This is a genomic window from Microbacterium maritypicum, from assembly GCF_008868125.1.
GTDB lineage: Bacteria > Actinomycetota > Actinomycetes > Actinomycetales > Microbacteriaceae > Microbacterium > Microbacterium maritypicum.
On sequence record NZ_WAAQ01000001.1, the window covers coordinates 558,743 to 668,555 of the forward strand.

The following is a 109,813-nucleotide window of genomic DNA, read 5'->3' on the forward strand; positions in this document are numbered from 1 at the left end:
GAGTCTCGGTACAGCCCGTCGGCGGCGAGCAGCTCCTCGTGCGTACCGCGCTGCGTCGTCCGACCGTCGGCGAACACGATGATCTGCTCGGCGGAGACGGCCTGTTGCAGCCGATGCGCGATGAGCAGCGCCGTGCGTCCTTCGCGCAGCGCGGCGATCGCGTCTTCCACGGCCTCCCGGTGGTGGAGTCCGACATCGGCGGTGGCTTCGTCGAGGATCACCACATCCGGGTCGGCGAGGAAGGCCCGGGCGACCGCGAGCTGCTGGATGCGCCCTTCGTCCAACGGCACGACGGCCTCCGACGCCGCGCCCTCGTTCTCGGACGTCAGCGCCTCGATCGCCCACTGTGCGCCGACCGCCCGCAGCGCCGCCACCATGTCGTCGTCGTCCGCCTCGGGAGCGACGAGCCGCAGGTTGTCGGCGATCGTGCCCCGGAAGTGGTGCAGCTCCTGCGACAGGTAGTAGGGCGCCTCCCTGTCGGATGCGAGGTGCACGCTGCCCGAGCTGGGCGGGTGATGTCCGGCGATCACGCGAGCGAGCGTGCTCTTGCCCGACCCCGAGGTGCCGACGAGTGCCGCCGTGGTGCCCGGATCGACCCGCAGGCTCACGTCGCTGATGCCGCGGCCGGTGGTCGGGTAGTGGAACGTGACGCCGCGCACCTCGATGCCCGCACAGGACTGTGGCGCGGTATCCGCTTGCCGATGCGACGTGACAGCCGGGGGCGCGAGGTCGATGACCCCGACGAGTCGCGCGAGCCCGATGGCTGCCCGCTGGATGTCGTCGAGCCCGAAGATCAGCTGCCCGACCGGTCCGAACAGTCGGTGGAACAGCAGGGCCGCCGTGGTGACAGCGCCCACCGTGATCGCTCCTGCGGACTGCAGGAGGAAGCCGGTGCCGAGGATCGCAGCCAGGCCAACGAGTTCGCCGCCGTTGATCCAGCGGAACAGCCGGTTCGTCACCCGCACGCCCTCGATCTGCATCCGGATCGACGCCTCTGCCCGCTCCCGCACGCGCTCGAGCGCGTGCTCCTGCTCATTGAAGGCGGTGAGGGTCTCGATGCCCTCGACCGCGTCGAGCACGGCCTGGCTGCGCGCGGCCTCGCGCACCCGCACCTCGCGGAACACCACGCGCGACCTGCGCAGGAACGCCCGGGTGCCGAGCACGTAGAACGGAGCGGAGACGAGTCCTGCGAGCGCGAGCCAGGGGTCGAGTGCGGTCAGCGCGACCACCGAGACCCCGATCGCGAACGCCGCCGAGAGCAGTGTGGGGGCGACGTTCCCGCCGGCTTCGGCCACCGCATCGACATCGCCGGTGACCCGGGAGAGCAGGTCGGCGCTCTCGCCGTCGTCGACCTCGCTCACCGGCAGCCGCATCGCCGAGGCGAACACGTCTTCGCGGAGGGTCGCGAGCATGTCCTGCACCAATCCGGTCAGCACCCGCACCGCCCACAGCATCACCACGGCGGCGCCGACCGCGCCGAGGCCAGCACCGGCGACCCAGGCGGCGATGGTCACGAAACCGGCATCGGAGGAGACGGCATCGACGATGCGTCCCAGGCACGTCGGCATCACGATGCCCAGGGCGGATGCCGCGAGGAAGAGCGCGGCGACGGCCGCCGTGCGACCGGGGTGCTGCCGCAGCAGTGCGCCGACGACGCCGCGCACCCGTGCGCTGGAGGCGATCGGCAGCAGGGCCGTGGTCGAGCTCGACTCATGCATGGTGCGCATCCGATCGTTCGGAGGGGAGATCGATGATCCGATCGCAGGCGGCGAGAAGCACCGGCGAAGTGGTGATCACCACCACCGTCTCGGTGTGCTCCGCGAGGGCGCGGGCGATGTGCGCCTCGGTGATGGCATCGACGGCCGAGGTCGGCTCGTCGAGCACCAGCACATCGGCATCCGCGTGCAGGGCGCGGGCGATGCCGATGCGCTGCCGCTGCCCGCCCGAGAGACGGCGTCCGGCTTCACCGACCTGTGATTCCCACCCGCCGATCTGCACCACGGTGTCGTGCAGCGCCGCCATCTCGATGAAGGGCGGGTGCGCGGGCTCCTCCACGCCGTGACCGCGCACCGCCTCGCGCAGGGACCCGCTCACGATCGTCTGTCCGTGGGGAGGGGCGATGACCCGACGCCGGTACTCCACCGGGTCGAGGTCGGTCAGGTCGCGGAGCTCTCCCTCGACCGCGAGCGCGACCCGGCCGCGATCGACCCGGGTGCGCAGGCCCAGGAGACGCGAGAGGGCACGTGCCGAGTCGCTGTCGGCGGGGCGGATGCCGAGCATCTCCCGTCCCCGCACCTCGACCGGATCCGCGGAAGATCCCGCGCGGAAGGTCAGCACGACATCACCGGCCGCATCCGCCGGGGTCGAAGACGCCGCAGGAGGGTCGAGCAGGTCTTCGGCGTCGATCACCTCGGCGAGCCTCTTGGCCGAGGCGAGCTTGTGGATCCAGTTCGAGGGGAACGAGCCGGCGTACGCCAGGTAGCCGCTGATGAACTGGGCGAGCCCGAGCACCGTGACCAGCTCGCCGATGCTGATGCGGCCCTCAGCGGCGAACCATGCCGACATCCCCGCGAGCGCGGTCGTGGCGACCGCAGCCAGCGTGCCGCTGACGGCTTCATACGAGGCGAGTGAACGACCGGCCGCCGTGGCCGCCCGACGAGAGGCATCACTCGCGGCGACGTACCTGCGCACAGCCTCTTCGCGGGCGCCGATGCCCACGAGCACCCGGAAGCCGCTCATGAAGTCGGCGGCGACCGCTCCTGCCTCGGTCGCCGCCTGCTGCTCGGCGAACCCCCGGCGTTCGAGGGGACGCGAGACGACCTGCATCACGAACATCATCGCGACGGTCGAGCCGAACACGACGATGGTCGCGACCGGTGAGATCACCAGCATCGCGAGTCCGGCTCCGATGATCGCGGCGATCGTGGCGCACTGCTGCGCCACCGACCAGGCGACACCCGCGACGCGGTAGGTGTCGGAGGTGACGAAGGTGAGCGCCTCCCCGGGGGTCAACGTGCGGCGGGAGAGCCGGGGTCGCAGCATGCGGGAGAGGGTGAGGTGTCGCAGCGCCTGCTCGCCGTAGCCGTAGATCGAGACCATGAGACGGGAAGCCGACTGGTAGCTCGCGGTCAGCACGAGGAACGTGGCCACCAGCACGCCGAGCCAGAGCGCGAGGGCGGCGGGGTCGGCGGGGAGCACGGCGCGGTCGATCGTCGCGCCGATGATGACGGGGATCGTCGCCTCGGCCAGTGCATGCACGATGAGCAGACCAGTCGCCCCGGCGAGCGCGATACCGCGTCCCTCGGACTTCAGCGCGATCCCGAAGAGCCTCCGCGGGGTGGGCGTCACGGCGTCCGCCGTCCGAGCGGCAGCACCAGTGGGGTTCCCGAGACGGGGTCGGTGATCACCCTGCAGGGCAGGTCGTACACGGCCTGCACGAGTTCGGCGGTGATGATCTCGCGCGGGTCGCCCTGCGCCACGATGGCTCCGTCGCGCATCGCCACCAGGTGTGTGGCGTAGCGGGCGGCGTGGTTCAGGTCGTGCAGCACGGCGACGAGTGTCGTGCCGTCGCGGTGGAGGTCGGCGAACAGCTCCATCAGGTCGATCTGGTGCGCGATGTCGAGGAAGGTCGTCGGCTCGTCGAGCAGCAGGTGCTTGGTCTGCTGCGCGAGGGCCATCGCCACCCATACGCGCTGCCGCTGCCCGCCCGAGAGTTCGTCGACCAGGCGCCGCGACAGGTCGGTGACCCCGGTCGCGGCCATGGCCTCGGAAACGGCGCGCTCGTCGGCGCTGCTCCATGTGCGCAGGGCACTCTGGTGCGGGAAGCGCCCGCGACCGACGAGGTCGGCGACCGTGATGCCGTCGGGGGCGATCGACGACTGGGGGAGCAGCCCCAGCTTGCGGGCGGCCTCCTTCGGCTTGAGCGCACGCAGCTCGTCGCCGTCGAGCAGCACCGCACCGGTGGTCGGGCGCAGCAGTCGGGCGAATCCGCGCAGCAGGGTCGACTTGCCGCACGCGTTCGGTCCGATGATGATCGTGAACGAGTTGTCGGGCACCTCGAGCGTGAGGTCCGAGATGATCGGGGTCTCCCCGTAGCCCAGCGTGATGTCGCGGGCCAGCAGCGAAGCGGTCATGGGTGTTCCTTTCAGGTGCGGCGCGCGTACTGGGCGGCGAGCAGCCAGGCGAGGTAGAGGCCGCCCACCGAGACCGTCACCACGCCCACGGGCACGGCGACGAGCTGGGCGACCGCATCCGACACCACCACGAGAGCGGCGCCGGTCAGCATCACCGGCACCGTGCCCATCGGGGTGTTCGAGCGGGTGAGGCGCTGCGAGATCTGCGGGGCCGCGAGGGCGATGAACGAGATGGGTCCGGCGGCGGCGGTCACGAGCGCCACCAGGGCCACCCCGAACACCATCGCCGCGAGGCGGGTGCGACCGGGACTGATCCCGAGGGCGGTCGCCGCATCGTCGCCCATCTCGAGCACCGGCAGCGTGCGGGCGAGGGGGAGGGACAGCAGGGTCACGATCGCGAACACGATCGCCGCCGGGATGAGCTGATCGAAGCCGAGCGAGGCGATCGAACCCGCACCCCAGGTCGCCGCCATCATCGCCTTCTCGACGCTGACCGAGATCAGGATCCACGAGGTGAGCGATCCGAGTCCGGCCGAGACGCCGATGCCGACGATGATGAGCCGGAACGACGACATCGTGTTCTTGTTGGCGAGCACGTAGACCAGCAGCGCGGTGAACAGGCCGCCGACCAGCGCACCCGCCGCCTTGAACATGTAGGTGTTCAGCTCGAAGACGATCATCACGAGCGTCACGCCGAACTGCGCGCCGATGCCGAAGCCGATGATGTCGGGGGAGCCGAGCGGATTGCGTGTGAGCGATTGGAAGATCCCACCGGCGAGGGCGAGGGCCGCGCCGCACAGCACGGCGAACAGCACACGCGGCAGGCGCCACTCGAACACCACCTGGCGGATGTCGGGATCGGATGCCGGGTCGACGATCGCCCGGATGACGGCGGCGAAGTCGACCTCGTAGGCGCCGAGCGTCATGGAGGCGAGACCTGCGCCGATGATCACGACGACGAGCACGACGCTGACGACGACCGCGCGAACGGGGATGAGCGTGGCGATGCGCGAGGTCTCGATCCGGAACAGGCGTCGCCCGTGATCCACGGGAGGGAACACGGCTGCCGGGGTCAGCGAGCTCGGCGCGGTGACAGGCTTCTGGTCGATGCTCACAGCCCGCTCACCCGCTTGCGGCGCACGAGCACGATCAGGATCGGGGCTCCGAGAAGGGCGGTGACGATGCCGACGCGCATCTCGCCGTTGGGGAGCACGATGCGCCCGAGGATGTCGGCGAACAGCAGGAAGGCGGGGCCGATGATCATGGAGTAGGCGAGCACCCAGCGCTGATCGGGACCGGTGAACCAGCGCACGACGTGCGGGATCATGAGCCCGACGAAGGCGATGGGGCCGGCGGCGGCGACGCTGGTCCCGGCCAGCAGGGTGACGGCGATGATGACGAGGATGCGGGTCACCCGCACACGGGCGCCGAGGGCCTGCGCCAGGTCGTCGCCGAGGGCCAGGGCGTTCAGGGAGCGCGCGCACAGCAGTCCGATCAGCAGGCCTGCGACGATCAGGGGCACGACCCAGGTGAGCTGGTCGAGGGTGCGTCCGCCGATCGAGCCGACACCCCAGAAGCGCATGACCTGCAGGGTGCTGTGGTCGCGGAGCACGATCGCGGTGGTGAATCCGGTGAAGGCCGCACCGAGGGCGACGCCGGCGAGAGTGAGCTTCATGGGGGTCGCGCCCGAAGCGCCGAACGAGCCGAGGATGTAGACGAGCACGGTGAGGACGAAGGCTCCGCCGAGGGCGAAGGGCACGTAGGCGCCGGGGGTGGTGAACCCGAGCACGCCGACCGCGAAGGTGACGGCGAACGATGCACCGGCGTTGACCCCGAGGATGCCGGGGTCGGCCAGCGGGTTGCGGGTGAACGCCTGGATCAGGCCACCGCACACGGCGAGAGCAGCACCCACGACGATGCCGAGCAGCGTGCGGGGCACACGCAGCTCCAGGATCATCAGATGAAGCGGGTTCTCGTCGTCGTACGAGAAGAGGGACTGCAGCACGGTGGCAGGGTCGATCGCACGGCTGCCGACCGCGAGCGAGGCGATGGCGGCGATGACCAGCACCGCCACGGAGGTGACCAGTCCCGTCACGAGCGTCCCGTTGCGGTGCGGGGAGTCGTCCGTGCGACTCCCCGCACCCGTGTTCGAGACGTCCGTGCCGTCGTGCGTCGCCAGGGACATCTCGGAGGTCACTTGCCGGTGATGGTCGGTTCGCCCTGCAGCGCGGCGGCGAGGTCGTCGACGTACTTCGGCAGGACGTACTTCAGCGAGAGCACGGTGGGCGCGCTGATGGCCGAGGCCTCGGCGGCGTCGCCGTAGATCACGTAGGAGCCGTTGGCGATCGGGTTCCAGCGCGACATCACCTTGTTCTCGACCGTGTAGGCCCCTTCGTCGGCGCTGCCGCCCCAGGCGGCGAACAGGTCGGCCTCCACGTCGTAGAGGTTCTCGAGGCTCACGCCGGTGTACCAGTTGTCGCCCTCGGCGGTCTTGAGGAAGCTGTCCATCGCCGAGGTCGAGGTGAAGCCGAGTGCTTCGGTGATGCGCACGCGGGGGTCGTACTCGAGGTAGACGCCCAGATCGGTGCCGCCCTCGTTCAGGGTCAGACCCCACACGAACGTCTTGTCCTCGAACTCGGGGTGCGCGCCGGCGAGGGTGGTGATCTGCTCCTCGGTCTCGGCGATCAGCTCGTCGGCCTTGTCCTCCTCCGACAGCGCCTTGCCGACCGTGCGGGTCATGTCCTCCCACGTGCCCGGGTTCCAGGGGCCCTCGATGTAGGGGACGGTCGGGGCGATCTCGGTGAGGCGCTCGTACTCGATGTCGGAGACTCCCGAGTAGAGGCTCAGGATCAGGTCGGGCTTGAGCTCCTTGATCGCCTCGTAGTTGGGGCCGTCTTCGAGGAACGGGATGATCTCGGGGGTCTCGCCGTACTCCTCGGTGACGTAGTCCTCGAACCAGGGCTGGTAGCCGCTCTCGCCCGCGCCCCAGACCTCTTCCATGCCCACGGGGTTGGTGCCGAGTGCGGCGACGATGTCCGCCGACATCCACCCGAGGGTGACGATGCGCTGCGGCTTCTCGGGGATCACGGTCTTCCCGTGGCCGTGCTCGATGACGACGCCGTCCGTTGCGGCGGAGTCGGTGCGGGATTCCTCCGGGGCGGACGAGCATCCGGCGAGGGTGAGGGCGGCGGCGACGGCCGCGGCGACGAGGGCCGAGCCTCGGCGGATCTTCGGGCGCGCAGAAGCGTGCGACATGGTTCTCCTTCGGGAAGGGGGGAGGGGGTTGCCGCGTCGACGCGGCGAGAAGTTAGGTAAGCATGCCCTAACACATCGATGCTAGGACGCGGATGCGGCGCCCAGTGTCGTGGGAGCGACGACTTGTGTCGCTGAACCGACAAAGAGGTCTCGCAGTCGCCCATGCACGGTCACGATCAGGACTGCTGCGGGGTCACCGCCAGTAGAGCTGGTGCGCCGCGTCGGCCTGCACGCGCGCCACGTGCTGCCGAGGGGTGAGGCCGAAGCGCTCCTTGAACGCCGCGGAGAAGGCGCTCGTCGTGGCGTACCCGCAGCGGTGCGCGGCCGCACCGATCGGGGTGCCATCGACGATCAGTCGCGCGCCGAGGGTCATGCGTACGCCGGTGCGCCATCGCCCGAAGCTCATGCCCACGTCGTGCTGGAAGATGCGCAGCACCGTGCGCTCGTGGAGCCCGTGCGCGAGAAAGAGCTCGATCGCGCTGCGGGGGTCACCGGGGTCGGCGAGCACGGCCTGAACCAGCGGGACGACCCGCTCATCCGCAGGCATCGGCACCTCGCCCCACTCGCTGGCGGCCTCGGGCAGCGGCTGCTGCAGCATCTCGATGAGCACCGACTGGATGCGCACACGCAGGTCGGTGGGCATGTCGTTGATGCCGAGATGGAGGAGCATCTCCTGCACGGCGCGCGGTACCAGCACCCGGGTGATGTCATCGATCGGGGCGATCAGCGACGAGTCGGGAATGTAGGTGTAGCAGCCGATGGAGTCGGGTTCGTGATGGGCCGTGTGCGGGGTGCGCGCGGGGATCCACACGCCCTGTCCGGGGGCGAGGCGCCACCGTGCGTCCTGCAGGTGCACCCACACCGAGCCGCGGTAGCACCAGGCCAGCATCGGATCGGCGTGGCTGTGCGGCGGAGAGAGCGGGCGGGTGCCGGTGTCGTCGGCGGTGACCACGCCGGTGCCCATCAGGTACGGCTCGTTCACGGTCGACGGATACGTGGGGCTCGCCGCCCAGTCGTCCTGCCGATATGAGTTCATTCGTGCTCCGCGCGACGGCCGCCCCGAACGCTCGGGAAGATCGGTTCTGCCACCCCCGCCATGCTAACGGGGTGAGGCGCGACTGCTCCGTGAGGACCGATGATGGAGGCATGCCTTCCGCCCATCGCCCCGGTCTGCGGGTCTCGTCGGGTCTCACGATCCCCGAGGCCGAGCTGTCGTGGCGCTTCTCGCGGTCTTCCGGGCCCGGAGGGCAGGGCGTGAACACCGCGGATTCCCGCGCGGAACTCGTCTGGGATGCGGCGAACTCCGCGGTGCTCTCGCCGCATCAGCGGGAACGGCTCCTCGACCGGTTGAGCGGCCGTCTGGTGGATGGCGTGCTGACGATCGCCGCATCCGAGCACCGCGCGCAGCTGCGTAACAGGGACGCGGCGCGGGACCGGCTCGTCGCTCTGGTGGCCGAGGCGCTGCGCCCGCCGGCACCTCCGCGACGTCCGACGAAGCCGAGTCGGGGATCGAAGGAGCGTCGGCTTAAGGCCAAGCAGCGGCGCACCGACGTCAAGAGCCTGCGTCGGCGTCCCCGCGACGACTGAGGGGAGCGATCGTCCGAGGCCATCCGGAGATCGGCATATACGGGGCGTTATCCGGAAGACACCCTGTCAGGGCGCGGCTCCGGGGGTCTCGGAGACCGGGATGCCGGTGTCGCGCACGAAGTACACCCAGGGGAACGCCGAGCATCCGAGCTCCCATCCCTCCGCGCGCTCCGCCGCCCGAAGGGGGCGCCAGACGCTTCGACGATGCTCCCACCGGGTGTCGCTGCGGACCATCCGATGCGCGGATGCTCCGGCTCCGATGGTGTGCCAGCCTTCGCGCCCGGCGAGTTCCAGCTCACCCATCTCGTCGAAGACGCTCACCGGACCGAGCCAGCGCTCGCTGTCGTCGTCGTCCTGTGCCTCGGCGAGGTGGCCGAATCGCTGCTGCGCCGCTTGACGGGACATGCCGAGCTCGGCGCCGATCGTCGCCCAGCTCGCCCCTGCGGCCCGTGCGGAGAGCACGGCGCGCCGCAGAATGCCGCGTACCTCGTCTTCGGTTCGGGCGCTCGCCGCGATCAGGGCGATGTGGTCTTCCGTCGTGAGAGACGTCTTGTCGGCGACCCCGGCTTCTGCGAGGACAGCGTGACCGATCGCGTCGCTGAGCGCGCTCACTCCACGGTTCCGCGGCTCGGGAGCCATTGCCGGCGTCGGGCGCGCCGGGTGCCGTTCCCGAACCCCCAGAGGTAGGTCCCGACGAGCATCGCGCCGATGCCGACGCCCTGCACGAACCCTCCGCCGAACCCGCGGAGGTCGAAGCCGATGGACAGCAGGAGCGTCGCCGCTCCCGTGGCGAGGAGCGCGATCCCGATCGCTGTGGCGATTCGTTCCGGTCGCGAGGCGGGCTGAGGTGTCGTCGTCATGGTGTCAATCTATGGTTGACATCAATGATTGTCAACCACTTGTTGACAACGGGTGTCACTCAGTCCTTCCCGCCCCGCACGAGTTCGAGCCCGGCACCCGCGAACTGTCGCAGCGTCGCATCCGGTAGGAACGCCCTCGTGAGTGCTCCACCGATGCGGGTGAGGTCGCTCTCGTCGCGGAAGAGGAGATACATGGTCTCGTACCGGGGGTGGAACTTCTGCTTGAACCGATGCAGCGATCCGAAGCCGTACACCGGTTCCAGGGCATCGGCCAACCGGTCGCTCAGGGCGGCGATCATCCCGGCGTCCGGCGGATAGTCGTGGGCGAGGGGGGCTCCTGAGAGCGACATGATCTGCGCACCCTCGTCGGCGAACTGCCGTGCCGAGGATCCGATCAGGTACTCCATCACCGGTCCGAAGCCGCCCTCCCTGCGACGCATGAGGTCGAGGGTCCAGCCGCGCACGGCACCCTCGTCGCCGTACACGGGCAGCCAGGAGAGGAACCCGTCGACGTCGCCGTTGGGCGCGAGGGCCAGGGCGAGCCGCACCTCCGGGTCCTCGGCCTCATCGAGCGTGCCGAGGGTGAAGCGCATCTCAGGCAGATCCTTGTCGCCGACCCAGGCCTCCGAGATCGCACGCAGCTGCTGCTGCACACCCCAGGACTCCGCCTTGAGCTGCGTCATCCGGAAGGTCATGTCCTCCCGGCCGGCCTTGTTGAGCGATGTGCGCACCGAGTTCCAGCGCTTGCCCGTGAACTCCAGTCCCGGCAGGTCGACGATCGTGTCGTCGGCGACGACGATGCTCCGCCAGCTCGGGGGCACAGCGGCGCGGGTGGCTTCGTCCGCGCTGAAGAAGCAGGGGACGAGACCGGCCAGCTCGGCCGCGTGGATGAAGTCGGTGACGGCCTCGGCGCGCGCCTCCGAGGGGCCGATCGGATCCGCCAGTGCCAGTGCCACACCGTTGCGGCGCTGATAGGCCACGATGCCGCCGTTCACCCTGGCGTAGTTGTTGCCGTCCCACGTCGTCATCCACGAGAGCGTTCCGCCGCCGTGCGTGCGCAGCTCGTGCTTCACGTCGTCCACGGTGGGCGCGGGCTGGATGCCGAGCTTCGCACGGCGCTTGGCCCGGAAGGCACGGCGCACCCAGACCAGGTACACGAGCATGATCAGCCAGAGGAAGCCGTTGGCCAGCTCGAGCTCGGTCTCTCCATCCCAGCGCACGTCGAGCTGAGCTTGGCTGAACACGGTGATCAGGGTGAGCACGAGGGCGGCGATCACGACGTTGAAGATCCCGAGCAGGAGCGCGAGCACCCACGCGAAGCGTCGGCCCCGGCGCAGGCCGTTCACGAGCACGAGGATCACGACCAGGTCGATCGCGAGGCTGATGAATCCGCCGGAGACGGGTTCCGTCGGGCCGAACGGGCCGTCCGTCGGCAGGAGCGTGGTGATGATCTCGACCGCGCCGAGCACCAGCATCGCCACGACCGCGATCAGCCGCTGCTCGCGCACGGTGGTGTGCCGAACCCGCAGCGTGCGGTCCACGACGAGGATCAGCAGCACGGCGAGCAGGTGCTCGAGGTCGGCGACCTTGCCCCAGAAGAGCATCGCGATGAACACGAAGCCGAGCAGGATGAGCCAGCCGCGCACCCTCCACGGCGGGCGGAAGAGGCCGACCGCTGCGGCGATGCACGCCATGGTGCCGCCGGACGCCCCCACGTCGAGCGCCTGCGCCTGCTCGGTAGCCCAGGCCCAGGGGAACTGCGAGAGCAGGTACAGCAGCAGTGCGGTGGCGAAGATCGCGAACAGCTGACCGATCGCGTAGTAGGCCACCGCCACGCGCGATCCGCGACGGTACTCCAGGTAGGCCATTCCCCAGAAGCCGGCGATCGTGAACACGTACACCCAGGGCTGATTCACGAAGAACGTGCCGGTGACGGGCGTCCACCACTTGCCGTCGACGAGGTTCGGCAGTCCGTAGGCGACGGTCTTGAACAGCGCCGTGTCTTCGAAGGGCGACCAGAGTCCACCCCAGATGATCCCCACCACGAGGATGAGCAGCACCATCGTGAGGGTCGCCGGGATCCGCCGGACGACGGCGATCCACGGACGCGGAGAGGGGGAGTGCTCCTCAGTCATGCGCTCAGCGTAGCGAGGGAGGCCCCGTCTCCGCGGAGGCCGCTCCTACTCGCCGCGGAGAACCCGGCGGAGATCGGCGATCTCCTCATCGGCCATGCCGCCGCTTCGCAGATACCCTGCGGCATCGCCGTGATTCGCGATGATCCAGTCCATCGCCGTCTCGATGGCCGACGCCGGGGACTTGGTCGCCAGGGTCGTCAGCGCCGGGGTGAGCGGAACTCCGAGCGAGGTGATCAGCCCCGTGAGCGCTTCGGCGAACCCGCGCGCGAGGTTCTTCTCGGTCAGCGTGTAATCCGCGACGATCGCCTCTCGAGGCACCTCGGCGACGAGCAGCAGGATCGCGGCGGCGAGACCGGTGCGGTCCTTGCCCGCGGTGCAGTGGAACAGCACGCCGGGCCGAGTGGTGCGGGACGACTCCAGCACCGTGCGGGCGATGGTCGCGAACTGCGCTGCACTCGCCTCCAGGATCGAGATGTACAGCTCCTCCAGGGTGGGCACCCGCTTCAGCACCTCGGCGACCTGGGTCACCGAGAGTCCGGCGCTGCCGGCCGCAGGGAGCAGCTTCTTGACCATCTCGTCCATCGCGCCGCCCTGCATGGGCAGAGCCAGCAGCGTCACGCTGCCGTCATCGGGCAGACGATCTGCGGCACGGGCCCGCTCGCCATCGGTGCGCAGATCGATCACGGTGCCGATGCGGAGGTCGGCGAGCGCCTGCAGCCCCTCGTCGGTGAGCGAAGCGAGGGCATCCGACCGGAAGAGGAGGCCCGATGCGAGCCGACCGCCTCCGGAGGTCGGGAACCCGGCGAGTTCACGAGCGTTGTGGGTCGTCTGCAAAGCGGTCGAGATATCGATGGTCATTCTGGCCCTCTCCTGGGTATGCGGCCAGAATATCGGTGCGGCGGGACCGCGCGGCTTCGACACGGAAGCGGCGCGACCCCGCCAGCCGGGTCAGCCGTTCACGGCCTTCTCGATGGCCTCCTCGACGTCGTCCCACTCCTGCAGCTCGACCTTCACACCATCCACGAAGAAGCTCGGCGTGCTGTCCACCCCGAGCTTCTCACCGTCGGCTTTGTCGGACTGCACGCGCTCCGCGGTGGCCGCATCCGCGATCGCCGCGTCGTACGCGGCCATGTCGAGGCCGAGCTCCTCGGCGAACCCGCGGAACACCTCGGGCGTCTCCTCGGACTGCTCGCCCCACTGCGCCTGGGTCTCGAACAGGCGGTGGTACATGTCCTCGAAGCGATCCTGCTGACCGGCGGCCTCCGCGGCCAGGGCCGCCTGGGTGGAGTTGATGTGACCGGGCAGGGGGAAGTAGCGCACGACGTAGGTGATCTCGCCGTCGTACTTCTCTCGGAGATCTTCGACGACGGGGTAGAACGCCGCGCACGCCTCGCACTCGAAGTCGAGGAACTCGACGACGGTGACGGCGCCCTCGCCCCCGTCGTCGAGCACATGGGAATCGGTGCGGACGGTCGGCTTCGGCTCCCCGCCTTCGACCGGTGCGGTGGGTTGTTGCTGGCTGATCGCGAACACGACACCGGCGATCAGCAGGACGATGGCGACGGCGATGGCGATCAGGGTCGCTTTGACAGAGTTCTTCATGGGGTCTCCAGACACAGGGGTACGACGAGGGAAGGATGCCGCCGTGGGCGGCTCGATGCGCGCGTCGGTGTCAGGTACGGGAGATCGAGAGCTGGGTGAGGCTGAGAGCCGGGACGATGACGAGCGGACCGGCGCGGCGGGGCGACGACGTGCCGAGGTCCCGGGTGCCGAGCGGTCGGGTTCTGTGGGCGATGAGCTGCCGGAACACCAGGACCAGCGCGACCCCGCCGAGGACGGCGAGCACGCAGATCCCCACACTCGACGAGAGCACATCGATCGTCGTCGTCGCCTCCTGGCCGTCTGCGACGGACGCGGCCCCCGGCGATTCCGAGACACCGGAGGCGAGGCACAGCGTCGCGTGCACATCGGCGGAGCCACGAGAGGTCGACCACGCGCCCACGACGAGCAGGAGCGCGAGGCCGACGGCGATGATCACCCGGGCGACCAGCATCCGCTCGGCCCGCGCTCGCGGCATCAGATCCGGCGAGGGGGGCAGCATTTCCCGCGCAGTCTAGCAACGGAGCCTCTGCCGTCTCCGGGGCCGTGGCACCCTCGACACGCCTACACTGGAAGGGTGGCGAGACTACTGATCGTCGGCGGCTTCCTCGCCGCCGTGTTCTGGGTGTTCAGCATCGTCGACTGCGCAGTGCAGCCGGCGACGCGGCACCGTGGTGTGTCCAAGCCCGTCTGGCTCGCGATCGTGGTGATCCTCCCCGTGATCGGCGGCATCCTCTGGTTCGTGATCGGCCGCCGGCGCGCGAACGATCCCGGTGTCCGTCCGGTGATCGCACCGGATGACGACCCCGCGTTCCTCCGCAGCATCAGCAAGACCGAGCAGGATGCGCGCATCCGCCGTCTCGAAGAGGAGCTCGCCCGTCTGGACGAGGAGACCGACGAGCCTCCCGCCACGGACCAGCGCCCGTGACCTCATCGCCGGCGATGGATGCTGCGGCGTCCCTGATCGCCGACCTCGTCGCCCAGGGCGTGCGCGACATCGTGGTGTCTCCGGGCTCGCGTTCGCAGGCCCTCGCGCTCGCCGCGGTGCGTGCCGCCGACGACGGACACGTGCGCGTGCACGTGCGCATCGACGAGCGTGTCGCCGGTTTCACGGCACTCGGCATCGCTCGCGAGACCCGAGTGCCGGCCGCGGTGGTGTGCACCTCGGGGACGGCCGTCGCCAACCTCCTTCCCGCGGTGATGGAGGCGTTCCACTCCGGGGTGCCGATGCTGCTGCTCACCGCCGACCGTCCGCCCGAGCTGCGCGGGGTCGGCGCCAACCAGGCGACGATCCAGAACGCTCTGTTCCAGCCGTGGGTGCGCGACGAGCTCGATGCTCCGGTGCCGGGTGACGGCGAGTGGACCGGGCTCGCCGAACAGGCCGTGGCCGCCGCGATGGGTGCTCGCGAGGTCGAGAGCGGCCTCCGTGGCATCGCCGGACCAGTGCATCTGAATCTTCCGTCCAGAGAGCCCCTCTCGGGCGATCTGCCCTCCGTCGTCGTCCTCAGGGGCGAGGCGCCCGAGGCGCTGCGCGACGAACCCTTCGTGCTCGACCGCGGGCCGCGCACCGTCGTGATCGCGGGCGCCGACGCCGGTCCCGATGCCGAAGAGATCGCGCACTCCGGGGGCTGGCCGCTGATCGCCGAGATCGTGAGCGGTGCGCGGTTCGGGCGGCAGGTCGTGCACGGCTACCGTCGCCTGCTGGCCCGGGAGGATCTCGGCGGACGCATCGAACGGGTCGTCGTGCTCGGGCACCCGACGCTCAGCCGCGAGGTCGCGTCGCTCCTCTCCCGTCACGACGTGGATGTGGTGGCGGTGCACCGCGGCGGCGAGGAACTCAACCTCAACCACCGCACGCGCGGGGTCGACGCCGTCATCGTCGCCCCCGGCGCCGTCGACCGCACCTGGCTCGGCGAGTGGATGCGGGCGTCCGCTGCGGAGATCGTCGATCTGAGCGAGCACGCCCCCGATCCCGAGGCGCTGGCCTCCACCGACTTCGCGGCGCGCAGGGAGGCGGTGAAGGCCGAGCTCGACGCGGTCCGCCGTCCGCTCGACCGTGAACTGCTCGCCGACGCGGTGTGGCGCGCCACCTGGCCGCACGACCGTCTGGTGTTCGGCTCCTCCCGGCTCGTCCGGGTCGCCGATCAGGTGCTGGGCGGCAAGAAGGTCCCCGTCCACGCCAACCGCGGCCTCGCCGGCATCGACGGCACGATCGCCACCGCGACCGGCATCGCCATCGCCAGTCAGGCCGCCGGTGCGCCCGGGGTCACCAGGGTGCTGCTGGGCGACCTCGCGTTCCTGCACGACGTCGGCGCCCTGTTGCTGCCGCCCGACGAGACAGAGCCCCGACTGCAGGTCATCGTCGGCAACGACGGCGGGGGGACGATCTTCGACTCCCTCGAGGTGGCGTCTTCCGCCCGCCCCGGCGACCTCGACCGCGCCTTCTACACGCCGCACACCGTCCGCTTCGAGCACCTCGCCCTCGCCTACGGCTGGGAGTATCAGCGGGTCACCACCCGCACGGCACTCGATCAGGCGCTGACCTCGCCCCGCGGCGGACTTCAGATCATTGAGGTGCCGCTGGAGCGTTGACTGGCAGGATGTGCGTATGGACGCGCACACCTGGACGCAGACGCTGCGAGTCGACGAGGGATTCCGCCTCGCCGATCTCGACCCGGACGCCAAGCCCGGATACGACCAGGGCAAGGCTCGCGGGGTCGCCGACCTCGCCGCCCGCCTGGCAGACCTGAACGTGCTGCAGGAGCGGCTGTTCGCCGAGAGCCGTGCCGGAGTGGCCAAGGATGCGGTGCTCCTGGTGCTTCAGGCCATGGACTCCGCCGGCAAGGGCGGGATCGTGCGGCACGTGGTCGGGGGTGTCGACCCGCAGGGTGTCGCGCTCGCCGCGTTCAAGGCGCCGACGGCCGAGGAGCGCGAGCACGACTTCCTCTGGCGCATCGAGAAGCGTCTGCCCGATCCCGGTTTCATCGGCGTCTTCGACCGCTCCCACTACGAGGACGTGCTGATCGGACGGGTTCGCGAGCTCGCCCCGCCCGCGGAGATCGAGCGCCGCTACGACGCGATCAACGAGTTCGAGGCCCGCGTCGCGGCATCCGGTACGCGCATCGTCAAGGTCATGCTGCACATCTCGCCCGAAGAGCAGAAGACGCGGCTGATGGAACGCCTCGACCGTCCGGACAAGCACTGGAAGTACAACCCGGGCGATGTGGATGAGCGGTTGGTGTGGCCGCAGTACATGCAGGCCTACCAGACCGTGTTCGATCGCACCTCGACCGCGGTGGCTCCGTGGCACGTGATTCCGGCGAACGCCAAGTGGTACGCGCGACTGGCCGTGCAGGAGCTGCTGCTCGCGGCGCTGGAGGACATCGACCCCGAGTGGCCGCGCGCCGACTTCGACGTCGAGTCCGAGAAGAAACGCTTGGCCGCCAGCTGAGCGTCGGTCTCTGCGGTCAGGCCAGGGCGTCGACCAGGGGGCGGAACTTCACGCGCGTCTCGAGCAGTTCGCTCTCCGGATCGGATCCGGCGACGATCCCGGCGCCCGCGTAGGCCGTGACCCCGATCTCGTCCTGGCGCACGGTGAACTGGGCGCAGCGCAGGGCGATCGCCCACTCGCCGTTGCCCGCGGCATCCACCCAGCCCACAGGTCCCGCGTAGCGACCCCGGTCGAACGGCTCGAGCTCGCGGATCGCGGCGATGGCCGAGGGGGTCGGTGTGCCGGCGACGGCGGCGGTGGGGTGGAGCACCCGCACCAGGTCGAGCGCCGACTCGCCGTCGCCCAGTTCGCCCTCGACGTCGGTCGCCAGGTGGAACAGATTCGGCAGCTTCAACAGGAAGGGCTGTTCGCTCGCGGCCAGCGCCCGCGTGTGGGCCCGCAGCGAGGCGAGCACGCTCTGCACGGCGTACTGATGCTCGTCGAGGTCCTTGGTGCTGGAGGCGAGGTGTGCGGAAGCGGCGGTGTCGGCATCCGCGTCGGCGCCGCGGCCGATCGTGCCGGCCAGCACCCGCGCGGTCACGGTTCCCTCGTGCACGGTGACGAGGGTCTCCGGACTCGCGCCGATCAGCCCGTCCACCGCGAACGCCCAGGTGTCGGGGTAGCCGCTGGAGAGGGCACGCACCAGTCGGCGCAGGTCGGACCCCGCCGGGATGCTGCCTGTCAGGTCGCGGGCGAGCACGACCTTGCTGAGCTCTCCGTCGGCGATGCGGGCCAGGGCGCGGCGCACCGAGTCCTGGTAGCCCTGCGGGCTCTGCGCTCCGGGGCCGACGGTGCCGGCCCAGTGCGGGCCGTAGGGCTGCGTCGCGAGTTCATCAGCGTTCCCCGGGGCATCGGCGACGCGGATCGTTGTGCGCCAGAACCGGTCCCCGTGTCGTCCCAGAACCTGCGTCGGCAGCATGAGCACGCTGTCCGCTGCCGAGTCCTCGTCGAACGTGAAGGCGCCGAAGGCCACGAGCCCGGTGCCGGGGAGTCCCACCGGGTCGGAGATCTCGGCCTGCGCTGCCATGTCCCGCCACAGGGTCGCGAGCTTCTCGGTGCGCGACTGATCGCCGCCCGCGGGAGGCCGCAGCTCCGCCAGGGTCTCGCCGACGGCGACGATCCCGTCTCCGCGGCGCAGCCACGCGAGCGGGCGGGAAGGGTCCGCATAGGCCAGGAGGTCTTCGACCGGCTCGATCTCTGTGGTCTCCACGACCAGGTGGGTGGTGTGCACGCGTCCAGCCTATGCCGCTCAGGGAGCGTGGATTCTCGTGGTCGTAGGGTGAGCGGATGAGCGATGCACGCCCCGCACCCGGCACGGAGATGGTCTTCCAATGGCGCAAGTGGGACGGATCACCGCACTGGCGGCACGAGTGCGTCTACCTCGGCGCCGACGAGTGGGGCGACTGGATAGGGCAGCCCGTCGGATGGCACAGCGTGCGCCCCGGCGCCGAGTTCCATGCCGGGGGTCCGAACGTCACCCTGGTTCCCCCGAGCGGTGACCACGCGCTGACCGTCAACCGCCGCCATCGCCGGGGGATGCGCATCTACATCGACCTGGGGTGGGACATCCATTGGTCCGATGATCCGCTGCTGGCGACCGGGATCGACATGGACCTCGATGTGGTGCGCGTCGAGGGTGCACGAGGGACCTGGGTCGACGATCGCGACGAGTGGGCCGAGCACAGTGCGCGCTACGGCTACCCGGCCGACGTCATGGCGCACCTCGAGGGCCTCGCGCTCGACCTCGAGGAGCGGGTGCGCGCGCAGATGGCTCCGTTCGACGACGCCACCGCCGATCCCTGGCTCGACCGCCTCGAAGCCCTGGGCCTCGCGCCTAGACTGAACTCGTGACCTCGAACGAGAAGAACCGCGCCGATCTCGGCAAGGACCCCGCCCGCGTCAGCGGCATGTTCGACCAGGTCGCCGCAGGGTATGACCGCACCAACACGGCGATGACGTTCGGCAACGACGTCCTGTGGCGCGCGGCGACCACCCGGGCGGTCGCTCCGAAGCCGGGGGAGCGGATCCTCGACCTCGGCGCGGGCACGGCGTCATCGTCGGCCTCCCTCGCACGCAGCGGGGCCGAGGTGGTCGCGGCCGACTTCTCCCCGGGCATGCTCGCGGAGGGCGAGCGTCGACACGGCGCGATGCGCAACCTGTCGTTCGTGCAGGCCGATGCCACCGATCTGCCGTTCCCCGACGCGACTTTCGACGCGGTCACCATGTCGTACGCGCTGCGCAACGTCAACGACCCGAAGAAGGCCCTGAGTGAGCTCTACCGCGTGACCAAGCCGGGGGGCAGGCTCGTCATCAACGAGTTCTCGACCCCGCCGGGCAAGCTCTTCCGCGGGGCGTACCGCTTCTACAACGCCCAGGTGCTGCCGCGGGTGGCTCGCGTCGCCGGCACCAACGGCGACGCCTACGACTATCTGAACGAGTCGATCATTCAATGGCCTGACCAGAAGCGACTCTCCGCCTGGATCCGCGAGGCGGGCTGGGCCGAGGTCGCCTATCGCAACCTCACCTTCGGCATCGTGGCCCTGCACAGAGCGCGCAAGCCGGAGTGAACCTTCCGGGCGAAACCGTGACATCCGACGAAGGTAGGCTGGGAACGTGACTTCGAGCCCCATCGCCCCGGGTTCGCGACTGGCGAGCCGTCTCGGCTTCAGCGATCGCGTCTTCATCGGTCCTGCCGCCCGACGTGTCGCGCGCGCCATCGAAGACGGGCTGGAGCTCGTCGAGACCGGACTGGCAGACGACGTCCGCGTCGCCGATCCACTGGCCGACGCCGCCAGCCGCTACCTGTACGAGGCCGGCGGCAAGCGCATCCGTCCGGTGCTCACGCTCCTCGCCGCACAGCTCGGCGACGGGAACACCCCCGAGGTCATCGACGTGGCCAAGGCGCTCGAGATCACGCACCTCGGCTCGCTGTACCACGACGACGTCATGGACGGAGCCGACCGCCGCCGCGGAGTACCCGCCGCCCACGCCGTGTGGGGCAACAACATCGCGATCCTCACGGGCGACATCCTGTTCTCCCGCGCCAGCCAGCTGATGTCCCGGCTGGGCGAACGCGCCATCCGGCTCCAGGCCGACACCTTCGAGCGACTCGTACTCGGTCAGATGCATGAGACCCTGGGCCCGCAAGAGGGCGACGACCCCATCGAGTTCTACATCCAGGTGCTCGCCGACAAGACGGGTTCCCTGATCGCCGCGGCCACGCAGGGCGGCGTGATCTTCTCCAACGCCCCCTCGGAGTACGAAGAGCCGGTGCGCGTGTACGGCGAGAAGATCGGCGTCGCGTTCCAGCTTCTCGACGACGTGATCGACCTCTCGGCGAAGCCGGAGGAGACGGGCAAGGTGCCGGGGACCGACCTGCGTGCGGGCGTTCCGACCATGCCCTACCTGCTGCTCAAGGCCGAGGGAGACGCGGACGCCATCGACCTCGCAGCCCGCATCGACGAGGGTGTGGCCCTCATCGCCGACGGTGCCGACCCCGCCATCCTCGACGGGCCGCTGGACGCGCTGCGCGACCACCCGGTGACGCAGAAGACCCTCGAGCTCGCGCATGCGTGGACCCGGGATGCCGTCGACGCTCTCCAGCTGCTCCCTCGCGGCACTGTGCGCGAGGCGCTGACCCGATTCGCTGAGACCCTCGCCGAACGCTCCAGCTGACTCTGTGCGGGCGGCCCGTCAGGGTTGCGCGCCGGCTCTGCGACGGCATACGAAAGGACCTCCCATGACCAAGCTCAGACTGGCCATCGTCGGTGCGGGCCCCGCCGGCATCTATGCGGCGGACATCCTGCTGAAGGCGGAGCGCAAGTTCGACGTCTCGATCGACCTCTTCGAGCAGCTCCCTGCACCGTACGGGCTGGTACGCTACGGTGTCGCGCCCGACCACCCGCGCATCAAGGGCATCGTAAACGCCCTCCGCGACGTGCTCGACCGTGGTGACATCCGCCTGTTCGGCAACGTCCGCTTCGGCGAGGACATCACTCTCGACGACCTCAAGAAGCACTACAACGCGGTGATCTTCGCGACCGGGGCCATCCGCGACACGTCGCTGGACATCCCCGGCATCGATGCGGTCGCCTCGTACGGCGCTGCGGACTACGTCAGCTGGTTCGACGGCCACCCCGATGTTCCGCGTGAATGGCCGCTGGATGCCGCCTCGGTCGGCGTGCTCGGCAACGGCAACGTGGCCCTCGATGTCGCCCGCATGCTGGCCAAGCACGCGGAGGACCTGCTCGTCACCGAGGTGCCGGCCAACGTCTACGAGGGCCTCAATGCCAGCCAGGTCACCGACGTGCACGTCTTCGGGCGTCGCGGACCGGCGCAGGTCAAGTTCACGCCGCTCGAGCTGCGCGAGCTCGGCGAACTGCGCGATGTCGACATGGTCGTCTACGACGAGGACTTCGACTACGACGACGCCGCGAAGGACGCCGTCGCCAGCAACAAGCAGGTGATGGTCATCGACCGCATCCTGCAGTCCTGGCGCAAGCGCGATTCGGTCAACAACGCCGGAGGCACCGCGTCGCGACGCCTGCACCTGCACTTCTGGGCGAAGCCGGTCGAGGTCCGCAAGGACGACAACGGTCGCGTCGCGGCCCTCGTGTACGAGCGCACCCGGCCCGACGGCCAGGGTGGCGCGGTCGGCACGGGAGAGCTGCGCGAGGTGCCCCTCCAGGCGCTGTACCGTGCCATCGGCTACTTCGGCTCGCCCCTTCCCGGGGTTCCCTTCGACAAGAAGCACGGTGTCATCCCGAACCGGGAGGGTCAGGTGCTCGCCAAGGACTCGAACGAACGCGTGCCCGGCATCTACGCGACCGGATGGATCAAGCGCGGCCCCGTGGGGCTGATCGGGCACACCAAGTCCGACGCGATGGAGACCGTGCGGCACATCATCAACGACCAGAGCGCGTGGTGGCACCCGGAGGACCCCTCGGAGGAGTCCATCGTCGAGCTCCTTCAGGAGCGCGGCGTGCGCTGGACCGACCTGGACGGGTGGCACCGGCTCGACGAGCACGAGATCGCCCTCGGTGCTCCGGCGGAGCGCGCCAGGGTCAAGGTCGTCCCGCGTGACGAGATGGTCCGGGTCTCACGCGGCGAGTAGAGCCGTCACGGTCGGGCCTCCCGCACCCGGTCGCGCGCTCGGCTAGCCTGGCGACGACGGGGGAGGAACGCATGACCGAGTGGATCCCGGATGTTCTCGGTGACGAGTTCGAGCAGCTGACGCTCGATCTCGGCACGGATGACCAGGGGCCTGTCGTTGCGACCCTCGTGCGTGCGCTGCCGAGGAGGCCGAGCCTGTGGGCGCGGGCGAGCGGCCGCCGACCGCTTCTCGACGGGGTCGATGTGCTGTACGTGCATGGCTGGTCCGACTACTTCTTCCAGAAGCGGCTGGCCCGGTTCTGGACTTCGCGTGGCGCCCGCTTCTTCGCTCTCGACCTGCGCAAGTACGGTCGCAGCCTGCGCGACGGCCAGACTCCCGGCTACGTCGCCGACCTCGCCATCTACGACGAGGACATCGGAGCTGCGCTGGAGGCGATGGGCCGCGGGGAGGGGGGCGCCGAGTCCGCCCGTCGACTCCTACTGCTCGGGCACTCCACCGGAGGTCTGACGCTGAGTCTGTGGGCCTCCCGCCATCCGGGCTCCGCCGACGCGGTGATCCTCAACAGCCCGTGGCTGGAGTTCCAGTTCGCGCCGGCCCGCGCGGCGATCGCGCCGATGGTCGAGTTGCAGGCGAGGCTGCGACCGATGGAGGCCGCGCCGCAGGTCGACCTCGGCTTCTACACCCGCGCGCAGCAGGAGGTCGCCGACCCGGACGATCCGATGGATGTGAACCCGGTATGGCGGCCCGCGCAGACCATGGCGGTGTACGCGGGCTGGCTGCACGCCATCCTCTCCGGCCACAAGGCGGTGGCGTCGGGTCTGTCGATCACGGCGCCGGTATGCGTGCTGCTGTCGGCACGATTCGTGCCGCCGACCCGGTGGTCGGACGACCTCACGTCGGCCGACTCGGTGCTCGTGGTCGACGACATCGCCCGCGCAGCGCTCCGGCTCGGTCCCAGCGTCACCGTGGAGCGCATCGACGGCGCGCTGCACGACGTCTTCCTCTCCCGGCACGAGGCGCGCGAAGACGCCTACCGGCGGTTGGACCGATGGGTGACCGGATGGCGCGCAGCGCAGTGAGCTCTCACAGGTAGTACATCTCCCTGACGAGGCGCTCGGCGCCGTCGCCGTCGCCGCTGCGCACGGCGTCGCCGAAGTCGACGTAGATCTGCGCCATCCGTGCGCGATCGGACGGCGGGACCACCCAGTCGCGGAGGTTGCGGAACAGGACCATGCTCGCGTCGTCGATCAGCGTGCGATGCTGCGCGTTGCCGCTGTGCTCGCCGAGGTAGGAGAACACCGCCCATCGGGCGTTCGAGGTGCCGACACCGTCTTCCAGAGCTGCGCGCATGGCGTTGACCAGCGCGAGCACATGCTCGCGTTGAGCGGCCGTGATCTGCGGCACCGCCAGTCGCGCGGCGATTCCTGCCTGGTAGCCGGCGAACACGAGCGATTGGGCGATGGTCTCCGGCGTCACCGCCGTGACCTCCGTGTACCGGCTCGGGTACATCGTGACCATTCCCAGCCGTTCCAACCGCTGGAGCGCCTCGCGTACCGGTGTCCGTGACACGTGCAGTTCTTCCGCGACATCGACATCGCGGATGCGCTCACCCGCGGCAAGCGTGCCGTCGATGATCTGCCTGCCGATGTGGTGGAAGACCTCTTCGGCCAAGAGCTGCTTGCTCTCGCCGACGTTCGTCGATCCGATATTCCCCATGGATCCGCCCCCAGTTGCCCTTCTGATCCCGAGCGCCCCATGATTCGCCCGGGAGGGCAACTACATCATGAAGTCGCGTCGGATGCCAATATCCCCCACCTGAGTCGGCAGTCCGCGTGGGGGCGCGCATCGTGGCTCAGGTGGGCTCGTCGTGCCCGTGTTCTTCGTACTCGTGGGTTCCGTGGCCGGCGGATGCTGGGCATCCGCCGGCCACCGAAGACGCGAGCGCATGGAACTGCCGCGGCCTCGTCCCCACGAGGGCAAGCTCGCAATCCCGAAATCGCGTAGCCCTACGACGGCAGTGCGTCACGCGGCGTTCGCGTCATCGGTCGCATCGAGTCGACCGCTTCCAGTCTTGGGTACCTAAACCCATATATCAGTATGCAATCCAACAATGACGAGAGAGGGGGCCGAGTGCGCTGCACTCGACCCCCTCTTTCGATGTGTCCCGGTGGGTTACCGGTAGTTGATGAACTGCAGGTCCAGGTCGAGGTCGGCGCCCTTGAGCAGCGCGATGACCGACTGCAGGTCGTCGCGGCTCTTGGACTGCACACGCAGCTCGTCGCCCTGGATCTGGCTCTTCACGCCCTTGGGGCCCTCGTCGCGGATGATCTTGTTGATCTTCTTCGCGTTCTCCGAGGAGATGCCGTCCTTGAGCGTCGAGACGATGCGGAACTCCTTGCCGCTGGCGAACGGGTCGCCCGACTCGAGGCTCTTCAGCGAGATGCCACGCTTGATAAGCTTGGACTGGAACACGTCGAGCACGGCCTTGGCCCGCTCCTCGGTGTTCGCGATGATGAGGATGCTCTCGCCGCTCCAGGCGATCGACGCACCCGTGCCCTTGAAGTCGTAGCGCTGCTCGATCTCCTTGCGGGCCTGGTTCAGGGCGTTCTCCGCCTCCTGGTGGTCGACCTTCGAGACGATGTCAAATGAGCTGTCAGCCATGGTTTCATCCTACTCAGGGGCTCAGGGCGTACACGTTGTCGGAGATCCGGGTGGCTCCGTCCGGCGTGGGGTAGTCGTCGGGGACCAGCACGAAGTGACCGGCGGGGCCGCTCATCTCCACGGGGCCGCGTTCGCCGCCACACGCCATGATTCCCGCCGTCTCGTCCCGGTAGGCGAGCACGCAGATCGTTCCCTGGTCGACCCCGCGCAGCACCCACAGCGAGCTGCCGGAATGCTCACCGACGAACCGCGCAGATGAGAGCTCGGCGACGTCGCCGGAGTCCTGCTCGATGAACGCGTCCGGCAACGCGTCCGCGGGTTCGACATCGCGCTCCAGCACCGCGTAGCCCGTGGTGAACGCGGTGCACCCGCTCAGCGCGGCCGCCGACAGCGCCAGCACGAGACCTGTCGTCATCCGGGCGATGCGGTGCGAGCCGTGAGCCATTCCAGCAGTCTACGGGTCTCGTTTCCCCGCCTCATGGAAGCGTTTTCACATCCCAGCAGCGCTCCGTTCTCTATCACGGGTTGATATCAACGCCTTCTCTCATTGCAAACGCCGCTGATTTCGATGCATACTGTAAGCGCTTGCAGTCCTTGCAGGTGATCAGCACTGAGAGAGGCACACACCAATGAAGGTGAACAAGAGGGGCATCGTCGCCGCGGGCGCGATCGCCATCGTTTCGACTCTGACGCTTGCCGGCTGCTCCACGGGGACCAGCAGCGACGACACCTCCGGCTCCGACGACAGCGGGAAGCTGGTCGTGTGGGTCGACGCCGAGCGCGTCGACGCACTGCAGGGCGCTGCAGACGCCTACCAGGAGAAGACCGGCGTCAAGGTCGAGCTCACGGGCAAGTCGGTCGACGACATGAAGGACGACTTCATCCAGCAGGTTCCGACCGGCAAGGGCCCCGACATCGTCATGGGCGCGCACGACTGGCTGGGCGAGCTCTCCACGAACGGCGTCGTCGCACCCATCGAGCTCGGCGACAGCTCCGAGGACTACCTCCCGGTCGCGCTGCAGGCCGCCACGTACGACGGCACCGTCTACATGCTCCCGTACGCCGTCGAGAACATCGCGGTGCTGCGCAACGCCGACCTGGTTCCGGCCGCCGCGACCAGCTTCGACGACATGCTCTCGAAGGGCACCTTCGTCGTCGAGCAGGGTACCGAGGGCAACCCGTACCACCTCTACCCGTTCCAGACGGCGTTCGGCGCCCCGGTGTTCGGCACCGACGACACGGGCAGCTACGACTCCACCGACCTCCAGCTCGGCAGCGAGGGCGGCTTCGCGTTCGCGGACTGGCTGGGCGCACAGGGCGCTGCGGGTGTTCTGAACACCGACGTCGACGGCGAGATCGCCAAGCAGCAGTTCCTCGACGGCACCGCGGCCTTCTGGCTCACCGGTCCGTGGAACGTGGGCGCGGCAACCGACGCGGGCATCAACGTCGCGATCGACCCGATCCCGAGCCCGACCGGTGAGACCGCTTCGCCGTTCGCCGGCGTGAAGGGCTTCTTCGTGAGCTCGGAGTCGAAGAACAAGGTCGCCGCGAACGACTTCCTCGTCAACTACATCGGCACCGAAGATGTGCAGCTCGACCTGTTCAAGGCCGGCAACATCCTCCCCGCCCTGACCGCAGCCGCCGACACCGCGGCCGCCGACCCGATCATCGCCGGCTTCCAGGCCGTCGGCGCCGACGCGGTGCCGATGCCCGCGATCCCGGCCATGGGCGCGGTCTGGGAGTTCTGGGGCGTGGCCGAGGCCGCGATCATCAACGGCGAAGACCCGGCGACGACGTGGCAGAAGCTCGTCGACGACGTGACCGCCGCGATCAAGTAACAGCCAGAACACGGACTCTGCCGGGGTGGGCCTTCGCCCGCCCCGGCAGGATCATGACGAGGATGACATGACAGACACCGACGAGCGCACAGCTCCTCCGACCAGACGTCAGCGCCAGGCCGCGAAGATCGCGGAGGCCGCATCCGGACCGATCGGCTGGATGCTGCTGAAGATCCTCCTGCTGGCCGTCGTCGACGCGATCGCGCTCTACGCCGTGTTCGTGCTCTTCGCCCAGCGGGAGTGGTTGATCCTCGGCATCGTCGTGGCGGTTGCCGTCCTCGTCAACTACATCTACTTCTCCCGAAAGCGCATCGCCGCGAAGTACCTCACTCCCGGCATCATCTTCCTGGTCATCTTCCAGGTGTTCACGCTGCTCTACACCGGGTACATCGGGTTCACGAACTACGGCACCGGCCACAACGGCACCAAGGACCAGGCGATCTCCTCCCTCCTCGCCTCGGCGCAGGAGCGGGTCGAGGACTCGCCGACCTACCCCGTGACGGTCGTCGAGCAGTTCGGCACCTACGGTCTGCTCGTGACGGACCCGGAATCCGGCGACGCGCTCCTCGGTACAGCGCAACAGCCGCTGGAAGAGGTCGACGCCCGGTTCGAAGACGGCACGGCCGTCGCCGTCGACGGGTGGACCACACTCCCGCTCGCGACCGTCTTCACGCTCTCCGAAGAGCTGGAGAAGCTGTCGGTGCCGTTCAGCGACGACCCGAACGACGGCAGCCTGCGCGCCCCGGACGGGCAGAAGGGCTACCTGTACGTCTCGACGCTGGAGTACGACGAGGCCGCAGACACCATCACCGACACCACGACGGGGACCGTGTACTCCGATACGGGTGATGGGGCCTTCACCGCCGAGGGCGGCGAGCAGCTGCTCCCCGGTTGGCAGACGACGGTGGGCTTCGACAACTTCATCCGCGCCGTCACAGACTCCTCCATCCGCGGACCGCTCATCTCGGTCACGCTCTGGACGTTCGCGTTCGCTCTGATCTCGGTCGCGACGACGTTCTTCCTCGGCCTTCTCCTGGCCCTGGTGTTCAACAACACCCGCATGCGGTTCCGCAACGGCTACCGGATCATCCTGATCCTCCCATACGCGTTCCCCGCGTTCCTGTCAGCGCTCGTCTGGGCCGGAATGATGAACGAGAGCTTCGGCTTCATCAACCAGGTGATCTTCGGCGGTGCCGAGATCCCGTGGCTCACCGACCCCGCCCTCGCGAAGGTGTCGGTGCTGCTGGTGAACCTGTGGCTCGGCTTCCCGTACATGTTCCTCGTCTGCATGGGCGCCCTGCAGGGCATCCCCGAGGATGTGAACGAAGCCGCGGTGATGGACGGCGCGAACCCGTGGCAGGTCTTCCGCCGGATCAAGCTGCCGCTGCTGCTGGTCACCGTCGCGCCGCTTTTGATCTCGTCCTTCGCGTTCAACTTCAACAACTTCAACCTGATCTACATGCTCACGAAGGGTGGTCCGCGCTTCAGCGACGTGTCCATCCCCGTCGGGCACACCGACATCCTCATCTCGATGGTCTACAAGGTGGCCTTCACGGGGCAGACGCGTGACTACGGTCTGGCGTCGGCCTTCACGATCCTGATCTTCATCGTGGTCGCCACGATCTCGATCATCAGCTTCCGCAAGACCAAGGCCCTCGAGGAGCTGAACTGACATGAGCACCACCAGCCCCACCACCGAGCGATCCGCCGCCACTCGCTCCACCGATGGCGTGCAGAGCCTCGCCCCCCGCCGTCGCAGCTTCGGCGCCTGGTTCGCCGACACCGGATGGCGCCACCTCGTGGCGATCGTCGTGAGTGCGTTCGCCCTGTTCCCCCTGCTGTACGTGATCTCCGCCTCGCTGAACCCGAAGGGGACGCTGACGGGATCGAACCAGCTCTTCTCCGCGATCGGGATCGACAGCTACGTGCGCATCCTGAGCGACCCGCAGAACCCCTACGGCACGTGGTTCCTCAACACGCTGCTGATCGCGGTGGTCACCGGAGCGGTCACCGTCTTCATCGGTGCCTGCGCGGCATATGCCTTCTCGCGCATGCGGTTCGCTGGACGCCGTGTGGGGCTCGTGACGATCGTGGTCGTGCAGATGTTCCCGCAGCTGCTCGCCGTCGTCGCCATCTTCCTGCTCATGTCGACCCTGGGGGACTGGTTCCCCGCGATCGGTCTGAACACCCACACCGGTCTGATCCTGGTGTACCTCGGGGGAGCGCTCGGGGTGAACACGTACCTGATGTACGGCTTCTTCAACACGATCCCGAAGGAGATCGACGAGGCGGCGCGCATCGACGGCGCCGGTCACGCGCGCATCTTCTTCACGATCATCCTGCGTCTGGTCGCTCCGATCCTCGCGGTGGTCGGGCTCCTGTCGTTCATCGGCACGGTCAACGAGTACGTGATCGCGAGCGTCATGCTCGTCGACGTGGATCAGCAGACCCTCGTCGTCGGACTCACCAAGCTCGTGGCGAACCCGCGCTACGCGGACTGGTCGGCCTTCTCCGCCGGTGCGGTGATGGCGGCGATCCCGGTGATGATCCTCTTCCTCTTCCTGCAGAAGTACATCGTCGGTGGGCTGACCGCCGGAGCGACCAAGGGCTGAGCGCATCCTGCGGGTGTCGCCTCGGCGACGCCCGCAGCCGCGCGGGCGGTTCTCCCGCTCTCTTGTCTCGCATGCTACCTTGTCATGCATGACAGCCGATGTCGGCGCCCAGATGCGCAAGGGAGTGGTCGAGTACTGCGTGCTCGGCCTGCTCGCGCGGGAGCCTATGTACGGATGGCAGCTGGCTGAGGCTCTCACCGGCGCCGGCCTGATCGCCAGCATCGGCACGCTCTATCCGCTGCTGGGGCGGCTGCGTGACAACGGCTGGGTCAGTACGTTCGATCAGCCGTCCGAGTCGGGCCCGGTGCGCAGGTACTACCGGCTCACCGAGGTCGGCGTCGATCAGCTCGAGCGATTCCGCGCCCAGTGGGCACCGTTCGCCTGTGTCGTCACGGGCATCGTCGGAGAGGGACGATCATGACCGAAACCACCGCTGTCGCCCTGCGAGAGGACTTCCTCACACGACTCGATGAGGCGATGCGCGGATTACCGCACGGCATCGCGACGGACATCCGCGGGGGCATCGTCGAAGAGCTCCAGGGACTCGACGCCGAAGCCACGGCCGTGCGCATCGCTCAGCTCGGCGATCCCGGCGCGATCGTCCGCGAGGCACAGGCCGAGCTGCCGGCGGGTTCGCCTCTCGCGGTGCCGACGACCGCGTCCGCACCGTCGGCACCGGGTCCGTCGACGACGTCCACGCGCGGGTTCGCGATCGCCGCGGCTCTGACGCTGAGCGTCGGCGGGATCGTCGTGCCGATCGTCGGGTGGTTCGTCGGTGCCGTGCTCGTGAGTCTGAGCTCGCTCTGGAAGACGGGGGAGAAGGTCGTGGCGATCGTCGTGCCGTTCGTCGCGGGCGGTCTGTCGATCCTCGTCATCTCGACGATGGTCACCATCTCCGTGTGGGAATCGAGCGGCAGCTCCTCGGGAACAGGAACCCCGCCGCCCGCCAACAATCCGTTGCTTCCTGCGTGGTACGACATGATCTGGGGCGGTCTCGCGGGAATCGGCATCCTCCTCATCCCGCTCTCGGGTCTCTGGCTGCTCTGGCGCCTGCGCGGTCGCGTCGCGCGCTGACTGCCGCGGAGCAACCGCCGCTGTCGGCGTTGCGCCCGGGCTCTCGCACCGTTCGGTCGTAGCGTGGAGGCATGGCACGCGTGGGTGGTCGCAACCTCGGGATGAGCTGGTTCGCCGGCATCGTGTGCATCGCCATCATCGGAGCCCTGGTGTGGCTGTCGCTGCCGATTGTTCCCGTGCTCGCGCAGTTCGCCGGTGATGCACTGCGCAACGCGCTCCCCTGAAACCCAAGAGACAGTGCGGTGTCCTCGCGTATGACGACACGTCGGCACGCCTCCGCGAGCGGCCGTTCGCGCGGAGGTACCCTCACAATGCACGTATCCGATGAGAGGCGCACCCCATGAGTGACCCCGACGTTCCCCAGCCCGAGAAGCCGGCTGACGTTGACGACGTCGTCGGCAGTGCGAACGCGGGTCTGGATGCCGCCGCTGCCGCAGGTGCGGATGTTCCCGGTTCGAACGACGGCGTAGAGGAGAAGCCCGCCGCTGCGCCGGTCGATCCCGACCTCGCTGCGTTCGAAGAGGCCGAGCGCGATCACCCCGGGACTTTCGCGTCGCCGCCCCCGGCAGTGACCCCCGCTGCGTCCGTCGCGTCGAACGACTACGCCGACGAGGTCAGGACGCGCGCCGACGCCGAGTCCTCCTCCTTCTTCCCTGAGCCGGTCATCGGAGAGCCCGTCGCGTTCGGTCATGAGCAGTCGGGCATGGCGGGTGCCGCCTACGCCCAGTACGGCGATGAGGCCGACACGCGCGTCGTGCCGTCCGAACCGCTGGTCGCTGCAGCCGCGGCACAGCCGCAGCCCATCTTCGTGCAGGCTCCCGAGCCGCCCCGCGACCGCGGAAACCGTGGCACCGCGGGAGCCATCGGACTCCTCGCGACGCTCGTCTTCGCGGTGCTGTACCTCGGGGCGGCGCTGGGGCTCGGCGCGATCTCCGGTGATGTGACCGGGGAGAACATCGGGCAGACCGCGATCGCTCCGCTGACGACTTGGGGATTCTGGACGCCCGTCGTGGTCTTCTTCCTCGGCTTCTGGCTGCTCGGTGCGATCATCAACCGCGGTCGCTGGGGACTCTGGGTCGTCTTCGGCATCATCGTCGGCGTCATCGCCTATGGAGGACACATCCTCGGCCAGCTGTTCGAGGCGCCGTTCTGGAAGCTCAGCGCGAGTCAGGGGCTCGACCTCGTCGGAGAGCAGCTGCTCGCCCCGCTCGCGATCGCGGCCTTCGTGTTCGCCCGTGAGCTGACCATCTGGTTCGGAGCCTGGGTCGCCCGCAGCGGTGCCCGCAAGACCGAGCTGAACGCCGAGGCGCAGCGCGAGTACGAGCGCACCCTCGAAGCCGGCCCGACGCTGTCGAGGTAATCACGAACTCCACCATGCCGAACCCCCGCGGACCCGAGTCCGCGGGGGTTTCGGCTGTCCTGGCGGTCGTGCTCGCCACCATCAGCTTCTTCGCGCTGGCGGTCTTCGGGCTCGGAGCGCTGAGCATCGCCACCGACACGGACATCATCGCGGTACCGGACCTCGGGCAGACGCCTGGGGTGATCGGGATGCTGGCCGCCGTGGTCTCGTTCGCGCTCATGCTGTGGTCGACGCTGCGTCGACCACAGCCGTCGTATGTCGCGACGATCGCGATCGCCCTGGTCGCAGGTCTCGTCCATCTGGCAGCCGTATGGGTCGGTGTGCTCATCGCCGCGGGGAGCTTCGTGCTCGCAACCGCGGTCGCAGGTCATCTCGTGCGCGGGGGAGCGAGTGCGGTGCTCGTGCTGGCGGCGCTGATCGCCGCGTGGGGCGGGATCGCGCTGCGTCGCACCCGTGCCGAGCATCCGCGGTGGCCGTGGGAGCGCGACGACGACGAGTGACCCGCGAGTGATCGTTCCCCTCCCGCCCCGCCGGGAGCGGGAAATCGCGACGGCGACGGGCGACGCGCCGTACGCTGGTGGGGTGGAGCGTTCGTTGGAGACGCAGGTGGACCAGGCCGTCGAGGCATGGTTGCGCTGGGTGCCGCGCTGGGAGCCGGCCACCCACCGTGGTCGCGTCGCGCCGTGTCGCCGATGTCTCGGATCGCCCATCCTCTCGGCAGCCGGCATCGGGGCGAACGTGCCGCACGGTGTGCAGCACGGGTTGTCCACGCGGATCAAGACCATCGTCGATCACGCCGTTGCGGAGTACACCGCACGGAATCTGCCGATGCTGCAGCGCGAGCTCGATCAGCAGGCCGCGCGCAACCGCGCTCGCAGCTACCGTCCGGCCGAGGATCTCGATCCCGAGTTCGACGGTCTGCCCCTCGACCCCGACCCCGTGCCAGGGGCTCCGTTCCTGTTCACCATCGCCGGGCTGGCCGACGACTCCGCCGCCGAGTTGCCCGCTCTTCCTCCGCTGACGGAGGAAGCCAAGGTCGCCCTCCGGCAGGAGGTCGCCCTCGCCGACGAGTACGCCAACATGGTCGGACGCGAGATCTGCGGCATCCTGCTGCGGCACCGCATCTCGATCCAGGCCGCGATCTCGCAGCATGTGGAACCGCAGATCGAGGCACTGCTGGCCGAGCTCACAGAGTCGCTGGACTCGCCGTTCGACCCCGACCTGCCCTGACGTGTGCGGCCGACGCACACGGTCGGAGGGGCATTCATTTGACCGTCAGGTTACGCGGCATTACACTTGATCAGGTGTGTGCACGCCTCTGCGTGTGCGCTGGGCGCCGGCACCTGCCGGTCCGCCCCCACGGCATACCCATCACACCAAAAGCTCGTCGGTTCCGACGTGCCGGTGGGTCATGATGTGAAACCCATCACGCTGTCACCGTGCAGCACTATGAGGAGAGAACGTGCCAACCATTCAGCAGTTGGTTCGCAAGGGTCGCTCGCCCAAGGTCACCAAGACCAAGGCACCGGCGCTCAAGTCGAACCCGCAGCAGGCCGGGGTCTGCACCCGCGTCTACACCACCACCCCGAAGAAGCCGAACTCGGCGATGCGCAAGGTCGCTCGTGTGAAGCTCCGCAACGGCACCGAGGTCACCGCGTACATCCCCGGTGAGGGTCACAACCTGCAGGAGCACTCGCTCGTGCTCGTGCGTGGCGGTCGTGTCAAGGACCTCCCCGGTGTGCGTTACAAGATCGTCCGTGGCGCCCTGGACACCCAGGCAGTCAAGAACCGTAAGCAGGCTCGTTCCCGCTACGGCGCGAAGAAGGGTTGAGTTAGATGCCTCGTAAGGGACCCGCCCCGAAGCGCCCCGTCGTCAACGACCCGGTATACGGCGCACCGATCGTCACCTCGCTGGTGAACAAGATCCTCGTCGACGGCAAGAAGTCGCTGGCCGAGTCGATCGTCTACGGCGCCCTCCGCGGCGTCGAGGCGAAGAACGGTCAGGACGCCGTCGCCACGCTGAAGAAGGCGCTCGACAACGTGCGCCCGACGCTCGAGGTCCGCAGCCGCCGCGTCGGTGGCTCGACCTACCAGGTGCCGGTCGAGGTCAAGCCTCACCGCGCCAACACGCTCGCTCTGCGCTGGCTCGTGAGCTACGCGAAGGGCCGTCGTGAGAAGACGATGACCGAGCGTCTGCAGAACGAGATCCTCGACGCCTCCAACGGCCTGGGTGCCGCGGTCAAGCGCCGCGAGGACACGCACAAGATGGCCGAGTCGAACCGCGCGTTCGCTCACTACCGCTGGTAAACAGCTTCGCCCGCCCCTCGGCCACTCGCCGAGGGGCGGGCACCCCCTCTTCGCAGTACGACTGCTCCAAAAGATAAGGACACTCCTGTGGCACAAGACGTGCTCACGGACCTGAGCAAGGTCCGCAACATCGGCATCATGGCGCACATCGATGCCGGCAAGACCACGACGACCGAGCGCATCCTGTTCTACACGGGCGTCAACCACAAGCTCGGCGAGACGCACGATGGCGCCTCGACCACCGACTGGATGGAGCAGGAGAAGGAGCGCGGCATCACGATCACGTCTGCCGCCGTGACCTGCTACTGGAACAAGAACCAGATCAACATCATCGACACCCCCGGCCACGTGGACTTCACGGTCGAGGTGGAGCGCTCGCTCCGCGTCCTCGATGGTGCTGTCGCGGTGTTCGACGGCAAGGAGGGCGTCGAGCCCCAGTCCGAGACCGTCTGGCGTCAGGCCGACAAGTACAACGTCCCGCGCATCTGCTTCGTCAACAAGATGGACAAGCTCGGCGCCGACTTCTACTTCACCGTCGACACGATCATCAACCGCCTGGGCGCCAAGCCCCTCGTGATCCAGCTGCCGATCGGCGCGGAGAGCGACTTCATCGGCGTCGTCGACCTGGTCGAGATGCGCGCGCTGGTCTGGGCCGGAGACTCCAAGGGTGACGTCACCATGGGTGCCTCCTACGAGATCCAGGAGATCCCGGAAGACCTCAAGGAGAAGGCTGCGGAGTACCGTCAGCAGCTCCTCGAGACCGTCGCCGAGACCGATGACGCGCTGCTCGAGAAGTTCTTCGGTGGCGAGGAGCTCACGGTCGCCGAGATCAAGGGTGCGATCCGCAAGCTGACCGTCGCGAGCGAGATCTACCCGGTGCTCTGCGGTTCCGCGTTCAAGAACCGCGGCGTCCAGCCGATGCTCGACGCGGTCGTCGACTACCTCCCGAACCCGCTCGACGTGGGCTCGATCGAGGCGCACGACCCGAAGGACTACGACACGATCATCGAGCGTCACCCCGACGCCAATGACCCGTTCGCCGCCCTCGCGTTCAAGGTCGCCGTGCACCCGTTCTTCGGTCGCCTCACCTACGTGCGCGTCTACTCGGGTCACCTGGAGTCCGGTTCTGCGGTCGTCAACTCGACCAAGAACAAGAAGGAGCGCATCGGGAAGATCTTCCAGATGCACGCCAACAAGGAGATCCCGGTCCCCTCGGTCACCGCGGGAAACATCTACGCGGTCATCGGTCTGAAGGACACCACCACCGGTGACACCCTGACCGACCCGGCAGCTCCGGTCGTCCTCGAGTCGATGACGTTCCCCGAGCCCGTCATCGAGGTCGCGATCGAGCCGAAGACCAAGGCCGACCAGGAGAAGCTGGGTGTCGCCATCCAGAAGCTCGCTGAAGAGGACCCGACCTTCCGCACGGAGCTGAACCCCGAGACCGGTCAGACGACCATCAAGGGCATGGGCGAGCTGCACCTCGACATCCTCGTGGACCGCATGAAGCGCGAGTTCAACGTCGAGGCCAACGTCGGCAAGCCGCAGGTGGCGTACCGCGAGACGATCCGCAAGACCGTCGAGAAGCACGACTACACGCACAAGAAGCAGACCGGTGGTTCTGGACAGTTCGCAAAGATCCAGTTCACCATCGAGCCGCTCGACCTCGACTCCGAGAAGACCTACGAGTTCGTGAACGCCGTCACCGGTGGTCGCATCCCTCGTGAGTACATCGGTTCGATCGATGCCGGTTTCCAGGACGCGATGAACGTCGGTGTGCTCGCGGGCTACCCGATGGTCGGCGTCAAGGCGACCATCGTCGATGGTGCGGCTCACGACGTCGACTCCTCGGAGATGGCGTTCAAGATCGCGGGCTCCATGGGCTTCAAGGAGGCCGCGCGCCGTGCCAACCCCGTGCTGCTCGAGCCGCTGATGGCCGTCGAGGTCCGTACTCCTGAGGAGTACATGGGCGACGTCATCGGTGACCTGAACTCGCGTCGTGGCCAGATCCAGTCGATGGAAGACGCCGCAGGCGTCAAGGTCGTCCGTGCACAGGTTCCGCTGTCCGAGATGTTCGGCTACATCGGCGACCTGCGCTCGAAGACCTCGGGTCGTGCCGTCTACTCCATGGAGTTCCACAGCTACGCTGAGGTTCCCCGCGCTGTGGCCGACGAGATCGTCCAGAAGACCAAGGGCGAGTAATCACCCTTCTGGGTTCCCCGCGGCGCCGAGCACCGCGAAGCGCCGCGGGGTTCCCAGGTCACCTACAACTTCACATTCCCTCTCTACTAAACTGAGAACCTAACCCGTAGAGAACCGGTCGCAAACCAGTGCCCGGTCACCTCTACAACGACGTCCTGAGGAGGACCCAGTGGCTAAGGCCAAGTTCGAGCGGACCAAGCCGCACGTCAACATCGGAACGATCGGTCACGTCGACCACGGCAAGACCACGCTCTCCGCAGCGATCTCGAAGGTGCTTGCTGACAAGTACCCGTCCGACACCAACGTGCAGCGCGACTTCGCTTCCATCGACTCGGCGCCGGAAGAGCGCCAGCGTGGTATCACCATCAACATCTCGCACATCGAGTACGAGACCCCGAAGCGCCACTACGCGCACGTTGACGCTCCCGGCCACGCCGACTACGTCAAGAACATGATCACCGGTGCGGCTCAGATGGACGGCGCGATCCTCGTGGTCGCCGCCACCGACGGCCCGATGGCTCAGACGCGCGAGCACGTGCTGCTCGCCAAGCAGGTCGGCGTGCCGTACCTGCTGGTCGCGCTGAACAAGTCCGACATGGTCGACGACGAGGAGATCCTGGAGCTCGTCGAGCTCGAGGTCCGCGAGCTGCTCGCCGGCCAGGGCTTCGACGAGGACGCTCCTGTCGTCCGCGTCTCCGCTCTCAAGGCCCTCGAGGGCGACGAGAAGTGGACCCAGGCGATCCTGGACCTGATGCAGGCTGTCGACGACAGCGTTCCGGACCCGGAGCGTGACCGTGACAAGCCGTTCCTGATGCCCGTCGAGGACGTCTTCACGATCACCGGTCGTGGAACCGTCGTCACGGGTCGCGCCGAGCGTGGCACGCTGGCCATCAACTCCGAGGTCGAGATCGTCGGACTCCGTCCGACCGTCAAGACCACGGTCACGGGTATCGAGATGTTCCACAAGCAGCTCGACGAGGCCTGGGCCGGCGAGAACTGTGGTCTGCTGCTCCGCGGCACCAAGCGTGAGGACGTCGAGCGCGGTCAGGTCATCGTCAAGCCGGGTTCGGTCACGCCGCACACCGACTTCGAGGGCACCGCGTACATCCTGTCCAAGGACGAGGGTGGCCGTCACAACCCGTTCTACACGAACTACCGCCCGCAGTTCTACTTCCGCACCACCGACGTCACCGGCGTCATCTCGCTGCCTGAGGGCACCGAGATGGTCATGCCCGGCGACACCACCGACATGACGGTCGAGCTGATCCAGCCGATCGCCATGGAGGAGGGCCTCGGCTTCGCCATCCGTGAGGGTGGACGCACCGTCGGCGCCGGTACGGTCACGAAGATCATCAAGTAAGCATCTGCTTCCTCGCAGAGGGGTCGGACCTTCGGGTCCGGCCCCTCTGTCGTTAACACGGCGTCTCGAGGGTTCCGTTTACGATTGCGGACATGCAAAATGAGTGTGGTCGGCCCGATCGGTCGGCGGCACACCTTCAGAAGGGGAAACACATGGGTATCGAAGACGCCGTGAACAAGGGCAAGGACCTGTACGAGCAGAACAAGGACAAGATCGCCGAGGCCGTGAAGAGCGAGCAGGCCGAGGACATCAGCGACAAGGTGCTCGACGGCGTCGCAGACTTCGCGAAGAAGATCGCTCCCGGTGCGGCCGACAAGATCGACGAGATCCGCGACGGCGCCGACAAGGCCGTCGGCAACGAGTAGAACCCCGCGTCTCCTGAGCGGCGATCCACCACGGGTGGATCGCCGCTCTTGCGCGTGCGGGCACCGGGCATCAGGCTCGGAATGCCGTCGGATGTGGCGTCTTCACGGTTGCATCCAGTAGGATCGACTCGACCGCCTGGGGATCTTGCGGTCGGGGAAGCCGAAGGGGTTCGGTTTCCCGAAGCACGCGGTCTTCCGCGTACAAACTGGGGATAGCGATCTTGGGGATCATCGTGCGACGCGCGCAGTCACTGCGCCTGAGCGTCTCCCTGCCTGCGCGGCGGGTCTTCCGCCGCGCCCTCGGTCGAGGAGTTCGGCGTCCCTTCACGCCGGACTACTCGCGTTCGGTGTGCCCCCTCGCACTGAACGCCCTCCCCAAGCGGGGCGAGGCATGGGGATGCCTCGCCCCGCTCTCCCCGGCGAACTGACGCGGTTCCCGACCCGTTCCGAGGTCGGCCGACCGGGCGCGACACGCCCGGGTTTGCGGAAGTGAAATCAGCCGTGGCAGAATAGACAGGTTCGATATTCCGTCGCCGCTGTGCGTGCGATGGATCACTGCCAGGGCAGTGCATAGACGGCGCCTCCTCCGGGATGGTGCAGGGTTCTAGGCCGCGGGTAGCAGAACACACCCCGACACCCCTCTTCATGAAGGGTTCTGCCGTGCGCGGCGGAAGGTCGGCATCCGGTCGCTTCGCAGCGTCCGGCTGACAGAAGAACAGTGGTGCAGCAGATCGACTCGTGAGAGCCGTTCTCGTGCCGAGGCGCGAACAGCGCCGACGTGCGTCCAATGCCCCAGGGCCACCCGGTCCCGGACGGTAAGACGCCTAAAGAGAGAGAGCAGACAATGGCGGGACAGAAGATCCGCATTCGCCTGAAGTCGTATGACCACGAGGTCATCGACACGTCCGCACGCAAGATCGTCGACACCGTGACCCGTGCGGGCGCGACCGTCGTCGGACCCGTGCCCCTTCCGACCGAGAAGAACGTCGTGTGCGTCATCCGGTCGCCGCACAAGTACAAGGACAGCCGCGAGCACTTCGAGATGCGCACCCACAAGCGTCTGATCGACATCGTCGACCCGACGCCCAAGGCTGTCGACTCGCTGATGCGCCTCGACCTGCCTGCCGATGTCAACATCGAGATCAAGCTCTGAGGTTCGACATGGCTGACATCAACTCCAAGGTTTCCAAGGGCATGCTGGGCACGAAGCTCGGTATGACCCAGGTGTGGAACGAGAGCGGCAAGCTCGTTCCCGTCACCGTCATCGAGCTGGCACCCAACGTGGTCACCCAGGTCCGCACGCCCGAGAAGGACGGCTACAACGCCGTGCAGATCGCGTACGGCCAGATCGACCCCCGCAAGGTGAACAAGCCGCTCACCGCCCACTTCGAGGCAGCCGGCGTCACGCCGCGTCGTCACGTCACCGAGATCCGCACCGCGGACGCCGGCGACTACACCCTGGGCCAGGAGCTCACGGTCGACGGCACCTTCGAAGCAGGCCAGCTCGTCGACGTCGTCGGCACGAGCAAGGGCAAGGGCTTCGCCGGTGTCATGAAGCGTCACAACTTCAAGGGCGTCTCGGCTTCGCACGGTTCGCACCGCAACCACCGCAAGCCCGGTTCCATCGGCGCATCGTCGACCCCGAGCCGCGTCTTCAAGGGTATGCGCATGGCCGGCCGTATGGGTGGCGAGCGCGTAACCGTCCTCAACCTCACGGTGCACGCCATCGACATCGAGAAGGGACTCATGCTCGTCAAGGGCGCCGTCCCCGGTGCTCGTGGTCGCATCGTCTATGTCCGCAACGCAGTGAAGGGTGCCTGATCATGGCTGACTCCACTCTCGCGCTCGACGTCCTCAAGGCAGACGGCAAGAAGGCAGGCTCGATCGAGCTTCCCGCCGCGCTGTTCGACGCCAAGACGAACATCCCGCTCATCCACCAGGTCGTCGTCGCGCAGCTCGCGGCGGCTCGCCAGGGCACGCACTCGACCAAGCGTCGTGGCGAGGTCTCCGGTGCCGGCCGCAAGCCCTTCAAGCAGAAGGGCACGGGTAACGCCCGTCAGGGTTCCATCCGCGCGCCGCACATGACCGGTGGTGGCATCGTGCACGGCCCCAAGCCGCGCGACTACTCGCAGCGCACCCCCAAGAAGATGATCGCTGCAGCCCTGCTGGGCGCGCTCAGCGACCGCTTCCGCGGTGACCGCATCCACGCCATCGAGTCCTTCGGGATCGACGGCACGCCTTCGACCAAGACCGCGGTGAACTTCCTCACCAACGTCGTCTCGTCGAAGAACGTGCTCGTCGTGATCGAGCGCGACGATGACGTGACGCTGAAGAGCATCCGCAACCTGTCGAACCTGCACGTGCTGACGTTCGACCAGCTCAACGCATACGACGTGCTCGTCTCCGACGACATCGTCTTCACCCAGGCCGCGCTCGAGGGCTTCATCGCCTCCAAGTCCGGCGCCAACCAGGAGGTCTCCGCATGAGCGAGCAGGCATCTGTTCTCCAGACGGCCCTGAACAAGGACCCGCGCGACATCATCCTGAAGCCGGTCGTGTCCGAGAAGAGCTACGGGCTCATCGATGAAGGAAAGTACACCTTCCTCGTCGACCCGCGCGCTTCGAAGACCGAGATCAAGCTCGCCATCGAGAAGATCTTCGGCGTCAAGGTCGCAGGGGTCAACACCCTCAACCGCGTCGGCAAGGCTCGCCGCACCCGCTTCGGCACCGGCAAGCGCAAGGACACCAAGCGCGCCATCGTGACCCTGAAGTCGGGCACCATCGACATCTTCACGGCAATCGGCTGATCCGGGGGATAAGGACAATAATGGCTATTCGCAAGTACAAGCCCACGACCCCGGGCCGTCGCGGCTCGTCGGTGGCTGACTTCGCCGAGATCACTCGATCGACGCCGGAGAAGTCGCTGCTGCGCCCGCTCTCGAAGACCGGTGGTCGCAACAACCAGGGCCGCATCACGACCCGTCACATCGGTGGTGGCCACAAGCGCCAGTACCGCGTTATCGACTTCCGTCGTAACGACAAGGACGGCGTCAACGCCAAGGTCGCTCACATCGAGTACGACCCCAACCGCACCGCGCGCATCGCGCTGCTGCACTACTTCGACGGTGAGAAGCGCTACATCCTCGCTCCGGCGAAGCTGAAGCAGGGCGACATCGTCGAGTCGGGTGCCGGGGCTGACATCAAGCCGGGCAACAACCTCCCGCTGAAGAACATCCCCACGGGTACGGTCATCCACGCGATCGAGCTCCGCCCCGGCGGCGGCGCGAAGATGGCACGTTCGGCCGGTGCATCCGTCCGTCTCGTCGCCAAGGACGGCCCCTACGCCCAGCTGCGTCTGCCCTCGGGCGAGATCCGCAACGTCGATGCGCGCTGCCGCGCGACCATCGGCGAGGTCGGCAACGCCGAGCAGTCGAACATCAACTGGGGTAAGGCCGGCCGCATGCGCTGGAAGGGCGTCCGCCCGACCGTGCGTGGTGTCGCGATGAACCCGGTCGACCACCCGCACGGTGGTGGTGAGGGTAAGACCTCCGGTGGTCGTCACCCCGTCTCCCCGTGGGGCCAGGCTGAGGGTCGTACCCGTCACGCCAACAAGGAAAGCGACAAGTACATCGTGCGTCGTCGTAACGCCGGCAAGAAGCGTAAGTAGGAGTAAGAGAAGATGCCTCGCAGTCTTAAGAAGGGCCCCTTCGTCGACGATCACCTGCTTCGCAAGGTGGTCGTGCAGAACGAAGCCGGCACCAAGAACGTCATCAAGACCTGGTCCCGTCGGTCCATGATCATCCCGGCCATGCTGGGTCACACGATCGCGGTCCACGACGGACGCAAGCACATCCCTGTGTTCGTGTCCGAGACCATGGTCGGTCACAAGCTGGGCGAGTTCGCGCCCACCCGCACCTTCCGCGGCCACGAGAAGGACGACAAGAAGGGGCGGCGCCGCTAATGGTCGAATCGATCGCACGCGTGCGACACATCCGCGTGACCCCTCAGAAGGCTCGTCGTGTCGTCGCGCTCATCAAGGGCAAGCAGGCACAGGAAGCTCTCGCGATCCTGAAGTTCGCGCAGCAGAGCGCCAGCGAGCCGATCTACAAGCTTGTCGCGTCGGCCATGGCCAACGCGCAGGTGAAGGCGGATCGCGACGGCGAGTTCCTCGACGAGAAGGACCTGTACGTGGCCAACGCGTACGTCGACGAGGGCACCACGCTCAAGCGTTTCCAGCCCCGTGCACAGGGTCGCGCTTTCCAGATCAAGAAGCGCACGAGCCACATCACGGTCGTGCTCTCGACGCCTGAGGCAGCTCCGGCCGCCGCGGGCGACAGCAACAAGAAGGCGAGCAAGTAATGGGACAGAAGGTAAACCCGTACGGCTTCCGTCTCGGCATCACGACGGACCACGTCTCGCGTTGGTTCTCTGACTCGACGAAGCCGGGTCAGCGCTACGCCGACTACGTCGCCGAAGACATCAAGATCCGTAACCTGCTCAAGACGCAGCTCGACCGCGCCGGTGTCTCGAACATCGAGATCGAGCGCACCCGTGACCGCGTCCGCGTCGACATCCACACCGCCCGTCCGGGCATCGTGATCGGTCGTCGTGGAGCCGAGGCCGAGCGCATTCGCGGCGACCTCGAGAAGCTCTCGGGCAAGCAGATCCAGCTGAACATCCTCGAGGTCAAGAACCCCGAGGCCGACGCTCAGCTGGTCGCACAGGGCATCGCCGAGCAGCTCTCTGCTCGTGTGGCGTTCCGTCGTGCGATGCGCAAGGGGCTGCAGGGCGCTCAGCGCGCCGGCGCCAAGGGCATCCGCATCCAGGTCTCCGGCCGTCTCGGCGGCGCCGAGATGAGCCGTTCGGAGTTCTACCGCGAAGGTCGTGTGCCGCTGCACACGCTTCGTGCGAACATCGACTACGGCTTCTACGAGGCGAAGACCACCTTCGGCCGCATCGGCGTGAAGGTCTGGATCTACAAGGGCGACCTGACCGCGAAGGAGCTCGCTCGCGAGCAGGCCAACGCACCCAAGGCTCGTCGTGACGACCGTGGTGGCGACCGCCGCCGTGCCCCGCGCAACGAGGCACCTGTCGCAGAAGGAGCGTCGGCATAATGCTCATCCCCCGTAAGGTCAAGTTCCGCAAGCAGCACCACCCGGGTCGCTCGGGTCAGGCCACCGGCGGCACGAAGGTCTCCTTCGGCGAGTACGGTATCCAGGCCCTCACGCCCGCTTACGTGACGAACCGTCAGATCGAGTCCGCTCGTATCGCGATGACCCGTCACATCAAGCGTGGTGGAAAGGTGTGGATCAACATCTACCCCGACCGTCCGCTCACGAAGAAGCCTGCCGAAACCCGCATGGGTTCCGGTAAGGGTTCCCCCGAGTGGTGGGTCGCCAACGTCAAGCCGGGCCGTGTCCTCTTCGAGGTCGCGGGTGTCGACGAGGAGCTCGCACGCGAAGCTCTGACCCGTGCAATTCACAAGCTGCCGCTCAAGGCACGCATCATCAAGCGCGAGGAGGGCGACGCGTAATGGCGATCGGCACCAAGGAGCTCGCCCCGGCAGAGCTCGATACATTCGAAGACCAGCGCCTCGTTGAGGAGCTGCGCAAGGCCAAGGAGGAGCTGTTCAACCTCCGTTTCCAGTCGGCCACCGGCCAGCTGGAGAGCCACGGCCGCATCCGCGCCGTCAAGCGCGACATCGCGCGCCTCTACACCGTGATCCGCGAACGCGAGCTGGGCATCCGTGCGACGCCTGCTCCGGTCGAGGCTCCGGCCAAGAAGGCGACCAAGTCGAAGGCGAAGAAGGCGGACTCCGCCGACGACGCCGTGAAGGAAGAGGCTGAGTGATGGCCACCAAGAAGGAAGCGACTGTGGAGACGCAGGCCGCAGGACACGAGTCGTCCGAGCACGACGTCCGCGACGCCGCTGCCCGCGGTTACCGCAAGGCACGTCGCGGCTACGTCGTCAGCGACAAGATGGACAAGACCATCGTGGTCGAGGTCGAGGACCGCGTGAAGCACCCGCTTTACGGCAAGGTCATCCGCCGCACCTCGAAGGTCAAGGCGCACGATGAGGCGAACTCCGCCGGCATCGGCGACCTGGTCCTGATCAACGAGACCCGCCCGCTGAGCGCCACGAAGCGCTGGCGCCTGGTGGAGATTCTGGAGAAGGCCAAGTGATTCAGCAGGAATCCCGACTCAAGGTCGCCGACAACACCGGCGCCAAGGAGCTGCTCACCATCCGCGTTCTCGGTGGCTCGAAGCGTCGTTACGCGGGCCTCGGCGACACCATCGTCGCGACCGTCAAGGACGCGATCCCCGGTGGCAACGTGAAGAAGGGCGACGTCGTCAAGGCGGTCATCGTCCGCACCAAGAAGGAGGTCCGTCGTCCGGACGGCTCCTACATCAAGTTCGACGAGAACGCCGCAGTGATCCTGAAGAACGACGGGGAGCCCCGCGGCACCCGCATCTTCGGGCCGGTCGGTCGTGAGCTTCGCGACAAGAAGTTCATGAAGATCGTCTCGCTGGCGCCGGAGGTCATCTAATCATGGCGAAGATCAAGAAGGGTGACCTGGTTCAGGTCATCACCGGTGCCACGCAGGAGCGTGGCGGCGACCGCGGCAAGCAGGGCAAGGTCCTCGACGTCCTTGCTGAGAAGAACCGCGTCATCGTCGAAGGCGTGAACTACGTCACCAAGCACACCCGCGTCGGACAGACGCAGCGTGGCACCAAGACCGGAGGCATCGAGACCGTCGAAGCCTCCATCCACATCTCGAACGTCGCACTCGTCGACCCCTCGACCAAGAAGCCGACCAAGGTCGGCCACCGGGTCGAGGAGCAGACGAAGGACGGCGTGAAGCGCACCGTCCGCGTGCGCTACGCGAAGAAGAGCGGTAAGGACCTCTGATGGCAAGCACCGACGCCGCGGTGGCTGGCAAGATCCAGCCCCGCCTGAAGGCGAAGTACAACGCCGAGATCAAGAAGGCGATGCAGGAAGAGTTCGGTTACGCGAACGTCATGCAGATCCCCGGACTGGTCAAGGTCGTCGTGAACACCGGTGTCGGCGAGGCAGCTCGCGACAGCAAGGTGATCGATGGCGCGGTCGAGGATCTCACCAAGATCACCGGCCAGAAGCCGATCGTCACGAAGGCTCGCAAGTCCATCGCGCAGTTCAAGCTGCGTGAGGGTCAGGCCATCGGCGCGCACGTCACCCTCCGTGGTGACCGCGCGTGGGAGTTCGTGGATCGCCTCGTCTCGCTCGCACTGCCCCGTATCCGCGACTTCCGCGGTCTCTCGGCCAAGCAGTTCGACGGCAACGGCAACTACACCTTCGGTCTCCAGGAGCAGAGCGTGTTCCACGAGATCGATCAGGACAAGATCGACCGGGTTCGCGGTTTCGACATCACCGTCGTCACGACCGCGAAGACGGATGACGAGGGTCGGGCACTGCTCCGCCACCTCGGCTTCCCGTTCCGCTCGGAAGACGCACAGGCGTAACAACCTTGACGGGCTCAGTGGTCTCGTGTCACTGAGCCCGTCGATGTGCACGTACAATTGAAAATTGCGTGTCATCGCAGGCCGTCTGTCGTGTAACGGCAGCCGGAACCTCATGAACAAAGGAAATCAACAATGACAATGACAGACCCGGTCGCAGATCTGCTGACCCGTCTGCGCAACGCGAACTCGGCGCACCACGATTCTGTGACCCTGCCGTCGAGCAAGCTCAAGACGCACATCGCTCAGATCCTCCAGCAGGAGGGCTACATCGCCGGTTGGGAGACCTCTGACGCTCGCGTCGGGAAGAACCTCACGCTGACGCTGAAGTACGGCCCGAACCGCGAGCGCTCGATCGCTGGTATCAAGCGCGTCTCGAAGCCCGGCCTCCGCGTCTACGCGAAGTCCACCGAGCTTCCCACGGTCCTCGGCGGCCTTGGCGTGGCAATCCTGTCCACTTCCTCCGGTCTTCTCACCGACCGTCAGGCTGAGCAGAAGGGCGTGGGCGGAGAAGTTCTCGCCTACGTGTGGTAATTCGAAATGTCGCGTATCGGACGACTTCCCATCGACGTTCCTGCGGGCGTGACCGTTTCGGTCGACGGCCGTGAGGTCGCGGTGAAGGGCCCCAAGGGTGAACTCACCCTCACGGTGGCCAGCCCCATCGAGGTCGCGGTCGAGGAGAACCAGGTTCTGGTCTCCCGTCCCGACGACGAGCGCGAGTCGCGGTCGCTTCACGGCCTGACCCGCACGCTCATCAACAACAACATCATCGGCGTGACCCAGGGCTACACCAAGGGTCTCGAGGTCGTCGGCACCGGTTACCGCGTGCAGCAGAAGGGCAACTCGGTCGAGTTCGCTCTCGGCTTCTCGCACCCGGTCCTGATCGACCCGCCCGCCGGCATCACGCTCACGGTCGAGGGCACCACCAAGCTCACCGTCAGCGGGATCGACAAGCAGGCTGTCGGTGAGGCAGCTGCGAACATCCGCAAGATCCGCAAGCCCGAGCCGTACAAGGGCAAGGGTGTGCGCTACGCCGGCGAGAACGTGCGTCGCAAGGCCGGAAAGAGTGGTAAGTAACCATGGCTCTCAAGTCAAAGTCTGACGCCCGCGCGCGTCGTCACGCCCGCCTTCGCAAGAAGGTCGTCGGCACCGAGGCGCGTCCGCGTCTCGTCGTCAACCGCTCGGCCCGCCACGTCTTCGTGCAGCTGGTCGACGACAGCAAGGGTCACACCGTGGCGTCGGCATCGACGCTCGAGACCGACCTGCGTTCGCTCGAGGGTGACAAGACCGCCAAGGCCCGCAAGGTCGGCGAGCTCCTCGCCGAGCGTGCGAAGGCTGCCGGCGTTTCCGAGGCAGTGTTCGACCGTGGCGGCAACCGCTACGCCGGTCGTGTCGCCGCCATCGCCGACGGCGCCCGCGAGGGGGGTCTGGCACTGTGAGTGACAACAAGGAGAACGAAGTGACCGAAGCGGCTGCTGCCACTTCCGAGACGGCTGCCGGCACCACGCAGGCTGAGCCGGCTCGCGATTCGCGTGATGGCCGCCGCGGCGGTCGTGACCGCAACCAGGGTGGCGGTCGTGACCGCAACTCGCGTGACCGTGGCGACAACCAGTTCCTGGAGCGCGTCGTCACCATCAACCGCGTCTCGAAGGTCGTGAAGGGTGGTCGTCGCTTCAGCTTCACCGCCCTCGTGGTCGTCGGTGACGGCAACGGTCTGGTCGGTGTCGGCTACGGCAAGGCCCGCGAGGTCCCTCTGGCGATCTCGAAGGGTGTCGAAGAGGCCAAGCGCAACTTCTTCCGCGTGCCGCGCGTCGGCAGCACCATCCCGCACCCCGTGCAGGGTGAGGCCGCCGCTGGTGTGGTCCTGCTCCGTCCGGCCGCTGCCGGTACCGGTGTTATCGCCGGTGGTCCCGTCCGCGCCGTGCTCGAGTGCGCCGGAATCCACGACGTGCTGTCGAAGTCGCTCGGCTCGTCGAACACGATCAACATCGTGCACGCGACGGTCACCGCCCTGAAGCAGCTCGAGGAGCCTCGTGCGGTCGCCGCACGTCGTGGCCTCGAGTTCGACCAGGTCGCCCCTGCGCGTCTCGTGCGCGCCGAGGCCGAGGCCATCGCCGCACAGAAGGTAGGTGCCTGATGGCCGCGCGACTGAAGGTCACGCAGATCAAGTCCAAGGTGAGCGAGAAGCAGAACCAGCGTGACACGCTGCGCAGCCTCGGTCTGAAGCGGATCGGTGACACCACCGTTCGCCCCGACGACGCGCAGACGCGCGGTTACGTCAAGACCGTCGCACACCTCGTCAAGGTTGAGGAGATCGACTAATGGCTGAGAAGAACGAGGCCGTCGAGGCTGAGAAGGCCACGAAGAAGGCTGCAGCTCCCAAGGCTGCCGCGGAGAAGAAGCCGGCTGCGAAGAAGGCTCCGGCCAAGACCGCTGCCGCTGCCGCCAAGGCTGATGGCGCTGCCAAGAAGCCGGCTGCCAAGAAGGCAACGCCTGCGAAGGATGCTCCGGCATCCCGCCCCGGCGTGCTGAAGGTGCACCACCTGCGTCCTGTCCCCGGATCCAACACCGCTAAGACTCGCGTCGGCCGTGGTGAGGGCTCCAAGGGCAAGACCGCTGGTCGTGGAACCAAGGGCACCAAGGCGCGCAACACCGTTCGCGTCGGCTTCGAGGGTGGGCAGATGCCTCTGCACATGCGCACCCCGAAGCTGCGCGGGTTCAAGAACCCGTTCCGCGTGGAGTACCAGGTCGTGAACCTGGAGAAGCTCGCGGAGCTGTACCCGAAGGGTGGCGATGTCACCATCGGCGACCTGGTCGCCAAGGGTGCCGTTCGCAAGAACGAGAAGGTCAAGGTTCTCGGAAACGGCGACATCGCCGTGAAGCTCACCGTTTCGGTCGACAAGGTCTCGGGTTCTGCCGAGCAGAAGATCGTCGCGGCTGGCGGATCCGTCAAGTAACCGCACAGCAAGAGGGGCCGGAGAATCTCCGGCCCCTCTTGTGGTTTCACACTCCGAGACCTCGCTCTGGGGCCGCATCCGGCGGGCCTGGTATCGGTGGCGAATTCCGGGAAGCCCGGTTTGCGTTACCCTGGTCTTTCAGCCGTCCTTCGGGAATCGGCAACCTTTTCAGGAGGAACGTCCTTGTTTAGCGCCATCGCGCGGATCTTCCGCACCCCCGACCTGCGTCGGAAGATCGGTTTCACTCTCGCCATCGTTGCGATCTACCGGCTCGGTTCCAACGTGCCGGCGCCGTTCGTGAACTTCCCGAACGTCGAAGAGTGTCTCGCCGCCAACGCGGGCACAGATGGCCTGCTCGGACTGGTCAACCTCTTCTCCGGCGGCGCGCTGCTGCAGCTGTCGATCTTCGCGCTCGGCGTCATGCCGTACATCACCGCGACGATCATCACGCAGCTCCTGCGCGTGGTCATCCCGCACTTCGAGGCGCTGCACAAGGAAGGACAGGCCGGCCAGGCCCGTCTGACCCAGTACACGCGTTACCTCACCATCGCCCTCGCGCTGCTCCAGTCGACGACTCTCGTGACGGTGGCGCGCAGCGGCCAGCTCTTCGGCACGACCGATCTCGCGGCCTGCCAGCAGCTCCTCACGAACGACGTGTGGTGGGCACAGCTGCTCATCATCATGGCGATGACGGCCGGTACCGGTCTGATCATGTGGTTCGCCGAGCTCGTCACCGAGCGCGGCATCGGCAACGGCATGTCGCTGCTCATCTTCACCTCGATCGCCGCGACGTTCCCCGGCGCGATGTGGACGATCTGGGAGAGCAAGGGCTTCGAGGTCTTCCTGCTCGTTCTGCTGGTCGGAATCATCGTGATGGGGCTCGTCGTGTTCGTCGAGCAGTCCCAGCGACGCATCCCGGTGCAGTACGCCAAGCGCATGGTCGGTCGGCGCACCTACGGGGGCACGAACACCTACATCCCGATCAAGGTGAACATGGCGGGTGTGATCCCCGTGATCTTCGCCTCGTCGTTGCTGTACATCCCGGCACTCATCGCGCAGTTCAACACCCCGCAGGACGGATCGACTCCGGCCGCCTGGGTGACCTGGATCACGACGAACTTCACCACGGGCAACAGCCCGGTCTACATGGCCGCGTACTTCCTGCTGATCATCGGGTTCACGTACTTCTACGTGGCGATCACGTTCAACCCGGTCGAGGTCGCGGACAACATGAAGAAGTACGGCGGGTTCATCCCCGGCATCCGTGCGGGCCGCCCGACGGCCGAGTACCTCGACTACGTGCTCACCCGCATCACGCTTCCGGGCTCGCTGTACCTCGGTCTGATCGCGCTCATCCCGCTCATCGCTCTGGCCACCGTCGGCGCCAACCAGAACTTCCCGTTCGGTGGGGCGTCGATCCTCATCATCGTCGGTGTGGGTCTCGAGACGGTCAAGCAGATCGACGCGCAGCTGCAGCAGCGACACTACGAAGGGCTCCTCCGATGACAGCATCCGCACGTCTTCTCATCGTCGGCCCGCAGGGCTCCGGCAAGGGCACGCAGGGCGTGCGCATCGCCGAGTCCTACGGCATCCCGGTCGTCTCGACCGGCGACATCTTCCGCGCGAACATCAAGGAGGGGACGCCCCTCGGCCAGCAGGTCACGGCGATCCTCGACAAGGGTGACCTCGTCCCGGATGAGCTGACCAGCGAGATCGTGCGCGACCGCCTGTCGCAGGAAGACGCCGCTCACGGGTTCCTCCTCGACGGCTACCCGCGCAACACCGCGCAGGTCGCCCACCTCGAGTCGTTCCTCGCCGAGCGGGGGCAGGCGCTCGACGCCGTCATCCTCCTCGACGTGCCGCGTGAGGAGAGCCTGCAGCGTCTGACGCTCCGTGCGACCGAGCAGGGCCGCTCCGACGACACCCCGGAGGCCATCGGTCACCGTCTCGACATCTACGAGCGCGAGACCGCCCCGATCCTCGAGGTCTACGGCGCCAAGGGCATCGTCGACCGCATCGACGGTGTGGGTTCGCTCGACGAGATCACCGAGCGCATCGGCGAGGCGCTGACGGCGCGCGGCCTGCGTCTCGCGGCCTCCGCCTCCTGAGATGTTCCGCCGGTCGATCTACAAGACCCCGGCTCAGCTGCGAGCCATGGTCGAGCCCGGGCTCATCACGGCCGCGGCACTGGATGCCGTCCGCCCGCTGATCAAGGCCGGCGTCACCACGCTCGAGCTCGACACGGTGGCGAATCGCACGATCCTCGCCCGTGGCGCTGAGTCGAACTTCCAGCTGGTGCGCGGCTACCACCACACCACCTGCATCTCGGTGAACGAGCAGGTCGTCCACGGCATCCCGGGGGAGCGGGTGCTGCAGCCCGGCGACGTCGTGTCGGTCGACTGCGGTGCGCAGTTCCGCGGATGGAACGGCGACAGCGCGATCACCGTGGTCGTGCCGGACCCGGAGCGGCCTGAGCTGGTCGCACGCCGTGAAGAGCTCTCCCGCGTCACCGAAGGCTCTCTGTGGGCGGGAATCGCGGCCATGGCGTCCGTATCGTCGATCGACGAGATCGGAGCGGCCATCCAGGACTACATCGAGGCACAGGGGCCGTCCGCGGTCTCCGGCGAGCCTTACGGGATCCTGCGCGAGTACGTCGGTCACGGCATCGGTCGCAAGATGCATGAGGCCCCCAGCGTCTTCAACTACCGCACCCCCGACCGCGGCGAAGACGTGAAGCCCGGACTCGTGCTCGCCATCGAGCCGATGGTCACCGCCGGCGGGGATGCGACCTTCATCGAAGAGGACGACTGGACCGTCACGACGGTGGACGGCACGGACGGCTCCCATTGGGAACATAGCGTCGCCCTGCATGATGGGGGTATCTGGGTGCTGACTGCGCCCGATGGTGGAAGAGCCGGACTCGCCCCGTTCGGGGTCGAGCCTCGAGAGATCGGAAAGTAATGGCAGCGGCGAAGAGCAACACCAACTGGTTCGCGATCGGCGTCTCGATCGCCGTCGTCGTAGTGCTGGTGGCGATCGGTGGACTCGTGGTGTTCCTCAACAACCAGGCCACGTCGCCTGGCGTGGCGCCCACCGCGAACGACACCTTCGACCCGGAGACCGGCGCGATCTCGTTCGGCGACGGTGAAGACACCATCGCCGTGTTCGTCGACTTCCAGTGCCCCGTGTGCAAGACCTTCGAGGACCAGTTCGGCCCCCAGCTCGAGGCCGCGGCCGCCGATGGCCGCATCACCCTCGAGTACCACCCCATCGCGATCCTCGACCGCTTCTCGCAGGGAACGGAATTCTCCTCGCGCTCGGCCGGTGCCGCGTTCTGCGTCGCCGAGTCGAACCCCGAGCTGTACCTCGACTTCGCCAAGACGCTGTTCGAGAACCAGCCCGCGGAGAACTCCTCCGGTCTGACCAACGACCAGCTCGCCGGCTTCGCGACCCAGGTGGGTGCGGATGACGCGGTCTCCTGCATCACCGACGAGACGTACCGCAAGTTCGGTGCCGCGCAGGCGAAGTCCCACGAGATCGCCGGTACGCCGACGGTGGACATCAACGGCACGCGCCTCAACCTGCAGGACCAGGCCGACCTGAAGAAGTTCACCGACCTGATCAGCTGAGCCGGCGGCTTCCCGCCTCTGGCGGTCAAGTTGCCGGATGGCTCCGGAGCGTCTAACATAGATCTTTGGTGCTTTGTGCCTTGATTCGGCGTGTCCGGCGGTGCAGCACCACAAACCAACCACCCACCGCAGATCGACCGATCTGCAGAAGCGTCAGCGAGGCTATGGCTAAGAAAGACGGTGTCATCGAGATCGAGGGCGTGATCTCCGAGGCTCTGCCCAACGCGATGTTCCGCGTTGAGCTCAGCAACGGGCACAAGGTCCTTGCAACGATCTCCGGCAAGATGCGGCAGAACTACATCCGTATCATCCCCGAGGACCGTGTGGTCGTGGAGCTCAGCCCCTACGACCTGACCCGCGGCCGTATCGTCTACCGCTACCGCTGATCGGTCGAGAAGTAACGGCCTGCCCCTGTCCGGGGCGGTACGAAGACAGCGAACAGGAAACATCATGAAGGTCAACCCCAGCGTCAAGCCCATCTGCGATCACTGCAAGGTGATCCGCCGTCACGGCCGCGTCATGGTGATCTGCAAGAGCAACCCGCGTCACAAGCAGCGCCAGGGCTGAGTCCCCGGCGGGCCCGCCGATCCGTTCGACGGGCCCGAGCTGCGCGGCATCGCTCACGCACATCTCACAACTGAAAACACACAACGGCAGGATCAGAACCCGCGCAAGCGGGGGACACCTCGGGCGGAGGCCCGGGCACCGATCCTGTTCCATACCTCCACAACACCCAGGAGAACCGCATGGCACGTCTTGCCGGCGTTGACATCCCGCGCGACAAGCGCGTGGTGATCGCCCTTACCTACATCTACGGCGTCGGCCGTACCCGCTCGGTCGAGATCCTCAAGGCGACGGAGATTGACGAGAGCATCCGCGTGAAGGACCTCAGCGACGACCAGCTGATCGCCCTCCGCGACCACATCGAAGGCAACTACAAGGTGGAGGGTGACCTGCGCCGCGAGGTTGCAGCAGACATCCGCCGCAAGGTCGAGATCGGCTCCTACGAGGGCATCCGCCACCGTCGTGGTCTCCCGGTCCGTGGTCAGCGCACCAAGACCAACGCCCGTACCCGCAAGGGCCCGAAGCGCACCGTCGCAGGCAAGAAGAAGGCCCGCTAAGCGCGGCCTCAGGGACTAGGAGAACACTTTCATGGCTGCACCCAAGGCCGCCGCGCGCAAGCCGCGCCGCAAGGAAAAGAAGAACATCGCGCTGGGCCAGGCCCACATCAAGTCGACGTTCAACAACACCATCGTCTCGATCACCGACCCGTCCGGCGCCGTCATCGCCTGGGCATCGTCGGGTGGCGTGGGCTTCAAGGGCTCCCGCAAGTCGACCCCGTACGCCGCCGGCATGGCTGCAGAGTCGGCAGCCCGCCAGGCTGCGGAGCACGGCGTCAAGAAGGTCGACGTCCTCGTGAAGGGTCCGGGCTCCGGCCGCGAGACCGCGATCCGCTCGCTGCAGGCCGCCGGCCTCGAGGTGGGTTCGATCCAGGACGTCACCCCGCAGGCGCACAACGGCTGCCGTCCGCCGAAGCGTCGCCGCGTCTGATTCGCGTGTCGAGCCGCTCGGTCCCTCTGTGGTCCGAGCGGCTCGACGCCCGCGTGCGGGCATCGACTTCCACAACTCAAGACCTCACCCCACCACATGTCATATAGCGGGCATGTGATCGAAAGGAACACAGAGTGCTTATTGCACAGCGTCCCACACTGACCGAGGAAAAGATCGTCGAGAACCGTAGCCGGTTCATCATCGAGCCTCTGGAGCCTGGCTTCGGTTACACGATCGGCAACGCGCTGCGCCGCAGCCTGCTGTCGTCGATCCCCGGTGCTGCTGTCACCAGCGTTCGCATCGACGGCGTGCTGCACGAGTTCAGCACCATCCCCGGCGTGAAGGAGGATGTCACCGAGATCATCCTCAACATCAAGCAGCTCGTCGTCTCGTCGGAGCGCGATGAGCCCATCACCGCGTACCTGCGCAAGACCGGTTCGGGCGAAGTCACCGCCGCTGACATCTCGGCTCCGGCCGGTGTCGAGATCCAGAACCCCGAGCTCGTCATCGCGACCCTCAACGAGACCGCGAAGTTCGAGCTCGAGCTCACGATCGAGCGTGGCCGTGGCTACGTCTCGGCGACGCAGAACCGCAACGAGTACGCCGAGGCCGGTCAGATTCCGATCGACTCGATCTACTCGCCGGTCCTCAAGGTCAGCTACCGCGTCGACGCGACCCGTGCCGGGGAGCGCACCGACTTCGACAAGCTCGTCCTCGACGTCGAGACCAAGTCGGCGATCAGCCCCCGCGACGCCGTCGCTTCGGCTGCCAAGACGCTCACCGAGCTGTTCGGTCTCGCCCGCGAGCTGAACGTCGAGGCCGAGGGCATCGAGATCGGCCCGGCGCCGGTGGAGGCAGTGAACTCCAGCGAGCTGTCGATGCCGATCGAGGACCTCGACCTGTCGGTCCGCTCGTACAACTGCCTGAAGCGTGAGGGCATCAACACCGTTTCTGAGCTCGTCGCCCTGTCGGAGACGCAGCTCATGAACATCCGCAATTTCGGCCAGAAGTCGGTCGACGAGGTGCGCGACAAGCTCATCTCGCTCGGTCTGTCGCTCAAGGATTCGGTGCCCGGTTTCGACGGCGCCCACTTCTACGGCGGCAGCGAAGACGAGTCCTTCTGATACCCGACCTTTCTGACCAGGAGCTAGACGATTATGCCCAAGCCCACTAAGGGTCCCCGCCTCGGAGGCGGCCCCGCACACGAGCGCCTGATGCTTGCCAACCTCGCGGCGGCGCTCTACACCCACAAGTCGATCAAGACGACCGAGACCAAGGCCAAGCGCCTTCGCCCGCTCGCCGAGCGTCTGATCACCTTCGCCAAGCGTGGCGACCTGCACGCGCGTCGTCGCGTGCTGTCGGTCATCGGTGACAAGGAAGTCGTGCACGTCCTGTTCTCCGAGATCGCGCCGCTCGTCGCTGACCGTGAGGGTGGCTACACCCGCATCACGAAGGTCGGCAACCGCAAGGGCGACAACGCTCCGATGGCCGTGATCGAGCTCGTTCTCGAGCCCGTCACCCCGAAGGCGAAGTCGGCCAAGAAGGCTGCTGCCGCTCCCAAGGCCGAGAAGGCTGAGAAGCCGGCCGAGGTCGTCGAGGAGGCTCCCGCCGAGGAGACCGTCGACGCCGGCGCCGAGTCGCAGGCCGAGGGCGAAGCAGCCGAGGCTGCCGCCGAGGACGCTGTCGAGAAGAAGTCCGAGTAAGCACTTCACTCACGAAGAAGCCCGCCACCCCGTAAGGGATGGCGGGCTCCTTCGTGTATCCGGCGGTGTTCTCAGCGGGCGCGAAGGTCTTTGCGCAGGATCTTCCCCGAGCTCGACTTCGGGATCACGTCGATGAACTCCACCTGCCGCACCTTCTCGTGCGGCGCGACGTGCGAGGTGACGTGCGCCATGACCGCGTCGGCGTCGAGATCGGCATCCGGCTGTCGCACGACGAAGGCCTTGGGTACCTCCTGCCCGTCTTCATCGAACGCGCCGATCACCGCGGCGTCCGCGATGGCGGGGTGCTCGAGCAGCACCGCCTCGAGCACGGCCGGCGCGACCTGATAGCCCTTGTACTTGATGAGTTCCTTGAGCCGGTCGACGATCCGGTAGATGCCGTCGTGGGTGACGGTGGCGACATCGCCGGTGTGCAGCCAGCCGTCGGCGTCGAGCATCTCGGCCGTGGCGTCCGGGCGGTTGAGGTAGCCGACCATCACCTGCGGTCCGCGCACCCACAGCTCGCCGGGCTCACTCGCACCCTCTGCGGGCACCGCTACGTCTTCACCCGAGTCGGGGTCGACGAGTCGCGCCTCGGTGTTCGGTACGAGCGGGCCGATGGTCGAGCGGTCGATCTCGGTGCGCGCCTCGGAGATGAGGTTCACGGCGGGGCTGGTCTCGGTCATGCCGTAGCCCTGGGTGACGATGCAGCCCAGGCGGTTCGCGACGGCGGATGCCAGCGTGCCGTCGAGAGGGGCGGCGCCGGAGAAGATGACCTTCACCGCCGAGAGGTCGTACTGGTCGACGATGGGGTGCTTCGCGAGGGCGACGGCGATGGGAGGAGCGACGAAGACCCAGCTCGTGCGGTGCTCGGCGATGATGCGCAGGAACTCGGGGAGGTCGAACCTCGGCATCGTCACGAGCCCGGCCCGCTGGCGCAGCGCGAAGTTCAGCAGCACCGTCATGCCGTAGATGTGGAAGAAGGGCAGCACGGCCAGCACGCGATCGCTCGCATCGACGCCGAGCACCGGCTGGCACTGGGACACGTTGGCGACCAGGTTCCGGTGGGTGAGCATCACGCCCTTGGGGCGTCCTGTCGTTCCCGAGGAATAGGGGAGGACGGCCAGATGCGTCGACGGGTCGAACGACACGTCCGGTGCCTGGCGCCCCTCACCGAGAAGCGCCGGGAGGGAGGGGTGGCCTTCGGCACCGTCAAGCACGATGACGTGGTCGGCATCGAATCCGAGCTTCTCGGCGGCGGCCTGCGCACCGGGAAGCAAGGGCGACACGGTCACGAGCCAGGTCGCGCCCGCATCGGTGAGCTGGTTCGCGATCTCGTCTGCCGTGTAGAGCGAGTTGATGGTGGTGGCCGTGGCGCCCGCGCGAAGGATGCCGTGGAACACGGTGGCGAACGCGGGGACGTTCGGGCAGAGCACACCGACCGTGGTGCCCACTCCGACACCGCGCGCCGCGAGGGCACCGGCGAACAGATCGATCTGCCCGACGAGCTGCCGGTAGGTGGTTGTCGCCCCGCTCATCCCGTCGACGAGTGCTACGGTGTCGAGCTCGGCGTCGGAGAGGTCGCCGAACAGGAAGTCGTGGATGGAGACCTCGGGGATCTCCACATCGGGATAGGTACTGCGAACCATGCGATCTCCTTCGATCCGGGCAGGCTGACGTCGATGTCGAATGCGATCCAGTGTCGCACAGAATGGCACTGCGTCCCAGGGCTGTGTGCAGGTCAGACGGCGTCGCTGGCGCGGTATCGGGTGCTCGGGCGACCCTTGGTCGCGTAGTCGAGCGCGCGCGTCGCCCTTCCCGATGCGGCGAGGTGCTCGAGGTAGCGCCTGGCACTGACCCGGGAGATGTCCAGGTCCACACCGATCTCGGTGGCCGAGGCGTCGGGGCGTGCGACGAGCGCCGCAGAGACACGGTCGAGTGTCTCGGCGCTGAGCCCCTTGGGGAGTCCGAGGCGTTGCCGGAAGGCGATGATCGCGTCAGCCGCCTCGACTCGTCGCACCACATCATGCAGCTCGGTGTGATCGCGTAGCAGGAGCGTGGCCCCGATTCCTCCACGGTCGGCCTCGCTCCCGGTGCTGCGAGCCACGAGTACGTGCGATCCCACGATCACCGGCCGACCGGCGGACTCGCCCTCCCGCAGCACGGTCGAAAGCTCCGTGCCCAGCACTTCGGCGGCGAGCTCGCCGTCGAGGTCGGCGGCGTCCCTGTCCAGGAAACGGGCGGCGGCATCGTTCACGAGCGTGATCCGTCCGGCGTCGTCCACCGTGATCACACCTTCGCTGAGGCCGTGCAGCGTGGTCTCCTGGTTCTTCACCAGGGCGGCGATCTGATGCGGCTCGAGTCGGTAGATGCGCCGCCGGATGATCGAGGTCACCCATGCGGATCCGAACACCCCGAGCACGGCCGCGGCCAGCATCGCCGAGATCAGCCACACCAGGTTCGCCGAGAACTCCTCGTTGAGCTCTGACTCCAGGATGCCGACGGATGCGGTGCCGATCACGGCGCCCTCGTCGTCGCGGATGGGCACCTTGACCCGCCAGGAGGTGCCGAGCGTGCCGGTCTGCGTGCCGACGTAGACCTCGCCCGAGAGCGGGATCGACGGGTCGGTGGAGACCTTCTCGCCGATGCGCGCCGGATTCGGGTGCGAGTAGCGGATGCCGTCGTCGTTGGCCACGACCACATAGGCGAGGTCGGACGCCTCGCGGATGACCTCGGCGATGGGCTGGATCGCGACGGAAGGCTCGGCGTCGTCGAAGGCCGCATGCACGGTGGGAAGCGCTGCGATCGACTGGGCCACGGCCTGCATCCGGTCCTTGTAGGCGTCACGGAGGGCGTGCTCCTGGAACGCGCCGGCCACGATGCCGGTCGCAAGGGTCACCAGGAACACGATCAGCGCCTGCAGCACGAGCAGCTGCACGCGGAGCGTCATCTTCGAGGCCACCTGCTCATTGTCGCCCCTCGCCGCGTGCGGTGCGAGCGCGGGAGAGCGCTGCTCGCGACCAATAGTTCCGAAACTCCGACCAATGGTTTCCGAAGCCGCACCGCGGGTGTCCCACGCTCCAGGGTGGAGCGACAGCATCACAACGCTCAAGGAGGAGCGCACATGAAGAACGCACGCATCGCACCCCCCGCCCGCATCGGAACGTGGGCCGCAATGGCCGCGGTCGCAGCCCTCGCCCTCACCTCGTGCGCCGGCGGCAGTGCCGCGACCGACGACGGCGGAGGGGAATCCGAAGCGGCTACGATCACCGACGTCTCGATCGTCGTCCCGGCCGACCCCGGCGGGGGATGGGACCAGACCGGACGAGCGCTGTCGCAGGTGCTCACCCAGGACGACCTCGTCGCCTCCGCCCCGGTGACCAACGTGGGTGGCGCCGGTGGCACGGTCGGCCTCGCTCAGCTCGCCAACGAGAAGGACCCGAACACCCTCATGGTGATGGGTCTGGTCATGGTCGGAGCAGTCGAGACCAACGCCTCGGCGGTGCGGATCGAGGACACCACCCCGATCGCCCGCCTGACGGACGAGCCGCTCGTCGTCGTCGTGCCGGCGGACTCGAAGTACGACACCCTCGAAGACCTCGTGGAGGACATCGTCGACAACGGTCAGTCGGTCACCGTCACGGGCGGGTCCGCGGGAGGCGCCGACCACATCCTCGCCGGGCTCATGCTCGAGGAGGCAGGGCTGGACGGTGCGGAGATCGCCGAGAAGCTGAACTACACCCCGAACTCCGGCGGCGGTGAGGCGGTTCCGCTGCTCATCGGCGGGAAGGTCTCCGCGGGCATCTCGGGTGTGGGCGAGTTCGCCCAGCACATCGAGAGCGGCGCGCTGAAGGCGCTGGCGGTGTCGAGCGAGGAGCCGGTGTCGCAGCTCCCCGACGTCCCGACCATCACGGAGGAAGGCTACGACGTCGTCCTGACGAACTGGCGCGGGGTGATCGCCCCCGGTGGGATCTCGGACGGAGAGAAGGACGAGCTGGTCCGTGTGATCACCGAGCTCCACGAGTCGGAGGCATGGACCGAGCAGCTGGAGACCAAGGGATGGACCGACGCGTTCCTGGTCGGTGCGGACTTCGACGAGTTCCTCACCGGGAACATCGAAGAGGTCACCGCGACGCTGAAGAACATCGGCCTGGTGCAGTGACATGACGGTCCCCGCATCGTCGGGGACCGGGGAGCAGGGGGTGCGGGTCGACCACGGCGGTCGACCCGCACGCCGCACTTCCTCCGTCCCCATCGGCGAACTCGTGTTCGCCGGAATCATGGTCGCGCTCGGCGTCTTCGCCGTCGTCGGCATCTTCCTGATCCACGTCCCCGTCGGCATGAAAGCCGGCCCGACGGTCTTCCCGATCTTCGTCTCCGTCATCCTGCTCGCCTCCGCGGTCGCGGTCCTGATCGGGGTGCTGCGCGGCGAACGCGGCGGTGCGGAGGAGGCGCAGGACATCGATGAGAGCCTGCCGACCGACTGGGTCACCCTCGCCAAGCTGGCGGGTCTCGTCGTCGCCCACCTGCTCCTGATCGAGCCGCTCGGATGGGCGCCCGCGGCCGCCCTGCTGTTCGGCGGGGTCGCGTGGTCGCTCGCCGCCAAGCGCTGGTGGATGGCCTTCCTCATCGGGATCGCGGTCGCGCTCGTGATCCAGGTCGTCTTCGGCGGTCTGCTCGGCCTGTCGCTGCCCTGGGGTCCCGCTCTCGGCTGGCTCGGAAGGATGTTCTGATGGACAGTTGGACCCTGCTCCTGGAGGGTTTCGCGACCGCGCTGCAGCCGCAGTACCTCGCGTTCGCCTTCCTCGGCGTCTTCGTCGGCACCGCGGTGGGAGTGCTCCCGGGCATCGGCCCCGCCATGACGGTGGCGCTGCTGCTTCCCCTCACCTACACGCTCGATCCCGCCGCCGCGCTGATCACCTTCGCGGGCATCTACTACGGGGGCATGTACGGCGGCTCGACGACGAGCATCCTCCTGAACACACCGGGGGAGTCGGCCTCGATAGTCACGGCGATCGAGGGCAACAAGATGGCCAGGATGGGGCGCGGTGCCGCCGCGCTCGCCACCGCGGCCATCGGGTCCTTCATCGCCGGCACCCTGGCGACGCTGGGGCTGACGCTGCTGGCTCCGCTGCTCGCGCAGTTCGCGGTGAACCTGGGACCGGCGGACTACGTCGCCCTCATCGTGATCGCGTTCATCACGGTCGGCGCGCTGATCGGCAGCTCGATCTCGCGCGGGATGCTCTCGCTCGGCGTCGGGTTGTTCCTCGGTCTCGTCGGCACCGACTGGCTCTCCGGACAGCAGCGCTACACGCTGGGGCTTCCCGCGTTGTCCGACGGCGTCGACATCGTCCTGGTGGCCGTCGGGCTGTTCGCGGTCGGGGAGACGTTCTACATCGCCGCCCGGTTGCGGCACGGCGGCGTCGACGTGATCCCCGTGACACGCGGGTGGCGCTCCTGGATGACCAAGGCCGATTGGCGGAGGTCATGGAAGCCCTGGCTGCGGGGCACGGCGATCGGCTTCCCGATCGGCACGATCCCGGCGGGCGGCGCCGACGTGGCCACATTCCTGTCCTATGCGACCGAGCGCAAGCTGTCGAAGCACCGCGACGAGTTCGGACGTGGCGCGATCGAAGGGGTCGCCGGTCCGGAGTCGGCCAACAACGCCGCCGCCGCCGGCGTGCTGGTGCCTCTGCTCACGCTCGGCCTGCCGACGACGGCGACCGCGGCGATCATCCTCACGGCGTTCCAGTCGTACGGCATCCAGCCGGGGCCGCTGCTGTTCGAGAGCCAGTCGAACCTGGTGTGGGCGCTCATCGCGAGCCTCTACATCGGCAACGTGATCCTGATCGTGCTGAACCTGCCGCTCGCGGGCATGTGGGTGAAGCTGCTGCAGATCCCGCGGCCGTACCTCTACGCCGGCATCCTGCTGTTCGCGGTGTTCGGGGCGTATGCGCTGCACAGCTCGCCGACGGACATCGTGATCCTGCTGATCGTCGGTGTCCTCGGGTACTTCATGCGCAGGTACGGATACCCGGTGGCACCGCTGGTGGTCGGGATGATCCTGGGGCCGATGGCCGAGGAGCAGCTGCGCAAGGCGCTGCAGCTGAGCCAGGGGGACCTGAGCACGCTGGTCATGCAGCCGTTCGCCGCGATCGCCTACGGCGTGCTCGCGCTGCTGATCGTCGGCGGACTGTGGCTGCGGCGTCGCCAGCGTCGGTACGAGCAGGCGCTGACCGCGTCGATCGCGCTGCCGATGAAGGCGGACTCCGAGGTCTGAGTTCGAGACGGCGGGTACGGGAGGGGAGGCGGCCGCGAGTAGGCTGATCCGGTGAATGACGTACAGGCCCCCGCACGTGGGCCTCGTGCCTACGCGGCGTTCATCGGTATCGGCCTTCTCGCCGGCCTCCTCTCCGGACTCTTCGGCGTGGGCGGTGGCACGGTCATCGTCCCGCTGCTGGTGCTCCTGCTGCACTTCGATCAGCGCCTCGCGGCCGGGACCTCGCTCGCGGCGATCGTGCCCACGGCGAGCGTCGGCGTCATCTCCTACGCCACGACCGGTTCGGTGGCCTGGGTGCCCGCGATCATCCTCGCGGCGGGTGCCGTGGTGGGCGCGCAGATCGGCACACGGCTTCTGCCGCGCATCTCGCAGACGGCGTTGCGGTGGGGTTTCGTCGGCTTCCTGGTCGTCGTGATCGTCAGCCTCTTCCTGGTGATCCCCTCGCGCGACGCCGCGTTCGAACTCTCCTGGCTGACCGGCATCGCCCTCGTCGGCGTGGGAATCGGCACCGGAATCCTCGCGGGGCTGATCGGCGTCGGCGGTGGAGTGATCGTCGTACCCGTGCTGATGCTGGCCTTCGGTACGAGCGACCTGGTCGCCAAGGGCACCTCGCTGCTGATGATGATCCCCACCGCGATCTCCGGCACGGTGGGCAACCTCCGCAACCGCAACGTCGACCTGCTCGCGGCGCTGATCATCGGCGTCTCGGCCTGTACGACGACCGCGCTCGGCGCGTGGCTGGCCACGATCGTCGACCCGACGCTGGGCAACATGCTGTTCGCGGCATACCTGGTCGTGATCGCGGTGCAGATGGCGATCAAGGCGATCAGGGGCCGCAAGCGCGGCTGAGCTCCGCCTGCCTCGGTAGGATCGAGGGGTGGCAGTGAACCAAGAACTGGTCGGCCGGGAGTTCCCGCCGACGGCCCCGTACCTCGTCGGCCGCGAGAAGGTGCGCGAGTTCGCTCGTGCCGTCTTCGCCGACGCTCCTCAGCACACCGACGTCAAGGCGGCCCGCGCGGCCGGCTTCTCCGACGTCGTGGCGCCCCCGACCTTCGCGATGGTCATCCAGGACCTCACGCTCCAGCAGCTGCTGGGGCAGGAGGACTCCGGCATCGTGCTGGCGCGCACCATCCACGCCGAGCAGCGCTTCGCCTACACGCGCCCCATCGTCGCGGGCGACGAGCTCACCGCGCAGCTGCGCGTCACCGGCATCCGCATGATGGGCGGCAACGCGATGATCACCAGCGAGGCCGAGATCACCGATCCCGCGGGTGCCCATGTCGTCACCGCCACCAGCGTGCTGCTGGTCGGTGCCGAGCCGAGTGCGGATGAAGGAGAGGCGGCCTGATGGGCTACACCGTCGGAGACGTGCTCGCTGAGCGCACCGTGCACCTCACCCGCGAATCGCTCGTGCGTTACGCGGGGGCATCCGGAGACTTCAACCCGATCCACTACCGCGATGACGTGGCAGCGTCCGTGGGACTGCCCGGCGTGCTCGCGCACGGCATGCTCACGATGGGCATCGCCTCGTCGGTCGTCGTCGCGGCGCTCGACCCGGCCACCCGCATCCTCGACTACGGCGTGCGCTTCACCAAGCCCGTCGTCGTCGACCCCGTCGAGGGCGCTGACATCACCGTCGTCGCCACCGTCGGTGCTGTCGACGACGAGGCCGCGCGCATCGACCTCAAGGTCACGTTCGGCGAGACCACCGTGCTCGTCAAGGCGCAGCTGCGCGTCGCCGTCTGATGAGGGCGCTGTGATGCGGGAGATCGAGCCGGTCCGACTCGCGGAGCTGACCACGCTGCGCACGGGTGCGGCGCCGGAGCAGATGTTCGAGGCGACGACGACCGCCGGCCTGGTCGAAGCCCTGCGCGAGACGTGGGCGCGCGGTGACGAGTGGTTCGTGCTCGGCGGCGGCTCCAACCTCTTCGTGGGCGACGAGCCTTTCGAGGGCACCGTCATCCGCGTCCGCACCGAAGGCATCGAAGAGCTGCCGTCACCGCATCAGGGACGCATCCGTCTGCGCGCGCAGGCCGGACACGGCTGGGACGACCTGGTCGCCTATGCCGTCGCCCACGGCTACGCGGGCCTCGAGGCGATGAGCGGGATCCCCGGCACGGTAGGCGCCGCCCCCGTGCAGAACATCGGCGCCTACGGGCAGGAGATCCAGGAGACGCTGGTCGAGGTCGAGCTGATCGACGAGTCGACCGGAGAGATCTCGACGGTTCCCGCCGCCGAGCTCGGACTCGGCTTCCGCACCTCGGTGCTCAAGCACCACCACGGGAGTGTGCCGCTGCGCCGTGCCGTGATCCTCTCCGTGACCGTCGACCTGCTCATCGCGGGTGAGCGCGTGGTGCGCGGCGAGCAGCTGCGTCGGGCGCTGGGCCTGACCGATGAGACGCCCGTTCCGCTGGGGTGGGTGCGCGAGCGCATCCTCGCGACCCGGGCGTCGAAGGGGATGCTGCTCGACGCGGACGACCCCGACACGCATGGCGTCGGCTCCTTCTTCCAGAACGCGATCGTGACGGCGGCGGTGGCCAGGGCGCTGCCCACGGAGTGCCCGCGCTGGCCGGTCGCCCCCGACCTCGATGCGGTGACCGTGATCCCGCTCGCCTCGTACGACGGAATGGTTCCGACGTCGAAGCCCGCGACCGTCTCCGACGTCAAGGTGAGCGCGGCCTGGCTCATCGAGCAGGCGGGTATCCGCAAGGGGTTCAAGCTTCCGCGCTCACGAGCATCGGTGTCGACCAAGCACGCGCTCGCGCTGACCAACCGCGGCGGCGCGACCGCCGGCGAGGTCGCCGAGCTGGCACGGTTCATCCAGAGCAGGGTGCACGCCGAATTCGGCCTCGTGCTGCAGCCGGAACCGGTGCTCGTCGGCGTCGACCTGTAGAGCGTTGCTCGGCAGCCGCGGCGGACGGCGGGGCTACACTCGCGGCATGAGCGGACTGATCCCGTACCTGCTGTTCCCCGGCAACGCCGCAGAAGCGCTGCGTCACTACCAGTCGGTGTTCGGCGGCGACCTGCAGCTGCTCGACTACGCCACCGCGGGCCGGCACGACGGGCCGGGCGATGCGATCGCGCACGGGCAGCTGAGCGGACTGGTCGAGCTCGCCGGTGCGGATGCCGGTGCCGACGACGACGCTGTGCAGATGGGCGGTATGTTCCTCTCGCTCCTCGGCACGGCCGACGCGCTGACTCTGACCGGCTGGTACGACACGCTCGCGGCCGACGGACGCGTGATCGATGCGCTGCAGAAGCGTACGTGGGGTGACTACGACGGCACGCTCATCGACCGCTACGGCATCCGCTGGTTGATCGGCTTCCAGCCCGAGGACTGAACCTGCTTCCCGTCGAAGTAGGCACGAGACGAGGGCAGGAAGATCAACACGACCGCCGCGCTGGTGAGTGCGAGGGTCGCGAGGCCGGCCCAGAACTCCCAGATCGGGGCCGCTGCCGCCGGAACGTAGAGCGCGAGCGGGAGCGGAAACAGCAGGGTCGTGTATCTGGCCCAGGATTTCCGTCTCATCACGAGCACCGTGATGGTCGCGTAGACGACCACCGGTACGAAGGGGAGCACGCTCAGCCACCCTCCTCCCCAGTACCACATGAAGGGAGCGACGACGAGGGAGAGGAAGAAGACCAGCACGGTCACCGTGCTCAGGATGGTGAAGGCCACCCGCAGAGTCACTGGCATCCACTCTTCCTCCTGCTTCTCCCAGGCGCGTCGAGACCCATCGTCGACGCCGAGACCCACTCTCGTCGGTGACCGGGGGAGTGGGTCTCGGTGCGCACGATGGGTCTCGGCAGAGGTGCAGCCGGTCAGGCGAACAGACGCTGCAGGCGCTGGACGCCCTCGAGCAGCTGCTCGTCGCCGAGCGCGTACGACATGCGGATGTAGCCGGACGGGCCGAAGGCCTCACCGGGGACGACAGCGACCTCGGCCTGGTCGAGGATGAGGTCGGCGAGCTCGAGCGAGGTGGTCGGCGTCACGCCGCCCCAGGTGCGGCCGAGCAGGCCCTGCACGTCGGGGTACACGTAGAACGCGCCGAGCGGGTTCGGGACCACGAGGCCGTCGATCTTCGACAGCTCCGAGACGATGAGCTGGCGGCGGCGGTCGAACGCCTGGCGCATCTTCTCGGCCTCGTCCTGCGGACCGGTGAGGGCGGCGATCGCCGCCTTCTGGGCGACGTTGTTCACATTGCTGGTGAGGTGCGACTGCAGGTTGCCGGCGATCTTGATGGCGTCGGCGGGGCCGACCATCCAGCCCACGCGCCAGCCGGTCATGGCGTAGGTCTTCGCGACGCCGTTGACCAGGATGGTCTGACCGGCGACCTCGGGGACGGCCTCGACGATCGAGGTGGCCTTGACGCCCTCGTACGTGAGGTTCTGGTAGATCTCGTCGCTGATGATCCAGATGCCGTGCTCCAGCGCCCACTCGCCGATGGCCTTGGTCTCCTCGGCGGTGTAGACGGAGCCGGTGGGGTTCGACGGCGAGACGAACACGAGGGCGGTGGTGCGGGCGGTGCGGGCGGCCTCGAGCTGCTCGACCGTGACCTTGTACTCCTGGTCGGCGCCCGCGAAGACCTCGACCGGGGTGCCGTCGGCGAGGCGGATGGCCTCGGGATAGGTGGTCCAGTACGGCGCGGGCAGCAGCACCTCGTCGCCGGGGTTCACCACCGCCTGGAAGGCCTGGTAGACGGACTGCTTACCGCCGTTGGTGACGATGACCTGGCTGGGGGAGACCTCGAGGCCGGAGTCGCGCAGCGTCTTCGCGGCGATAGCCTCGCGCAGCGCCGGAAGACCCGGGGCCGGCGTGTACCGGTAGCTGGCGGGATCGGCCAGAGCCTCGGCCGCCGCATCCACGATGAACTGCGGCGTCGCGAAGTCGGGCTCGCCGGCGGCGTACGAGATGACGTCCTTGCCTTCGGCCTTGAGGGCCTTGGCCTTGGCGTCGACCTTGAGGGTCGCGGACTCGGCGATGGCGGACAGCTTGCGGGAGAGAGGAGCGCGTTCGGTCACGATTACGAGCGTACTCGGGTCGATGCGGCAGGTGAGGTGTGGGATGCCGCCAAGATCCGAGGTTCTTTCGGGTTCGGAAGGTCAGCCGGCGTCGAGACCGTGAGCCTGCGCGACGGCCGCGAGCGTGATGCGCCCGCCCTGCACGTTCAGACCCGCAGCCAGTGCCGCGTCTTCGGACGCCGCGAGCTCCCAGCCCTTCCCGGCGATCGCCGAGACATAGGGGAGGGTCGCGTTGGTCAGGGCACGGGTCGCCGTCTCGGGAACCGCGCCCGGCATGTTCGCGACGCAGTAGTAGATGGAGTCGTGCACCGCGAACGTGGGGTCGTCGTGGGTCGTGGGGCGCGAGCCCTCGAAGCATCCGCCCTGGTCGATGGCGATGTCGACGAGCACGGAGCCCGGCTTCATAGCGGCGACCATGTCGTCGGTCACGAGCTTGGGGGCCGCAGCTCCCGGGATCAGCACGGAGCCGATCACGAGGTCGGCGGTCTTGAGCTCCTCGGCGATGTCGTAGCGGCTCGACGCGCGCGTCTCGAGGGCGCCGCCGTAGCGGTGCTCGAGCTCGCGCAGGCGCGGCAGGGCGACGTCGATCACCGTCACCTTCGAGCCGAGCCCGAGCGCGTTCGCCGCGGCGTGCTCTCCCGCGACACCGCCGCCGATCACGACGGTCTTGGCGCGCGGCGTGCCGGCGATGCCGCCGAGCAGCATGCCGCGACCGCCCTGCGAGCGCAGCAGCGAGTACGAGCCCATGGTGACCGAGAGGCGCCCGGCGATCTCGCTCATCGGCACGAGCAGCGGCAGACTGCGGTCGGGCAGCTGCACCGTCTCGTAGGCGACGGCGGTGGTTCCCGCCTCGACGAGCGCGGTGGTGAGCGCACGGTCGGCGGCGAGGTGCAGGTAGGTGAAGAGGGTGAGGTCGTCGCGCAGGAAGCCGTACTCCTGGGCGATCGGCTCCTTGACCTTGATGACCAGGTCGGCCTCACCCCACGCTTCGGCGGCGGTCGCCACGATCTCGGCGCCGGCCGCGCGGTAGTCGTCGTCTGTGATGCGCGAGCCGAGCCCGGCGCCGGACTGCACGAGCACTCGGTGGCCCTCGCGCACCAGGCGGTCGGCGCCGGCGGGGGTGAGGGAGACGCGGTTCTCGTTGTTCTTGACCTCGGTGGGGACGCCGATCTTCATTGATCCTCCAGGTGTGATGCGGTGCGGCACCCAGGATCGCAGAAACATCGACAGAACAACAGAATCGGTGAAGATGATTCGCATGACGCGGAAATCCTGAATAATGCTTCGTATGGAGACGACCTCACAGGCCCCGGAGCCGAACACCGTTCGGGCACCGGCCCTGGATGCGATCGATGCCAGGATCGTGCAGCTGCTCACGGCCGACGGGCGTATGACGAATGCCGAGCTCGCCGCACGTCTCGGCGTCGCGCCCTCGACGGCGCACACCCGGCTGCGCGCCCTCGTGGACCGCGGCGTGATCACGGGTTTCCACGCGAGTGTGGACGAGCGGATGCTGGGCGCAGGGCTCCAGGCGATCATCGGCGTCACGCTGCGTCCGAGCGGACGGCGGGAGAGCATCGTCGAGTTCGCGGATCGCGTGCGCGTGCTGCCTCCGGTGATCCAGCTGTTCTTCCTCGGCGGCGACGACGACTTCCTGCTGCACATCGCGGTCGCCGACTCATCCGAGATGCGCGAATTCGTGCTCGAGCACCTCTCGGCACAGAGCAGTGTCGCCTCGACCCGCACGAGCATCGTGTTCGACTACCACCGCAACTCGGTGGCCGCTTCGTTCCGCTGAGGCGGGGAGTCGCCGCGGGTCAGGCGCCGTAGGAGGAGGGCAGCGCGCAGTAGTCGGCGAACCGACGTGCCGGATGCGCGGGGTCGGTCACATCGACGATCGAACCCGCGACGGTGTGCGGCGGCTCATCGCCCGACAACTGCCACACCGCGTAGTTCCACATGCCTCTGGCGCGCTCGCCGAGCAGAGCGGACGGCCCCGAGACGAGCAGGATGTCGTCGCTCTTCGGACCCTCGCGGAACGCGGTGACCGCGGCGCGGAGTTCGGCCTCGTCGCCGTCCGGCGAGTGCTCGCGGACGACCTGCTGCCCCGATGCCGTCAGCGCGGACAGGAGATCGTCGGCCGAATGCCGCGAGCGCTCGGCATTCGCCCCGGCCACCGCGAGCAGGCGCCGGCCGCGCGGGTAGAAGTGCAGGAACTCGGAGGAGATATCCGCCCAGACGTCGGTCATGCCCCCAGGCTACGCCCGTGCGGTGGCACCGGCTCCGCACACGAAAGAGCCCTCGGTCACGGCGTCGGCCGCGGCCCGAGGGCTCCTTCGCGCGCTCAGTCCTCGTCGACCAGGAACCGGCTGTAGGCGCCCAGCGTGAGGAACGTGGGGAACTCCTCCCGCAGGGCGACCTCACGGAAGATCTCCGCCGCGTCGTCGTACCTGTCGCCGTGGGTGCGCGTCGCCTGTGCGAGCACCTGGGTGATCAGATCCTCGACGTACTCAGCCGTGATGGGGGTGCCGTCCTGCGTGGTGCGGTCCTGGTGGATCCACTGCCACACCTGCGAGCGGCTGATCTCGGCGGTCGCGGCATCCTCCATCAGGTTGTCGATCGCCACGGCGCCGAGTCCGCGCAGCCAGGCCTCCAGGTAGCGGATGGCGACGGACACGTTGTCCCGTACTCCCTGCGCGGTGATCGGTCGACCGATGTGTAGGTCGAGCAGGTCGCGGGCCTCGACGTGAACATCGTCGCGCTGCCGGTCGACCTGGTTGGGGCGGTCGCCCAGCACGGCGTCGAACTCCGCCTGGGCGGTGGGGATCAGGTCGGGGTGCGCCACCCAGGTGCCGTCGAAGCCGTCGCCGGCCTCGCGCTTCTTGTCGGCGGTGACCTTCTCGATCGCGCGCGCCGTCACCTCGGGGTCGCGCCGGTTCGGGATGAACGCGCTCATGCCGCCGATCGCGAAGGCGCCCCGCTTGTGGCAGGTCTGCACGAGCAGGTCGGTGTACGCCCGCATGAACGGCACCGTCATCGTGACCTCGCTGCGGTCGGGGAGCACGAAGCGCGCCCCGCGGCCGCGGTAGTTCTTGATGATCGAGAAGATGTAGTCCCAGCGGCCGGCGTTCAGTCCCGCGCAGTGGTCGCGCAGCTCGTAGAGGATCTCGTCCATCTCGAAGGCGGCCGGCAGGGTCTCGATCAGCACGGTCGCGCGGATCGTGCCGTGCGGGATGCCGATGTACTCCTCGCTGAACGAGAAGACGTCGTCCCACAGCTTCGCCTCCTCGCTCGATTCGATCTTGGCGATGTAGAAGTACGGCCCGCGCCCGCTGTCGATCAGCGCCTGTGCGTTGTGCAGGAAGTAGAGGCCGAAGTCGACCAGCGATCCCGATGCCGACGTGCGACGACCGGCGCGGTCGATGAAGGCGATGTGCTTCTCGGGCAGGTGCCAACCGCGAGGGCGCATCACGATCGTGGGCGTGCGCTCCGCCGTGACGCGGTATTCCTTGCCTTCCGGCGAGGTGAACGACAGCTCGCCGCGGATCGCATCGCGCAGAGACAGCTGCCCCTCGATCACGTTCTTCCAGGTGGGGCTCGTGGCATCCTCCTGGTCGGCGAGCCACACCCGCGCGCCGGAGTTCAGCGCATTGATCGTCATCTTCGGGTCGGTCGGCCCGGTGATCTCGACGCGACGGTCCTCGAGTCCGGGGCCGGCGCCGGCCACCCGCCAGTCCCGATCCTCACGGATGTGTGCCGTGTCGTCGCGGAACTGGGGGTCGTGTCCGTTGCCGATCTCGAAGCGGCGACGCATCCGGTCGGCCAGACGGTCGTGGCGACGCGCGGCGAATCGGTGGTGCAGCTCGGTGAGGAAGGCGAGCGCCGACGGGGTCAGGATCTCCTCGTAGCGGTCACGGAGGGGGCCGGTGACCTCGATCGCGGGACCCTGCTGGGTCGTCTGGATCGGAGCCGTGGTGGTGGGAGTGGTCATGATCGTGAGTCCTTTGCGTGGTGGTCCCCTTCGGCTCCGTCGAGACCCACGGTGGTCGTCGAGACCCATCGCTGCAGGCGATCGCGGCGGTGGGTCTCGACGGCGCCGATGGGTGTCGGCGAGACGGGGACGAGAAAGTGGGGATCAGTGGAACTGCGCGGCTTCGGTGGAGCCGGCGAGGGCGAGCGTCGCGCTGTCGGGGTTGAGCGCGGTGGAGATGACGTCGAAGTAGCCGGTGCCCGCCTCGCGCTGGTGCTTGGTGGCGGTGTACCCGTCTGCTTCCGCGGCGAACTCGGCTTCCTGCAGCTCGACATAGGCGCTCATGGCGCGATCGGCGTAGCCGCGGGCGAGGTCGAACATCGAGTAGTTCAGGGCGTGGAAGCCGGCCAGGGTGATGAACTGGAACTTGTAGCCCAGGTCGGCCAGCTCCTGCTGGAACGTCGCGATCTCGGCGTCCGACAGGTGCTTCTTCCAGTTGAAGCTCGGCGAGCAGTTGTAGGCCAGGAGCTTGCCGGGGAACTCGGCGTGGATCGCCGCGGCGAAGTTGCGAGCGAGCTCGATGTCCGGCTCTCCCGTCTCGACCCACAGCAGGTCCGCGTAGGGGGCGAAGGCGAGTCCGCGGCTGATGACCGACTCGATGCCCGGGCGGATCCGGTAGAACCCTTCCGTGGTGCGCTCGCCGGTGGTGAACTGCTGGTCCCGCTCGTCGACGTCGCTGGTGAGCAGGTCGGCGGCGAGGGCATCCGTGCGGGCGATGATGACGGTCGGCACTCCCGCCACGTCGGCCGCGAGGCGAGCGGCGTTCAGGGTGCGGATGTGCTGCTGCGTGGGCACGAGCACCTTGCCGCCGAGGTGGCCGCACTTCTTCTCGCTGGCCAGCTGGTCTTCCCAGTGGATGCCCGCGGCACCGGACTGGATGAGCGACTGCGCGAGCTCGTAGGCGTTCAGCGGTCCGCCGAAACCGGCCTCCGCGTCGGCGACGATCGGGGCGAGCCAGTCCTGTGTGGTCTCGCCTTCGGCGTGCTCCAGCTGGTCCTGGCGGATGAGGGCGTTGTTGATGCGACGCACGACGGCCGGCACGGAGTTGGCGGGGTACAGCGACTGGTCAGGGTACGTCTGACCGGCGAGGTTGCCGTCGGCGGCGACCTGCCATCCGGAGAGATAGATGGCCTTCAGTCCCGCCCGCACCTGCTGCACGGCCTGGCCCCCGGTGTACGCGCCGAGCGCCCGGACGTAGTCCTCGGTGTGCAGGAGGTTCCAGAGGTTGTCGGCGCCGCGGTGGGCGAGCGTGGCCTCTTCGCGGACCGAGCCGCGGATGCGGATGACGTCTTCTGCCGAGTAGGTGCGCTCGACGCCGTCCCAGCGCGGGTCGGTGTCCCAGATCTCCTGGAGCTCGGCGGCCGTCTGAACCTGGTCGCCGGCTCGCAGACCGGCGGGGCGGGGCGTCGGGGTGTGGGCGGTGTTCGTCATGGTGTCTCCTCGGTGGATCCGGCGGCTGTGCCGGTGTGGCGTGGTTCCACTGTGCGTGAAGTTCGGAAGCCCCAATGACCGATCTAGGAGAGAAGATCAGACGAAATTCTGTTTCTGTGACAGAATCGGCCGCATGAGCACCATCGACGCTGCAGAAGAGACCGACGCCCTCACGATCGGCCGGCGCATCCGCCAGCTCCGTACGGCGAAGGGGATGACCCTCGACGACCTGGCCTCCGCCGTCGATCGGGCGCCCAGTCAGATGTCGATGATCGAGACCGGCAAGCGCGAGCCCAAGCTCACGCAGCTGCAGGCGATCGCCCGCGTGCTCGGGGTCACGATCGATGCGCTGCTGGAAGGTGAGCCGCTCGATGAGCGCAGCGCGGTCGAGATCGCCCTCGAGCGGGCGATGAAGGGCCAGACGTTCCAGGCGCTGGGCATCGAGCCGTTCCGTATCGCGAAGAGCCTGCCGACGGACGCTCTGAAGGCCCTGCTCGCCCTGCACGGCGAGATCGATCGGCTCAAGGATGAGCGGGCCGCGACGCCGGAGGAGGCGAGGCGGGCCAACGTCGAGCTGCGGCACCTCATGCGGCGACAGGACAACCACTTCGCCGATCTCGAGGCGAAGGCCGCCGAGATCCTGGCCGCGGTCGGCCATCCGGGCGGTCCTCTGACGCAGCGCACGGCGTCCGAGATCGCGGCGCATCTGGGCTTCACCCTGCACTACGCCCCCGACCTGCCGCAGACCACGCGCAGTGTCGCGGACCTCGCGAACGGCCGGCTCTACCTGTCGAGCAGCGTGCCAGCGAAGGGCGATGCCCGCACCGCGGTGCTGCAGGCGCTCTCGAGCCGCATCCTCGGACACTCCGAACCACGCAGCTATGCCGAGTTCCTGCGCCAGCGCGTGGAGACCAACTACCTCACCGGTGCCCTCCTCATCCCGGAGGCGCATGTCGTCCCCGCCCTGATGGACGCCAAGCAGCGCAAGGCGATCTCGATCGAGGACCTGCGCGATGCGTACTCGGTGTCGTACGAGACGGCGGCGCACCGCTTCACGAACCTCGCCACACGACACCTCGACATCCCCGTGCACTTCCTCAAGGTGCACGAGTCGGGCACGATCACCAAGGCGTACGAGAACGACGACGTGAACTTCCCGACCGACCGCCTCGGGGCCATCGAAGGCCAGATGTGCTGTCGCCGGTGGACCTCGCGCGTGGTGTTCGATGAGGATGACCGCTTCAACCCGTACTACCAGTACACCGACACCGGCAACGGCACGTACTGGTGCACGGCGCGGGTCGAGTCCTCGAGCGAGGGGCTGCACTCGGTTAGCGTCGGGGTGCGCTTCGACGACACGAAGTGGTTCGTAGGGCGAGACACCTCGCACCGCGGCGTCTCGAAGCACTCGGTCGAGGTGTGCTGCCGGCGGGCACCCGCCGACCTGGAGGACCGCTGGCGCGAGAACTCCTGGCCTAACGTGAAGACGCCGCGCACGCTGCTGGCGACACTGCCGACCGGGGCCTTCCCCGGCGTCGACACGACCGACGTGTACGAGTTCCTGGAGGCGCACGCCCCTCGCTGAGTGCGGGAGCCCGCTCCCGCCGTTCGTCAAAAGTTAGTTTGATCTTGCTTAGTCAATCTTGACTATGTTACTTTCATCGAGCCATCAATGACGAACGGCCGAGAAGGGACCCTCATGGCTACTTCCTCTGCGGAAACCCGATTCCGCATCACTGCCACCCTGACGTGCGTTCTCGCCGCCACGCTGACGCTCGGAGCATGCTCCGCGCAGACGCCAGGCGGCGATACCGCCCCCACGAGTGCGAGCGACACCGACGCCTGCAAGCGGAATCAGGATGCCGGCACCATCACCTACATCTCCGGCTACGGCTACTCCGCCAGCGCCGGTCAGCTCGACGTGTTCCTCGCCGAGGAGCTGGGCTACTTCGACGATCTCTGCCTGGATGTGGAGATCAACGCCTCCGGTGCGAACGGGCAGCAGCTCGTCGCCTCCGGTCAGGCGCAGTTCACCGCCCTCGGCTCCGCATCCGACGTGATGCTGGCCGCGGCGAACAGCAAGAACCTCACGGCGGTCGCCACCTACGGCACCACCCCGCCGTTCTCGATCTTCGGCAACGAGAGGCTCGAGAGCCTCAAGGACCTCGAGGGCGGATCGCTCGGCTACTTCATCAACCTGACCCCGATCGCCTCGGCCATGCTCGATGAGGCCGGTGTCGACGTCTCGAAGGTCGAGATGGTCAAGATGACCAACTACGACCCGACGGTCGTGGTGCGCGAGCAGGTCGATGCGATCGTCGGCTACGCCTCCAACCAGCCGCAGTCGCTCAAGGCGCAGGGACTGCCGTTCAGCGAGTTCCTCCCCTCCGACCTCGGCGTCGAGGGCACCTACAACGTGATGGAGGTCAACTCCCGCTTCCTCGACGAGCACCGTGAGGTCGCCGCCGACTTCATGCGCGCGAGCCTCAAGGCGCTGCAGTACTGCCTGGACGAGTCGGATGCCTGCATCGACAAGCTCGCGAAGCTGGCCGAGGACAACAACCAGGGCGCCGCTTTCCCGCGCGACCAGCTGGCCCGCACGTGGGAGGTCGAGTCCGCGTGGGTGCGTGAGAGCGCCGGCGGCAACCCCGGCGTGCAGAACGAATCCATGTGGGAGCCGGAGTACGCCCTCGTGAAGAAGTACGGCGACGTCAAGAACCTGCCGGCGATCGCCGACATGATGGACGCCGACCTGGTCGCCGATCTCTACGACGGCGACACCCTCACATGGCCGGCGAAGTGATGTCGGTCGCACAGGGAGCAGGCGTCGAGGTCAGGAACGTCTCGAAGTCCTTCGGGGCGGACGGCGCCAAGGTCACAGTGCTCGACGATGTGAGCCTCACGATCGGCATGGGCGAGTTCGTGTCGGTGATCGGCCCCAGCGGCTGCGGCAAGTCCACGCTGCTCAAGGTCGTCGCCGGTCTCCTCGACGCCGACTCCGGCACCGTCACGATCGACGGCGAGAGCGTCACCGCGGCCTCGCGCGACAAGAAGATCGGCCTCGTGCCGCAGTCGCCCGCGCTGCTGCCGTGGAAGACCGTGCGCGAGAACGTCGAGCTGCCGGTGCGCATCAACGCCAAGGCGAACTCCGGACGCGCACTGCGCGATCCCGCCGAGCTCTTGGCGACCTTCGGACTCGGACAGGCGATGAAGAAGTACCCCGGCCAGCTCTCCGGCGGCATGCAGCAGCGTGCCGCGATCGCCAGGGCGTTCGTGTTCGACCCGGCCATCATGCTGATGGACGAGCCGTTCTCGGCCCTCGACGAGATGAACCGCGACCTGCAGCGCATCGCCCTGCTGGAGTTCTGGCAGTCCAACCGCAAGGCCGTCATGTTCGTCACGCACTCGGTGCCGGAGGCGATCATGCTCTCCGACCGCATCGTGGTGATGGCAGCCCACCCGGGGCGCATCGCTCAGGTGATCGACGTGAACCTGCCGCGGCCGCGCGACGAGCAGTCGTATGCCACGGAGGAGTTCCGCGAGATGGAAGCAGTCGTGCGCGATGCGCTGCGCGCGCAGACGGAGAAGGCCCATGTCTGAGCTGACGATGAGAGACACGACCGCGACCCTCGCGACCGCCCGCCTGAAGGCCCAGCCGCGCCGTGGCATCCCGCCGTGGCTGCGCTGGGGATCCTGGGGACCCACCCTCATCACCTTCGTGATCGCCGCGCTGCTGTGGCAGGTCGTGGCCTGGACCAACCCGTACGTGCTCCCGACGCTGGAAGCGATCGGCACGAGCCTCGTCGACGATGCCGGCATGTACTGGTCGAACTTCCTCGTCACCCTGCTCGAGGTCGTGGTCGGCGCCTCCGCCGGCATCCTGGCCGGCTTCCTGCTGGCCGTGATCATGGCCGAGTTCCAGATCATCGAGCGGGCCGTGATGCCGCTCGTGATCATCGTGATGGTGACCCCGATCGTGGCGATCGCCCCGGCGCTGGTGGTCGCCTTCGGCTTCGGCATGGTGCCGAAGTTCATCGTGACCGGGCTCGTGGTCTTCTTCCCGATGCTCGTGAACTCGCTGGCGGGTCTGCGCGATGTCGACCAGAAGGCGCTCGACGTCTTCAAGACGCTGCACGCCTCGCGGTGGGAGATCTTCCGCGAGCTGCGCTTCCCCGGCAGCATGCCCTACGTGTTCGCAGGGCTCCGCATCGCCCTGCCGCTCGCGGTGGTCGGCGCGGCGGTCGCCGAGTTCGTCGCGGCGGGACAGCAGGCCGGTCTCGGCTCGCTCGTCACCACCTCTGCGGCGCAGGCGAACCTCGCCGTCACCTGGGCCAGCATCGCCCTGCTGTGCCTGCTCGGCGTGCTCCTGATCATCGTCCTCGCCCTGGTGCGCAAGCGCGTGCTCTGGTGGAGCGACGGCGAGGTCACGGCCAAGGGCTGACGCGGCACCCTCATCCCGGGACGGGCGCCCCCACCCGTCCCGGGGTTCCTCCGGCGTGCCCGGAACCACCCCAGAACACCCAGAACCACCCACAAGGAAGGCACCCGCACATGACCGATCAGAACTCCGTCAAGCCGCTGCGTCTCGGCCTCTTCGAGAACGCGCAGGCGAACGACTCCGGCACCGCGACCTGGCGGCACCCCGACAACGGGCGCTACCTGTTCGACAAGCTCGAGTACTGGCGCGACACCGCGCGCATGGTCGAGGACGCCGGGTTCGACTTCCTTTTCCTCGCGGATGCCTGGGGCTGGGCCGACGTCGCGGGCGAACGTCCCGACATCTGCTCGGTCGAGGGTCTCGACCTGCCGCGGCTCGACCCCGCGATCATCCTCGCAGCCCTCATCCCCGAGACCACGCGGCTGGGACTCGTCGCCACCGGATCGACGCTGCTCGAGCCGCCCTACTCCTTCGCCCGTCGGATGGCGACGCTGGACATCCTCTCCGGCGGTCGCATCGGCTGGAACGTGGTCACCACCGGAACCGCCGACACCGCCGTGCAGGGCTTCGGCGTGCCCATGGTCGGACACGACGAGCGCTACCTCATGGCCGACGACTTCATGCAGGTCGTCTACAAGCTCTGGGAGCAGGCGTGGGAGGAAGGCGCCCTGGAGCGGGACAAGTCCGGCCGCTTCGCCGACCCCTCCAAAGTGCACCGCATCGCACACGACGGCCCGTACTTCCGCTCGCACGGCTACGGGAACACCTCGCGCTCGCCGCAGGGCACGCCGGTGCTGTTCCAGGCAGGCGCGTCGCCCGCAGGCCGTGAGTTCGGCGGCAAGCACGGCGAGGCGATCTTCGTCGGCAGCGGCTCGGTCGAGCAGCTGTGCGCGCACTCCTCCGCGATCCGCGAGGAGGCCGTCAAGAACGGCCGCGCGGCCGACGAGGTGAAGATCATGTCGGCCTTCGCCGCGATCGTCGGCAGCACGGAGGAGGAGGCGCGGCGCAAGTACGCCGAGGTGGCCGACGCGCAGAACCCCGACGTCACGGTGGCCTCCTACGCCTGGTTCACCGGGCTCGACCTCTCGGCCTACGCGCCCCACACCCCGATGTCGGAGCTCAGCACCGAGCTCTCGCAGACGCAGGTCGCCCGCTTCGCCGACAAGACCGTCGGCGACGTGCTCGGCGACTGGCATGCGCACGGCGTCGGCGCCCGCCCGATCGTGGGGACCCCGGAGCAGGTGGCGGACCGGATGATCGAGCTCGCCGACGGCGCCGACCTCGACGGATTCCTGTTCGCCCCCGTCATCCCGCCGGCATCGACCGTCGACTTCATCGAGCACGTGCTGCCGATCCTCAAGGAGCGCGGGGCGATCGTGGAGCCCTCATCGGAGCCGCAGTCGCTGCGCGAGCGCCTGATCGGCACGCCGACGCCGGCGCTCGCCGACTCGCACACGGGCTCGCAGTACCGGCGGACGATGTCGCGTGTCTGACACCCTCACCGGTGTCGCCGTGGTGGGGAGCGCGAACCTCGATCTCGTGGTCGAGGTCTCGCGCCCCCCGCTCGTCGGCGAGACCCTGTTGGGCCGGGCCGGTGGTCGCTTCTCCGGAGGCAAGGGCCTGAATCAGGCCGTCGCCTGCGCACGCAGTGGGGCACCGACCCGGTTCTGCGCCGTCGTCGGAGCGGATGAGGCGGCCGATGTGCTGCAGCAGACCTTGGTCGATGCCGGAGTGGCGGCGGCCGTGCGCCGTAGCGCCGTCGCTCCGACCGGCGTCGCCCACGTGCTGGCGTTCGACGACGGCGACAACAGCATCATCGTCGCGGCCGGCGCGAACGCAGAGCTCGACGCAGACGACGCCGTCGCCGGGATTCGGGGAGCCGCGGTCGTGCTCGCCCAGCTGGAGGTGCCCGTCGCGAGCGTGGCCGCCGCACTGCGCGCCGGGCGAGCGGCGGGCGCGCTGACGATCCTCAACGCGGCTCCCGCACACGTCGCGACGATCGAGATGCTCGGCGACGTCGATGTGCTGGTCGTGAACGAGACGGAGTGCGCCGAGCTCGGCGGCATCGACCGGTTGCATGCAGCCGGAGCGCGGATCATCGTGCTCACGCAGGGTGCCGGGGGAGTGACCCTGCACCGCACGGGCGAACAGCCCTTGCACATCGATGCGTTCCGGATCGATCCGGTGGACACGACAGGTGCCGGCGATGCCTTCTGCGGTGCGCTGGCCGCAGCGCTCTCCCAGGAGGAGAGGATCGAGCGGTCTCTGGTCCGAGCCTGCGCCGCCGGAGCCGTCGTGGCTCAGCATCGCGGAGCGACGACGTCGGAGCTTTCGCCCGCGTCGATCGCAGCGCTCGTCCTGTCGCGCTGAGGTCAGTTCGAGGGTGCGGCGTCGGCAGGCGCTGCGCCCTCGACCGTCTCACCGGCGAAGGTGTACTCACCGCCGCGCAGGCGCTCCAGCAGATCGAGCAGCCACTGCTTCTCGGCCGTGAGGCGCGCTGTGGAGAGGTCGAAGATCTCCCGCACGTACTTCGGCGTCGTCTCAGAGCGCAGGGTGTCCTGCACGTCGAAGCCGTTCTGCGTGATGATCGCGTCGCTCTTGATGAGACGATGCTCGAGGCCGGCGATCACCTCCTGCCGGCTCAGGACGAACATGAACGAGGCCACCGTCATGATGGCCTGGGTGTCGAAGGCCGCCACGTTCCAGAGGTTCTCGCGCAGCATCCTCTGTAGTTCCACCTCGCCGGCTGGCGTGATGCGGTAGGTCGTGCGAGCGGGGCGCTTCCCCTCGGCCTCGGTGCCGCTCTCGGCGATGTAGCCGTCGACCTCCAGGGCGCGCAGCGCGTTGTAGATCGATCCGGGCTGGATGTGCGCCCATTCGTCGACGTGCCAGGTCATGAGCTCTCGGCGGAGGAAGTACCCGTGCACGGGCTGGAACTGCTTCACGGCGCCGAGGACGACGAGGCGGGTGGTCGACATGCCCCTCATGCTAACGGCTGGCATCACAGATTCCTGTTGTTTGCATGATCAAAATTGCCTATTATCAAAATTAGTCAAAGTTGACTAACGAAAGGAAGCCGAAATGACGACTGCCGTGACCGACGCCCTGCCGCGCGACCTCGCCCTCCGCCGGGCCTTCTCGGTGTACCCGACCGGCGTCGTGGCTCTTGCCGCGCACGTCGATGACCGCGCCGTCGGGATGGCGGTCAACTCCTTCACCTCGATCTCGCTCGAACCCGCGCTCGTCGCGATCAGCGCGGCGCGCACGTCGAAGACCTGGCCGGTGCTGCGCACGGTTCCGGAACTCGGCATGAGCGTGCTCGCCGCGCACCATGAGCCGCTCAGCCGCTCGCTCTCAGCGCGAGAGGGCGACCGTTTCGGTGGTCACGAGTGGAAGCGCACCGACGGTGGTGCGGTGCTGATCTCCGACGCGGCACTCTGGCTCACCTGCCGCCTGCACAGCACCTTCGACGGCGGCGATCACGAGATCGCGCTGTACGAGATCGCCGACATCACCCTGTTCGACGACGTCGAGCCGCTGGTCTTCCATCAGAGCCGCTATCGCGCCATCGCCGCCCCCGAGAGCGCGTGAGCACTGCGCCGCTCGGGACGATCGCCGGAGTGGTCGTCCCGGGCGACGGTCGCGGCCGAGGCCTCGGTTTCCCCACGGCGAACCTGGCGCTCGACGGCGCGGAGGCGCCCGGCGACGGCATCTACGCGGCCTGGACGCGGATCGACGATGATCCGCAGCCGTGGGCGGCGAGTGTCAGCGTCGGGACGAACCCGACGTTCGCCGGCGACCGCGAGCGACGGGTCGAGGTGCACCTGCATGATGCCGATCTCGATCTGTACGGCCGCCGCCTGTTCGTGACCCTCGTCGCGCGACTCCGCCCGACGCTGCAGTTCGACGGCGTCGATGCGTTGATCGCGCAGACCGCGGACGACGTCGCCCGTTGCCGCGCCTTCCTCGCCTTCTCGCCGGGCTCACCCTGACCTCGCGCCGCCTCCGACGACCGGAACGGCTCATCCGGGCGCTGCCGACTGACCCGCCTCAGTCGCGGGCGGTCTGCAGGATCGTCCAGAGCTCGGCGCGGGCGGGGAAGGTCGACAGGTCGATGTCGAGCAGCGCGCCGGCGTGGGCGATGCGCGAGCGCAGCGTGTGTCGGTGCACCCCGAGCGCGACCGCGGCGGACTCCGCCTTCGCATCGTGCTCCAGCCAGGTGCGCAATGACCTCTCGAGATCGGCTCCCGTGCGGGCATCGTGCTCGCGCACCGGAGCGAGGCGGGACTCGGCGACCAGCCGGGCCTCGTCGGTCGCGAGTGCGGTGAGGATGCTCGAGCCCACCGTGTCGGCGTAGCGGGCGACTCCGTGCGTGCCCTGCTGGCGAAGCGCCGTGAGCGCCTGCGCGTGGGCGCGGGCGAAGGAGTCGTAGGCCTCGGAATCGGAGACGCCGATGCGGATGCCGAAGCGTGCGGCGACCTCGTCGAGCAGACCCTCATCGCCGGCCGACACGCACATCGTGACGCCGTCTTCGGACTCGGCGAGGAAGATCGAGGTGCCGTGCTCGGCGCGGTGGCGCTCCCACCAGTCCGCGAGCGGGCCCGCCGGTGCGTCGGCGGCGACGGCCACCAGCACGGGAGCCGGAGGGAGACTGCCCAGAACCCTCCTGGCGAGGGCGGGATCGTCGGCGAGGAGCGATCCGAGCAGCTGGGCGTGCAGGCGTCGGCGGCTGCGGGCGAGCTGCTCGCTCTGCTCCAGCGCGAGCCCGGCCATGGCGATCACCGAGGTCACGACCGACCGTGCTTCGGAGTCGAGGCTGTCGGTCGCCAGGGCGATCACACCGCGCAGATGCCCGCCGCGACCGACCGTGAACAGCATGAACGAGTGCTCCTCGATGCTGAGCGACTGCCCCGCCTCGAGTCCGCGGGTCAGGATCTCCACCACGCGGTCTCCGACCTCGTCGAGCACACGGGCATCGATGCCCTCACGTGGGTGCGAGAAGGTCGGGGCGCCTGCGGCGTCGAACATCCCGGCCCACACGCCCAGCCGGCGTCCGAGCTCGGCGATGGTCGCATCGAGGCCGTGCGGACGAAGGGCCGCGAGGGCGAGGGCGCGCTGGGTGTCCAGAGCCCAGGATCGTCGGGCGTAGGCCTGGGCCGCGATGGCTTCGGAGTGCGCGCGTGCGACAGCGATGAATGGCGTGCGGTAGGGGACCGCGAACAGCGGCATGCCGTGGGTGGCGCACGCGTCGACCAGCTCTTCGGGGATGCCGGAGCGATGCACCTCGGTGCCGAATCCGAGGCCGATCACCCCGCGGTCGGCGAGCCGTCCGACATAGGTGTCGATGCTCACGGCGTCGTCGAACTGGGTTCCGGTGGTCAGCAGCGCCAGATCCTCGGAGAGGAACGGGGTCGGATCGGCGAGGTCCGAGCTGTGCACCCAGCGTAGGGGCCGGTCGAGCGCGCCTTCGGGGACGTCGGCTTCACGGGGGATCAGGGAGAGGCCGAGATCGCGGCGCTGCAGCAGCGCGCGCAGCGTCGGTTGGGCGATGACGGGCACGGCACCCTCGTCTCTTGTACACCTCGGCGAATACCTATTCCAGATTGTACAGAGCGGTGAGTGCAGCCGCCTCTCTCGCAGCCGTACGCTCGCGAGCATGGCACTCCTCGACACCGCAGCTGTTGCAGTTCCCCTCGGCGGACCCGAGCTCCCTCAGGAGCGTCGTCTGGTCACCGAACTCCCCGGGCCCCGCTCGGCCGAGATCCTGGCACGCAAGGCGGATGCCGTCGCCGCCGGTGTCGGCCACACCGTGCCCGTCGCGACCGTCGCCGCCGGTGGCGGAGTCGTCGTCGACGCGGACGGGAACTCGCTCATCGACCTCGGATCGGGCATCGCCGTGACTACGGTGGGCAACGCGCACCCGAAGGTCGCCGCCGCCGTCGCCGCACAGGCCGCGCAGTTCACGCACACCTGCTTCATGATCTCGCCGTACGAGTCGTACATCGAGGTGGCCGAGGCGCTCAACCGGGTCACCCCCGGTGACTTCGCCAAGAAGAGCGCACTGTTCAACTCGGGCGCCGAAGCGGTCGAGAACGCGATCAAGATCGCGCGCAAGCACACCGGTCGCCAGGCGGTCGTCGCCTTCGACCACGGCTACCACGGCCGCACGAACCTGACCATGGCGCTGACCGCCAAGTCGATGCCCTACAAGAGCGGCTTCGGTCCTTTCGCTCCCGAGGTGTACCGCGCCCCGATGTCGTACCCGTTCCGCGACGGCCTCGACGGACGCGAGGCAGCCGCCCGTGTCATCCTGCAGCTCGAGAAGCAGATCGGCGCCGAGAACCTGGCCGCGGTCATCATCGAGCCCATCCAGGGCGAGGGCGGCTTCATCGTCCCGGCCGACGGCTTCCTGCCCGCGATCGTCGACTGGTGCCGCGCGAACGGCGTCGTCTTCATCGCCGACGAGGTGCAGACTGGCTTCGCCCGCACCGGACACATGTTCGCGAGCGAGATCTTCGGCATCGAGCCCGACCTGATCACCACCGCCAAGGGCATCGCCGGCGGTCTCCCGCTGGCCGCGGTGACCGGCCGCTCCGAGATCATGGACGCCTCGCACTCCGGGGGCCTCGGCGGCACGTACGGCGGCAACCCGATCGCCTGCGCGGCAGCTCTCGCCGCGATCGACGTGTTCGAGAACGACGGTGTGATCGAGCGGGCCCGCGAGATCGGTACGATCCTCACCGACCGTCTCACCGCGATGCAGAAGAACGATCCCCGCGTCGGGGATGTCCGCGGGCACGGTGCGATGATCGCGGCCGAGTTCGTCGACCCCGAGACCAAGGCGCCGAATGCCGCTCTCACCGCTGCCGTCGCGAAGGCGTGCATCGCACAGGGCGTCATCGTCCTCACCTGCGGAACGTACGGCAACGTCATCCGCTTCCTTCCTCCGCTCTCGATCGGCGACGACCTGCTGAACGAGGGACTCGACATCGTGGCCGCCGCCCTGGCCGCCGCCGAATAGCATGCAGGCCGCGCTCCCGCGCGGCCTGACCCCCTGTCCGGTCGCGACCCCAATCGGGGGATTTCGGGTCGCGACCGGCACTACTTCACCCAACGAAGGAGTTGCAGATGTCTGAGATCACCCGCGACGTACTCATCATCGGTGCCGGAGCCGCAGGGCTCACGGCGGCGAACGACCTGCGCAAGGCCGGCCTGTCGGTCGCCGTGCTGGAGGCCCGCGACCGCGTCGGCGGGCGCCTGTGGACCGACGTCATCGACGGCGCCATGCTCGAGATCGGCGGCCAGTGGGTCTCGCCCGATCAGGATGCTCTCAAGGAGACGATCGAAGAGCTCGGGCTCGAGACCTACAGCCGCTACCGCGAGGGCGACAGCGTCTACGTCGGCCCCGACGGGAAGACGCACCGCTTCACCGGCGAGATGTTCCCCGTCTCCGCCGAGACCGAGGCCGTGATCGCACGGATCACCGGGATCCTCGACGCGCTGGTCGCCGAGATCGACCCCGACCGGCCGTGGGAGCACCCGAACGCCGCGGAGTGGGACTCCATCACCTGGGACGCCTGGCTGCGCTCGCAGACCGACGACGACGAGGCCGTGCGGAACCTGGCCTTCGCCACGGGCTCCGCGATGCTCACCAAGCCCACGCACTCGTTCTCGCTGCTGCAGTCGCTGCTGATGGCCGCATCCGCCGGCTCCTACTCGAACCTCGTCGACGCCGACTTCATCCTCGACAAGCGCGTGGTCGGGGGTCTGCAGCAGGTTCCGCTGCGCCTGGCCGAGCGCCTGGGCCAGGACGTGCTGCTGAACCAGCCCGTGCGCAGCCTCGAGTGGTCGGACGCCGGCGTCGTGGCCACCACCGACGAGCTCACCGTGCGCGCTCGCCACGCGATCCTCGCGCACGCTCCCGTGCTGTACAGCCGTATCTCGTTCGACCCGCCGCTGCCGCGTCGCCAGCATCAGCTGCACCAGCACCTCTCGATGGGCTTCGTCATCAAGGTGCACGCCGTCTACGACCGTCCGTTCTGGCGCGAGCAGGGCCTCAGCGGCACCGCGTTCAGCCCCTACGAGCTCTCGCACGAGGCCTACGACAACACCAACCACGGCGACGAGCGCGGCACCCTGGTGGGCTTCGTGTCCGACGCCAACGCCGACGGCGTGTTTGAGCTGTCGGCCGAGGAGCGCAAGGAGCGCATCCTCGAGTCGCTGTCGCACTACTACGGCCCCGAGGCCAAGAACCCCGTCGTCTACTACGAGAGCGACTGGGGCAGCGAAGAGTGGACGCGCGGCGCCTACGCCGCGAGCTTCGACATGGGTGGCCTGCACCGCTACGGCGCCGATCTTCGCACGGCCGTCGGTCCGATCCACTTCGCCTGCAGCGACATGGCCGGTGCCGGATACCAGCACGTCGACGGCGCGATCCGCATGGGACACCTCGTCGCCTCCAACATCGTCGACGCCAGTCGCGACGCCGGCGCTGTCGAGAGCGGCAGCTGATGACCGGCTCGGTCGTCGTGGGCTACACGGCGACGGATGCGGGAGCGGATGCCGCAGCGCTGGGCGCGCGTATCGCCCGAAGCCTCGGGGCCACCGTGCACCTGGTGATCGTGCTGCCGAACGAGGGCACGCGCAACGCCGCGGTCCCGCCGGAGCGCGCCTACGAGGAGCACATCAGGTCGCAGGCGAAGAAGTGGCTCGCCGACGCCGTCGTCCGGCTGCCGCAGGAGCTGACCCGCAGCGGTCACGTCCGCTTCTCCGAATCGTTCGCCGAGGGGCTCATCGCCGCCGGTGAGGAGTTCGGAGCCCGCGTGATCGTGATCGGCGCCGCGGGCGGCGGCATCTTCGGGCGGCACCGACTCGGAAGCGTCGCGTCGGAGCTGCTGCACTCGTCCACCATCCCGGTGGCGCTGGCTCCGGCCGGCACCGCCCTGCAGGACGATCACGTCCTCCCGCGCGTCACGGTCGCCGTCGGCTCCCGGCCGGGTGCCGACGCGCTGCTCGACGAGGCGGTCGCCCTCGCCGGTGACAGCGGAGTCGATCTCCGACTCGTCTCGCTCGTGCCGTTCGATGTGCCGCCCGGGCTCGACACCGGCGCGATCCGCACGGTCGGTGACACCCACGGGCAGGAAGTCCTCGCGATGGCGACCGAGAAGCTTCCGGACGGACGCACCGCCGCCGTCGAGAAGGCTCCGGGGGACAGCGTCGAAGACGCGGTCGCGAACCTCTCGTGGCTTCCCGGTGAGGTCGTCCTGGTCGGCTCCAGCCGGCTGGCACAGCCTCGTCGCCTGTTCCTGGGCTCCACGGCGGCGAAGATGCTGCACGAGCTGCCCGTCCCCATGATCGTCGTCCCGCGCACCCGCAACGAAGCAGGAGAACGCTGATGAGCAGCACCAACCGGGCGACGGAGCCCGAATCCGGTGTCACGACCGGGATCTCCACCAAGGGCCTGAGCGCCGGAACGGTCGGCCTCATCGGCGCGGTCGTGATCGGCATCTCGTGCATCGCGCCCGCCTACACGTTCACCGCCGCTGTGGGGCCTGTGGCCTCCACGGTCGGGTCGCAGATTCCCGCGATCATCCTGGTGGGCTTCATCCCCATGCTCCTGGTCGCCTTCGGGTACCGAGAGCTCAACAACCGGATGCCCGACTCCGGCACCTCGTTCACCTGGGCCGCACGCGCCTTCGGTCCGTGGGTCGGCTGGATGGCCGGCTGGGGCCTGGTGGTCGCCACGATCCTGGTCCTGTCCAACCTCGCCGGCATCGCGGTCGACTTCCTGTTCCTGCTGATCTCCCAGATCACCGGCAACCCGGACATCGCCGGCCTCGCGAGCGTCACCTGGATCAACATCGGGGTGTGCCTGCTGTTCATGCTCGGCGCGACGTGGATCTCCTATCGCGACATGCAGACGACCCAGAAGCTGCAGTACTGGCTCGTCAGCTTCCAGATCCTCGTGCTGCTCTTCTTCGCAGGCGCGGCGATCGTGCAGGCCGTGAGCGGTAACGGCTTCGACTACCAGCCGTTCGATCTGAACTGGTTCAACCCGTTCGCGATCTCGTCCTTCAGCGCGGTCGCTGCAGGACTGTCGCTGTCGATCTTCATCTTCTGGGGCTGGGACGTCACCCTCACCATGAACGAGGAGACCAAGGATCCGGAGAAGACCCCGGGTCGCGCGGCCACCGTCACGGTGCTAATGATCGTCTCGCTCTACCTGCTGCTCGCCGTCGCGATGATCATGTTCGCCGGCGTCGGCACCGGCGCTCTGGGACTCGGCAACGAGGACATCCAGGAGAACGTGTTCTTCCACCTCTCCGGCCCGATCCTCGGCCCGCTCGCGTTCCTCGTGTCGCTCGCGGTGCTCACCAGCTCGGCATCGTCGCTGCAGTCCACCTTCGTGGGACCGGCGCGCACCCTGCTGGCGATGGGGCACTACGGCGCACTGCCCAAGTCGTTCGCGAAGGTCAGCCCCCGCTTCTTCACCCCGGGGTACGCGACCATCGTCTCGGCCGTGGTGGCCTCGGCGTTCTACGCCGTGATGCGCATCGTGAGCGAGGACACGCTGTGGGACACCATCCTCACGCTCGGCATGATGATCTGCTTCTACTACGGGATCACCGCCTTCGCGTGCGTCTGGTACTTCCGCAAGCAGTGGTTCGACTCGGCGCGGAACGTCTTCTTCACGTTCCTGTTCCCGCTCATCGGCGGCTCGATCCTCGCGGTGCTGTTCTTCACCACGCTGATCGACTCGATGGACCCGGCCTACGGCTCGGGCTCGCAGATCGGCGGGGTCGGCATCGTCTTCATCCTCGGCATGCTGATCATCGTCGTCGGCATCGTCGTCATGATCTGGAACGCGGTCCGACGGCCCGCATTCTTCCGCGGACAGACACTGGGCATCGACGCACCGCCCAGCCGACGCAAGCGCTCCTAGCCCTCCCCACAGAAAGAGAATCATGAGCACTCAGACCGAACAGGCGCTCCTGGACAGCATCCCCACCGGCCTCTTCATCGGCGGTCAGTGGATCGACGGCGAGACCGGCGGCACCTTCGACGTCCAGGATCCCGCGACCGGTGCCGTCATCCGCACCATCGCCGATGCGACGCCCGCCGACGGCATCCGTGCGCTCGACGCCGCGGTCGCCGCTCAGGACGGCTGGGCGGCCACAGCTCCGCGCGTGCGCAGCGAGATCCTCCGTCGTGCGTTCGACCTCGTGCAGGAGCACAAGGAAGACCTGGCACTGCTCATGACGCTCGAGATGGGCAAGCCGCTCGCCGAGGCGCGTGGCGAGGTCGGCTACGGCGGCGAGTTCCTGCGCTGGTTCAGCGAGGAGGCCGTGCGCATCAGCGGTCGCTACGGGATCAACCCCGAAGGCACCGGCCACATGGTCGTCTCGCAGCGCCCGGTGGGACCGTCGTTCTTCGTGACGCCGTGGAACTTCCCGTTCGCTATGGCGACGCGCAAGATCGCCCCCGCCCTCGCGGCCGGATGCACCGTCGTGATCAAGCCCCCGGCACTCACGCCGTTGACCACGATGTACTTCACGAAGCTGCTCGAAGAGGCCGGCCTCCCCGCCGGCGTCGTCAACGTCGTGCAGACCTCGAAGTCGAGCGCGCTGTCGGCGCCGATCATCGCCGACCCGCGTCTGCGCAAGCTCTCCTTCACGGGCTCGACCGAGGTCGGCCGCAAGCTCATCGCCCAGGCGGCGCAGGGCGTGCTGCGCGTGTCGATGGAGCTCGGCGGCAACGCCCCGTTCGTGGTGTTCGACGACGCCGACCTCGACAAGGCCGTGGAGGGCGCGCTCGCCGCGAAGTTCCGCAACATCGGCCAGGCCTGCACGGCGGCCAACCGCTTCATCGTGCACAAGGACGTCGCGGGCGAGTTCGCCAAGCGCGTGACCGAGCGCGTCAACGGCATGAAGATCGGCCGTGGCACCGAGGACGGCGTGGCGATCGGACCGCTCATCGATGCGGACGCCGTCGCCAAGGCCGGCGAGCTGGTCGACGATGCGGTCGGTCGCGGTGCGACGCTGCTCGCCGGTGGCAAGGCCCTCGAGGGCACGGGCACGTTCTACGAGCCCACCGTGCTCACCGACGTCGTCGCCGGAAGCGCGATCCTCCGCGAGGAGATCTTCGGACCGGTGCTCGCGATCGCGACCTTCGAGACCGAGGAAGAGGCCGTGCGGCTCGCGAACGACACCGAGTACGGACTGGTGTCCTACGTCTTCACCGAGAACCTGCAGCGCGGTCAGCGGATGATCGACGGGCTCGAGACGGGCATGATGGGTCTGAACGTGGGCGTGGTCTCCAATGCGGCGGCACCCTTCGGTGGCGTCAAGCAGTCCGGCGTCGGCCGCGAGGGCGGCTTCGAGGGCATCCACGAGTACCTGTCCACCAAGTACACGCTGATCCCGGTCTCCTGAATTCCGATGCGGGGCCCGCGTCGTCGGGCCCCGCACCACCAAAGAGAGGACAAGTCATGACCGACTACGCCGTCATCAACCCCGCCACCGGAGAGAGGCTGGCGTCCTTCGACACCTTCACGGACGCCCAGATCGACGAGGCGCTCGCCGCGGCCGACGAGGCCCACCGCAAGTGGTCGCGCTCGTCGACGGTCGCCGAACGCGCGGCTCTCGTCCGTCGTGCCGCAGAACTGCACCGCGAGCGCCGTGAAGAGCTCGCCGACATCTTCGTGCGCGAGATGGGCAAGCCCCGCGAGGCCGCCCTCGGCGAGGTCGACTTCGCGGCCGACATCGCCGAGTACTACGCCGACCAGGCGGAGTCGATCATGGCCGACCAGCCGATCGCGATCCTGGGGGAGGGCTCGGCCATCATCCGCCGTTCCTCGCTCGGCCCGCTCGTGGGCATCATGCCCTGGAACTTCCCCGCGTATCAGATCGTGCGCTTCGCGGCTCCCAACCTGATCGTGGGCAACACGATCCTGCTCAAGCCCGCACCGCAGTGCCCGGAGTCGTCGAGCGCGATCGAGAAGATCTATCAGGACGCCGGCTTCCCGAAGGGCGCGTACCAGAACGTGCTCGCCACGAACGAGCAGATCGCGACGATGATCGCCGACCCGCGCGTGCAGGGCGTCTCGCTGACCGGTTCGGAGCGCGCCGGCGCGGCGGTCGCCGAGATCGCCGGCCGCAACCTCAAGAAGGTCGCGCTGGAGCTGGGCGGCTCCGACCCGTTCATCGTGCTCTCCACCGACGACCTCGACGCGACCGTGCAGGCCGGCGTCGACGCCCGTCTCGACAACAATGGGCAGGCGTGCAACGGGGCCAAGCGCTTCATCGTCGTCGACGAGCTCTACGACGCCTTCGTCGAGAAGTTCACGGCCGCGATGGCGGCGGTCACGGCGACCGACCCCATGCTCGATGACACGGTCCTCGGGCCGGTCGCGTCCGAGACGGCCGCGGTCAACCTGCAGAAGCAGATCGATCAGGCTGTCGAGCAGGGCGCCACGCTGCTCACCGGTGGCACCCGCGACGGCGCGTTCTTCGCTCCGACCGTGCTGGCCGATGTAACGCCCGAGATGAACGTGTACAGCGAGGAGCTCTTCGGTCCCGCGGCTGTCGTCTACCGCGTGGCGGATGAGGATGCGGCGGTCGAACTCGCGAACGACACCACCTTCGGTCTCGGCTCCTACATCTTCACCACGGATGCCGAGCAGGCCGCGCGCGTCGCCGACAAGATCGAGGCGGGCATGGTCTACGTCAACCTCGTGCTGGCCGACAGCCCGGAGCTGCCGTTCGGTGGTGTGAAGCGCAGTGGAACCGCCCGTGAGCTGGGTCACCTGGCCGCCGACGAGTTCGTGAACAAGAAGCTCATCCGCATCGGCTGAGCGTACGACGAAAGGCCTCTCGCACAGCGCGAGGGGCCTTTCGCGTGCCCGCCTCGTATCGCGTGACGGATGCCCTGTCGGTGAGGACACCGAGTGGGAGACAATGGCGACATGAGCGCGCACACCGACCCCATCGAGATGCTGACCTCCGACCGTAGCTGGGAGCTGCTCGGCACGCAGGAACTGGGAAGACTCGTCACCCATGTGGGCGAGACGATCGACATCTTCCCCGTGAACTACGTGGTCGACGGCGAAGGCATCCTGTTCCGCACAGCGCCTGGCAGCAAGCTGTTCGAGCTGACCGTCAACACCGATGTGCTGTTCGAGGTCGACGACCACACCGACACCGATGCCTGGAGCGTGATCATCCGCGGGTATGCCACGGCGCTGGAGTCGGATGCCGACGTGCAGCGGGCGGAGACCGCGGGGCTTCGTCCGTGGATCCCCACCGTCAAGCGGGTGTACGTGCGCATCGCCCCGACGTCGGTCTCTGGACGGGCGTTCCGTCGCAGTGCCGAGCCGGAGCTCGACGGTCCCCAGGAGTACTGACCGACCCTCCGCGGCGGGTCCGGACGAGCCTCGCCCCCGGACCCGGGCGTAGGGTCGAAGCATGGCAAACGTCGCTGAGAACATCGTCAAGACTCTGCACGCCAACGGGATCGACCGGGTCTACGGCATCCCGGGCGACTCGCTGAACGGCTTCACGGACGCGCTGCGCAAGGACGGCACGATCCGATGGGTGCACGTGCGGCATGAGGAGTCCGCGGCCTTCGCCGCCGCAGCCGATGCCGCCACGACAGGGGAGCTCGCCGTCGTCGCCGGATCCTGCGGGCCCGGCAACCTGCACCTGATCAACGGCCTGTACGACGCCAACCGCTCGCGCGTTCCCGTGCTCGCGATCGCCGCGCACATCCCCACCACCGAGATCGGCACCGGGTACTTCCAGGAGACGCATCCGCAGGAGCTCTTCCGCGAGTGCAGCGTCTACGTCGAGTACGTCGCCGACCCGAAGCAGATGCCGCGGCTGATGGAGATCGCGATGCGCGCCGCGATCGAGGAGCGCGGCGTCGCCGTGCTGGTGATCCCCGGCGATGTCGCCCTGGCCGACATCGCCGACGACCGGGCCGTCGTGATCGAGCGCGCTCGCCCGGTGGTCGTGCCGAGCGCGCCCGAGCTCGAGAAGGCGGCGACGCTGCTGAACGCGGCGAAGAACGTCACGATCCTCGCCGGGGCGGGCGTCGAAGGCGCGCATGACGAGGTGATCGCGCTCGCCGACAAGCTGGGCGCGCCGATCGTGCACGCGCTGCGCGGCAAGGAGTTCATCGAGTACGACAACCCCTTCGACGTCGGGATGACGGGGCTCCTCGGTTTCGCCTCGGGCTTCCGGGCGATGGAAGCGGCCGATGCGCTCCTGGTGCTGGGCAGCGACTTCCCGTACGAGCAGTTCTACCCGGACAACGCCACGACCATCCAGGTCGACATCCGCGGCGCTCAGCTCGGCAAGCGGCATCCGCTCGATCTGGGGCTGGTCGGTGACGTGCGCGCCACGTCCGAGGCGCTGCTGCCGCGGGTGGCGCGGAAGGAAGACCGCACGCACCTCGACGACGCCACGGCGCACTACCGCAAGACCCGCAAAAAGCTCGACGAGCTGGCGGTGCCGACCAAGGGCGATCGCCCCATCCACCCGCAGTACCTCGCGCGTCTGCTGGACGAGCACGCGGCCGATGACGCGATCTTCACCGCCGACGTGGGCTCGCCCACCGTGTGGGCCGCCCGCTACCTGTCGATGACCGAGAACCGTCGCCTGATCGGCTCCTTCACCCACGGCTCCATGGCCAACGCGCTCATGCACGGCATCGGGGCGCAGGCCGCGCATCCTGACCGTCAGGTGGTCGCACTGGCCGGAGACGGAGGTCTCTCGATGATGCTCGGTGAACTGCTCACCCTGACGCAGAACCGGCTGCCCGTGAAGACGATCGTGGTCAACAACTCGTCGCTGAACTTCGTCGAACTCGAGATGAAGGCGGCCGGATTCGTCACCTACGGGACGGGGCTGGAGAACCCCAGCTTCGCCGCGATCGCCGAGGCGATGGGGATCTTCGCGCGCCGCGTCGAGCGCAGCGAGGACCTCCCCGACGCCGTGCGCGAGGTGCTCGCCCACGACGGCCCCGCGCTGCTGGATGTGGTGACCGAGCGCCAGGAGCTCTCCATGCCGCCCGCGATCGAGGCCGCCCAGGTCAAGGGCTTCGCGCTCTACGCGATCCGCACGGTCATGTCCGGGCGCGGCGACGAGCTCCTCGACCTCGCGAAGGCGAACTGGCGTCAGCTGTTCTGAGTCGGCTCAGCTCTCCAGCTGCGCGCGGATCTCGGCGGCCTCGCCGAGCCGACCGAGCGCCTCGAACACGTTGCCGAGCTCGAGGGCGGCCACCTGCATCAGCGGCGGGTGGCCGGCCGCGTGCTCGATGGCGCTGCGGTAGACCGGCACGGCGTCGGCTGCGCGGTCGTTGCCGACGAGCACACGAGCCGCGAACAGCTCTGACCCTCCGGCGGATCCGACGTCGCCGAGTGCCGCGAAGCCGTCGGCCGCGGTGAGGGCGGCCGAGACCGCCTCGTCGACACGGCCGAGCTCGGCCAGGGCACGCGCCCGCGAGTCGGTCACATCGGCGAGCAGCCACCCGGCCTCGTGCTGCTGTGCGAGAGCGGCGACCTCGTCGAAGAGGCCGAACGCCCGCTCGTCGCCGCGCCCTCCGTAGGCCTGACCGAGGCTGTGCAGGACCTCGGTGAGGGCACCGACGGCATCGGGCGCGCGCCGCACGATCTCGGTCGCGGACTCGAGCAGGGCGATCGCGTCGTCGTGCTCGTCGAAGCGCGCGAGGATCTTGGCCTGCTCCGTCATCGACATCGCCTGATCCGCGTGCTCCTCGGCCTGTCCGAACAGCTCGGAGGCGTAGCCGTGCGCGCCGACGGACTGGCCGAATTCACCGGCCGCGCTCAGAGCCCGTGCGAGCATCGATGCGGTCATGGCGCGGGAGCCGGCGGGCACCTCTGCCTCTTCCTCGCGCTGCAGCACGTCGCCGAAGAGCTCAGCGGCCTCCTCCGCATCGCCGACACGCAGCATGGCGCGCGCCAGACGGAAGTCGAGGCCGGTCGTGTCGCCTCCCGATTCGCCTCCGAGGCGGGCGGCGAGGCGGTAGCGCGAGACGGCCTTCTCCGGCTCGTCCGCGTCCTCCCAGAGGGCGCCGGCGAGCAGGTGCGCGTCGCCGAGAGCGCGGGTCGCCCCCAGCTCGGCGAGCAGCCGACAGGCCTCATCGGCGTCGACCGCGCCCTCGACGTAGGCGCTGCCGCCGCCGCGCACACGTGCGCGGGTCTGCAGCGCCTGCGCCCGGTGGCCGGTGCTGAGGTCGTCCTGCGCGAGGAGACGGTCGAGCAGTGCGCTTCCCGCTTCGAGGTCGCCCTTGCTCAGCACGGCGGAGATCGCGAGCAGCGTCGTGGTGTTCGTCAGCCGGGTGTCTTCGGCCTCGGCGAAGGACCGTGCGGCCACCTCGGCGTGATCCAGCGCGGCGTCGGGTTCGCCGGACTGCAGGTGCAGGGCGGCACGGCTGATGGCGAGGTCGCCGCGTGTCCAGGCGGGGAGGTCGTCCGATGCGCCGATCTCCTCCTCCAGCGCGGCGGTCGTCTCCGGAGTGTTCAGGCCGAAGGTGGCAAGGCCGATGCGCTCCTCCAGATCGGCCTGCGCGTCACGGCCGGCCGCCCGCAGCGCGGCGACACGCTCCGGCAGCAACTGCAGGGCCTCTTCTGCGCGATCGAGTGCGATCAGGATCCCCAGGCGCATCGAGAGCAGCTGCGCGCGCTTGGCGGGGTCTTCGATCGCGAGGGCGTGGGGCAGGGCCTCGAGGGTCTCGTGCTCCGCACCGAACTGCGCGAGCTGCATCGCCCGCTCGAACCAGCCATCCGTGTCCACCGGGGTGGTGGTGGGGGCGGGGGCGACGAAGGCATCCGAACGGATCGGCACGTCGTACTGCTCGTCCTCGAGCGCGCGCATCCGCTCGAGGCTGCGCGCGTGGCCGTCCGTCCCGTCCCGTCCGTCGAAGCCCGCTCCGATCCGCTCGGCGGCGGCCCACGCTGCGGCCGCGAGGTCGGCGGCGCTCCAGGCGCCATCGTGTTCGCCGAAGAAGGGGACGAGGGCGGCCGACTCCGCACCGCGCACCGGGGTGTCGCCGTGCCCGACGGCGGTGACCCGGTCGAGCGCCACGGCGAGGGCGGCGAGGGCCGCGAAGTGCGCGTCGACGTTCAGCCCGTCGTGCGCGAGCCAGGCGATGTGCTTCTCGACCAGCGCCAGAGCGCGGGCCTCGTTGCCGGTGACGGCTGCGAAAACGATGTTGTTGGCGACGATGCGCAGGTTGTCGGGGTTGTCCTTGGCCAGCCGGTAGCTGCGCAGGTGCGCGGTCTTCGCCTCATCCAGGCGTCCGGCGCGCAGGTAGGGCAGCAGCACGCGCGAGAGGGCGTGCTCCGGCTCCTCGCCGCAGGAGAAGCCGCCCTCGATCATCTCCTCGACGAGGACGATCGCCTCCGCGTCGCGATCGGTGTCGGCGAAGAAACCGGCGATCTGGCTGCGCCCGCACGCGTCGCAGTGGCTGTGGTCGTCGCGCGGCGTGGCCTCCAGCTGCACCCGCAGTGCCTCGGCCTCATCCATGCGGCCCGCATCCCAGGCATCTTCGAAGCGGGCGGTGAGCACGCCGCTGACGCCGAGGCCCGCCGCACGGTAGTGGGATTCCATGTCGTCGAGCACGGCGGCGATCTGCTCCTGCGAGAACGCGGGGGAGGACCGCAGCGACGACGCCATCCACTTGAACTGCCACATCAGGTCGGCGCCGCCGTTGTCGAGGTCGGCGGGGAAGCGCTGCGGGTCGGCGTCGTGGTGGGCGAGGCACCATGCGAACGAATTGAGCATGACGTCGGTCGCGCCGTTCATGTTCGCCGACGCCGTCTGACGCATCCGTGCCTCGTACTCGAGACGCTCGTCGCCGATCTCCACCGCGAGGGCGACGGCTTCGGCGACCAGGGCCTGCTCAGCGGGCCCCCAGGGGGTGCGATCGATCTCCTCGATCAGCTGCTGGAAGCGCTTCTTCGGACGTGCCATGGACGGAACCTTTCGGGGAGGATTCAGCGAGCGTCGCCGAAGGGGATGGTGTCCCCCTCCAGACCGGCCGAGAGTGAGACGAGGTCGGCGAGGGCGCTGGTCATCAGCGCCCTGTCGGCATCGGCGAGCGGGTGGTGTCCGGCGAGCAGTGCCTGGATGTAGAGCAGCTGCACCGTACGTGCGAACACCGCGTCGTCCTGCACGCGCACCAGGGCGCGCACGACGCGGTTCGACCAGTTCAGGCACAGCCGAGCCCGCAGATCGTCCTCGCGCGCGGAGGACAGGGTCTGGTCGATGCGATCCAGCACGCCGCCCCACAGGGCGCCGGTGATGCCCTTGGTGCGCCCGCGATCGATCGCCCGCAGCACCTCGGGGTCGGCCACGTAGAGCCCGGCCAGGTCGGGGCGGTCGATGGAGCGCACGACGACGGAGCAGTCGGATGCGGCGAGCACGGCACCGGCGCGCGCCTCGAGGGCGACGGCGGCGCCGCGGTCATCGAGGGGAGGCGGGTCGAGCCGGTCGAGTTCTCCCGTGACGTCGACCTGCTCGACCGTGACCTGCGGGTAGAGGTCGGGCAGCATCCGGATCAGGTCGGCGTCGTAGAGGTAGCCGCCGTTGACGAGCACCTCGTCGGAGGGGGAGATGCCGGCCACCTGGCGGAACTCGTCCACCGTCTGCGCGTACCGGATGTGCGGGTACCGCGCGACGAGGTCGCCGATGCGCAGGGTGCCGTGTGTGGTCTCGACGGTCAGCCAGCGGGAGATGAAGCGGGCGAGCTCCTCGTCGTGGCGCACCAACGACTTGAGCCCCACCTCGTGCACGGCGACGAACTGCGCGAGGCGGTGCGGTTCGCGCAGCCCCAGCTCGAGCACCCAGCGGCGGATGCCGGCACCCAGCTGCTCCCGCACGCGTTCGAGCGCGGCGTCCTCGACGAGCGATTCCCGGCTCGCGGTCGGGGCGAGGCCGGTGGAGTCGATCACGGCGCGCACGAAGAACGCCCAGTCGGGGAGCACATCGTCCACGCGCTCGGAGAGCAGCATCCGCCCCAGGTACATGCGCGTGGCCTGGCGCGCGCCGGGAGGCGGAGCGAAGGGCAGTACGTACGCCAGGCCGCGGGTGCCCGTGGCGGGCTCGCTCAGCTCGATAACGTCGAGCGGACTCGCACCGAGGAGGTCCCGCCCGTAGCCCACGGCCGCCTCGGGATCCTCTGCCGCGTCGAGGAACGGCGCATCCCTGGTGATGTCGATGTCTCCGGCTGCGGTGTCGATCGTCACGCGCACCGGGAGGAACTCACCGAACGTCGTCGCCAGCTCGTGCACCGCCGCGGGGCGCAGCAGCTCGTCGGCGTCGAAACGCGGGACGAGGTGCACGCTGGTGCCGATCGGCAGCTCCTCGTCGATCTCGGCCACCTGGAACGTGCCGTCCGCGCTGCCCGTCCACTCGACCGAGGCGCCGCCGCGGGCGCTGCGGGAGCGGATGACGATCGTGTCGGCGACCATGAAGCAGCTCAGCAGGCCGATGCCGAACTGGCCGAGGTAGTCGCTGCGCGGGAGGTCGAAGATATCGCGCTTGGAGCTGCGGCCGACGGTCGCCAGCAGATCGGCGACCTCCGTGAGGGTCAACCCCACGCCGTCGTCGCGCAGCACGAACTCGCCGCTCTCTGCGGTCAACGGGGTGATGCGGATGCGTCCCCCGCCGCCGTCGACCTCGCGGCGGGCTGTGATCGCATCGCGGGCGTTCTGCAGCAGCTCCCGCAGGTACACCCGAGGGCTGGAGTAGATGTGCCGGCTGAGCAGATCGACGACTCCGCGCAGATCCACCTGGAACTGCTGCACTTCAGCGCTCACCGGCGCTCCCTCCTCCTGCATACGCTCGCTGAGCCTAACAAGAACACGCCAACGCGATCCCGGTTCGGCACCACCGGATCGATGCCGTATGCTTGAGGGGCAGTTGTTGTCTGCATTCTTTCGCCATGCCTGGGGTCTTCCGATCACAGTCACGGTGGCAGAGTGGAGAGAACACCCCGAGACCTCCCGGTCTCTAGGGCGGTAGCTCAATTGGCAGAGCAGCGGTCTCCAAAACCGCAGGTTGCAGGTTCGATTCCTGTCCGCCCTGCGCGTCAGCGCAACGCTGACACACGAAAGGTACATTCAGGATGGATCAGGACGAACCGCGCGGCGAGGTCGTCGCGGCCGGCGCCACCCGCGAGAAGACGGGCAACCCCTTCTCCCGGTTCTTCGGGAGCATCGCCCTGTTCATCCGCCAGGTCATCGCCGAGCTCCGCAAGGTCGTCACCCCGACTCGCAAGGAGCTGTTCAAGTTCACCGGGGTGGTGCTCGTCTTCGTTCTGATCGTCATGGGCATCGTCTACGGCTTGGACACGCTGTTCGCGTTCGTGACGCACTGGGTGTTCGGAATCCCTGGCTGATGACCCCCGCGGCTCACCCCGCAGCTATGGAGAAGAAACAACGTGTCTGAACGATATTCCGACGACGCCGACTGGGCGACCGCCGCAGAGCAGTCCAGCGAGGAAGACGAAGCCCAGGAGGGCAACGTGCTCGCTGAGGAAGAGCTCTCGGTCACCCCGGCTGAGCACGTCGCGGTCCACGTCGAAGGCGAGGACGGCGAAGAGGATGACACGGTTGACACCGACATCGACATCGACGACCCGGAGGCGGACGCGATCGTGAACGACGCTCTCAACCTGGACGAAGCGGCTGAGTCTGAGGCTGCCGCTGAGGTCCTCAACGAATCTGTGGCCGAAGAAGTCGCCGAGCTGGATGCTGCGGCGGCCGAAGAGGTCACCCCGTACGACGGCCCCGAGCTCGGCGCCGATGACGTGCAGGGCGACGAGGACTCCTCGACGGACGAAGACGACGAGGATGCCGAGGAAGACCCCTACGAGGCCTTCCGCATGGACCTCCGCATGCTCCCGGGCAAGTGGTACGTCATCCACTCCTACGCCGGTTTCGAGCGCAAGGTGAAGGCCAATATCGAGCAGCGCAAGTCGACGCTCGAGGTCGAGGACGAGATCTACCAGATCGAGGTCCCGATGGAAGACGTGGTCGAGATCAAGAACGGCCAGCGCAAGATGGTCACCCGCGTGCGCATCCCCGGCTACGTGCTGGTGCGCATGGAGCTCACGGAAGACACCTGGTCGGTCGTCCGCCACACCCCGGGCGTCACCGGCTTCGTGGGCAACGCCCACAACCCGACGCCGCTCCGCTTCGAAGAGGCCTTCAACATGCTGAAGTCGCTCGTCGAGGTCAAGGACGTCCCCACGGCCAAGAACATCGCGTCGAAGGGCGGCCTCGCCGTCGCTCGTCCGCTCCCGGCCGAGGTCGACTTCGAGGTCGGCGAGACCATCACGATCAAGGAGGGCTCGTTCGCGGGTCTTCCCGGTTCGATCAGCGAGATCAAGCCCGAGAGCGGCAAGCTCACGGTGCTCGTCTCCCTCTTCGAGCGCGAGACCCCGGTCGAGCTGTCGTTCGACCAGGTCACCAAGATGATCTGACATCCCTTCTCACGAGAACGGCCGTCCCTTTCGGGGCGGCCGTTCTCGCGTCACCGCCGGCATCGCCCGCACACTCGGTGGCCTTCGGCGGCGAGTGGTCTCCCGATCGGGTAGACTTATGTGGTTTGTGCGGCGCTTCGGCGTGCGCACAGACGACCACGGTCCGGAAACGCCGGATCTGTGGGAGAAGCGGGTGCTCCGGCATCCGATTCGATGAAAGGAAAGAGAATGGCACCGAAGAAGAAGGTGACCGGCCTGATCAAGCTTCAGATCAACGCCGGTGCAGCCAACCCGGCGCCGCCGATCGGCCCCGCGCTCGGTCAGCATGGCGTCAACATCATGGAGTTCTGCAAGGCGTACAACGCCGCGACCGAGTCGCAGCGCGGCAACGTCATCCCCGTGGAGATCACCGTCTACGAGGACCGCAGCTTCACGTTCGTCCTGAAGACCCCGCCTGCCGCGGAGCTCATCAAGAAGGCCGCCGGCGTCCCCAAGGGCTCCGCGACTCCGCACACCGTCAAGGTCGCGAAGATCACCAAGGACCAGGTCCGCCAGATCGCCGAGACCAAGCAGGCTGACCTGAACGCCAACGACATCGAGGCCGCGATCTCGATCATCGCCGGCACCGCCCGTTCCATGGGCATCACGGTCGAGGGCTGAGGAGAATAATCATGGCTACCAAGTCCAAGGCTTACAAGGCTGCCGCCGAGAAGATCGAGGCAGACCGTTTCTACACTCCGACCGAGGCCGTCGCGCTCGCGAAGGAGACCGGATCGTCGAAGTTCGACTCGACCGTCGAGGTCGCGCTGAAGCTCGCCGTTGACCCTCGCAAGGCAGACCAGATGGTGCGCGGCACCGTCATCCTGCCCCACGGCACCGGTAAGACCGCCCGCGTCATCGTCTTCGCCACCGGCCCCGCGGCCGAGGCAGCGATCGCCGCAGGTGCAGATGAGGTCGGCGGCGCCGAGCTCATCCAGAAGGTCGCCGATGGCTGGACCAACTTCGACGCCGCCGTCTCCACCCCGGAGCTCATGGGCCAGGTCGGTCGTCTCGGAAAGGTGCTCGGACCGCGTGGTCTGATGCCGAACCCGAAGACCGGCACCGTGACCCCGAACCCGGCCAAGGCCGTCGAGGAGATCAAGGGCGGAAAGATCGAGTTCCGCGTCGACAAGCACGCCAACGTGCACTTCGTCGTCGGCAAGGCCTCCTTCACCGCCGAGCAGCTGAACGAGAACATCGGCGCAGCGCTCGAGGAGATCGTCCGCCTCAAGCCGTCGAGCTCGAAGGGCCGTTACATCCAGAAGGGTGCGGTGTCGACCACGTTCGGCCCCGGCATCCCGCTGGACGTCAACTCCATCTGAGTCTGACTCGCACAAACGCCCCCGGGTTCTCCCGGGGGCGTTTCTGCGTCTTCCGAGCTCCTGCGAAACGAAACGTCATCGGATGCGGCGAACCGCCCCGTGCCACGTACTGTGGGGGAGTTCCCGCGACGGTCGCGTAAACTCGCACCGCGCTTCACACCCCAGGAGGGTTCATGTCCCGTCGTCTCATCGCCGTCACCGCACTCGTCGTCGCCGCCGCGGCTCTGACCGCCTGCAGCGGGTCGAGCACATCTGAGAGCACTGCGGGCAGCGGCGAGAGCTCCGCGAGCTCGGAGTTCGGGCTCGCGAAGGACGGCACGCTCACGGTCGGGACCGAGGGTGCCTACCGTCCCTTCAGCTTCCACGGCGACAACGGCGCCGGCGAGCTGACCGGATACGACGTGGAGATCATCGAAGCCATCGCCGACAAGCTCGGCCTCGAGGTGAAGTTCGAAGAGACCCAGTGGGACGCGATCTTCGCGGGCCTCGACGCGGGTCGGTTCGACGTGATCGCCAATCAGGTCACGATCAACGACGAGCGCGAGGCGAAGTACCTCTTCAGCACGCCGTACACCGTCTCTCCCGGCGTGATCGTCGTGGCCGAGGACGATGACACGATCTCGTCGTTCGCCGACCTCGACGGCAAGACCACCGCGCAGTCGCTCACGAGCAACTGGAACGACCTCGCCGCCGAGTCGGGCGCCACGGTCGAGGGTGTCGAGGGCTGGGCGCAGGCCGTCGAGCTCCTGCGCCAGGGACGGGTCGACGCCACCATCAACGACAAGCTCACGTTCCTCGACTACGAGACGACCAACAGCCCGACCGGTCTGAAGATCGCGGCGGAGACCGATGAGGCGGGCGAGCAGGCATTCGCCTTCGCGAAGGACAAGGAAGCCCTCGTCACGGCGGTCGACGCCGCGCTCGACGAGTTGCGCGCGGATGGCACGCTGGCCGAGATCAGCAAGAAGTACTTCGGCGAAGACGTCTCCCAGTAGCCGATGGAGAGTTCCTGGCAGCTGTTCCTGGACGCGCTCGGGCCGATCGCCTGGGCGGGTCTGACGGCGACGGTGCCGCTCGCGCTGGCGTCGTTCGCCCTGGGGCTGCTCATCGCCGTCGGCATCGCTCTGATGCGGATCTCGGTGAACCCGATCCTCTCGGGCGTCGCTCGGTTCTACATCTCCGTGATCCGCGGGACGCCGCTGCTGGTGCAGCTGTTCGTGATCTTCTACGGCATGCCGTCGATCGGGATCACGATCGACCCGTGGCCGAGTGCGATCATCGCGCTGTCGCTCAACGTCGGCGGTTACGGTGCCGAGGTCGTCCGCGCCGCCATCCTCTCGGTCCCGCAGGGGCAGTGGGAGGCCGCGTACACGGTGGGCATGAACCGCACCCGCACGCTCACCCGCATCATCCTGCCGCAGGCGGCGCGCGTGTCGGTTCCCCCGCTGTCGAACACGTTCATCTCGCTGGTGAAGGACACCTCTCTCACGTCGCTGATCCTCGTGACCGAACTGTTCAAGGTGGCGCAGCAGATCGCCTCGACCACCTACGAGTTCATGGTGCTCTACCTCGCCGCCGCGCTGGTCTACTGGGTGTTCTGCCTGGTGCTGTCGTTCGGCCAGAGCGCTCTCGAGAGGAGGCTCGACAGCCGTGTCGCGCACTGACAACACTTCAGAGGCTCTGCTCACCGCCCGTGGCCTGCGCAAGAGCTTCGGCGACAACGAGGTGCTCCGCGGCATCGACCTGACGCTGCACCGCGGCGAGGTCGTCGTGCTCATCGGCCCCAGCGGTTCGGGAAAGACCACCGTGCTGCGTGCTCTCAACGGCCTCGAGACGCCGGATGTCGGCACCATCGTCGTCGACGGCGGCCCCGAGATCGACTTCGCCCCGGAGGCGAAGCCCTCGCCCCGCGTGCAGAAGCAGAAGCGGCTCGCGCTGCGCGACCGCTCGGCGATGGTGTTCCAGCACCACAACCTCTTCCCGCACCTCACCGTCCTCGAGAACGTCATCGAAGGGCCGTGGCGGGTTCAGGGTCGACCGAAGGCCGAGGTCGTGGCCGAGGCACTCGCGCTGCTCGATCGCGTAGGTCTGGCCGACAAGGCCGATGCGCGTCCGCATCAGCTCTCGGGCGGGCAGCAGCAGCGTGTCGGCATCGTGCGCGCGCTCGCTCTCAAGCCCGATCTGCTGCTGTTCGACGAGCCGACCAGTGCGCTCGATCCCGAGCTGGTGGGGGAGGTGCTGCTCGTCATCAAAGAGCTCGCCGACGAGAACTGGACCATGGCGGTCGTCACCCACGAGCTGAGCTTCGCGCGCGAAGCCGCGGATCATGTGCTGTTCATGGACGGCGGCGTGGTGGTCGAGCAGGGGCCGCCGGCCGCGCTCTTCAGCGCCCCGCAGCATGAGCGCACGCAGCGATTCCTCACCCGCATCATGCGTCCGCTCGACGGCGCCTGAATCCCGCGGACCCTCGCCCCGCGCGCGGATCGGTGGCAGGATGCCCTCGTGGGAACCATCGACGACTACCTCGCAGACCTCGCCGCCGCTGATCGTGACGTGATCGATCGTGTCTATGCCGTCGCGCGCCGAGAGGCGCCGGATGCGGAGCAGGGCAAGGGGTATGGCATGCCCGCGCTCGTGCACGGCGGCAAGCCGTTGCTCTCGGTGATGCGCGCCAAGAAGCACATCGGGATCTACCCGTTCAGCCCGGATGCCGTCGCCGCTGTCGCAGACGTTCTCGACGGGTATCCCGGGGTCAGCGTCGACAAGGGGACCATCCGGTTCCAGCCCGAGCACCCGATTCCGAGCGAGGTCCTCGAACGCCTCGTCCGTGCCCGGCTCGCCCAGATCGACGGCGCCTGAAGCCGATCAGCCCCCCAGGACGGGTAGCACGAGGCTGATCGCGATCGTGATCATGACCACCGCGATCACGGCGTCGAGGATGCGCCACGACCGCGGCGTGCGCAGCCAGCGTCCGAGGTAGCGCGCCCCGAACCCCAGCGCGGTGAACCACAGGAGGCTGGCGGCCATCGCTCCGGCCGCGAACAGCCAGCGCTCGTCGCCGTGCGTGGCCGCGATGGACCCGAGCATCAGCACGGTGTCGAGGTACACGTGCGGGTTGAGCCAGGTGAGGGCGAGGGTGGTCAGGATCACGGGGGCCAGCCGGCTGCGGGTGAGAGTCGCGCTCGCGCCACCGGTCGCGCGGGAACCGGGGGACGCGGCATCCGTCGCGTCGACCTCGAGCTCCTCGCCCCCTCGCCAGGCGCGACGGGCGGCCAGCGCTCCGTAGGTCAGCAGGAACAGGGCCCCCGCCCAACGCGCGACCACGACCAGCCAGGGCGCGGCGGAGAGGACGAAGCCGAGTCCGGCGACTCCTGCGGCGATCAGGGCTGCATCGGAGAGGGCGCAGATGATCACCACGGCGAGGACATGCTCGCGCCGGATCCCCTGACGAAGCACGAAGACGTTCTGCGCGCCGATCGCGACGATGAGGGAGAGGCCGAGTCCGAGGCCGGCGAGAGCGGTGAGCATGGGTTCAGCCTAGGAATCGAGACGCATGAAGTGAAGCGAAGATTCCTATCGCACCATTAGCATCTCTAATGTGCGCATCGATCCGGAACTCGCGACCACCCTCGCCGCGATCGTCGACGAGGGGACGCTGGATGCCGCGTCGAAGCGGCTGCAGATCACCCCTTCGGCAGTGAGTCAGCGGTTGAAGACTCTCGAGCAGCAGCTCGGTCGCATCCTGGTGGTGCGCACCAAGCCTGCACGGCTCACCGAGGCGGGGGAGGCCATCGTGCGTCTCGCCCGACAGGTCGCGCTCCTGGAGCACGACGCGCTCGTCGGCGTCGGCATCGATGAAGCAGAGGGCAATCGGCGGATCACGATACCTCTCGCGGTGAACGCCGACTCGATGGCTACGTGGTTCCTCGCCCCGCTGGCACGACTCTCCGCGCGACACGACATCGACTTCGGCCTGCATCGCGACGATCAGAACTTCACCGCCCGCCTGCTGGAATCGGGCACCGTGATGGCGGCTGTCACGAGTGAGGAGAGCGCCGTCTCCGGGTGCTCGGTGTCGCCTCTCGGCGTGCTCGAGTACCGGGCGATGGCCGAGCCGGCATTCGCCGCGCGCTGGTTCCCGGAGGGAGCGACCGAGAGCGCCATGTCTGCGGCGCCGTTCGTCGACTTCGATCGCAGGGACACCCTGCAACACGAATGGCTCAGGGAGATGTCGGTGGCGCAGGAGGGAGTGCCCCGGCACTACGTCCCCGCATCCCACGACTATGCCCTCGCCGTCACGCTCGGCCTCGGCTGGGGGATGGTCCCGCTGCTCCAGGAATCGAGCGGGCTCGTTCCTCTGGGCGGACCGACCCTTCGCGTGCAGCTGTTCTGGCAGCAGTGGAACCTGCGCTCGGAGCTGCTCGACACCATCGCCGCGGAGATCGCTGCCGAGGCGCGACGGGTTCTCGGCGGCGCCCCGGCCCGCTGATCGCGATAGGGCCCGGCGGACAGTGAGTCGATTCTGCGCGGGATGATCGAATCTCGTGCGCGAAATCGCCTTGTTCTGCGGGTGAGGCGATGAGAGGATGGCGCAAACGCGCAGATGCGAGGTCGTTGAGGGGCGACCGGAACACAGGCATTCGCGTGGCTCACGAATTCCTGAGGGGGAAGCGACATGGCAACCAAGGCAACCCAGCGCAAGGTGCTGGCGGTACTGGCGGGCGGGCTCGTTCTCGGCGTCGGCACCGCCGTGACGCTCGCGGCCTGGAACGACTCCGAGTTCGCGAACGGCACGTTCACCGCCGGCGCGTTCAATCTGCAGGGCTCTACCGACGGCACCGCGTATGCCGATCACAACTCGGCCGGCAGCGCGGCGACTCTCGCGTTCACCCTGCCGGCCGGACTCGTGGGCAACATGTCGCCGAACAGCTCGGTCTATGCCGGGTTCTGGGTGCGTCTCGCAGCCGGCACCACCAGCGGCGCCGATCTCGTCGCCGATGGCACCACGGCCGATGCCGCGGCCACGTCGAACTCCGACCACCTGTCGTACTCGATCTATCAGTTGGCGCCGGGAGCGACCTGTGATGCGGCATCCGCGACAGGAACACCGGTGGCGACCGGGACGACACTCGACCTCCAGACCGGCGTCACCACCGTGCCGCTCACCGCGGGGGCGACCTCCACGGATCCGGGGACGGCCGTGCAGCTGTGCTTCAAAGTGACGGCGGACGCCGCGCTCGAACCGAGCCTGGTGACCAACGCCACCTGGAAGTTCACGGCCACGTCGACGAACTGAGCATGTGATGATCACCCGCAGAGAAGTGCGGGAGAGGCGGCGGCTGCGCTCTCGTCGACTGCGAGCGGTCCTCGCGGGAGGGGTCGTGCTCGGCATCGGCGTCGCCGCCACGCTTGCCGCCTGGAACGACTCCGAATACGGATCCGCCAGCTTCACGGCCGGGAAGTTCGACATCGTGGGTGCGGTCGACGGAGCCACGTTCTCGAACCACGCGACCGCGGGCACAGCCGCGACGCTGAACTTCCAGCTCGTTCCGACCGCGATGGCACCGGGCAACTCCACCTATGCGCTGTTCAGCGTGAAGACTGCGAATCCGTCGGTGGCGGGAACCGTGCAACTGATCGCGGGAACACCGACAGGCACCGGGCTCGCGGCGCATCTCACCTACGGCGTGCGCACGATCACCGGAACCACCTGCAACTCGACCACGTATGCGGCCGGGACCGCGGTCGTGGCGGATGGTTCGGCCCTCACCGCAGGAGGCGCCACGACCCAGGCCGTGACCGCGAACGGGGCCACCCCGGTCAACTACTGCTTCGCGGTGACGCTTCCGCTCGCCGCTCCGAACGCGGCACAGGGGCTGACGATGACGCAGACCTGGCAGTTCCTCGGGACGTCGTCGTAGTCGCAGCAGCAGCAGCGAGAGAAGGCGCACGGAGAGGAGGACGAGATGACGACCCCGACGACACGGCGGAGCCTGCGTGAGGCGGCCCCGTTCCCCGCCCCGGCGGATCCGCACCCGACCGCCGAACACGTGCGCACCCGGCTCCGCCCCGGGCGGCTGATCGGCGACGTGCTGCTCTGGATCGCCGCGGTGGCCGGTACGGTGTGCATCCTGCTCGTCGTGCTCGCATTCACCGCACAGATCACGCTCATCATGTTCCGCACCGGTTCGATGTCGCCGACCATCCCGGCAGGATCCGTGGCCGTGGTGCAGCGCATCCCCGCGGCCGAGATCGGGGTCGGGGACGTGGTGACGGTCGATCGTCCTGGCGAGCTGCCGGTGACGCATCGCATCACCACGATCACGCCGGGACCGAGCGCTCAGGAGCGGGTGATCACGATGCGCGGCGACGCGAATGCCGCAGATGATCCGTTCCCCTACACGGTGTCGTCGGTGCGGAAGGTGCTGTTCTCCGTTCCCGGGATCGCGCTGATCGTCGCCGGGATGGGCGAACCGATCGTGTTGGGAGCGCTGACGGTCGCCGCGACCTCCCTGGTGGTGTGGGCGTTCTGGCCGCGTGGACAGCGTCGGTCCGCTCACGATCCTGACGGGAGCGGACCATGAGGCGCGCGGTCGCTGTCGTGTTGCTCGCGGTCCTCGCGATCGCGATGCCGACCGCTGCATGGGCGGCGCCGACGACGCAGGTCATCCAGGGCTCGATCCTCCGTCTCGTCTCGGTCGCCGACTGGGCGGCGGCCGGCAGGCTGCTGCCAGGGCAGCCGGTGGAATGGGACATCGCGGTGAGCGCCGATGCCCCGGATCCGGGAGTCGTGCGGATCGCCGTCAGCGCGACGGGTGAGGCGCAGCTGCTCCTCGACGTCTCGACGTGCCCCGAGGCCTGGACCGAGACAGGATGCCCTGGTGGTGCGACCGCGCTGCGCGTGGGCTGGAGCATCCCGCGCGACGGGGTCGAGGTTCCGCTCACGCAGATGGCGGACACCGAGACGGCCCACCTCCGTCTCTCGATCGTCCTCGATCCCTCCGGGGGCTCGGGTGCCGGCAGCACCGATGTCCGCGTGCACGCGCAGGGGGCAGGCGAGACCGTGATCGCGGGGTCCGGTGGCGGGCTCGCGACGACTGGACTGCCACCGGGAGCCGCGAGTGCCGTCGTGGTCGGAGCGGCGCTCGCGGTGTCGGGTGCGGTGCTCGCGGTCCGCCGTCGCAGAGGCGCGGTGCCCGAGGAGGGGAGGAGGACATGAGGCGCAACGCGCGTGCGCGCATCCTCGCCGGCGTCGTCGGGCTCGCCGTGCTGGTCGGGGTCGGGTCATCGCCCGCCGTGCAGATGACCGACGCCGCCTTCACGGACAGCGAGTACGCCGCCGGGTCGTTCACGGCCGCGACGCTGGCGAAGCCCGTGGTGACCTCGTGCACGGTGACGAGCTTCTTGGGCACCTTCACGGGCTTCACGATCACGTGGACGTCGCCCTATCCGAAGGTGCAGCAGCGCTTCTCCATCAACAACGTCGTCGTGGACAACGCCAACGTCACGCAAACCGGATCAGGGCCCTACACGTACTCGTCCACGATCAGCTCGGGCCTGCTGAACACGCTGCTGGGGAGTCTTCTCGGATCGACCAATGCGGTCAAGGTCGAGGCGACCTACTCCGGAACGTCGTGGGCCTCGGCTCCGGCGACGCGTTCGCTCTCGGTCGGCGGTCTCCTGGGGCTCGGCGGCAACAACACCTGCACCTGAGCGGTGCGTCGCTCCGGTCGGATGCCTCGTCAGTCGGCGAGTGCCAGCGCGCGGAAGGCATCGCGTTCGCGGAGCTGTTCGCGGCGGCTGGCGGCGGCATCCGTCATCCGGCTCGGCACCTGCTGGCCGGTGGTGCGTCGGTAGAGCTCATCGATGAGGTCGGTGGCGAGGCCGACGAGCTTCGCGATCTCGCGGTCGTCGCGGTCGATCCAGACGCAGCGCGGCTCATCGTGGATCGGAGCGAAGTCGACGTGCTCCTCCCACACGAACAGGGTCCGTTCGGCTCCGAGCACGTGCTGCTGCCACCAGACCTGGCGCAGGTAGGTGCGGGGGATGCCGCGGAAAGCCTTGTTCGTGGTCTTGATCTCGGCGAGCTTCACGCGCCCGTCCGCGTCGACCGCGATGCCATCGGGGGTGGCGAGGTGGCGGTGCTCGACCTCGGCGCGGAACAGCGCCGAGGAGGGGAGAATGCCGTGGGTCGCCGCGACCCATGCGGCGATCTCCGGCTCGCGCCGACGACCGTGATCGGTGTAGGCGTTGCCGCCGAAGCGGGGCCCTCCGCCCAGTTTGGAGTCGGCCGCCCTGGCGATCGACTTCTCCGAGGTCAGTCCTGCCACATCGGTGGCGGTGATGCCCCGCGAGCGCGCCCTCAGCCACGCCACGCGGTCGCGGGAGTCCGCGACGATGCGTGCAGAGAGTTCCGGTGTCACCCTTCGACCCTAACCCCGCCCGCCGACCCTCCCTCCCGTACACGCCGCCCTCACGCGTCCGCCCCTCCCGCATCCGCGTACCCCTCCCGCATCCCAAGGTGGTCGCCGAAACCCACGGTGGTCGCCGAAACCCACGCCCGCAGTCGCGTGGGGGCATGGGTCTCGGCGATAAGCATGGGTCCGGGTGCCGCCAGGCGGTCAGGAGCTCCTCTGCCTGTCGTTCTGCACGGCGGCGATGTGAAGCGACTTGTCCGCACCTCTCGGAAGTTCGAGTCTTCGGGATGCGGGTGGCGCGCGCGACGAGTGAGGATCGAGTTCATGCGCAAGTCCGTCACCATCGAAGAAGCGCGCCGGCTCCTTCTCGCCAGAAGCGATGTGCTCGCTCGAGGGGTATCTGAGCGCGAACTCCGTGCCATGGTCGACAACGGCTCGATCGTGCGAGTGCGTCGCGGCTGGTATGTGGATTCAGCGGAGTGGGAGCAGCTCTGGACCGAAGGTCGCCATCTGATGAAGGTGCTCGCCGTGCATCGGGAATCCGCCGGCGGTGGTGCCGCATTCTGCTTCGCCTCGGCGGCCGTGATCCACGGACTCCCGCTCTATCGGACTTCGACGACGTACGTTCACGCGGTTCTCGGCCCGACGAGTCGAAGCAGGGTGAAGTGGGGCGTCGCGAGGCACCACCTCACACTTCGTGAGAGCGACCTCGTGGAAGTCGAGGGCATCAGATGCACCTCGCTCGAGAGGACCGTGCTCGATCTGGCGTCCCGGCTCACGCCTGAAGCGGCGATCGCCGTCGCCGACGCGGCGCTGCGGCGCATCGCCGTGCGCAGACACGAGCAGGACCATATCGCCGCCGCAGAGCGGAGGGACGAACTCGGGAGGCGGGCGCAAGCCCTCTCGAACCGGGGCATCCGTCAGGCCCGAGAGGTGATCGCGTTCTCGGATGGCCGCGCCCAGCTTCCTGGAGAGAGCGTGAGTCGTCTGCACCTTCACCGACTCGGGTTCACCGAGGTCGATCTGCAGTCGCGCGTCACCGGAC

The 109,813-nt window shown here is 68.1% G+C and carries 124 protein-coding genes and 1 tRNA gene (2 of these 125 cut by a window edge); 94 read left to right on the forward strand and 31 right to left on the reverse strand.

Translation table 11 applies throughout. The features are described from left to right. The 7 genes from F6W70_RS02725 to F6W70_RS02755 all read right to left on the reverse strand — a co-directional run. Window positions 1-1,727, reverse strand: the 5' portion of a protein-coding gene (locus F6W70_RS02725) for an ABC transporter ATP-binding protein (protein ID WP_151485862.1). 88 nt of this gene lie to the left of the window's left edge; the window shows 1,727 of its 1,815 coding nt (coding positions 1-1,727); its start codon is at window positions 1,725-1,727; the stop codon falls past the left edge of the window. Further along, window positions 1,711-3,348 carry an ABC transporter transmembrane domain-containing protein gene (locus tag F6W70_RS02730; protein WP_170287846.1) on the reverse strand — a complete coding sequence of 546 codons (1,638 nt, stop codon included), beginning with the start codon at window positions 3,346-3,348 and terminating at the stop codon, window positions 1,711-1,713. The genes F6W70_RS02725 and F6W70_RS02730 overlap by 17 nt, the downstream gene beginning before the upstream one ends. Beyond that, the gene (locus F6W70_RS02735) at window positions 3,345-4,133 is read right to left on the reverse strand and encodes an ABC transporter ATP-binding protein (protein ID WP_055865663.1); all 789 of its coding nucleotides are present in this window, start codon (window positions 4,131-4,133) and stop codon (window positions 3,345-3,347) included. The genes F6W70_RS02730 and F6W70_RS02735 overlap by 4 nt, the downstream gene beginning before the upstream one ends. A gap of 11 nt (window positions 4,134-4,144) precedes the next feature. Then, window positions 4,145-5,248, reverse strand: coding sequence for a FecCD family ABC transporter permease (locus F6W70_RS02740; protein ID WP_151485864.1), 1,104 nt, complete (start codon window positions 5,246-5,248; stop codon window positions 4,145-4,147). Continuing rightward, window positions 5,245-6,330 carry a FecCD family ABC transporter permease gene (locus F6W70_RS02745; protein ID WP_151485865.1) on the reverse strand — a complete coding sequence of 362 codons (1,086 nt, stop codon included), beginning with the start codon at window positions 6,328-6,330 and terminating at the stop codon, window positions 5,245-5,247. The genes F6W70_RS02740 and F6W70_RS02745 overlap by 4 nt, the downstream gene beginning before the upstream one ends. Next, on the reverse strand, window positions 6,327-7,388 hold the full coding sequence (locus F6W70_RS02750; protein WP_055874194.1) for an iron-siderophore ABC transporter substrate-binding protein: 1,062 nt from the start codon (window positions 7,386-7,388) through the stop codon (window positions 6,327-6,329). Before F6W70_RS02750 ends, F6W70_RS02745 begins: the two co-directional genes overlap by 4 nt. A 193-nt stretch (window positions 7,389-7,581) precedes the next feature. Then, on the reverse strand, window positions 7,582-8,424 hold the full coding sequence (locus F6W70_RS02755) for a helix-turn-helix transcriptional regulator (RefSeq protein WP_151485866.1): 843 nt from the start codon (window positions 8,422-8,424) through the stop codon (window positions 7,582-7,584). A 110-nt stretch (window positions 8,425-8,534) separates the two neighbouring features. Between F6W70_RS02755 and arfB the strand changes: the two genes are divergently transcribed. Beyond that, on the forward strand, window positions 8,535-8,975 hold the full coding sequence (gene arfB / locus F6W70_RS02760; RefSeq protein WP_151485867.1) for an alternative ribosome rescue aminoacyl-tRNA hydrolase ArfB: 441 nt from the start codon (window positions 8,535-8,537) through the stop codon (window positions 8,973-8,975). Between the two features lie 66 nt (window positions 8,976-9,041). Here the strand turns inward: arfB and F6W70_RS02765 are convergent, their stop codons facing one another. The 6 genes from F6W70_RS02765 to F6W70_RS02790 all read right to left on the reverse strand — a co-directional run bounded on the left by F6W70_RS02765 (window position 9,042) and on the right by F6W70_RS02790 (window position 14,071). Then, complete coding sequence (locus F6W70_RS02765; RefSeq protein WP_151485868.1) at window positions 9,042-9,587, reverse strand: hypothetical protein; 546 nt, start codon at window positions 9,585-9,587, stop codon at window positions 9,042-9,044. Continuing rightward, entirely contained in the window at window positions 9,584-9,835 is a 252-nt protein-coding gene (locus F6W70_RS02770) for a hypothetical protein (protein WP_055874181.1), read from the reverse strand. Before F6W70_RS02770 ends, F6W70_RS02765 begins: the two co-directional genes overlap by 4 nt. A gap of 59 nt (window positions 9,836-9,894) precedes the next feature. Further along, a complete protein-coding gene (locus F6W70_RS02775; protein WP_127482932.1) occupies window positions 9,895-11,970 on the reverse strand; it encodes a bifunctional lysylphosphatidylglycerol flippase/synthetase MprF in 2,076 nt (691 codons plus the stop codon). 45 nt (window positions 11,971-12,015) lie between these two features. After that, entirely contained in the window at window positions 12,016-12,828 is an 813-nt protein-coding gene (locus tag F6W70_RS02780; RefSeq protein WP_151485869.1) for a tyrosine-protein phosphatase, read from the reverse strand. A 90-nt stretch (window positions 12,829-12,918) separates the two neighbouring features. Further along, window positions 12,919-13,572, reverse strand: coding sequence for a DsbA family protein (locus tag F6W70_RS02785; RefSeq protein WP_151485870.1), 654 nt, complete (start codon window positions 13,570-13,572; stop codon window positions 12,919-12,921). Window positions 13,573-13,642: 70 nt separating this feature from the next. Next, the gene (locus tag F6W70_RS02790; RefSeq protein WP_318278782.1) at window positions 13,643-14,071 is read right to left on the reverse strand and encodes a hypothetical protein; all 429 of its coding nucleotides are present in this window, start codon (window positions 14,069-14,071) and stop codon (window positions 13,643-13,645) included. A 75-nt stretch (window positions 14,072-14,146) separates the two neighbouring features. Between F6W70_RS02790 and F6W70_RS02795 the strand changes: the two genes are divergently transcribed. Genes F6W70_RS02795 through F6W70_RS02805 form a run of 3 tightly spaced genes read left to right on the forward strand, consistent with a single transcriptional unit; the run spans window position 14,147 to window position 17,020 of the window. Next, complete coding sequence (locus F6W70_RS02795) at window positions 14,147-14,497, forward strand: PLD nuclease N-terminal domain-containing protein (RefSeq protein WP_017829232.1); 351 nt, start codon at window positions 14,147-14,149, stop codon at window positions 14,495-14,497. 14 nt (window positions 14,498-14,511) lie between these two features. Continuing rightward, a complete protein-coding gene (menD, locus tag F6W70_RS02800) occupies window positions 14,512-16,161 on the forward strand; it encodes a 2-succinyl-5-enolpyruvyl-6-hydroxy-3-cyclohexene-1-carboxylic-acid synthase (protein ID WP_151486615.1) in 1,650 nt (549 codons plus the stop codon). A gap of 16 nt (window positions 16,162-16,177) precedes the next feature. After that, a complete protein-coding gene (locus F6W70_RS02805) occupies window positions 16,178-17,020 on the forward strand; it encodes a PPK2 family polyphosphate kinase (protein WP_055865630.1) in 843 nt (280 codons plus the stop codon). Window positions 17,021-17,036: 16 nt separating this feature from the next. On the opposite strand, the gene F6W70_RS02810 is transcribed toward F6W70_RS02805, so the two are convergent. Then, window positions 17,037-18,290 carry an isochorismate synthase gene (locus tag F6W70_RS02810; protein ID WP_151485871.1) on the reverse strand — a complete coding sequence of 418 codons (1,254 nt, stop codon included), beginning with the start codon at window positions 18,288-18,290 and terminating at the stop codon, window positions 17,037-17,039. A 56-nt stretch (window positions 18,291-18,346) separates the two neighbouring features. On the opposite strand from F6W70_RS02810, the gene F6W70_RS02815 reads away from it, so the two are divergent. From F6W70_RS02815 to F6W70_RS02835, 5 genes are all read left to right on the forward strand, one after another. Beyond that, on the forward strand, window positions 18,347-18,910 hold the full coding sequence (locus tag F6W70_RS02815; RefSeq protein WP_055865624.1) for a DUF402 domain-containing protein: 564 nt from the start codon (window positions 18,347-18,349) through the stop codon (window positions 18,908-18,910). Continuing rightward, window positions 18,907-19,626: a class I SAM-dependent methyltransferase gene (locus tag F6W70_RS02820; RefSeq protein ID WP_055865619.1), complete on the forward strand. Its 720-nt coding sequence runs from the start codon at window positions 18,907-18,909 to the stop codon at window positions 19,624-19,626. The genes F6W70_RS02815 and F6W70_RS02820 overlap by 4 nt, the downstream gene beginning before the upstream one ends. 46 nt (window positions 19,627-19,672) lie before the next feature. Continuing rightward, entirely contained in the window at window positions 19,673-20,734 is a 1,062-nt protein-coding gene (locus F6W70_RS02825) for a polyprenyl synthetase family protein (protein ID WP_017829226.1), read from the forward strand. A gap of 64 nt (window positions 20,735-20,798) precedes the next feature. Beyond that, window positions 20,799-22,172, forward strand: coding sequence for an FAD-dependent oxidoreductase (locus F6W70_RS02830; protein WP_151485872.1), 1,374 nt, complete (start codon window positions 20,799-20,801; stop codon window positions 22,170-22,172). Between the two features lie 71 nt (window positions 22,173-22,243). Beyond that, window positions 22,244-23,251 carry an alpha/beta hydrolase gene (locus tag F6W70_RS02835; protein WP_055865612.1) on the forward strand — a complete coding sequence of 336 codons (1,008 nt, stop codon included), beginning with the start codon at window positions 22,244-22,246 and terminating at the stop codon, window positions 23,249-23,251. Between the two features lie 4 nt (window positions 23,252-23,255). On the opposite strand, the gene F6W70_RS02840 is transcribed toward F6W70_RS02835, so the two are convergent. The 3 genes from F6W70_RS02840 to F6W70_RS02850 form a co-directional block, all read right to left on the reverse strand. Further along, on the reverse strand, window positions 23,256-23,888 hold the full coding sequence (locus F6W70_RS02840; RefSeq protein ID WP_151485873.1) for a GntR family transcriptional regulator: 633 nt from the start codon (window positions 23,886-23,888) through the stop codon (window positions 23,256-23,258). Window positions 23,889-24,344: 456 nt separating this feature from the next. Then, window positions 24,345-24,833, reverse strand: a complete 489-nt coding sequence (locus F6W70_RS02845; RefSeq protein WP_017829222.1) for a YajQ family cyclic di-GMP-binding protein — start codon at window positions 24,831-24,833, stop codon at window positions 24,345-24,347. 13 nt (window positions 24,834-24,846) lie between these two features. Then, window positions 24,847-25,278: a hypothetical protein gene (locus F6W70_RS02850; protein ID WP_151485874.1), complete on the reverse strand. Its 432-nt coding sequence runs from the start codon at window positions 25,276-25,278 to the stop codon at window positions 24,847-24,849. 184 nt (window positions 25,279-25,462) lie between these two features. On the opposite strand from F6W70_RS02850, the gene F6W70_RS02855 reads away from it, so the two are divergent. From F6W70_RS02855 to rplQ, 44 genes are all read left to right on the forward strand, one after another. Then, window positions 25,463-26,671: a sugar ABC transporter substrate-binding protein gene (locus tag F6W70_RS02855; RefSeq protein ID WP_055874165.1), complete on the forward strand. Its 1,209-nt coding sequence runs from the start codon at window positions 25,463-25,465 to the stop codon at window positions 26,669-26,671. Window positions 26,672-26,738: 67 nt separating this feature from the next. Further along, the gene (locus tag F6W70_RS02860) at window positions 26,739-28,343 is read left to right on the forward strand and encodes an ABC transporter permease subunit (RefSeq protein ID WP_151485875.1); all 1,605 of its coding nucleotides are present in this window, start codon (window positions 26,739-26,741) and stop codon (window positions 28,341-28,343) included. Window position 28,344: 1 nt separating this feature from the next. Then, the gene (locus F6W70_RS02865) at window positions 28,345-29,283 is read left to right on the forward strand and encodes a sugar ABC transporter permease (RefSeq protein ID WP_017829218.1); all 939 of its coding nucleotides are present in this window, start codon (window positions 28,345-28,347) and stop codon (window positions 29,281-29,283) included. Window positions 29,284-29,371: 88 nt separating this feature from the next. Next, the gene (locus tag F6W70_RS02870; protein ID WP_170287847.1) at window positions 29,372-29,704 is read left to right on the forward strand and encodes a PadR family transcriptional regulator; all 333 of its coding nucleotides are present in this window, start codon (window positions 29,372-29,374) and stop codon (window positions 29,702-29,704) included. Further along, window positions 29,701-30,357, forward strand: a complete 657-nt coding sequence (locus tag F6W70_RS02875; RefSeq protein ID WP_151485876.1) for a DUF1700 domain-containing protein — start codon at window positions 29,701-29,703, stop codon at window positions 30,355-30,357. Before F6W70_RS02870 ends, F6W70_RS02875 begins: the two co-directional genes overlap by 4 nt. Before the next feature lie 71 nt (window positions 30,358-30,428). Next, the gene (locus F6W70_RS17760) at window positions 30,429-30,581 is read left to right on the forward strand and encodes a hypothetical protein (RefSeq protein WP_170287848.1); all 153 of its coding nucleotides are present in this window, start codon (window positions 30,429-30,431) and stop codon (window positions 30,579-30,581) included. Between the two features lie 116 nt (window positions 30,582-30,697). Further along, window positions 30,698-31,717: an ABC transporter gene (locus F6W70_RS02880; RefSeq protein WP_141385761.1), complete on the forward strand. Its 1,020-nt coding sequence runs from the start codon at window positions 30,698-30,700 to the stop codon at window positions 31,715-31,717. Window positions 31,718-31,731: 14 nt separating this feature from the next. Next, complete coding sequence (locus F6W70_RS02885) at window positions 31,732-32,217, forward strand: DUF6121 family protein (RefSeq protein ID WP_229778797.1); 486 nt, start codon at window positions 31,732-31,734, stop codon at window positions 32,215-32,217. Window positions 32,218-32,299: 82 nt separating this feature from the next. Beyond that, window positions 32,300-32,947: a hypothetical protein gene (locus F6W70_RS02890; protein WP_055866829.1), complete on the forward strand. Its 648-nt coding sequence runs from the start codon at window positions 32,300-32,302 to the stop codon at window positions 32,945-32,947. 232 nt (window positions 32,948-33,179) lie between these two features. Further along, window positions 33,180-33,548, forward strand: a complete 369-nt coding sequence (gene rpsL, locus F6W70_RS02895) for a 30S ribosomal protein S12 (RefSeq protein WP_017201609.1) — start codon at window positions 33,180-33,182, stop codon at window positions 33,546-33,548. Between the two features lie 5 nt (window positions 33,549-33,553). Beyond that, window positions 33,554-34,024 (forward strand): 30S ribosomal protein S7, encoded by a 471-nt coding sequence (gene rpsG / locus F6W70_RS02900; protein ID WP_017201608.1) that lies wholly within the window; start codon window positions 33,554-33,556, stop codon window positions 34,022-34,024. Window positions 34,025-34,111: 87 nt separating this feature from the next. After that, window positions 34,112-36,226 (forward strand): elongation factor G, encoded by a 2,115-nt coding sequence (gene fusA, locus F6W70_RS02905; protein ID WP_017829211.1) that lies wholly within the window; start codon window positions 34,112-34,114, stop codon window positions 36,224-36,226. Between the two features lie 169 nt (window positions 36,227-36,395). After that, window positions 36,396-37,586, forward strand: coding sequence for an elongation factor Tu (gene tuf, locus F6W70_RS02910; protein WP_017829210.1), 1,191 nt, complete (start codon window positions 36,396-36,398; stop codon window positions 37,584-37,586). Between the two features lie 152 nt (window positions 37,587-37,738). Beyond that, the gene (locus F6W70_RS02915) at window positions 37,739-37,951 is read left to right on the forward strand and encodes a hypothetical protein (RefSeq protein WP_021201124.1); all 213 of its coding nucleotides are present in this window, start codon (window positions 37,739-37,741) and stop codon (window positions 37,949-37,951) included. An 844-nt stretch (window positions 37,952-38,795) separates the two neighbouring features. Next, window positions 38,796-39,104 (forward strand): 30S ribosomal protein S10, encoded by a 309-nt coding sequence (gene rpsJ / locus F6W70_RS02920; RefSeq protein WP_017201594.1) that lies wholly within the window; start codon window positions 38,796-38,798, stop codon window positions 39,102-39,104. A gap of 8 nt (window positions 39,105-39,112) precedes the next feature. Beyond that, a complete protein-coding gene (rplC, locus tag F6W70_RS02925) occupies window positions 39,113-39,772 on the forward strand; it encodes a 50S ribosomal protein L3 (RefSeq protein ID WP_055865588.1) in 660 nt (219 codons plus the stop codon). A gap of 2 nt (window positions 39,773-39,774) precedes the next feature. Then, complete coding sequence (gene rplD / locus F6W70_RS02930; protein ID WP_151485877.1) at window positions 39,775-40,437, forward strand: 50S ribosomal protein L4; 663 nt, start codon at window positions 39,775-39,777, stop codon at window positions 40,435-40,437. Next, entirely contained in the window at window positions 40,434-40,757 is a 324-nt protein-coding gene (gene rplW / locus F6W70_RS02935; RefSeq protein ID WP_017829206.1) for a 50S ribosomal protein L23, read from the forward strand. The genes rplD and rplW overlap by 4 nt, the downstream gene beginning before the upstream one ends. A 20-nt stretch (window positions 40,758-40,777) precedes the next feature. Continuing rightward, entirely contained in the window at window positions 40,778-41,617 is an 840-nt protein-coding gene (rplB, locus tag F6W70_RS02940; RefSeq protein WP_017201590.1) for a 50S ribosomal protein L2, read from the forward strand. A gap of 12 nt (window positions 41,618-41,629) precedes the next feature. Beyond that, complete coding sequence (gene rpsS / locus F6W70_RS02945; protein WP_017829205.1) at window positions 41,630-41,911, forward strand: 30S ribosomal protein S19; 282 nt, start codon at window positions 41,630-41,632, stop codon at window positions 41,909-41,911. Then, window positions 41,911-42,309, forward strand: a complete 399-nt coding sequence (rplV, locus tag F6W70_RS02950; RefSeq protein WP_017829204.1) for a 50S ribosomal protein L22 — start codon at window positions 41,911-41,913, stop codon at window positions 42,307-42,309. The genes rpsS and rplV overlap by 1 nt, the downstream gene beginning before the upstream one ends. Further along, window positions 42,309-43,064, forward strand: a complete 756-nt coding sequence (rpsC, locus tag F6W70_RS02955) for a 30S ribosomal protein S3 (RefSeq protein WP_017201587.1) — start codon at window positions 42,309-42,311, stop codon at window positions 43,062-43,064. Before rplV ends, rpsC begins: the two co-directional genes overlap by 1 nt. Further along, entirely contained in the window at window positions 43,064-43,483 is a 420-nt protein-coding gene (gene rplP, locus F6W70_RS02960) for a 50S ribosomal protein L16 (protein ID WP_017829203.1), read from the forward strand. The genes rpsC and rplP overlap by 1 nt, the downstream gene beginning before the upstream one ends. Then, window positions 43,483-43,800, forward strand: coding sequence for a 50S ribosomal protein L29 (gene rpmC, locus F6W70_RS02965; RefSeq protein WP_017829202.1), 318 nt, complete (start codon window positions 43,483-43,485; stop codon window positions 43,798-43,800). The genes rplP and rpmC overlap by 1 nt, the downstream gene beginning before the upstream one ends. Next, window positions 43,800-44,132: a 30S ribosomal protein S17 gene (rpsQ, locus tag F6W70_RS02970; protein ID WP_017829201.1), complete on the forward strand. Its 333-nt coding sequence runs from the start codon at window positions 43,800-43,802 to the stop codon at window positions 44,130-44,132. The genes rpmC and rpsQ overlap by 1 nt, the downstream gene beginning before the upstream one ends. After that, complete coding sequence (gene rplN, locus F6W70_RS02975; RefSeq protein ID WP_017201583.1) at window positions 44,129-44,497, forward strand: 50S ribosomal protein L14; 369 nt, start codon at window positions 44,129-44,131, stop codon at window positions 44,495-44,497. The genes rpsQ and rplN overlap by 4 nt, the downstream gene beginning before the upstream one ends. Before the next feature lie 2 nt (window positions 44,498-44,499). Then, window positions 44,500-44,859 carry a 50S ribosomal protein L24 gene (rplX, locus tag F6W70_RS02980; protein ID WP_017829200.1) on the forward strand — a complete coding sequence of 120 codons (360 nt, stop codon included), beginning with the start codon at window positions 44,500-44,502 and terminating at the stop codon, window positions 44,857-44,859. Beyond that, entirely contained in the window at window positions 44,859-45,449 is a 591-nt protein-coding gene (gene rplE / locus F6W70_RS02985; RefSeq protein WP_017829199.1) for a 50S ribosomal protein L5, read from the forward strand. Before rplX ends, rplE begins: the two co-directional genes overlap by 1 nt. A gap of 132 nt (window positions 45,450-45,581) precedes the next feature. Beyond that, entirely contained in the window at window positions 45,582-45,980 is a 399-nt protein-coding gene (rpsH, locus tag F6W70_RS02990; RefSeq protein WP_017829198.1) for a 30S ribosomal protein S8, read from the forward strand. Window positions 45,981-45,986: 6 nt separating this feature from the next. Beyond that, window positions 45,987-46,523 (forward strand): 50S ribosomal protein L6, encoded by a 537-nt coding sequence (rplF, locus tag F6W70_RS02995; protein ID WP_055865585.1) that lies wholly within the window; start codon window positions 45,987-45,989, stop codon window positions 46,521-46,523. A 2-nt stretch (window positions 46,524-46,525) separates the two neighbouring features. Then, window positions 46,526-46,885 (forward strand): 50S ribosomal protein L18, encoded by a 360-nt coding sequence (gene rplR, locus F6W70_RS03000; RefSeq protein WP_017201578.1) that lies wholly within the window; start codon window positions 46,526-46,528, stop codon window positions 46,883-46,885. A gap of 20 nt (window positions 46,886-46,905) precedes the next feature. Next, the gene (rpsE, locus tag F6W70_RS03005) at window positions 46,906-47,583 is read left to right on the forward strand and encodes a 30S ribosomal protein S5 (protein WP_017829196.1); all 678 of its coding nucleotides are present in this window, start codon (window positions 46,906-46,908) and stop codon (window positions 47,581-47,583) included. Then, entirely contained in the window at window positions 47,583-47,768 is a 186-nt protein-coding gene (rpmD, locus tag F6W70_RS03010) for a 50S ribosomal protein L30 (protein WP_017201575.1), read from the forward strand. Before rpsE ends, rpmD begins: the two co-directional genes overlap by 1 nt. After that, window positions 47,768-48,403: a 50S ribosomal protein L15 gene (gene rplO, locus F6W70_RS03015; protein WP_017829195.1), complete on the forward strand. Its 636-nt coding sequence runs from the start codon at window positions 47,768-47,770 to the stop codon at window positions 48,401-48,403. The genes rpmD and rplO overlap by 1 nt, the downstream gene beginning before the upstream one ends. A gap of 183 nt (window positions 48,404-48,586) precedes the next feature. Continuing rightward, on the forward strand, window positions 48,587-49,909 hold the full coding sequence (gene secY, locus F6W70_RS03020) for a preprotein translocase subunit SecY (protein ID WP_017829194.1): 1,323 nt from the start codon (window positions 48,587-48,589) through the stop codon (window positions 49,907-49,909). Further along, on the forward strand, window positions 49,906-50,511 hold the full coding sequence (locus F6W70_RS03025) for an adenylate kinase (protein WP_055865582.1): 606 nt from the start codon (window positions 49,906-49,908) through the stop codon (window positions 50,509-50,511). Before secY ends, F6W70_RS03025 begins: the two co-directional genes overlap by 4 nt. A gap of 1 nt (window position 50,512) precedes the next feature. After that, window positions 50,513-51,364 carry a type I methionyl aminopeptidase gene (gene map, locus F6W70_RS03030; protein WP_151485878.1) on the forward strand — a complete coding sequence of 284 codons (852 nt, stop codon included), beginning with the start codon at window positions 50,513-50,515 and terminating at the stop codon, window positions 51,362-51,364. Beyond that, entirely contained in the window at window positions 51,364-52,032 is a 669-nt protein-coding gene (locus F6W70_RS03035) for a DsbA family protein (protein ID WP_017829191.1), read from the forward strand. The genes map and F6W70_RS03035 overlap by 1 nt, the downstream gene beginning before the upstream one ends. A 164-nt stretch (window positions 52,033-52,196) precedes the next feature. Further along, window positions 52,197-52,418, forward strand: a complete 222-nt coding sequence (gene infA, locus F6W70_RS03040) for a translation initiation factor IF-1 (protein WP_017201569.1) — start codon at window positions 52,197-52,199, stop codon at window positions 52,416-52,418. A gap of 64 nt (window positions 52,419-52,482) precedes the next feature. Continuing rightward, entirely contained in the window at window positions 52,483-52,599 is a 117-nt protein-coding gene (gene rpmJ / locus F6W70_RS03045) for a 50S ribosomal protein L36 (protein ID WP_005050492.1), read from the forward strand. A gap of 179 nt (window positions 52,600-52,778) precedes the next feature. Further along, window positions 52,779-53,153: a 30S ribosomal protein S13 gene (gene rpsM / locus F6W70_RS03050; RefSeq protein WP_017829190.1), complete on the forward strand. Its 375-nt coding sequence runs from the start codon at window positions 52,779-52,781 to the stop codon at window positions 53,151-53,153. Between the two features lie 31 nt (window positions 53,154-53,184). Then, on the forward strand, window positions 53,185-53,583 hold the full coding sequence (gene rpsK, locus F6W70_RS03055) for a 30S ribosomal protein S11 (RefSeq protein WP_017829189.1): 399 nt from the start codon (window positions 53,185-53,187) through the stop codon (window positions 53,581-53,583). A 134-nt stretch (window positions 53,584-53,717) separates the two neighbouring features. Continuing rightward, a complete protein-coding gene (locus F6W70_RS03060) occupies window positions 53,718-54,707 on the forward strand; it encodes a DNA-directed RNA polymerase subunit alpha (protein WP_017829188.1) in 990 nt (329 codons plus the stop codon). 33 nt (window positions 54,708-54,740) lie between these two features. After that, a complete protein-coding gene (gene rplQ / locus F6W70_RS03065; protein ID WP_151485879.1) occupies window positions 54,741-55,286 on the forward strand; it encodes a 50S ribosomal protein L17 in 546 nt (181 codons plus the stop codon). A gap of 71 nt (window positions 55,287-55,357) precedes the next feature. Here the strand turns inward: rplQ and F6W70_RS03070 are convergent, their stop codons facing one another. Next, complete coding sequence (locus F6W70_RS03070) at window positions 55,358-56,932, reverse strand: AMP-binding protein (protein WP_151485880.1); 1,575 nt, start codon at window positions 56,930-56,932, stop codon at window positions 55,358-55,360. A gap of 92 nt (window positions 56,933-57,024) precedes the next feature. Then, on the reverse strand, window positions 57,025-58,245 hold the full coding sequence (locus tag F6W70_RS03075) for a PAS domain-containing protein (protein WP_151485881.1): 1,221 nt from the start codon (window positions 58,243-58,245) through the stop codon (window positions 57,025-57,027). Between the two features lie 162 nt (window positions 58,246-58,407). Here F6W70_RS03075 and F6W70_RS03080 point away from each other — a divergent pair, with 162 nt between their 5' ends. From F6W70_RS03080 to F6W70_RS03115, 8 genes are read left to right on the forward strand one after another with little or no spacing between them, the layout of a single operon-like run. Further along, window positions 58,408-59,445, forward strand: coding sequence for a Bug family tripartite tricarboxylate transporter substrate binding protein (locus tag F6W70_RS03080; protein WP_017829184.1), 1,038 nt, complete (start codon window positions 58,408-58,410; stop codon window positions 59,443-59,445). Window position 59,446: 1 nt separating this feature from the next. Then, window positions 59,447-60,016: a tripartite tricarboxylate transporter TctB family protein gene (locus F6W70_RS03085; RefSeq protein WP_318278783.1), complete on the forward strand. Its 570-nt coding sequence runs from the start codon at window positions 59,447-59,449 to the stop codon at window positions 60,014-60,016. Then, window positions 60,016-61,563, forward strand: coding sequence for a tripartite tricarboxylate transporter permease (locus F6W70_RS03090; RefSeq protein ID WP_151485882.1), 1,548 nt, complete (start codon window positions 60,016-60,018; stop codon window positions 61,561-61,563). The genes F6W70_RS03085 and F6W70_RS03090 overlap by 1 nt, the downstream gene beginning before the upstream one ends. A 51-nt stretch (window positions 61,564-61,614) precedes the next feature. Continuing rightward, window positions 61,615-62,412, forward strand: a complete 798-nt coding sequence (locus tag F6W70_RS03095; RefSeq protein ID WP_055874133.1) for a sulfite exporter TauE/SafE family protein — start codon at window positions 61,615-61,617, stop codon at window positions 62,410-62,412. 28 nt (window positions 62,413-62,440) lie between these two features. After that, window positions 62,441-62,911: an FAS1-like dehydratase domain-containing protein gene (locus F6W70_RS03100; protein ID WP_055874130.1), complete on the forward strand. Its 471-nt coding sequence runs from the start codon at window positions 62,441-62,443 to the stop codon at window positions 62,909-62,911. After that, a complete protein-coding gene (locus F6W70_RS03105; RefSeq protein WP_055874127.1) occupies window positions 62,911-63,309 on the forward strand; it encodes a MaoC/PaaZ C-terminal domain-containing protein in 399 nt (132 codons plus the stop codon). Before F6W70_RS03100 ends, F6W70_RS03105 begins: the two co-directional genes overlap by 1 nt. A 13-nt stretch (window positions 63,310-63,322) precedes the next feature. Further along, window positions 63,323-64,456 (forward strand): UDP-N-acetylmuramate dehydrogenase, encoded by a 1,134-nt coding sequence (locus F6W70_RS03110; RefSeq protein ID WP_055874125.1) that lies wholly within the window; start codon window positions 63,323-63,325, stop codon window positions 64,454-64,456. 46 nt (window positions 64,457-64,502) lie between these two features. Next, window positions 64,503-64,904: a VOC family protein gene (locus tag F6W70_RS03115; RefSeq protein ID WP_127482917.1), complete on the forward strand. Its 402-nt coding sequence runs from the start codon at window positions 64,503-64,505 to the stop codon at window positions 64,902-64,904. On the opposite strand, the gene F6W70_RS03120 is transcribed toward F6W70_RS03115, so the two are convergent. From F6W70_RS03120 to ald, 3 genes are all read right to left on the reverse strand, one after another. Further along, window positions 64,862-65,260 (reverse strand): hypothetical protein, encoded by a 399-nt coding sequence (locus F6W70_RS03120; protein ID WP_151485883.1) that lies wholly within the window; start codon window positions 65,258-65,260, stop codon window positions 64,862-64,864. The two genes, F6W70_RS03115 and F6W70_RS03120, sit on opposite strands and share 43 nt — an antisense overlap. Window positions 65,261-65,385: 125 nt before the next feature. Next, the gene (locus F6W70_RS03125; protein WP_127482915.1) at window positions 65,386-66,585 is read right to left on the reverse strand and encodes a pyridoxal phosphate-dependent aminotransferase; all 1,200 of its coding nucleotides are present in this window, start codon (window positions 66,583-66,585) and stop codon (window positions 65,386-65,388) included. Between the two features lie 81 nt (window positions 66,586-66,666). Then, a complete protein-coding gene (ald, locus tag F6W70_RS03130) occupies window positions 66,667-67,761 on the reverse strand; it encodes an alanine dehydrogenase (protein WP_151485884.1) in 1,095 nt (364 codons plus the stop codon). A 103-nt stretch (window positions 67,762-67,864) separates the two neighbouring features. Here ald and F6W70_RS03135 point away from each other — a divergent pair, with 103 nt between their 5' ends. Further along, window positions 67,865-68,383, forward strand: a complete 519-nt coding sequence (locus F6W70_RS03135; RefSeq protein ID WP_017829172.1) for an Lrp/AsnC family transcriptional regulator — start codon at window positions 67,865-67,867, stop codon at window positions 68,381-68,383. A gap of 19 nt (window positions 68,384-68,402) precedes the next feature. Here the strand turns inward: F6W70_RS03135 and F6W70_RS03140 are convergent, their stop codons facing one another. From F6W70_RS03140 to aceA, 3 genes are all read right to left on the reverse strand, one after another. After that, entirely contained in the window at window positions 68,403-68,834 is a 432-nt protein-coding gene (locus F6W70_RS03140; protein ID WP_151485885.1) for a hypothetical protein, read from the reverse strand. 95 nt (window positions 68,835-68,929) lie between these two features. After that, on the reverse strand, window positions 68,930-70,576 hold the full coding sequence (aceB, locus tag F6W70_RS03145; protein ID WP_151485886.1) for a malate synthase A: 1,647 nt from the start codon (window positions 70,574-70,576) through the stop codon (window positions 68,930-68,932). A 144-nt stretch (window positions 70,577-70,720) separates the two neighbouring features. Next, the gene (gene aceA, locus F6W70_RS03150; RefSeq protein WP_017829168.1) at window positions 70,721-72,046 is read right to left on the reverse strand and encodes an isocitrate lyase; all 1,326 of its coding nucleotides are present in this window, start codon (window positions 72,044-72,046) and stop codon (window positions 70,721-70,723) included. 133 nt (window positions 72,047-72,179) lie between these two features. Here aceA and F6W70_RS03155 point away from each other — a divergent pair, with 133 nt between their 5' ends. From F6W70_RS03155 to F6W70_RS03180, 6 genes are all read left to right on the forward strand, one after another. Beyond that, on the forward strand, window positions 72,180-73,631 hold the full coding sequence (locus F6W70_RS03155) for a helix-turn-helix domain-containing protein (protein WP_055874108.1): 1,452 nt from the start codon (window positions 72,180-72,182) through the stop codon (window positions 73,629-73,631). A gap of 114 nt (window positions 73,632-73,745) precedes the next feature. Further along, entirely contained in the window at window positions 73,746-74,849 is a 1,104-nt protein-coding gene (locus F6W70_RS03160) for an ABC transporter substrate-binding protein (protein WP_235562452.1), read from the forward strand. Then, on the forward strand, window positions 74,834-75,646 hold the full coding sequence (locus F6W70_RS03165) for an ABC transporter ATP-binding protein (protein WP_235562451.1): 813 nt from the start codon (window positions 74,834-74,836) through the stop codon (window positions 75,644-75,646). Before F6W70_RS03160 ends, F6W70_RS03165 begins: the two co-directional genes overlap by 16 nt. Then, window positions 75,639-76,487: an ABC transporter permease gene (locus F6W70_RS03170; RefSeq protein ID WP_055865526.1), complete on the forward strand. Its 849-nt coding sequence runs from the start codon at window positions 75,639-75,641 to the stop codon at window positions 76,485-76,487. The genes F6W70_RS03165 and F6W70_RS03170 overlap by 8 nt, the downstream gene beginning before the upstream one ends. Before the next feature lie 110 nt (window positions 76,488-76,597). Beyond that, complete coding sequence (locus F6W70_RS03175) at window positions 76,598-77,977, forward strand: NtaA/DmoA family FMN-dependent monooxygenase (RefSeq protein ID WP_151485887.1); 1,380 nt, start codon at window positions 76,598-76,600, stop codon at window positions 77,975-77,977. Next, window positions 77,970-78,854 (forward strand): ribokinase, encoded by an 885-nt coding sequence (locus F6W70_RS03180; RefSeq protein ID WP_151485888.1) that lies wholly within the window; start codon window positions 77,970-77,972, stop codon window positions 78,852-78,854. Before F6W70_RS03175 ends, F6W70_RS03180 begins: the two co-directional genes overlap by 8 nt. A gap of 2 nt (window positions 78,855-78,856) precedes the next feature. Here F6W70_RS03180 and F6W70_RS03185 read toward each other — a convergent pair whose 3' ends face one another. Next, entirely contained in the window at window positions 78,857-79,462 is a 606-nt protein-coding gene (locus F6W70_RS03185; RefSeq protein ID WP_055865521.1) for a PadR family transcriptional regulator, read from the reverse strand. Window positions 79,463-79,565: 103 nt separating this feature from the next. On the opposite strand from F6W70_RS03185, the gene F6W70_RS03190 reads away from it, so the two are divergent. Both F6W70_RS03190 and F6W70_RS03195 read left to right on the forward strand, forming a co-directional pair. Continuing rightward, entirely contained in the window at window positions 79,566-80,075 is a 510-nt protein-coding gene (locus tag F6W70_RS03190) for a flavin reductase family protein (protein ID WP_055874099.1), read from the forward strand. Then, complete coding sequence (locus tag F6W70_RS03195; RefSeq protein WP_151485889.1) at window positions 80,072-80,476, forward strand: riboflavin kinase; 405 nt, start codon at window positions 80,072-80,074, stop codon at window positions 80,474-80,476. The genes F6W70_RS03190 and F6W70_RS03195 overlap by 4 nt, the downstream gene beginning before the upstream one ends. A 58-nt stretch (window positions 80,477-80,534) precedes the next feature. Here F6W70_RS03195 and F6W70_RS03200 read toward each other — a convergent pair whose 3' ends face one another. Next, window positions 80,535-82,043: a PucR family transcriptional regulator gene (locus F6W70_RS03200; protein ID WP_151485890.1), complete on the reverse strand. Its 1,509-nt coding sequence runs from the start codon at window positions 82,041-82,043 to the stop codon at window positions 80,535-80,537. 97 nt (window positions 82,044-82,140) lie between these two features. Between F6W70_RS03200 and gabT the strand changes: the two genes are divergently transcribed. From gabT to poxB, 8 genes are all read left to right on the forward strand, one after another. Next, window positions 82,141-83,505 (forward strand): 4-aminobutyrate--2-oxoglutarate transaminase, encoded by a 1,365-nt coding sequence (gene gabT / locus F6W70_RS03205; protein WP_151485891.1) that lies wholly within the window; start codon window positions 82,141-82,143, stop codon window positions 83,503-83,505. 107 nt (window positions 83,506-83,612) lie between these two features. Next, on the forward strand, window positions 83,613-84,995 hold the full coding sequence (locus tag F6W70_RS03210; RefSeq protein ID WP_017829156.1) for a flavin monoamine oxidase family protein: 1,383 nt from the start codon (window positions 83,613-83,615) through the stop codon (window positions 84,993-84,995). Then, window positions 84,995-85,879, forward strand: coding sequence for a universal stress protein (locus F6W70_RS03215; RefSeq protein WP_017829155.1), 885 nt, complete (start codon window positions 84,995-84,997; stop codon window positions 85,877-85,879). Before F6W70_RS03210 ends, F6W70_RS03215 begins: the two co-directional genes overlap by 1 nt. Beyond that, window positions 85,879-87,426, forward strand: a complete 1,548-nt coding sequence (locus F6W70_RS03220; RefSeq protein WP_017829154.1) for an APC family permease — start codon at window positions 85,879-85,881, stop codon at window positions 87,424-87,426. Before F6W70_RS03215 ends, F6W70_RS03220 begins: the two co-directional genes overlap by 1 nt. A 22-nt stretch (window positions 87,427-87,448) precedes the next feature. Then, window positions 87,449-88,915: an NAD-dependent succinate-semialdehyde dehydrogenase gene (locus F6W70_RS03225; RefSeq protein ID WP_017829153.1), complete on the forward strand. Its 1,467-nt coding sequence runs from the start codon at window positions 87,449-87,451 to the stop codon at window positions 88,913-88,915. A 56-nt stretch (window positions 88,916-88,971) separates the two neighbouring features. Further along, window positions 88,972-90,336, forward strand: a complete 1,365-nt coding sequence (locus tag F6W70_RS03230; RefSeq protein ID WP_151485892.1) for an NAD-dependent succinate-semialdehyde dehydrogenase — start codon at window positions 88,972-88,974, stop codon at window positions 90,334-90,336. 111 nt (window positions 90,337-90,447) lie between these two features. Next, a complete protein-coding gene (locus F6W70_RS03235) occupies window positions 90,448-90,885 on the forward strand; it encodes a pyridoxamine 5'-phosphate oxidase family protein (protein WP_055866816.1) in 438 nt (145 codons plus the stop codon). 61 nt (window positions 90,886-90,946) lie between these two features. Next, on the forward strand, window positions 90,947-92,671 hold the full coding sequence (gene poxB, locus F6W70_RS03240) for a ubiquinone-dependent pyruvate dehydrogenase (protein WP_017829150.1): 1,725 nt from the start codon (window positions 90,947-90,949) through the stop codon (window positions 92,669-92,671). A 6-nt stretch (window positions 92,672-92,677) separates the two neighbouring features. Here poxB and F6W70_RS03245 read toward each other — a convergent pair whose 3' ends face one another. Together F6W70_RS03245 and F6W70_RS03250 are read right to left on the reverse strand one after the other, a co-directional pair. Continuing rightward, complete coding sequence (locus F6W70_RS03245) at window positions 92,678-95,476, reverse strand: hypothetical protein (protein ID WP_151485893.1); 2,799 nt, start codon at window positions 95,474-95,476, stop codon at window positions 92,678-92,680. 23 nt (window positions 95,477-95,499) lie between these two features. After that, window positions 95,500-97,323 (reverse strand): HSP90 family protein, encoded by a 1,824-nt coding sequence (locus F6W70_RS03250; protein WP_170287849.1) that lies wholly within the window; start codon window positions 97,321-97,323, stop codon window positions 95,500-95,502. Between the two features lie 195 nt (window positions 97,324-97,518). Here F6W70_RS03250 and F6W70_RS03255 point away from each other — a divergent pair. The 9 genes from F6W70_RS03255 (at window position 97,519) to F6W70_RS03295 (ending at window position 103,210) form a co-directional block, all read left to right on the forward strand. Further along, a tRNA-Trp gene (locus tag F6W70_RS03255) sits at window positions 97,519-97,591 on the forward strand. Window positions 97,592-97,631: 40 nt separating this feature from the next. Beyond that, a complete protein-coding gene (gene secE, locus F6W70_RS03260; RefSeq protein ID WP_017829147.1) occupies window positions 97,632-97,904 on the forward strand; it encodes a preprotein translocase subunit SecE in 273 nt (90 codons plus the stop codon). A 42-nt stretch (window positions 97,905-97,946) separates the two neighbouring features. Continuing rightward, window positions 97,947-98,990, forward strand: coding sequence for a transcription termination/antitermination protein NusG (gene nusG / locus F6W70_RS03265; protein WP_151485895.1), 1,044 nt, complete (start codon window positions 97,947-97,949; stop codon window positions 98,988-98,990). A gap of 228 nt (window positions 98,991-99,218) precedes the next feature. Next, complete coding sequence (gene rplK, locus F6W70_RS03270) at window positions 99,219-99,650, forward strand: 50S ribosomal protein L11 (RefSeq protein ID WP_017829145.1); 432 nt, start codon at window positions 99,219-99,221, stop codon at window positions 99,648-99,650. Window positions 99,651-99,661: 11 nt separating this feature from the next. Continuing rightward, complete coding sequence (gene rplA, locus F6W70_RS03275) at window positions 99,662-100,351, forward strand: 50S ribosomal protein L1 (RefSeq protein WP_017829144.1); 690 nt, start codon at window positions 99,662-99,664, stop codon at window positions 100,349-100,351. A 173-nt stretch (window positions 100,352-100,524) separates the two neighbouring features. Then, complete coding sequence (locus F6W70_RS03280; protein WP_151485896.1) at window positions 100,525-101,346, forward strand: amino acid ABC transporter substrate-binding protein; 822 nt, start codon at window positions 100,525-100,527, stop codon at window positions 101,344-101,346. Window positions 101,347-101,349: 3 nt separating this feature from the next. Further along, on the forward strand, window positions 101,350-102,015 hold the full coding sequence (locus F6W70_RS03285; protein ID WP_151485897.1) for an amino acid ABC transporter permease: 666 nt from the start codon (window positions 101,350-101,352) through the stop codon (window positions 102,013-102,015). Next, window positions 102,002-102,805 carry an amino acid ABC transporter ATP-binding protein gene (locus tag F6W70_RS03290; protein WP_151485898.1) on the forward strand — a complete coding sequence of 268 codons (804 nt, stop codon included), beginning with the start codon at window positions 102,002-102,004 and terminating at the stop codon, window positions 102,803-102,805. Before F6W70_RS03285 ends, F6W70_RS03290 begins: the two co-directional genes overlap by 14 nt. Before the next feature lie 48 nt (window positions 102,806-102,853). Beyond that, complete coding sequence (locus F6W70_RS03295) at window positions 102,854-103,210, forward strand: iron chaperone (protein ID WP_151485899.1); 357 nt, start codon at window positions 102,854-102,856, stop codon at window positions 103,208-103,210. A 6-nt stretch (window positions 103,211-103,216) separates the two neighbouring features. Here F6W70_RS03295 and lysE read toward each other — a convergent pair whose 3' ends face one another. Beyond that, window positions 103,217-103,879 carry an L-lysine exporter gene (lysE, locus tag F6W70_RS03300; RefSeq protein ID WP_151485900.1) on the reverse strand — a complete coding sequence of 221 codons (663 nt, stop codon included), beginning with the start codon at window positions 103,877-103,879 and terminating at the stop codon, window positions 103,217-103,219. A gap of 70 nt (window positions 103,880-103,949) precedes the next feature. Here lysE and F6W70_RS03305 point away from each other — a divergent pair, with 70 nt between their 5' ends. From F6W70_RS03305 to F6W70_RS03330, 6 genes are all read left to right on the forward strand, one after another. Next, complete coding sequence (locus F6W70_RS03305; RefSeq protein WP_151485901.1) at window positions 103,950-104,840, forward strand: LysR family transcriptional regulator ArgP; 891 nt, start codon at window positions 103,950-103,952, stop codon at window positions 104,838-104,840. Window positions 104,841-105,026: 186 nt separating this feature from the next. Continuing rightward, window positions 105,027-105,647: a SipW-dependent-type signal peptide-containing protein gene (locus F6W70_RS03310; RefSeq protein ID WP_151485902.1), complete on the forward strand. Its 621-nt coding sequence runs from the start codon at window positions 105,027-105,029 to the stop codon at window positions 105,645-105,647. A gap of 7 nt (window positions 105,648-105,654) precedes the next feature. Beyond that, window positions 105,655-106,272 carry a SipW-dependent-type signal peptide-containing protein gene (locus F6W70_RS03315; protein WP_151485903.1) on the forward strand — a complete coding sequence of 206 codons (618 nt, stop codon included), beginning with the start codon at window positions 105,655-105,657 and terminating at the stop codon, window positions 106,270-106,272. A gap of 45 nt (window positions 106,273-106,317) precedes the next feature. After that, window positions 106,318-106,935, forward strand: coding sequence for a signal peptidase I (locus F6W70_RS03320; RefSeq protein ID WP_151485904.1), 618 nt, complete (start codon window positions 106,318-106,320; stop codon window positions 106,933-106,935). Next, window positions 106,932-107,570, forward strand: a complete 639-nt coding sequence (locus tag F6W70_RS03325) for a hypothetical protein (protein ID WP_151485905.1) — start codon at window positions 106,932-106,934, stop codon at window positions 107,568-107,570. The genes F6W70_RS03320 and F6W70_RS03325 overlap by 4 nt, the downstream gene beginning before the upstream one ends. Further along, entirely contained in the window at window positions 107,567-108,064 is a 498-nt protein-coding gene (locus F6W70_RS03330; protein WP_151485906.1) for a hypothetical protein, read from the forward strand. Before F6W70_RS03325 ends, F6W70_RS03330 begins: the two co-directional genes overlap by 4 nt. A 29-nt stretch (window positions 108,065-108,093) precedes the next feature. Here the strand turns inward: F6W70_RS03330 and F6W70_RS03335 are convergent, their stop codons facing one another. Then, window positions 108,094-108,774, reverse strand: coding sequence for a YqaJ viral recombinase family protein (locus tag F6W70_RS03335; protein WP_017829132.1), 681 nt, complete (start codon window positions 108,772-108,774; stop codon window positions 108,094-108,096). A gap of 318 nt (window positions 108,775-109,092) precedes the next feature. Between F6W70_RS03335 and F6W70_RS03340 the strand changes: the two genes are divergently transcribed. Further along, window positions 109,093-109,813: the 5' portion of a type IV toxin-antitoxin system AbiEi family antitoxin gene (locus F6W70_RS03340; protein WP_151485907.1), read on the forward strand. Its footprint extends 257 nt past the window's final position; only the first 721 of its 978 coding nucleotides appear in the window; it begins with the start codon at window positions 109,093-109,095; its stop codon lies off the right edge, out of view.

What these genes read in the sequence shown, in the direction of transcription:
- F6W70_RS02735 (WP_055865663.1), bottom strand. Translation starts at nt 4,133, where the DNA reads ATGACCGCTTCGCTGCTGGCCCGCGACATCACGCTGGGCTACGGGGAG.
- F6W70_RS02750 (WP_055874194.1), bottom strand. Translation starts at nt 7,388, where the DNA reads ATGTCGCACGCTTCTGCGCGCCCGAAGATCCGCCGAGGCTCGGCCCTC.
- F6W70_RS02755 (WP_151485866.1), bottom strand. Translation starts at nt 8,424, where the DNA reads ATGAACTCATATCGGCAGGACGACTGGGCGGCGAGCCCCACGTATCCG.
- arfB (WP_151485867.1), top strand. Translation starts at nt 8,535, where the DNA reads ATGCCTTCCGCCCATCGCCCCGGTCTGCGGGTCTCGTCGGGTCTCACG.
- F6W70_RS02770 (WP_055874181.1), bottom strand. Translation starts at nt 9,835, where the DNA reads ATGACGACGACACCTCAGCCCGCCTCGCGACCGGAACGAATCGCCACA.
- F6W70_RS02775 (WP_127482932.1), bottom strand. Translation starts at nt 11,970, where the DNA reads ATGACTGAGGAGCACTCCCCCTCTCCGCGTCCGTGGATCGCCGTCGTC.
- F6W70_RS02780 (WP_151485869.1), bottom strand. Translation starts at nt 12,828, where the DNA reads ATGACCATCGATATCTCGACCGCTTTGCAGACGACCCACAACGCTCGT.
- F6W70_RS02785 (WP_151485870.1), bottom strand. Translation starts at nt 13,572, where the DNA reads ATGAAGAACTCTGTCAAAGCGACCCTGATCGCCATCGCCGTCGCCATC.
- F6W70_RS02790 (WP_318278782.1), bottom strand. Translation starts at nt 14,071, where the DNA reads ATGCTGCCCCCCTCGCCGGATCTGATGCCGCGAGCGCGGGCCGAGCGG.
- menD (WP_151486615.1), top strand. Translation starts at nt 14,512, where the DNA reads ATGGATGCTGCGGCGTCCCTGATCGCCGACCTCGTCGCCCAGGGCGTG.
- F6W70_RS02805 (WP_055865630.1), top strand. Translation starts at nt 16,178, where the DNA reads ATGGACGCGCACACCTGGACGCAGACGCTGCGAGTCGACGAGGGATTC.
- F6W70_RS02815 (WP_055865624.1), top strand. Translation starts at nt 18,347, where the DNA reads ATGAGCGATGCACGCCCCGCACCCGGCACGGAGATGGTCTTCCAATGG.
- F6W70_RS02830 (WP_151485872.1), top strand. Translation starts at nt 20,799, where the DNA reads ATGACCAAGCTCAGACTGGCCATCGTCGGTGCGGGCCCCGCCGGCATC.
- F6W70_RS02835 (WP_055865612.1), top strand. Translation starts at nt 22,244, where the DNA reads ATGACCGAGTGGATCCCGGATGTTCTCGGTGACGAGTTCGAGCAGCTG.
- F6W70_RS02840 (WP_151485873.1), bottom strand. Translation starts at nt 23,888, where the DNA reads ATGGGGAATATCGGATCGACGAACGTCGGCGAGAGCAAGCAGCTCTTG.
- F6W70_RS02845 (WP_017829222.1), bottom strand. Translation starts at nt 24,833, where the DNA reads ATGGCTGACAGCTCATTTGACATCGTCTCGAAGGTCGACCACCAGGAG.
- F6W70_RS02850 (WP_151485874.1), bottom strand. Translation starts at nt 25,278, where the DNA reads ATGGCTCACGGCTCGCACCGCATCGCCCGGATGACGACAGGTCTCGTG.
- F6W70_RS02855 (WP_055874165.1), top strand. Translation starts at nt 25,463, where the DNA reads ATGAAGGTGAACAAGAGGGGCATCGTCGCCGCGGGCGCGATCGCCATC.
- F6W70_RS02860 (WP_151485875.1), top strand. Translation starts at nt 26,739, where the DNA reads ATGACAGACACCGACGAGCGCACAGCTCCTCCGACCAGACGTCAGCGC.
- F6W70_RS02865 (WP_017829218.1), top strand. Translation starts at nt 28,345, where the DNA reads ATGAGCACCACCAGCCCCACCACCGAGCGATCCGCCGCCACTCGCTCC.
- F6W70_RS02870 (WP_170287847.1), top strand. Translation starts at nt 29,372, where the DNA reads ATGACAGCCGATGTCGGCGCCCAGATGCGCAAGGGAGTGGTCGAGTAC.
- F6W70_RS02875 (WP_151485876.1), top strand. Translation starts at nt 29,701, where the DNA reads ATGACCGAAACCACCGCTGTCGCCCTGCGAGAGGACTTCCTCACACGA.
- F6W70_RS17760 (WP_170287848.1), top strand. Translation starts at nt 30,429, where the DNA reads ATGGCACGCGTGGGTGGTCGCAACCTCGGGATGAGCTGGTTCGCCGGC.
- F6W70_RS02880 (WP_141385761.1), top strand. Translation starts at nt 30,698, where the DNA reads ATGAGTGACCCCGACGTTCCCCAGCCCGAGAAGCCGGCTGACGTTGAC.
- F6W70_RS02885 (WP_229778797.1), top strand. Translation starts at nt 31,732, where the DNA reads ATGCCGAACCCCCGCGGACCCGAGTCCGCGGGGGTTTCGGCTGTCCTG.
- rpsG (WP_017201608.1), top strand. Translation starts at nt 33,554, where the DNA reads ATGCCTCGTAAGGGACCCGCCCCGAAGCGCCCCGTCGTCAACGACCCG.
- F6W70_RS02915 (WP_021201124.1), top strand. Translation starts at nt 37,739, where the DNA reads ATGGGTATCGAAGACGCCGTGAACAAGGGCAAGGACCTGTACGAGCAG.
- rpsJ (WP_017201594.1), top strand. Translation starts at nt 38,796, where the DNA reads ATGGCGGGACAGAAGATCCGCATTCGCCTGAAGTCGTATGACCACGAG.
- rplC (WP_055865588.1), top strand. Translation starts at nt 39,113, where the DNA reads ATGGCTGACATCAACTCCAAGGTTTCCAAGGGCATGCTGGGCACGAAG.
- rplD (WP_151485877.1), top strand. Translation starts at nt 39,775, where the DNA reads ATGGCTGACTCCACTCTCGCGCTCGACGTCCTCAAGGCAGACGGCAAG.
- rplW (WP_017829206.1), top strand. Translation starts at nt 40,434, where the DNA reads ATGAGCGAGCAGGCATCTGTTCTCCAGACGGCCCTGAACAAGGACCCG.
- rplB (WP_017201590.1), top strand. Translation starts at nt 40,778, where the DNA reads ATGGCTATTCGCAAGTACAAGCCCACGACCCCGGGCCGTCGCGGCTCG.
- rpsS (WP_017829205.1), top strand. Translation starts at nt 41,630, where the DNA reads ATGCCTCGCAGTCTTAAGAAGGGCCCCTTCGTCGACGATCACCTGCTT.
- rplV (WP_017829204.1), top strand. Translation starts at nt 41,911, where the DNA reads ATGGTCGAATCGATCGCACGCGTGCGACACATCCGCGTGACCCCTCAG.
- rpsC (WP_017201587.1), top strand. Translation starts at nt 42,309, where the DNA reads ATGGGACAGAAGGTAAACCCGTACGGCTTCCGTCTCGGCATCACGACG.
- rplP (WP_017829203.1), top strand. Translation starts at nt 43,064, where the DNA reads ATGCTCATCCCCCGTAAGGTCAAGTTCCGCAAGCAGCACCACCCGGGT.
- rpmC (WP_017829202.1), top strand. Translation starts at nt 43,483, where the DNA reads ATGGCGATCGGCACCAAGGAGCTCGCCCCGGCAGAGCTCGATACATTC.
- rpsQ (WP_017829201.1), top strand. Translation starts at nt 43,800, where the DNA reads ATGGCCACCAAGAAGGAAGCGACTGTGGAGACGCAGGCCGCAGGACAC.
- rplX (WP_017829200.1), top strand. Translation starts at nt 44,500, where the DNA reads ATGGCGAAGATCAAGAAGGGTGACCTGGTTCAGGTCATCACCGGTGCC.
- rplE (WP_017829199.1), top strand. Translation starts at nt 44,859, where the DNA reads ATGGCAAGCACCGACGCCGCGGTGGCTGGCAAGATCCAGCCCCGCCTG.
- rpsH (WP_017829198.1), top strand. Translation starts at nt 45,582, where the DNA reads ATGACAATGACAGACCCGGTCGCAGATCTGCTGACCCGTCTGCGCAAC.
- rplF (WP_055865585.1), top strand. Translation starts at nt 45,987, where the DNA reads ATGTCGCGTATCGGACGACTTCCCATCGACGTTCCTGCGGGCGTGACC.
- rplR (WP_017201578.1), top strand. Translation starts at nt 46,526, where the DNA reads ATGGCTCTCAAGTCAAAGTCTGACGCCCGCGCGCGTCGTCACGCCCGC.
- rpmD (WP_017201575.1), top strand. Translation starts at nt 47,583, where the DNA reads ATGGCCGCGCGACTGAAGGTCACGCAGATCAAGTCCAAGGTGAGCGAG.
- rplO (WP_017829195.1), top strand. Translation starts at nt 47,768, where the DNA reads ATGGCTGAGAAGAACGAGGCCGTCGAGGCTGAGAAGGCCACGAAGAAG.
- F6W70_RS03025 (WP_055865582.1), top strand. Translation starts at nt 49,906, where the DNA reads ATGACAGCATCCGCACGTCTTCTCATCGTCGGCCCGCAGGGCTCCGGC.
- map (WP_151485878.1), top strand. Translation starts at nt 50,513, where the DNA reads ATGTTCCGCCGGTCGATCTACAAGACCCCGGCTCAGCTGCGAGCCATG.
- F6W70_RS03035 (WP_017829191.1), top strand. Translation starts at nt 51,364, where the DNA reads ATGGCAGCGGCGAAGAGCAACACCAACTGGTTCGCGATCGGCGTCTCG.
- infA (WP_017201569.1), top strand. Translation starts at nt 52,197, where the DNA reads ATGGCTAAGAAAGACGGTGTCATCGAGATCGAGGGCGTGATCTCCGAG.
- rpmJ (WP_005050492.1), top strand. Translation starts at nt 52,483, where the DNA reads ATGAAGGTCAACCCCAGCGTCAAGCCCATCTGCGATCACTGCAAGGTG.
- rpsM (WP_017829190.1), top strand. Translation starts at nt 52,779, where the DNA reads ATGGCACGTCTTGCCGGCGTTGACATCCCGCGCGACAAGCGCGTGGTG.
- rpsK (WP_017829189.1), top strand. Translation starts at nt 53,185, where the DNA reads ATGGCTGCACCCAAGGCCGCCGCGCGCAAGCCGCGCCGCAAGGAAAAG.
- rplQ (WP_151485879.1), top strand. Translation starts at nt 54,741, where the DNA reads ATGCCCAAGCCCACTAAGGGTCCCCGCCTCGGAGGCGGCCCCGCACAC.
- F6W70_RS03070 (WP_151485880.1), bottom strand. Translation starts at nt 56,932, where the DNA reads ATGGTTCGCAGTACCTATCCCGATGTGGAGATCCCCGAGGTCTCCATC.
- F6W70_RS03080 (WP_017829184.1), top strand. Translation starts at nt 58,408, where the DNA reads ATGAAGAACGCACGCATCGCACCCCCCGCCCGCATCGGAACGTGGGCC.
- F6W70_RS03085 (WP_318278783.1), top strand. Translation starts at nt 59,447, where the DNA reads ATGACGGTCCCCGCATCGTCGGGGACCGGGGAGCAGGGGGTGCGGGTC.
- F6W70_RS03090 (WP_151485882.1), top strand. Translation starts at nt 60,016, where the DNA reads ATGGACAGTTGGACCCTGCTCCTGGAGGGTTTCGCGACCGCGCTGCAG.
- F6W70_RS03105 (WP_055874127.1), top strand. Translation starts at nt 62,911, where the DNA reads ATGGGCTACACCGTCGGAGACGTGCTCGCTGAGCGCACCGTGCACCTC.
- F6W70_RS03110 (WP_055874125.1), top strand. Translation starts at nt 63,323, where the DNA reads ATGCGGGAGATCGAGCCGGTCCGACTCGCGGAGCTGACCACGCTGCGC.
- F6W70_RS03115 (WP_127482917.1), top strand. Translation starts at nt 64,503, where the DNA reads ATGAGCGGACTGATCCCGTACCTGCTGTTCCCCGGCAACGCCGCAGAA.
- F6W70_RS03120 (WP_151485883.1), bottom strand. Translation starts at nt 65,260, where the DNA reads ATGCCAGTGACTCTGCGGGTGGCCTTCACCATCCTGAGCACGGTGACC.
- ald (WP_151485884.1), bottom strand. Translation starts at nt 67,761, where the DNA reads ATGAAGATCGGCGTCCCCACCGAGGTCAAGAACAACGAGAACCGCGTC.
- F6W70_RS03135 (WP_017829172.1), top strand. Translation starts at nt 67,865, where the DNA reads ATGCTTCGTATGGAGACGACCTCACAGGCCCCGGAGCCGAACACCGTT.
- F6W70_RS03140 (WP_151485885.1), bottom strand. Translation starts at nt 68,834, where the DNA reads ATGACCGACGTCTGGGCGGATATCTCCTCCGAGTTCCTGCACTTCTAC.
- aceB (WP_151485886.1), bottom strand. Translation starts at nt 70,576, where the DNA reads ATGACCACTCCCACCACCACGGCTCCGATCCAGACGACCCAGCAGGGT.
- aceA (WP_017829168.1), bottom strand. Translation starts at nt 72,046, where the DNA reads ATGACGAACACCGCCCACACCCCGACGCCCCGCCCCGCCGGTCTGCGA.
- F6W70_RS03155 (WP_055874108.1), top strand. Translation starts at nt 72,180, where the DNA reads ATGAGCACCATCGACGCTGCAGAAGAGACCGACGCCCTCACGATCGGC.
- F6W70_RS03160 (WP_235562452.1), top strand. Translation starts at nt 73,746, where the DNA reads ATGGCTACTTCCTCTGCGGAAACCCGATTCCGCATCACTGCCACCCTG.
- F6W70_RS03165 (WP_235562451.1), top strand. Translation starts at nt 74,834, where the DNA reads ATGGCCGGCGAAGTGATGTCGGTCGCACAGGGAGCAGGCGTCGAGGTC.
- F6W70_RS03170 (WP_055865526.1), top strand. Translation starts at nt 75,639, where the DNA reads ATGTCTGAGCTGACGATGAGAGACACGACCGCGACCCTCGCGACCGCC.
- F6W70_RS03175 (WP_151485887.1), top strand. Translation starts at nt 76,598, where the DNA reads ATGACCGATCAGAACTCCGTCAAGCCGCTGCGTCTCGGCCTCTTCGAG.
- F6W70_RS03185 (WP_055865521.1), bottom strand. Translation starts at nt 79,462, where the DNA reads ATGTCGACCACCCGCCTCGTCGTCCTCGGCGCCGTGAAGCAGTTCCAG.
- F6W70_RS03190 (WP_055874099.1), top strand. Translation starts at nt 79,566, where the DNA reads ATGACGACTGCCGTGACCGACGCCCTGCCGCGCGACCTCGCCCTCCGC.
- gabT (WP_151485891.1), top strand. Translation starts at nt 82,141, where the DNA reads ATGGCACTCCTCGACACCGCAGCTGTTGCAGTTCCCCTCGGCGGACCC.
- F6W70_RS03210 (WP_017829156.1), top strand. Translation starts at nt 83,613, where the DNA reads ATGTCTGAGATCACCCGCGACGTACTCATCATCGGTGCCGGAGCCGCA.
- F6W70_RS03215 (WP_017829155.1), top strand. Translation starts at nt 84,995, where the DNA reads ATGACCGGCTCGGTCGTCGTGGGCTACACGGCGACGGATGCGGGAGCG.
- F6W70_RS03220 (WP_017829154.1), top strand. Translation starts at nt 85,879, where the DNA reads ATGAGCAGCACCAACCGGGCGACGGAGCCCGAATCCGGTGTCACGACC.
- F6W70_RS03225 (WP_017829153.1), top strand. Translation starts at nt 87,449, where the DNA reads ATGAGCACTCAGACCGAACAGGCGCTCCTGGACAGCATCCCCACCGGC.
- F6W70_RS03230 (WP_151485892.1), top strand. Translation starts at nt 88,972, where the DNA reads ATGACCGACTACGCCGTCATCAACCCCGCCACCGGAGAGAGGCTGGCG.
- F6W70_RS03235 (WP_055866816.1), top strand. Translation starts at nt 90,448, where the DNA reads ATGAGCGCGCACACCGACCCCATCGAGATGCTGACCTCCGACCGTAGC.
- poxB (WP_017829150.1), top strand. Translation starts at nt 90,947, where the DNA reads ATGGCAAACGTCGCTGAGAACATCGTCAAGACTCTGCACGCCAACGGG.
- F6W70_RS03245 (WP_151485893.1), bottom strand. Translation starts at nt 95,476, where the DNA reads ATGGCACGTCCGAAGAAGCGCTTCCAGCAGCTGATCGAGGAGATCGAT.
- secE (WP_017829147.1), top strand. Translation starts at nt 97,632, where the DNA reads ATGGATCAGGACGAACCGCGCGGCGAGGTCGTCGCGGCCGGCGCCACC.
- rplK (WP_017829145.1), top strand. Translation starts at nt 99,219, where the DNA reads ATGGCACCGAAGAAGAAGGTGACCGGCCTGATCAAGCTTCAGATCAAC.
- rplA (WP_017829144.1), top strand. Translation starts at nt 99,662, where the DNA reads ATGGCTACCAAGTCCAAGGCTTACAAGGCTGCCGCCGAGAAGATCGAG.
- F6W70_RS03280 (WP_151485896.1), top strand. Translation starts at nt 100,525, where the DNA reads ATGTCCCGTCGTCTCATCGCCGTCACCGCACTCGTCGTCGCCGCCGCG.
- F6W70_RS03285 (WP_151485897.1), top strand. Translation starts at nt 101,350, where the DNA reads ATGGAGAGTTCCTGGCAGCTGTTCCTGGACGCGCTCGGGCCGATCGCC.
- lysE (WP_151485900.1), bottom strand. Translation starts at nt 103,879, where the DNA reads ATGCTCACCGCTCTCGCCGGCCTCGGACTCGGCCTCTCCCTCATCGTC.
- F6W70_RS03310 (WP_151485902.1), top strand. Translation starts at nt 105,027, where the DNA reads ATGGCAACCAAGGCAACCCAGCGCAAGGTGCTGGCGGTACTGGCGGGC.
- F6W70_RS03315 (WP_151485903.1), top strand. Translation starts at nt 105,655, where the DNA reads ATGATCACCCGCAGAGAAGTGCGGGAGAGGCGGCGGCTGCGCTCTCGT.
- F6W70_RS03320 (WP_151485904.1), top strand. Translation starts at nt 106,318, where the DNA reads ATGACGACCCCGACGACACGGCGGAGCCTGCGTGAGGCGGCCCCGTTC.
- F6W70_RS03325 (WP_151485905.1), top strand. Translation starts at nt 106,932, where the DNA reads ATGAGGCGCGCGGTCGCTGTCGTGTTGCTCGCGGTCCTCGCGATCGCG.
- F6W70_RS03330 (WP_151485906.1), top strand. Translation starts at nt 107,567, where the DNA reads ATGAGGCGCAACGCGCGTGCGCGCATCCTCGCCGGCGTCGTCGGGCTC.